This is a genomic window from Grimontia sp. NTOU-MAR1 (assembly GCF_035758505.1).
Lineage (GTDB): Bacteria > Pseudomonadota > Gammaproteobacteria > Enterobacterales > Vibrionaceae > Enterovibrio > Enterovibrio marinus.
Genome location: NZ_CP142108.1, coordinates 2992894 through 3108236 on the forward strand (window position 1 = coordinate 2992894; position 115343 = coordinate 3108236).

General features: G+C 49.6%; 104 protein-coding genes, 9 tRNA genes, 2 rRNA genes, 1 other RNA gene and 2 pseudogenes (1 of these 118 running past the window's edge). 81 read left to right on the plus strand and 37 right to left on the minus strand.

Translation table 11 applies throughout. From position 1 onward, the window contains the following. Positions 1 to 125: the end of a glycine cleavage system protein GcvH gene (gcvH, locus tag VP504_RS13910; RefSeq protein ID WP_325891676.1), read on the plus strand. It extends 268 nt beyond the left edge of the window; the window shows 125 of its 393 coding nt (coding positions 269-393); the start codon falls outside the window, past its left edge; it ends in the stop codon at positions 123 to 125. 85 nt (positions 126 to 210) lie between these two features. On the opposite strand, the gene VP504_RS13915 is transcribed toward gcvH, so the two are convergent. The 4 genes and pseudogenes from VP504_RS13915 to ygfZ form a co-directional block, all read right to left on the minus strand. Next, positions 211 to 414, minus strand: coding sequence for a DUF1107 family protein (locus tag VP504_RS13915; protein ID WP_325891677.1), 204 nt, complete (start codon positions 412 to 414; stop codon positions 211 to 213). A gap of 220 nt (positions 415 to 634) precedes the next feature. Continuing rightward, positions 635 to 1566, minus strand: a pseudogene (locus tag VP504_RS13920) (LysR family transcriptional regulator). Beyond that, positions 1553 to 2050 (minus strand): aminoacyl-tRNA deacylase, encoded by a 498-nt coding sequence (locus tag VP504_RS13925; protein WP_442788879.1) that lies wholly within the window; start codon positions 2048 to 2050, stop codon positions 1553 to 1555. Before VP504_RS13925 ends, VP504_RS13920 begins: the two are co-directional and overlap by 14 nt. A gap of 2 nt (positions 2051 to 2052) precedes the next feature. Further along, positions 2053 to 3033, minus strand: a complete 981-nt coding sequence (gene ygfZ, locus VP504_RS13930) for a tRNA-modifying protein YgfZ (protein WP_325891679.1) — start codon at positions 3031 to 3033, stop codon at positions 2053 to 2055. 184 nt (positions 3034 to 3217) lie between these two features. Here ygfZ and VP504_RS13935 point away from each other — a divergent pair, with 184 nt between their 5' ends. From VP504_RS13935 to VP504_RS13945, 3 genes are all read left to right on the plus strand, one after another. Beyond that, complete coding sequence (locus VP504_RS13935) at positions 3218 to 3478, plus strand: FAD assembly factor SdhE (protein WP_325891680.1); 261 nt, start codon at positions 3218 to 3220, stop codon at positions 3476 to 3478. After that, the gene (locus VP504_RS13940; RefSeq protein WP_325891681.1) at positions 3450 to 3857 is read left to right on the plus strand and encodes a protein YgfX; all 408 of its coding nucleotides are present in this window, start codon (positions 3450 to 3452) and stop codon (positions 3855 to 3857) included. Before VP504_RS13935 ends, VP504_RS13940 begins: the two co-directional genes overlap by 29 nt. 125 nt (positions 3858 to 3982) lie before the next feature. Beyond that, positions 3983 to 5791 (plus strand): methyl-accepting chemotaxis protein, encoded by a 1809-nt coding sequence (locus VP504_RS13945; protein WP_325891682.1) that lies wholly within the window; start codon positions 3983 to 3985, stop codon positions 5789 to 5791. A 70-nt stretch (positions 5792 to 5861) separates the two neighbouring features. Here the strand turns inward: VP504_RS13945 and nadB are convergent, their stop codons facing one another. Further along, complete coding sequence (gene nadB, locus VP504_RS13950) at positions 5862 to 7475, minus strand: L-aspartate oxidase (protein WP_325891683.1); 1614 nt, start codon at positions 7473 to 7475, stop codon at positions 5862 to 5864. A 426-nt stretch (positions 7476 to 7901) separates the two neighbouring features. Here nadB and rpoE point away from each other — a divergent pair, with 426 nt between their 5' ends. The 11 genes from rpoE (at position 7902) to acpS (ending at position 16859) form a co-directional block, all read left to right on the plus strand. Further along, positions 7902 to 8480 carry an RNA polymerase sigma factor RpoE gene (gene rpoE / locus VP504_RS13955; protein ID WP_002537517.1) on the plus strand — a complete coding sequence of 193 codons (579 nt, stop codon included), beginning with the start codon at positions 7902 to 7904 and terminating at the stop codon, positions 8478 to 8480. A 30-nt stretch (positions 8481 to 8510) separates the two neighbouring features. Continuing rightward, positions 8511 to 9131 carry an RseA family anti-sigma factor gene (locus tag VP504_RS13960; RefSeq protein ID WP_325891684.1) on the plus strand — a complete coding sequence of 207 codons (621 nt, stop codon included), beginning with the start codon at positions 8511 to 8513 and terminating at the stop codon, positions 9129 to 9131. A 4-nt stretch (positions 9132 to 9135) separates the two neighbouring features. Beyond that, positions 9136 to 10110, plus strand: a complete 975-nt coding sequence (rseB, locus tag VP504_RS13965; protein WP_325891685.1) for a sigma-E factor regulatory protein RseB — start codon at positions 9136 to 9138, stop codon at positions 10108 to 10110. Continuing rightward, positions 10107 to 10601 carry a SoxR reducing system RseC family protein gene (locus VP504_RS13970; protein WP_325891686.1) on the plus strand — a complete coding sequence of 165 codons (495 nt, stop codon included), beginning with the start codon at positions 10107 to 10109 and terminating at the stop codon, positions 10599 to 10601. The genes rseB and VP504_RS13970 overlap by 4 nt, the downstream gene beginning before the upstream one ends. 76 nt (positions 10602 to 10677) lie before the next feature. After that, the gene (lepA, locus tag VP504_RS13975) at positions 10678 to 12474 is read left to right on the plus strand and encodes a translation elongation factor 4 (RefSeq protein ID WP_325891687.1); all 1797 of its coding nucleotides are present in this window, start codon (positions 10678 to 10680) and stop codon (positions 12472 to 12474) included. Positions 12475 to 12505: 31 nt separating this feature from the next. Continuing rightward, positions 12506 to 13405: a signal peptidase I gene (lepB, locus tag VP504_RS13980; RefSeq protein ID WP_325891688.1), complete on the plus strand. Its 900-nt coding sequence runs from the start codon at positions 12506 to 12508 to the stop codon at positions 13403 to 13405. An 11-nt stretch (positions 13406 to 13416) separates the two neighbouring features. Next, positions 13417 to 14091 carry a ribonuclease III gene (rnc, locus tag VP504_RS13985; RefSeq protein WP_325891689.1) on the plus strand — a complete coding sequence of 225 codons (675 nt, stop codon included), beginning with the start codon at positions 13417 to 13419 and terminating at the stop codon, positions 14089 to 14091. Further along, positions 14088 to 15002, plus strand: a complete 915-nt coding sequence (era, locus tag VP504_RS13990; protein ID WP_325891691.1) for a GTPase Era — start codon at positions 14088 to 14090, stop codon at positions 15000 to 15002. The genes rnc and era overlap by 4 nt, the downstream gene beginning before the upstream one ends. A 32-nt stretch (positions 15003 to 15034) precedes the next feature. Then, complete coding sequence (gene recO, locus VP504_RS13995) at positions 15035 to 15748, plus strand: DNA repair protein RecO (protein ID WP_325891693.1); 714 nt, start codon at positions 15035 to 15037, stop codon at positions 15746 to 15748. Further along, positions 15745 to 16476: a pyridoxine 5'-phosphate synthase gene (gene pdxJ / locus VP504_RS14000; protein WP_325891695.1), complete on the plus strand. Its 732-nt coding sequence runs from the start codon at positions 15745 to 15747 to the stop codon at positions 16474 to 16476. Before recO ends, pdxJ begins: the two co-directional genes overlap by 4 nt. Next, a complete protein-coding gene (acpS, locus tag VP504_RS14005) occupies positions 16476 to 16859 on the plus strand; it encodes a holo-ACP synthase (protein ID WP_325891696.1) in 384 nt (127 codons plus the stop codon). Before pdxJ ends, acpS begins: the two co-directional genes overlap by 1 nt. 70 nt (positions 16860 to 16929) lie before the next feature. Here acpS and VP504_RS14010 read toward each other — a convergent pair whose 3' ends face one another. From VP504_RS14010 to VP504_RS14090, 17 genes are read right to left on the minus strand one after another with little or no spacing between them, the layout of a single operon-like run. Continuing rightward, a complete protein-coding gene (locus tag VP504_RS14010) occupies positions 16930 to 18156 on the minus strand; it encodes a beta-ketoacyl-ACP synthase (protein ID WP_325891697.1) in 1227 nt (408 codons plus the stop codon). Further along, entirely contained in the window at positions 18153 to 18878 is a 726-nt protein-coding gene (locus VP504_RS14015) for a 3-ketoacyl-ACP reductase FabG2 (RefSeq protein ID WP_325891698.1), read from the minus strand. The genes VP504_RS14010 and VP504_RS14015 overlap by 4 nt, the downstream gene beginning before the upstream one ends. Beyond that, positions 18875 to 19339 carry a hotdog family protein gene (locus VP504_RS14020; protein WP_325891699.1) on the minus strand — a complete coding sequence of 155 codons (465 nt, stop codon included), beginning with the start codon at positions 19337 to 19339 and terminating at the stop codon, positions 18875 to 18877. The genes VP504_RS14015 and VP504_RS14020 overlap by 4 nt, the downstream gene beginning before the upstream one ends. Then, on the minus strand, positions 19336 to 20541 hold the full coding sequence (locus VP504_RS14025; protein WP_325891700.1) for a beta-ketoacyl-[acyl-carrier-protein] synthase family protein: 1206 nt from the start codon (positions 20539 to 20541) through the stop codon (positions 19336 to 19338). The genes VP504_RS14020 and VP504_RS14025 overlap by 4 nt, the downstream gene beginning before the upstream one ends. A gap of 17 nt (positions 20542 to 20558) precedes the next feature. Beyond that, positions 20559 to 21134, minus strand: coding sequence for a DUF3261 domain-containing protein (locus tag VP504_RS14030; protein WP_325891702.1), 576 nt, complete (start codon positions 21132 to 21134; stop codon positions 20559 to 20561). Continuing rightward, on the minus strand, positions 21131 to 23437 hold the full coding sequence (locus VP504_RS14035; RefSeq protein ID WP_325891704.1) for an MMPL family transporter: 2307 nt from the start codon (positions 23435 to 23437) through the stop codon (positions 21131 to 21133). The genes VP504_RS14030 and VP504_RS14035 overlap by 4 nt, the downstream gene beginning before the upstream one ends. Further along, the gene (locus VP504_RS14040; protein WP_325891705.1) at positions 23421 to 24035 is read right to left on the minus strand and encodes an outer membrane lipoprotein carrier protein LolA; all 615 of its coding nucleotides are present in this window, start codon (positions 24033 to 24035) and stop codon (positions 23421 to 23423) included. Before VP504_RS14040 ends, VP504_RS14035 begins: the two co-directional genes overlap by 17 nt. After that, positions 24025 to 24453, minus strand: coding sequence for an acyl-CoA thioesterase (locus VP504_RS14045; RefSeq protein WP_325891706.1), 429 nt, complete (start codon positions 24451 to 24453; stop codon positions 24025 to 24027). Before VP504_RS14045 ends, VP504_RS14040 begins: the two co-directional genes overlap by 11 nt. Then, the gene (locus VP504_RS14050; protein WP_325891707.1) at positions 24453 to 25997 is read right to left on the minus strand and encodes an HAL/PAL/TAL family ammonia-lyase; all 1545 of its coding nucleotides are present in this window, start codon (positions 25995 to 25997) and stop codon (positions 24453 to 24455) included. Before VP504_RS14050 ends, VP504_RS14045 begins: the two co-directional genes overlap by 1 nt. After that, entirely contained in the window at positions 25978 to 27657 is a 1680-nt protein-coding gene (locus tag VP504_RS14055; RefSeq protein WP_325891708.1) for a glycosyltransferase family 2 protein, read from the minus strand. Before VP504_RS14055 ends, VP504_RS14050 begins: the two co-directional genes overlap by 20 nt. Then, positions 27654 to 28004, minus strand: a complete 351-nt coding sequence (locus tag VP504_RS14060; RefSeq protein ID WP_325891710.1) for an ApeI family dehydratase — start codon at positions 28002 to 28004, stop codon at positions 27654 to 27656. Before VP504_RS14060 ends, VP504_RS14055 begins: the two co-directional genes overlap by 4 nt. 31 nt (positions 28005 to 28035) lie before the next feature. Then, the gene (locus tag VP504_RS14065; protein ID WP_325891712.1) at positions 28036 to 29397 is read right to left on the minus strand and encodes an AMP-binding protein; all 1362 of its coding nucleotides are present in this window, start codon (positions 29395 to 29397) and stop codon (positions 28036 to 28038) included. Beyond that, positions 29394 to 29948, minus strand: coding sequence for a hypothetical protein (locus VP504_RS14070; RefSeq protein WP_325891714.1), 555 nt, complete (start codon positions 29946 to 29948; stop codon positions 29394 to 29396). Before VP504_RS14070 ends, VP504_RS14065 begins: the two co-directional genes overlap by 4 nt. 1 nt (position 29949) lies before the next feature. Next, on the minus strand, positions 29950 to 30204 hold the full coding sequence (locus tag VP504_RS14075) for an acyl carrier protein (RefSeq protein ID WP_325891715.1): 255 nt from the start codon (positions 30202 to 30204) through the stop codon (positions 29950 to 29952). Between the two features lie 6 nt (positions 30205 to 30210). Continuing rightward, positions 30211 to 30468: a phosphopantetheine-binding protein gene (locus tag VP504_RS14080; protein ID WP_325891716.1), complete on the minus strand. Its 258-nt coding sequence runs from the start codon at positions 30466 to 30468 to the stop codon at positions 30211 to 30213. Further along, positions 30449 to 31267 (minus strand): lysophospholipid acyltransferase family protein, encoded by an 819-nt coding sequence (locus tag VP504_RS14085; protein ID WP_325891717.1) that lies wholly within the window; start codon positions 31265 to 31267, stop codon positions 30449 to 30451. The genes VP504_RS14080 and VP504_RS14085 overlap by 20 nt, the downstream gene beginning before the upstream one ends. Further along, positions 31255 to 31998: a beta-ketoacyl synthase chain length factor gene (locus VP504_RS14090; RefSeq protein ID WP_325891719.1), complete on the minus strand. Its 744-nt coding sequence runs from the start codon at positions 31996 to 31998 to the stop codon at positions 31255 to 31257. The genes VP504_RS14085 and VP504_RS14090 overlap by 13 nt, the downstream gene beginning before the upstream one ends. A 155-nt stretch (positions 31999 to 32153) precedes the next feature. On the opposite strand from VP504_RS14090, the gene VP504_RS14095 reads away from it, so the two are divergent. From VP504_RS14095 to VP504_RS14105, 3 genes are read left to right on the plus strand one after another with little or no spacing between them, the layout of a single operon-like run. Then, positions 32154 to 32546, plus strand: a complete 393-nt coding sequence (locus tag VP504_RS14095; RefSeq protein ID WP_325891720.1) for a hypothetical protein — start codon at positions 32154 to 32156, stop codon at positions 32544 to 32546. Between the two features lie 25 nt (positions 32547 to 32571). After that, positions 32572 to 33642, plus strand: coding sequence for a methyltransferase (locus tag VP504_RS14100; protein ID WP_325891721.1), 1071 nt, complete (start codon positions 32572 to 32574; stop codon positions 33640 to 33642). 45 nt (positions 33643 to 33687) lie between these two features. After that, positions 33688 to 34920, plus strand: a complete 1233-nt coding sequence (locus tag VP504_RS14105; protein WP_325891722.1) for an NAD(P)/FAD-dependent oxidoreductase — start codon at positions 33688 to 33690, stop codon at positions 34918 to 34920. Positions 34921 to 34983: 63 nt separating this feature from the next. On the opposite strand, the gene barA is transcribed toward VP504_RS14105, so the two are convergent. Next, positions 34984 to 37728, minus strand: a complete 2745-nt coding sequence (barA, locus tag VP504_RS14110) for a two-component sensor histidine kinase BarA (RefSeq protein ID WP_325891723.1) — start codon at positions 37726 to 37728, stop codon at positions 34984 to 34986. Positions 37729 to 37915: 187 nt separating this feature from the next. On the opposite strand from barA, the gene rlmD reads away from it, so the two are divergent. From rlmD to eno, 5 genes are all read left to right on the plus strand, one after another. Further along, a complete protein-coding gene (rlmD, locus tag VP504_RS14115; protein WP_325891724.1) occupies positions 37916 to 39232 on the plus strand; it encodes a 23S rRNA (uracil(1939)-C(5))-methyltransferase RlmD in 1317 nt (438 codons plus the stop codon). A 62-nt stretch (positions 39233 to 39294) separates the two neighbouring features. Further along, positions 39295 to 41505 (plus strand): GTP diphosphokinase, encoded by a 2211-nt coding sequence (relA, locus tag VP504_RS14120; protein WP_325891726.1) that lies wholly within the window; start codon positions 39295 to 39297, stop codon positions 41503 to 41505. A 61-nt stretch (positions 41506 to 41566) separates the two neighbouring features. After that, positions 41567 to 42385, plus strand: coding sequence for a nucleoside triphosphate pyrophosphohydrolase (mazG, locus tag VP504_RS14125; protein WP_325891728.1), 819 nt, complete (start codon positions 41567 to 41569; stop codon positions 42383 to 42385). Between the two features lie 140 nt (positions 42386 to 42525). Beyond that, a complete protein-coding gene (locus VP504_RS14130) occupies positions 42526 to 44160 on the plus strand; it encodes a CTP synthase (RefSeq protein ID WP_062705705.1) in 1635 nt (544 codons plus the stop codon). 79 nt (positions 44161 to 44239) lie between these two features. Then, positions 44240 to 45541, plus strand: coding sequence for a phosphopyruvate hydratase (eno, locus tag VP504_RS14135; protein WP_002537562.1), 1302 nt, complete (start codon positions 44240 to 44242; stop codon positions 45539 to 45541). Between the two features lie 103 nt (positions 45542 to 45644). Here the strand turns inward: eno and VP504_RS14140 are convergent, their stop codons facing one another. Genes VP504_RS14140 through VP504_RS14150 form a run of 3 tightly spaced genes read right to left on the minus strand, consistent with a single transcriptional unit; the run spans position 45645 to position 48658 of the window. Then, the gene (locus VP504_RS14140; RefSeq protein ID WP_325891730.1) at positions 45645 to 46859 is read right to left on the minus strand and encodes an FAD-dependent 2-octaprenylphenol hydroxylase; all 1215 of its coding nucleotides are present in this window, start codon (positions 46857 to 46859) and stop codon (positions 45645 to 45647) included. After that, positions 46859 to 48061, minus strand: a complete 1203-nt coding sequence (gene ubiH, locus VP504_RS14145; protein WP_325891731.1) for a 2-octaprenyl-6-methoxyphenyl hydroxylase — start codon at positions 48059 to 48061, stop codon at positions 46859 to 46861. Before ubiH ends, VP504_RS14140 begins: the two co-directional genes overlap by 1 nt. 27 nt (positions 48062 to 48088) lie before the next feature. Continuing rightward, the gene (locus tag VP504_RS14150; protein ID WP_325891732.1) at positions 48089 to 48658 is read right to left on the minus strand and encodes a YecA/YgfB family protein; all 570 of its coding nucleotides are present in this window, start codon (positions 48656 to 48658) and stop codon (positions 48089 to 48091) included. Between the two features lie 272 nt (positions 48659 to 48930). Here VP504_RS14150 and zapA point away from each other — a divergent pair, with 272 nt between their 5' ends. The 5 genes from zapA to serA all read left to right on the plus strand — a co-directional run bounded on the left by zapA (position 48931) and on the right by serA (position 52345). Further along, positions 48931 to 49242 (plus strand): cell division protein ZapA, encoded by a 312-nt coding sequence (zapA, locus tag VP504_RS14155; RefSeq protein ID WP_325891734.1) that lies wholly within the window; start codon positions 48931 to 48933, stop codon positions 49240 to 49242. Positions 49243 to 49257: 15 nt separating this feature from the next. Beyond that, positions 49258 to 49440: non-coding RNA, 6S RNA (ssrS, locus tag VP504_RS14160), on the plus strand. Positions 49441 to 49469: 29 nt separating this feature from the next. Further along, the gene (locus VP504_RS14165; RefSeq protein WP_325891735.1) at positions 49470 to 50072 is read left to right on the plus strand and encodes a 5-formyltetrahydrofolate cyclo-ligase; all 603 of its coding nucleotides are present in this window, start codon (positions 49470 to 49472) and stop codon (positions 50070 to 50072) included. A 116-nt stretch (positions 50073 to 50188) separates the two neighbouring features. After that, complete coding sequence (gene rpiA / locus VP504_RS14170) at positions 50189 to 50842, plus strand: ribose-5-phosphate isomerase RpiA (RefSeq protein WP_002537571.1); 654 nt, start codon at positions 50189 to 50191, stop codon at positions 50840 to 50842. Positions 50843 to 51115: 273 nt separating this feature from the next. After that, positions 51116 to 52345 carry a phosphoglycerate dehydrogenase gene (gene serA / locus VP504_RS14175; protein WP_002537572.1) on the plus strand — a complete coding sequence of 410 codons (1230 nt, stop codon included), beginning with the start codon at positions 51116 to 51118 and terminating at the stop codon, positions 52343 to 52345. 98 nt (positions 52346 to 52443) lie between these two features. Here the strand turns inward: serA and VP504_RS14180 are convergent, their stop codons facing one another. Both VP504_RS14180 and VP504_RS14185 read right to left on the minus strand, forming a co-directional pair. Continuing rightward, positions 52444 to 53142 carry an oxidative stress defense protein gene (locus tag VP504_RS14180; protein WP_325891736.1) on the minus strand — a complete coding sequence of 233 codons (699 nt, stop codon included), beginning with the start codon at positions 53140 to 53142 and terminating at the stop codon, positions 52444 to 52446. 63 nt (positions 53143 to 53205) lie between these two features. Then, positions 53206 to 54123: a LysR family transcriptional regulator ArgP gene (locus VP504_RS14185; RefSeq protein ID WP_325891737.1), complete on the minus strand. Its 918-nt coding sequence runs from the start codon at positions 54121 to 54123 to the stop codon at positions 53206 to 53208. A 110-nt stretch (positions 54124 to 54233) separates the two neighbouring features. Between VP504_RS14185 and VP504_RS14190 the strand changes: the two genes are divergently transcribed. The 10 genes from VP504_RS14190 (at position 54234) to rpoS (ending at position 61513) form a co-directional block, all read left to right on the plus strand. Further along, positions 54234 to 54869: a LysE/ArgO family amino acid transporter gene (locus tag VP504_RS14190; protein ID WP_325891738.1), complete on the plus strand. Its 636-nt coding sequence runs from the start codon at positions 54234 to 54236 to the stop codon at positions 54867 to 54869. Further along, complete coding sequence (locus tag VP504_RS14195; protein WP_325891739.1) at positions 54870 to 55361, plus strand: YbaK/EbsC family protein; 492 nt, start codon at positions 54870 to 54872, stop codon at positions 55359 to 55361. Between the two features lie 200 nt (positions 55362 to 55561). After that, on the plus strand, positions 55562 to 55834 hold the full coding sequence (ftsB, locus tag VP504_RS14200; protein WP_165018329.1) for a cell division protein FtsB: 273 nt from the start codon (positions 55562 to 55564) through the stop codon (positions 55832 to 55834). A gap of 26 nt (positions 55835 to 55860) precedes the next feature. Beyond that, a complete protein-coding gene (ispD, locus tag VP504_RS14205; protein ID WP_325891740.1) occupies positions 55861 to 56595 on the plus strand; it encodes a 2-C-methyl-D-erythritol 4-phosphate cytidylyltransferase in 735 nt (244 codons plus the stop codon). A gap of 16 nt (positions 56596 to 56611) precedes the next feature. Next, positions 56612 to 57097, plus strand: coding sequence for a 2-C-methyl-D-erythritol 2,4-cyclodiphosphate synthase (gene ispF, locus VP504_RS14210; protein ID WP_325891742.1), 486 nt, complete (start codon positions 56612 to 56614; stop codon positions 57095 to 57097). After that, positions 57090 to 58148 (plus strand): tRNA pseudouridine(13) synthase TruD, encoded by a 1059-nt coding sequence (gene truD, locus VP504_RS14215; RefSeq protein WP_325891744.1) that lies wholly within the window; start codon positions 57090 to 57092, stop codon positions 58146 to 58148. Before ispF ends, truD begins: the two co-directional genes overlap by 8 nt. Then, positions 58129 to 58875, plus strand: a complete 747-nt coding sequence (gene surE / locus VP504_RS14220; RefSeq protein WP_325891746.1) for a 5'/3'-nucleotidase SurE — start codon at positions 58129 to 58131, stop codon at positions 58873 to 58875. Before truD ends, surE begins: the two co-directional genes overlap by 20 nt. A gap of 15 nt (positions 58876 to 58890) precedes the next feature. After that, positions 58891 to 59511, plus strand: a complete 621-nt coding sequence (locus VP504_RS14225; RefSeq protein ID WP_325891748.1) for a protein-L-isoaspartate(D-aspartate) O-methyltransferase — start codon at positions 58891 to 58893, stop codon at positions 59509 to 59511. A 10-nt stretch (positions 59512 to 59521) separates the two neighbouring features. Continuing rightward, positions 59522 to 60481 (plus strand): murein hydrolase activator NlpD, encoded by a 960-nt coding sequence (nlpD, locus tag VP504_RS14230; RefSeq protein WP_325891750.1) that lies wholly within the window; start codon positions 59522 to 59524, stop codon positions 60479 to 60481. Positions 60482 to 60535: 54 nt separating this feature from the next. Next, the gene (rpoS, locus tag VP504_RS14235) at positions 60536 to 61513 is read left to right on the plus strand and encodes an RNA polymerase sigma factor RpoS (RefSeq protein ID WP_325891751.1); all 978 of its coding nucleotides are present in this window, start codon (positions 60536 to 60538) and stop codon (positions 61511 to 61513) included. 87 nt (positions 61514 to 61600) lie between these two features. Here rpoS and mutS read toward each other — a convergent pair whose 3' ends face one another. After that, positions 61601 to 64141, minus strand: coding sequence for a DNA mismatch repair protein MutS (gene mutS, locus VP504_RS14240; protein WP_442788914.1), 2541 nt, complete (start codon positions 64139 to 64141; stop codon positions 61601 to 61603). A 149-nt stretch (positions 64142 to 64290) separates the two neighbouring features. Here mutS and pncC point away from each other — a divergent pair, with 149 nt between their 5' ends. The 26 genes from pncC (at position 64291) to VP504_RS14370 (ending at position 87922) form a co-directional block, all read left to right on the plus strand. Beyond that, on the plus strand, positions 64291 to 64788 hold the full coding sequence (pncC, locus tag VP504_RS14245; RefSeq protein WP_325891754.1) for a nicotinamide-nucleotide amidase: 498 nt from the start codon (positions 64291 to 64293) through the stop codon (positions 64786 to 64788). Between the two features lie 113 nt (positions 64789 to 64901). Continuing rightward, a complete protein-coding gene (gene recA, locus VP504_RS14250) occupies positions 64902 to 65945 on the plus strand; it encodes a recombinase RecA (RefSeq protein WP_325891755.1) in 1044 nt (347 codons plus the stop codon). Between the two features lie 29 nt (positions 65946 to 65974). Next, complete coding sequence (locus VP504_RS14255) at positions 65975 to 66394, plus strand: regulatory protein RecX (RefSeq protein ID WP_325891756.1); 420 nt, start codon at positions 65975 to 65977, stop codon at positions 66392 to 66394. A gap of 155 nt (positions 66395 to 66549) precedes the next feature. Beyond that, positions 66550 to 69132 carry an alanine--tRNA ligase gene (gene alaS, locus VP504_RS14260; RefSeq protein WP_325891757.1) on the plus strand — a complete coding sequence of 861 codons (2583 nt, stop codon included), beginning with the start codon at positions 66550 to 66552 and terminating at the stop codon, positions 69130 to 69132. 657 nt (positions 69133 to 69789) lie between these two features. Continuing rightward, on the plus strand, positions 69790 to 69987 hold the full coding sequence (gene csrA / locus VP504_RS14265; RefSeq protein ID WP_325891758.1) for a carbon storage regulator CsrA: 198 nt from the start codon (positions 69790 to 69792) through the stop codon (positions 69985 to 69987). Between the two features lie 278 nt (positions 69988 to 70265). Next, a tRNA-Ser gene (locus VP504_RS14270) sits at positions 70266 to 70358 on the plus strand. A 12-nt stretch (positions 70359 to 70370) separates the two neighbouring features. Then, positions 70371 to 70447 (plus strand) — tRNA-Arg (locus VP504_RS14275). Between the two features lie 47 nt (positions 70448 to 70494). After that, positions 70495 to 70571, plus strand: a tRNA-Arg gene (locus VP504_RS14280). A gap of 10 nt (positions 70572 to 70581) precedes the next feature. After that, a tRNA-Ser gene (locus VP504_RS14285) sits at positions 70582 to 70674 on the plus strand. 16 nt (positions 70675 to 70690) lie between these two features. Beyond that, positions 70691 to 70767, plus strand: a tRNA-Arg gene (locus VP504_RS14290). A gap of 98 nt (positions 70768 to 70865) precedes the next feature. Further along, positions 70866 to 70942: transfer RNA gene (locus tag VP504_RS14295), tRNA-Arg, on the plus strand. A 45-nt stretch (positions 70943 to 70987) separates the two neighbouring features. After that, positions 70988 to 71064, plus strand: a tRNA-Arg gene (locus tag VP504_RS14300). Between the two features lie 436 nt (positions 71065 to 71500). Beyond that, complete coding sequence (locus tag VP504_RS14305) at positions 71501 to 71746, plus strand: oxaloacetate decarboxylase subunit gamma (protein WP_325891760.1); 246 nt, start codon at positions 71501 to 71503, stop codon at positions 71744 to 71746. 37 nt (positions 71747 to 71783) lie between these two features. Then, entirely contained in the window at positions 71784 to 73568 is a 1785-nt protein-coding gene (gene oadA, locus VP504_RS14310) for a sodium-extruding oxaloacetate decarboxylase subunit alpha (protein WP_325891761.1), read from the plus strand. Positions 73569 to 73578: 10 nt separating this feature from the next. After that, positions 73579 to 74709: a sodium ion-translocating decarboxylase subunit beta gene (locus tag VP504_RS14315; protein WP_165018790.1), complete on the plus strand. Its 1131-nt coding sequence runs from the start codon at positions 73579 to 73581 to the stop codon at positions 74707 to 74709. Positions 74710 to 74812: 103 nt separating this feature from the next. Next, positions 74813 to 75745 carry an NADP-dependent oxidoreductase gene (locus tag VP504_RS14320; protein ID WP_325891762.1) on the plus strand — a complete coding sequence of 311 codons (933 nt, stop codon included), beginning with the start codon at positions 74813 to 74815 and terminating at the stop codon, positions 75743 to 75745. A gap of 2 nt (positions 75746 to 75747) precedes the next feature. Next, the gene (gene yqaB, locus VP504_RS14325; RefSeq protein ID WP_325891763.1) at positions 75748 to 76335 is read left to right on the plus strand and encodes a fructose-1-phosphate/6-phosphogluconate phosphatase; all 588 of its coding nucleotides are present in this window, start codon (positions 75748 to 75750) and stop codon (positions 76333 to 76335) included. After that, complete coding sequence (locus VP504_RS14330; protein WP_325891764.1) at positions 76322 to 76753, plus strand: YqaA family protein; 432 nt, start codon at positions 76322 to 76324, stop codon at positions 76751 to 76753. The genes yqaB and VP504_RS14330 overlap by 14 nt, the downstream gene beginning before the upstream one ends. Before the next feature lie 21 nt (positions 76754 to 76774). Beyond that, the gene (locus VP504_RS14335; protein ID WP_325891765.1) at positions 76775 to 79603 is read left to right on the plus strand and encodes a M16 family metallopeptidase; all 2829 of its coding nucleotides are present in this window, start codon (positions 76775 to 76777) and stop codon (positions 79601 to 79603) included. Between the two features lie 100 nt (positions 79604 to 79703). After that, positions 79704 to 81290, plus strand: coding sequence for a glutamate--cysteine ligase (gene gshA / locus VP504_RS14340; RefSeq protein ID WP_325891766.1), 1587 nt, complete (start codon positions 79704 to 79706; stop codon positions 81288 to 81290). Positions 81291 to 81372: 82 nt separating this feature from the next. After that, on the plus strand, positions 81373 to 81981 hold the full coding sequence (locus VP504_RS14345) for a transglycosylase SLT domain-containing protein (RefSeq protein WP_325891768.1): 609 nt from the start codon (positions 81373 to 81375) through the stop codon (positions 81979 to 81981). A 607-nt stretch (positions 81982 to 82588) separates the two neighbouring features. After that, positions 82589 to 83635: a LacI family DNA-binding transcriptional regulator gene (locus tag VP504_RS14350; RefSeq protein ID WP_325891770.1), complete on the plus strand. Its 1047-nt coding sequence runs from the start codon at positions 82589 to 82591 to the stop codon at positions 83633 to 83635. 80 nt (positions 83636 to 83715) lie between these two features. Beyond that, complete coding sequence (locus VP504_RS14355) at positions 83716 to 84960, plus strand: ABC transporter substrate-binding protein (RefSeq protein ID WP_325891771.1); 1245 nt, start codon at positions 83716 to 83718, stop codon at positions 84958 to 84960. An 82-nt stretch (positions 84961 to 85042) separates the two neighbouring features. Beyond that, positions 85043 to 85948, plus strand: coding sequence for a carbohydrate ABC transporter permease (locus VP504_RS14360; RefSeq protein WP_062705656.1), 906 nt, complete (start codon positions 85043 to 85045; stop codon positions 85946 to 85948). Further along, entirely contained in the window at positions 85935 to 86816 is an 882-nt protein-coding gene (locus tag VP504_RS14365; RefSeq protein ID WP_062705654.1) for a carbohydrate ABC transporter permease, read from the plus strand. The genes VP504_RS14360 and VP504_RS14365 overlap by 14 nt, the downstream gene beginning before the upstream one ends. A 5-nt stretch (positions 86817 to 86821) precedes the next feature. Continuing rightward, positions 86822 to 87922 carry an ABC transporter ATP-binding protein gene (locus VP504_RS14370; RefSeq protein WP_325891772.1) on the plus strand — a complete coding sequence of 367 codons (1101 nt, stop codon included), beginning with the start codon at positions 86822 to 86824 and terminating at the stop codon, positions 87920 to 87922. Positions 87923 to 87980: 58 nt separating this feature from the next. Here the strand turns inward: VP504_RS14370 and VP504_RS25620 are convergent, their stop codons facing one another. From VP504_RS25620 to VP504_RS14385, 4 genes and pseudogenes are all read right to left on the minus strand, one after another. Further along, complete coding sequence (locus VP504_RS25620) at positions 87981 to 88562, minus strand: methyl-accepting chemotaxis protein (protein ID WP_442788915.1); 582 nt, start codon at positions 88560 to 88562, stop codon at positions 87981 to 87983. Then, positions 88563 to 89282: pseudogene (locus VP504_RS25625) on the minus strand (PAS domain-containing protein); the annotation flags it as partial. It abuts the gene before it with no gap. A 212-nt stretch (positions 89283 to 89494) separates the two neighbouring features. Then, positions 89495 to 90769 carry an HlyC/CorC family transporter gene (locus tag VP504_RS14380; protein WP_325891775.1) on the minus strand — a complete coding sequence of 425 codons (1275 nt, stop codon included), beginning with the start codon at positions 90767 to 90769 and terminating at the stop codon, positions 89495 to 89497. Between the two features lie 147 nt (positions 90770 to 90916). Further along, positions 90917 to 91714 (minus strand): cytochrome C assembly family protein, encoded by a 798-nt coding sequence (locus VP504_RS14385; protein ID WP_325891776.1) that lies wholly within the window; start codon positions 91712 to 91714, stop codon positions 90917 to 90919. Positions 91715 to 91976: 262 nt separating this feature from the next. On the opposite strand from VP504_RS14385, the gene ffh reads away from it, so the two are divergent. From ffh to rplS, 5 genes are all read left to right on the plus strand, one after another. Beyond that, a complete protein-coding gene (gene ffh / locus VP504_RS14390) occupies positions 91977 to 93353 on the plus strand; it encodes a signal recognition particle protein (protein ID WP_325891777.1) in 1377 nt (458 codons plus the stop codon). A 221-nt stretch (positions 93354 to 93574) separates the two neighbouring features. Further along, positions 93575 to 93823: a 30S ribosomal protein S16 gene (rpsP, locus tag VP504_RS14395; RefSeq protein WP_002540065.1), complete on the plus strand. Its 249-nt coding sequence runs from the start codon at positions 93575 to 93577 to the stop codon at positions 93821 to 93823. A gap of 31 nt (positions 93824 to 93854) precedes the next feature. Further along, positions 93855 to 94382 (plus strand): ribosome maturation factor RimM, encoded by a 528-nt coding sequence (rimM, locus tag VP504_RS14400; protein WP_046306468.1) that lies wholly within the window; start codon positions 93855 to 93857, stop codon positions 94380 to 94382. Between the two features lie 37 nt (positions 94383 to 94419). Then, positions 94420 to 95175: a tRNA (guanosine(37)-N1)-methyltransferase TrmD gene (trmD, locus tag VP504_RS14405; RefSeq protein ID WP_062666308.1), complete on the plus strand. Its 756-nt coding sequence runs from the start codon at positions 94420 to 94422 to the stop codon at positions 95173 to 95175. Between the two features lie 26 nt (positions 95176 to 95201). Next, on the plus strand, positions 95202 to 95555 hold the full coding sequence (gene rplS / locus VP504_RS14410) for a 50S ribosomal protein L19 (RefSeq protein ID WP_002540060.1): 354 nt from the start codon (positions 95202 to 95204) through the stop codon (positions 95553 to 95555). Between the two features lie 140 nt (positions 95556 to 95695). Here the strand turns inward: rplS and VP504_RS14415 are convergent, their stop codons facing one another. Beyond that, complete coding sequence (locus tag VP504_RS14415) at positions 95696 to 96706, minus strand: glycoside hydrolase family 43 protein (protein WP_325891779.1); 1011 nt, start codon at positions 96704 to 96706, stop codon at positions 95696 to 95698. A 356-nt stretch (positions 96707 to 97062) separates the two neighbouring features. Here VP504_RS14415 and yjjG point away from each other — a divergent pair, with 356 nt between their 5' ends. The 5 genes from yjjG (at position 97063) to tyrA (ending at position 101744) form a co-directional block, all read left to right on the plus strand. Further along, positions 97063 to 97737 (plus strand): pyrimidine 5'-nucleotidase, encoded by a 675-nt coding sequence (yjjG, locus tag VP504_RS14420; protein ID WP_325891780.1) that lies wholly within the window; start codon positions 97063 to 97065, stop codon positions 97735 to 97737. Between the two features lie 220 nt (positions 97738 to 97957). Continuing rightward, the gene (locus tag VP504_RS14425; protein WP_325891781.1) at positions 97958 to 98557 is read left to right on the plus strand and encodes an HdeD family acid-resistance protein; all 600 of its coding nucleotides are present in this window, start codon (positions 97958 to 97960) and stop codon (positions 98555 to 98557) included. 46 nt (positions 98558 to 98603) lie between these two features. Continuing rightward, on the plus strand, positions 98604 to 98987 hold the full coding sequence (locus tag VP504_RS14430) for a DUF2799 domain-containing protein (RefSeq protein ID WP_325891782.1): 384 nt from the start codon (positions 98604 to 98606) through the stop codon (positions 98985 to 98987). Between the two features lie 547 nt (positions 98988 to 99534). Further along, positions 99535 to 100611, plus strand: a complete 1077-nt coding sequence (locus VP504_RS14435) for a 3-deoxy-7-phosphoheptulonate synthase (RefSeq protein ID WP_002540056.1) — start codon at positions 99535 to 99537, stop codon at positions 100609 to 100611. Positions 100612 to 100616: 5 nt separating this feature from the next. Then, positions 100617 to 101744 (plus strand): bifunctional chorismate mutase/prephenate dehydrogenase, encoded by a 1128-nt coding sequence (gene tyrA / locus VP504_RS14440; protein ID WP_325891783.1) that lies wholly within the window; start codon positions 100617 to 100619, stop codon positions 101742 to 101744. A gap of 249 nt (positions 101745 to 101993) precedes the next feature. On the opposite strand, the gene pheA is transcribed toward tyrA, so the two are convergent. From pheA to bamD, 3 genes are all read right to left on the minus strand, one after another. Then, positions 101994 to 103166 (minus strand): prephenate dehydratase, encoded by a 1173-nt coding sequence (gene pheA / locus VP504_RS14445; protein ID WP_325891784.1) that lies wholly within the window; start codon positions 103164 to 103166, stop codon positions 101994 to 101996. Between the two features lie 272 nt (positions 103167 to 103438). Next, complete coding sequence (gene hpf / locus VP504_RS14450; RefSeq protein WP_002540053.1) at positions 103439 to 103780, minus strand: ribosome hibernation-promoting factor, HPF/YfiA family; 342 nt, start codon at positions 103778 to 103780, stop codon at positions 103439 to 103441. Positions 103781 to 104145: 365 nt separating this feature from the next. Then, positions 104146 to 104877, minus strand: coding sequence for an outer membrane protein assembly factor BamD (gene bamD, locus VP504_RS14455; RefSeq protein WP_325891785.1), 732 nt, complete (start codon positions 104875 to 104877; stop codon positions 104146 to 104148). Between the two features lie 196 nt (positions 104878 to 105073). Here bamD and rluD point away from each other — a divergent pair, with 196 nt between their 5' ends. The 7 genes from rluD to VP504_RS14490 all read left to right on the plus strand — a co-directional run bounded on the left by rluD (position 105074) and on the right by VP504_RS14490 (position 115320). After that, entirely contained in the window at positions 105074 to 106051 is a 978-nt protein-coding gene (rluD, locus tag VP504_RS14460; protein ID WP_325891786.1) for a 23S rRNA pseudouridine(1911/1915/1917) synthase RluD, read from the plus strand. A gap of 2 nt (positions 106052 to 106053) precedes the next feature. Then, entirely contained in the window at positions 106054 to 106791 is a 738-nt protein-coding gene (gene pgeF / locus VP504_RS14465) for a peptidoglycan editing factor PgeF (RefSeq protein ID WP_325891787.1), read from the plus strand. Positions 106792 to 106900: 109 nt separating this feature from the next. Then, entirely contained in the window at positions 106901 to 109474 is a 2574-nt protein-coding gene (gene clpB, locus VP504_RS14470) for an ATP-dependent chaperone ClpB (protein WP_325891789.1), read from the plus strand. A gap of 646 nt (positions 109475 to 110120) precedes the next feature. Beyond that, a 16S ribosomal RNA gene (locus VP504_RS14475) occupies positions 110121 to 111673 on the plus strand. Between the two features lie 151 nt (positions 111674 to 111824). After that, positions 111825 to 111901: transfer RNA gene (locus tag VP504_RS14480), tRNA-Ile, on the plus strand. A gap of 104 nt (positions 111902 to 112005) precedes the next feature. Then, positions 112006 to 112081, plus strand: a tRNA-Ala gene (locus tag VP504_RS14485). A gap of 351 nt (positions 112082 to 112432) precedes the next feature. Further along, positions 112433 to 115320, plus strand: a 23S ribosomal RNA gene (locus VP504_RS14490). The 16S and 23S rRNA genes sit together here with 2 tRNA genes alongside, the layout of an rRNA operon. Positions 115321 to 115343: the final 23 nt, after the last annotated feature.

The following is a 115343-nucleotide window of genomic DNA, read 5'->3' on the forward strand; positions in this document are numbered from 1 at the left end:
AGTTGGTTAACAGCGATCCTTACGGTGATGGCTGGTTGTTCCAAATCCGTATCAGTGATTCTGCGGAAATTGACGAACTGTTAGATGCCGAAGCATATCAGGACTCTATCGAGGAAGATGAATAACCCTCCCTCGCTCTGCAGATAAGAAAACACCGCGATAAACGCGGTGTTTTTCAAGCGAAGTGCCAGATCAAACGATCTTTAGCCATCAGTACATTTCTTTCAGTTTACGGATCTCTGTATTGATCTCCTTCACTGTCCGAAAGTGTTCAAAATCTCCATCTGACTGCGCCTGCACCATTCCTTGATGAAAGTCGAAATCACCCCGCCCATCGATGTGAATACGTCCACTGAATAGCCGGTAAACGTGTTTTGCAATGAGAGTCGGGATATAACGATTAAACATCCGCATTCGCAATTCCTTTTTTGTTTTTATTCCTGCCAACTTCCTAAACCGAGAAGATCCGTTGAATGAAAAGACAGTCACGTTCCACTCGGTTTTGGCGGGCGGCATTATAGCGATACGCGTATGACTGCTGTGTGACAGGTATGACACTTAACCGAAAATTAAGGGATGCAATCGCGTGACTTTGGGGTAGGTCACAGTTAGGAAATTGAGGCAGCAAGCCTATCTATCTGGCACGTAAATCTCGGACTTGATTACATACAGTTTTATCAATGGTTTGGCGTATCCAGAGGTTTTTAGTGCTACTTGCGTTCTTTTTGTGCCAGATTTGACGGATAACGAAATTGCTCACATCGATAGGTGTTGCGCTGATGGCTAGTTTGTCGTTGAACATGTCGAGTTTCGCCATCAACTCGGCCACGGTGCAGATAAGATTGCGCCCGGAAAGGAGATGGCGAATGGTGAGAAAGCGTTGTGAGCCCATCACTACCTGACGATCGCGACCAAGAGATTTAAGGGTGTTGTCCACGGGACTGTTTAACTGGCCGTCTACACCAAGGCGTGGGGCGTCTTGGTGTAGTCGTCCAATGAAAGAGGGGCACTCAGTCCAGTGGAATGTGGGTCAAACAAACAGACATGTCGCTCGGTATAGAGATTTTCCATCAATAACACCGGATCTTCGGTTTGTACTGCACCCAATACCACATCAACCTGATCGTTTTTCAATACCTCGCGGTAATTGACCCGATCAACTGGACGGCAACTTAGCTGACAGTGCGGCGCTTGCTCTCGAAAAACATCAAACAGTGCAGGGGCACAAACCAATTCAGCATAGTCGGTTAAACCGATGCGAACGGGCCCTGAATATTGCTTTGGTTCGAAAGATACGGGTGTCAGGACATCGGTGGCAATCGTGTCAAGAAGTGGGGTGATGACGGGCTCTAGCTCGAAGGCACGTGCCGTCGGTTGCATTTCATTGCCTTGACGGTGGAAAAGCGGATCATCAAGCAGGGTGCGCAGCCGAGAGAGATTATGACTCATTACTGATTGGCCAATTGAGAGCTTCTCGGCGGCGCGGGTGACACTGCGGGCTTCCATCAGTGCAGCAAAAGCGACCAGAAGGTTGAGATCGACGCTGCGCCAGTTAACTGGCTTCATAGTCCGTCTCAGTGTCACGGCTTATATCAGCGATGGTAGGCCCACAAAAATCGACCAGATCCTGAAAACGAAGTTCTACACCTGCCATCGGTGAACCGCTGCTGATGTTGATGTGCTCAAAGTCAGCAAGGCTTGGGTCGAAGAATATTGGCAGCATGCCAAATACAGATATTGGGGTCACCATGCCGGGTGAGTAACCGGTAATACTTTGTACATGCTTGCTGTCGACCATGGTCATGCGTCGACACCCGAGAAGGTCTCTAACTTTCTTAGGATCGACAGACGCTGTACCTGGTACACACGCCAAGGCCATCTGTCCGCCCATATCACGTAGCAACATGGATTTGACTAATTGATCTGGCTCAACACCGCGCTGCTTGGCCGCATCGAGTATAGTCGTTGCTTCACTCGCATGAGGCAGCAAACGGTGCGCGATGCCTGCATCGCGCAAAATTGAAAGGATAGGAGTATCAATCGAGGACATAATTAGGCCTCGTCTTCCAGGCTGTAAGGTAGGTCTACTTTCTGCCAAAGTACGTCGGTATCTGCAAGGCGGAACTGGCTGTCGTCATCGAGATTATTTGGCAGTACGACCAGTGCCAGGGCCTGACCATCTTCAAAACGATAACCAGAAATCACCGTACCACCGGTACGCCAGTTTTCACCCACACTGCGGTCAAATTTATCACCGGCTTTCGGTGTCTCTTCTGCTGCACCTTCAAGCAGGTAAGCAGCGCGTTTATTGATGCCACGGTATTTTGCGCGAGCCACGGTCTCCTGACCGGTATAGCAGCCTTTCTTGAAGCTGATAGCGTCCAGCGCCTGCAGGTTAATGGATTGTGGGATAAACTCGCTGATGTTGGCTTTTTCAATTGAAGGGATCGCCGAGCGAAGTTCCAGTAATGTCCACAATGAACTGTCACTTAGTGTTGCTCGTTCACCCAGAGTTGCAATTAGCGCGTCAGCTTCTTCTGCATTCACAGCAAGCAACCAGCGGTTGTTGTCGATACGAACGGCTGTGCCTGTTTGGGTTGCGCGAACATCACCTTCACCGGTGAAGCGCGATGCTACTGCGCTGTCAGCTTTCTCACCAGCTACACCAATCAACACTTGCTCAGACATCGAAAACTCGGCCTTGGAGAATACAGCATACTTTTTAATTTCTGTCAGTTGCTTTTCTGCCACAGAAGCAGGCTGTACATAGGCAATGCCGTCGTTATGGTGGAACAGGCGAATTGCAGACCAAACCTTGCCTTTAGCATCACAGTGGGCGGCAAGGGTTGAGCGGGTTTTCTCAAGCGATACCAAATCGCAGGTCAGTTGGCCTTGTAGATAAGGGATGGTGTCCTGACCGACAGCAGTGATCAAAGAAAGGTTATCCAACGCGATAACTGACAGGGCCGGCAACGCGCTGCCTGAAGAAAGAGGAAGACGGTTGAAAGCGTGTGTCTGGTACCAGTTTGTCATGGTGCTTCTCGCTTAAAAATAATTGGGATTATGGTAATCCGAGTCGAGGACAAAGTCAGCAATATGCCTTTGATATGGGGTCAGATCACAGGGTTACAAGATTCAATCCGTGAGTCATAGCAAGGCTATCTGCGCACTGATAATATCTGGAACAGTTATTTTTGACCTATTTTTCGAGGTACTCATGCTGGGCGCAGAAGACAAAGCGCGTATCAAATGGGCATGCCGTCGCGGCATGTTGGAGCTTGATGTCATTATCATGCCATTTTTTGAAGAGTGTTTTGATACGTTAATAGAAGAAGAAAAACATCACTTTGTTGCTTTGCTGGAATGTGATGACCCGGATCTGTTCACTTGGTTGATGGGACATGGCCGCAGCGATAAACCCGAGTTGGTGGCGATAACAAACAAAATTGTTGAGCACAACCGTAGCAAACTCCGTTAATGCAGATATCCAGCCCTCTCGCTTGCTGAAAGTGAGTGTTGGCGGTATCTATGTGCTGGCAGCGATGATTCTATTTGCTGCTAGTGCTTTGCCTCTTGAAGCTAAAGTGCTGCTGCTTTGCTTTATTATCCGCGAATCACACAGACAGTCTTCCTTTTTCACTCATTTCAACGGAAAGCTTTTCCTAAATATCGACGGGGTGTGTCGTTTTAATGGGGATACATTCCATGTTGAACGAGTCAGTTTTTTCAGTCGTCACCTTATCGTTTTGGATTTATCCTCACCCTTCGAACAGCGACGATTAGTACTGGCTTTTGATGCTTTTCAGGATGAAACATTTCGTCATATCAGCCGTGTATGCTTAGCGTTGAAAGCGTGACCTAAACCTCTCCTCTCTGTTTTTAGCGTACGCCATTCCTAAACGATTCATTGAAAATGCCGATAAGGATCGAAATAGGCATCGACTTTGCCGCCAGCGCAAGAAGTAAAGATGGAAGAGGTGACATGAAAATAAGAACAAAACTGTACGGTCTGACGGCATTCTCGGCATTGTCGTTAATATTATTTGCATTCATTGGTTGGCAAGCTTCAGAGCGAATGGTCGACTTGAAAACCAAACTATCTCTGGTCGCAGAGCTTGAAGTGAGATTGCTCAACCTGCGCCGTAATGAAAAAGATTTCTTGGCGCGGCTCGACACCAAATACGTGGATAGATTCTCGGGTAACGTCGCCAAGTTTGAACGAGATCTGAATACCTTGTCTCAGGATGCAAAGCGTCTGGACATTTTTCTGCCTCAAATCACTGCCGTGTCGCAGGCCATAAAAATATATCACAGTGGCTTTATTTCATTATCCAAAGGCTACGAGAAGTTGGGGTTGAACCGCTCCTCTGGTATTCATGGTGAGTTAGGCAGTACCAATGAAAAGCTTTTGAAAGACAATCCTTCAATTAATGATATTGCGTATCTCGTGACATTGAGTCGCCTGTTGATGGCGGATGTCACTGAAGCACGCTTTGATGAGTTTAGCCGTGTGTGGCAGAGCGTAAAGAACGAAACCGGTTTGTCTTCGCTGGATGCCCAGAAAGCATTGGTCGAGCGATATATGCGAGTCAGCCGCGAAGTGGGTCTTAACCATAAATCAGGTCTTTTGGGTAATATCCGTGGTCAGACCCACCAGGTCGAAGCAGATTTCGACGATATGCGACTGCAGCTAGCCAGTGAGCTGAAGACAGCTGAGGGGGCGCTGACGATCTCCTCGTTGGTTGTGCTGTTTGTGATTTCTGCTTTATTGATTACGGCGAGTATTCTACTCAATCGATATATTCAGCGTCGTTTAAAAACGCTGACTGAAACCATGGAAAAAGTGGCAGAGCAACGTGATCTGACTCTTCGCGCAGAGGCACAGGGCAAGGATGAGATAGCTCTGGTTGCTTCCGACTTCAACTTGGTGTTGGAACACTGCCAGTCTTTGATTGCTGGGGTAAAAATCTCCATTACCACCCTCAATTCGACGGCTTCGGATGTGCAGTCACGCAGCAACGAAGCGGAAGTTTCATTGGACAAGCAGCAATCAGAGGCTGAACTGGCAGCGACCGCCGTTAACGAGATGGAAGCGACCATTCGTGAGATTGCAAGCAACACTGAAACGGCTGCAGCAAATGCCAACCAAAGCCTGATCCGGGCGCAGAAAGGCCATCAAACTGTTCAGGCAACCCGTGATGCCATCATAACGCTGTCAGACGGCTTGGGTATTGCCAACAGCGATATACATAGTCTGGTGTCGCTGTCTCAGCAGATTGGCACTGTGGTTGATGTTATCAAAGACATTTCAGAGCAAACCAACCTTCTCGCATTGAATGCGGCGATTGAAGCTGCGCGTGCCGGTGAGCAGGGTCGTGGTTTCGCGGTGGTCGCGGATGAAGTGCGTTCACTTGCGACTCGTACTAACAAATCTACTGACGAAATCGCGACCATGATTGCCTCACTGCAGGAGCAAACCAACAGCGTGGTTGAGCGCATCAACACCTGTCAGCGAGATAGCCAGCAGTCAGTAAGCTATGTTGAGGAGGCTTCCATTGAGCTTGATAACATCATCGTTGATATGCAGCAAATCATGGATATGAGCACCCAGATAGCCGCTGCTGTTGAAGAGCAGAGCATGGTGGCAAAAGAGGTGAATATAAATGTTCACTCGATTCAGCAGATCACTTCTTCGAACACATCGTCTACTAGCGAGAATGTACAAGCTGCAGCCCGTGTGGCTGAGCAGAGTCGCGAGCTTGAGGCTGCTATCTCCGCCTTCCGTTCTTGAGCACTCTAATGCACTAACAAACCAAAAAAGCCCTGTTTAGAGGGCTTTTACTTCTTTTCTAAAGTAATTATCAGCACGGAAAATCTGGTACCAGAATAGTTGGGCCTGAATCTTCCGCTTTGTCCAGGTAATCAATAGTGTAGTGAAGACCACGGCTTTCTTTACGCGCCATCGCACAGCGTACCATCAGCTCAGCAACCTGAAGCAGGTTACGCAACTCCAGAAGGTTGTTGGAAACGCGGAAGTTGCTGTAGTACTCGTTCGTTTCCTGCTTCAGCAATTCAATACGACGAAGCGCACGTTCAAGCCGTTTGGTGGAACGCACAATCCCAACATAGTCCCACATAAATAGGCGCAGCTCGTGCCAGTTATGCTGTATGACGACTTCTTCGTCTGAGCAACATACCTGGCTGTCATCCCAGTATGGCAGCGTTGGTGGAATTTCTGCGGTGGCCGCATTCTCTCCAATGTGCATGGCGGCAGCCCAAGCGTAAACCACACATTCGAGCAAAGAGTTTGATGCCATGCGGTTAGCACCATGGAGGCCTGTGTAGCTGACTTCACCGATAGCATACAAACCTTCCAGATCTGTCTGACCATTCTGGTTCACCACGACGCCACCACAGGTGTAGTGCGCGGCAGGAACGATGGGAATGGGTTCTTTGGTCAGGTCAAAGCCAAAGGTTTTCAGTTTTTCGTCAATGGTCGGGAAATGCTTGGTAATGAACTCCGGATCTTTGTGGCTGATGTCGAGATACATGCAGTCAGCACCAAGGCGCTTCATCTCATAATCAATCGCGCGGGCAACCACATCACGGGGAGCAAGCTCAGCGCGATCATCAAAGTCCGGCATAAAACGGGAGCCATCAGGGCGGCGTAGGAAGGCTCCTTCACCACGAAGGGCTTCGGTCAGCAAAAAGTTACGCGCTTCAGGGTGGAAAAGACATGTTGGGTGAAACTGGTTAAATTCAAGATTGGCGACCCGACAACCTGCACGCCATGCCATAGCAATGCCATCACCGGAAGAGACATCCGGATTTGAGGTATATTGGTAAACCTTGGATGCACCGCCAGTTGCCAGTACCACAAACTTAGCGCGCACGGTTTCGACTGCTTCACGGTCACGGTTCCAGATATAGGCACCCAAGACGCGGTTAGCACCACTGATCCCAATTTTCTTGCGGGTGATAAGATCCAGCGCGTTATGGCGCTCCATCACCTTGATGTTGGGGTGCCGCATCACATTCTCTTGTAGCGAGTTTTGCACCGCTGCGCCCGTTGCATCAGCGGCATGCAGAATGCGTCTGTGACTGTGGCCACCTTCACGGGTGAGGTGGAATTTGGGCTCATCGTCGTCGCTGTCTTCTTCACGGTCGAAGGGAACACCACCATCAATCAGCCACTGAACACACTCTTTGGCGTTCTCAGCGATAAAGCTCACCACGTCCTGCTCACAAATACCGTCACCGGCAATGAGCGTATCCTCAACGTGGGATTCGACGGAGTCGCTTTCGTCAAAGACTGCAGCAATACCGCCTTGTGCGTAGTAGGTCGCCCCTTCGCTGCGTGGTCCTTTGCTCAATACCATCACTTTCTGGGTTGGGGCTAAATGGAGTGCCAGAGATAAACCGGCAGCACCGCTGCCAATTACCAGCACATCACACACGTGTTCTTGGTTGCTCATTGATTACGTATTCCTTTCTTCTAAGCAGCGGCCTAAGCCGATTGCCGGAAACAACGAGTTCGAGTCATTTCAGTGAGTTTACACTAATGTGGCAACACGTAGAACGTTGCCAGTTGCTTCATTATGCGACAGAGTAGGGATGGCGGAATGAGACTTGGTTATGGTGTGTCCAAACATTCTGATAGACTTTGCGATCCGGATCTAATCGTTTGACGAGATGGGTCGGGCTAGGGAACTTTCTTTTAATGTTTCACTCATAAACTTTGCTCACTCAACAAAAATCGCGCGGCAGAAAAAGACGCCGGGCACCATAGTGGCAAAGAGCGAGAAGAAATACCGGTAGCTGACAGAGTTCTGACCTTGACGGTGGACTCTGTCACAGAGAAAGCAGACTACTGGTATCAATAATAAGGAGAAGGCGCTCGAATGAGCGAGCAGTTAACCGATCAAGCCTTAATTGAGCGCGTTCAGAATGGTGATAAGCAGGCGTTTAACCTGCTGGTCGTAAAATATCAAAACAAGGTATGTAATCTGATCTCTCGCTATGTCAGCAACAGCGGTGATGTGCCTGATGTTGCGCAGGAAGCCTTTATTAAAGCATATCGCGCCTTGCCGGGATTTCGTGGTGAGAGTGCGTTTTATACTTGGCTTTACCGTATTGCGGTAAACACAGCGAAGAATTATCTGGTTGCCCAGGGCAGACGCCCACCATCAAGCGATATTGACGCGGAAGAAGCGGAAAATTATGAAAATGGTGGCGCATTGAAAGAAATTTCGAACCCTGAGAACCTTATGTTGTCAGAACAGTTGAAGCAGGTCGTTTTCAGCACGATTGAGTCTTTACCGGACGATCTGAAAACGGCGATCACCCTGCGTGAAATTGATGGCTTAAGCTATGAAGAGATTGCAGAAGTGATGGACTGCCCGGTGGGGACGGTACGCTCGCGTATTTTCCGTGCCAGGGAAGCGGTAGACAAACGTGTTCGTCCTTTGATGAACCACTAACAGTGTTACCTGTTAATAACGGTGAAATAAATGGCTGAAAAAGAAAACCTTTCTGCATTATTTGATGGTGATGAGATTGATCAGGCGTTGATTAACGCGCTGGAAAATGATCAGTCAGCACAGCATGCATGGAAAAGCTATGCCGTCACCCGTGATGTGATGCGTGGAGATGCGCCAAGTAATTCAGGCTGGGATATTGCCTCTAGTGTGGCGGCGGCTCTTGAGCACGAACCGTCTCACCGTGTGGAACCAGCACCACAAGTGGTACCAATGCAAGAGTCTCAGCCTACGCCTCAGATGGCGAGAAGAGGTATGCCATCTTGGCTGCAGCAGTTCACTCAAGTCGGTATGGCAGCAGCTGTGTCACTGGCAGTGATTGTTGGCGTGCAGCAGTATAACGGCGGCGAGCAAATGGATCCGGTTCTCGCGGCATCACAGCCCCCAGTTTTACAAACGATTCCTTTGGCGGGTTCTGCTGAGCCTGTAAGCCTGAGCCGTGAATCGTTGCAGGGCAATCCGACTGAAGCACAACTGATGGAGCAACGTCGCCGTGTCAATGCGATGTTTCAGGACTATGAGTTGCAGCTTCGCCTCAATGCTGATGAAATGATTGAACAAGACGAGAAGCTAACACCAGAAGTGAGCAACTAGATTGATGAAACATCTCCTGATCGGTGCCTGTGCACTGGTCAGTCTGCTTGCTAATGCCTCGACGGAAGAGAACCCCGCCGAGGCATTGTTGCATCAGATGGGCCAGGCAACCGAACAATTGGACTACGAACTTTCTTATATTCTGGTCCGCAAGAACAGTATTGAGCCTCTCCGTTATCGCCACGCTTTAGTCGATGGTGAGTCATTTGGTCACATTGCTTATCTGGCTGGTCCCCCACGTGAAGTCATTCGTCGTGGTGACGAAGTGAGTTACTTCGAACCTGGTATTGACCCGTTTACTATTGCGAGTAACCAGATGGTGGCGCCCTTGCCTGCGATCATGCATTCCGATATTGACCACCTGTCGACCATGTACGATTTCGTGTCGTTGGGAAGAGCCCGTGAAGCAGGTTTGGCATGTGATGTTGTTCGTGTGTCTCCCAAAGACGGCGCGCGTTATTCCTACGTACTTTGGATTGACCAAAACTCCAAGTTGCTGACCCGTGCAGACCTATTGGATCGCGACGGTGATCCAATTGAGCAATACCGTGCCATGTCGCTGGTGGTCTCCCCGCAGATTGGTAATGTGATGAAGCAGATGTCAGGTATTGAACTGCCACCAGTGGTTCAGGTGCCAAAACAACGCGACTCTGGCCTTAGCTGGCAAGTCACTTCTTTGCCTGATGGCTTTTCGCCGATTTATAGCAATCGTCACCGTTTGATGATCACTGAACGTCCGGTAGAAAGCCAGATGTTCAGTGATGGCCTGTTTAGTTTCTCTGTTTATATGTCAGAAGCCGATGATCTTTCCGTGCGTGAGCAGTTGGTGAGAAAAGGCCGTCGCACATTACACAGTCATGTATCCGGCAATGCAGAAATCACCGTGGTGGGAGACATTCCACCAGCGACCGCGAAAAAAGTGGCTGAGTCTGTCCGTATGGCAGCGCCACAAAGACATGAAGGAACGTCAACGCCATGATCACGGCGTTGGCGGAAGTCACTGGCAGTGGCGAGGGTTACCTGACTGTCCGCTGCCAGCAGAAAACCAGTTGTGGCAGTTGTGCTTCCAAGAACAATTGCGGTACAGGCATTGTGAGTAATGCGCTGCCGGGCAAAGTACTGGATATCCGTGTACCGTCAGAAAAACCAGTCAATGTGGGAACCTTGGTTGAAATCGGCTTAGAAGAGCAGACGGTACTGCGATCGGCGTTGGTGGTTTATATTCTGCCTTTGCTATTCGCGATTACGGGCGCTGTTTTCGGGCAGTTTCTCGCAGATTTGATAGCAGCAGGAGAGGGTGTGATTATTCTGTCTTCCGTGCTTGCGGGTGGGCTGGGATTCCTTGTAGCACGCAATTTTTCGCGGAAGCTGGAGCAGGATACAGGCGCAACACCTAAACTGTTACGCATCCTTGGCAATACCGTAGACTCGGCGGCGGTGATAAATGCCGCAACAGAAGATAGCGACTAGCCATTTATTTCGGTAGAATCCCGCCACTTGATCGTAAGATCCTCTTATTTTAACTAACGAGTTAGTCACACCATTTATGAAGCACATTCGTAACTTTTCGATTATTGCCCACATTGACCACGGTAAGTCGACTCTGTCAGACCGTCTTATTCAGGTCTGTGGCGGCCTAACTGACCGTGAAATGGCGGCGCAAGTTCTGGATTCCATGGATCTTGAACGCGAACGTGGTATCACCATCAAAGCACAAAGTGTGACGCTGAATTATGCAGCGCAGGATGGGGAAACCTATCAGCTGAACTTCATCGACACCCCAGGACACGTTGACTTCTCTTACGAAGTTTCTCGTTCTCTGGCGGCGTGTGAGGGTGCTTTGCTGGTGGTCGACGCGGGTCAGGGCGTAGAAGCTCAGACTTTGGCGAATTGCTACACCGCGATTGAAATGGATCTGGAAGTGGTTCCAATCCTGAACAAAATTGACCTGCCAGCGGCCGATCCTGACCGCGTAGCGGAAGAGATCGAAGACATCGTGGGTATCGATGCGACCGAAGCGACCCGCTGTTCGGCGAAAACGGGTCTGGGTGTAGATCTGGTTCTGGAAGATATCGTTAAGAATGTTCCGGCACCTGAAGGTGACCCAGAAGCGCCACTGCAAGCGCTGATCATCGACTCATGGTTCGATAACTATCTGGGCGTTGTGTCGCTGGTTCGTATTAAGAATGGCGAGCTGAAGAAAGGTGATAAGATCAAAGTCATGAGCACCGGTCAGGTGTGGGGCGTTGATCGCATCGGCATCTTCACACCAAAACAAACTGACACCCAAGGTCTGCGTACCGGCGAGGTGGGCTGGGTTGTTTGTGGTATTAAAGACATTCTGGGCGCGCCAGTGGGTGATACCCTGACCCACGCAAAACACGGTGCTGAAACACCATTGCCAGGCTTTAAGAAAGTGAAGCCTCAAGTTTATGCGGGTCTGTTCCCTGTTTCGTCTGACGACTACGAAAACTTCCGTGATGCACTGGGCAAACTGAGCCTGAACGATGCGTCACTGTTCTACGAGCCAGAAAACTCAGCAGCACTGGGCTTTGGTTTCCGTTGTGGTTTCCTTGGCATGCTGCACATGGAAATCATCCAGGAGCGTCTGGAGCGTGAATACAATCTGGATCTGATCACCACGGCACCAACCGTAGTGTACGAAGTGAAGAAGACCAACGGTGACACCCTGTATGTTGATAGCCCTGCGAAGTTGCCAGCGGTTAACGATATCGAAGTGATGGGTGAGCCAATTGCGCGTTGTAATATCCTAGTACCTTCAGAGTACCTGGGTAACGTTATCACCTTGTGTGTCGAGAAGCGTGGCGTTCAGGTTGACATGGTTTACCACGGTAATCAGGTCGCTCTGACTTACGATATTCCAATGGCAGAAGTGGTTCTGGACTTCTTTGACCGTCTGAAATCGACGTCACGCGGTTATGCTTCTCTGGATTACAACTTCCAGCGTTACGAAGGATCGAACATGGTGCGTGTTGACGTATTGCTGAACGGCGACAACGTGGATGCATTGGCTATCATCACTCACAAAGATCAGGCGCAATCCCGTGGTCGTGATCTGGTTGAGAAGATGAAAGAATTTATTCCACGTCAGCAGTTTGACATCGCAATTCAGGCAGCAATTGGTAACCACATTATTGCGCGTTCTACCGTGAAGCAGCTTCGTAAAAACGTCACCGCGAAGTGTTACGGTGGTGACGTAAGCCGTAAGAAGAAACTGCTGCAGAAGCAAAAAGAAGGTAAAAAACGCATGAAGCAGATTGGTAACGTCGAACTGCCTCAAGAAGCGTTCCTTGCGATTCTGCACGTAGGCAAAGATAAGTAATAAAAAGGGATTAAAGGTTTAGGGGAACACGATGGCTAATACTTTCTCGCTGATTCTGGTGCTTGTCACCCTGTTTACTGGGATTATCTGGGCACTGGATAAGTTCAAATGGGCGCCGCGACGTCAGCAAAAAGCGGCTGAAGCGCTCGATGTGGACGGTGGTGAGTTAAGTGAAGAGCAGGTTGCACAAGTTGCCCCTCAGCCAAGCTGGGTAGAAACCTCAGCTTCCGTGTTCCCAGTTATTGGCCTTGTTCTGGTGCTGCGTTCGTTTATTTACGAGCCGTTCCAGATCCCATCTGGTTCTATGATGCCAACACTGTTGGTGGGCGACTTTATCCTGGTGGAGAAGTTTGCTTACGGTCTAAAAGACCCGGTATTCCGCCACCAATTGGTGGAAACCGGGAAACCAGAGCGCGGTGATGTCGTAGTGTTCAAATACCCGCCGCAGCCAAGCATCGACTTTATCAAGCGTGTGATTGGTATGCCGGGTGATACAGTTCGTTACAGCGAAGACAAACGTCTGTGCATCCAGAAAAAAGGTGAGTCGACCTGTGAATTGGTGCCCGTGGACGATGTTCACAAGAGTGAATTCGTTCAGCGCGGCGCGAACCTGATTCAGGCGCAGGAAGAGTTAGGGGTTGAGCCACATCAGATTCTGGTGAATCCATACATGCCAAACCAAACCGGTCAATATTATCCAACGCCAGGTCTGGGAGAGTGGGTAGTGCCGGAAGGTCAGTACTTCGTGATGGGCGACAACCGCGACAACAGTAAAGACAGCCGCTTCTGGGGCTTTGTACCCGAAGCTAATCTGGTAGGTAAAGCAGTCGGTATCTGGATCAGTTTTGAATTTGATGAACAAGGCGATAGCTTCCTACCGTCTTGGGTACCTGTCGGGGTGCGTTTCAATCGCATCGGCGGCATTGATTAACTTGGAACGACATGACAACACCTATAAATAAATTACAGCGTCGCATCGGCTATGAATTTAGTGATGCGGCGCTTCTCAGTCTCGCCCTGACACACCGAAGCGCCAGTGGAAATCACAATGAGCGTTTGGAGTTTCTGGGCGATTCTATTTTGAGTTTCGTTGTTGCTGACGACCTCTACCATCGTTTCCCGAACGTTGATGAAGGTGATATGAGCCGCATGCGTGCAACCTTGGTTCGTGGTAACACGTTGGCTGAATTGGGCCGCGAGTTCGAGCTGGGCGATGTATTGCAATTGGGACCGGGTGAGCTGAAAAGTGGTGGTTTCCGCCGCGATTCGATCCTGGCAGACGCCGTTGAGGCGATTATCGGTGCTATCTACCTCGACAGCGATCTGGAAACGGTACGTGGAATTGTATTGAGCTGGTATAAACAACGTCTGGAAACTATCCAGCCGGGTGCGAACCAGAAAGATCCGAAAACACGTTTACAGGAATTCCTGCAAGGGCGTCGTAAGCCGCTGCCTGCCTATAATGTTACTAAGGTACAAGGCGAAGCGCATAACCAGCAATTTACGGTGGAATGTGAAGTAGCAGGTCTGGAGCGACCTGTGGTAGGTAAAGGCAGCAGTCGTCGCAAGGCTGAGCAAGCGGCTGCGGAACTGGCATTGCAAAAGCTGGACTCATGACTGATACGCACGAAACGCACCACTGTGGCTTTATCGCCATTGTAGGCCGCCCGAACGTGGGCAAATCGACACTTCTCAATCGTCTGGTTGGGCAGAAGCTGTCTATTACCTCGCGTAAACCACAAACGACCCGTCACCGCATTATGGGTGTTGATACCCGTGATGGTTATCAAGCGGTTTATGTGGATACACCTGGACTGCACATTGAAGAAAAGCGTACCATCAACCGTTTGATGAACCGTGCGGCGTCGAGCTCCCTGACTGACGTTGAACTGGTACTTTTCCTCGTGGATGGCACTCAGTGGACGCAGGATGATGAGATGGTGCTTAACAAGCTGAAGAAATCTGAGCTGCCAACCGTACTGCTGATCAACAAGGTCGACAACGTGAAAGAAAAGGGCGAGCTCTTCCCGCACCTTCAGGAAGTCAGCGCAAAGATGGACTTCATCGACGTGGTGCCGGTTTCAGCGAAACACGGGACTAATATCGACGTCGTCGAAAAACTGGTTCGCAAACACCTGCCAGAAGGCGAGTGGTATTTCCCAGAAGAGTACGTCACTGATCGCTCCCAGCGTTTTATGGCGTCTGAAATCATCCGCGAAAAGCTGATGCGTTTTACCGGTGATGAACTGCCATACTCAGTGACAGTAGAAATCGAGCGTTTCGACTACAATCCGGACACGGACGGCTTTGAAATCAACGGCCTAATCCTGGTAGAGCGTAGTGGTCAGAAGCGTATGGTGATTGGCAAGGGTGGCGACAAAATCAAAACCATTGGCCGTGAAGCCCGTCTCGACATGGAAGAGCTTTTCGAGCGCAAGGTTTACCTTGAGCTTTGGGTGAAAGTGAAATCTGGTTGGGCTGATGACGAGCGCGCACTGCGCAGTCTCGGTTATATCGACGACCTTTAATAGCTTTATTTGTGTAGACATTCAGGAGCGATATGGAAGGCTTGCAGCGCTGCTTTGTTCTGCACTCACGACCCTACAGTGAGACAAGCCTGATTCTGGATGTTTTCAGCGAAAATTACGGGCGCGTAAGTCTTATGGCAAAAGGCGCCCGTGGTAAACGCTCTCCCTTAAAAGGGGCACTCCAGCCCTTTACCCCGCTATTAATGAAATGGTCTGGCCGCGGCGAGATGCATACCTTGCGTCATGCTGAAGCTATGGGGCTTGCTATCCCGCTATCCGGAAATGCGCTGTTTTCGGGCTTTTATCTCAATGAGATCTTAAGCCGGGTGGTTGAACCAGAAACCTCGTATCATCAACTTTTCTTTGATTATGTCAATGCGCTGACTGAGCTTGCTCAGCAGAACAACCCTGAGCCTGCGCTCCGACGCTTCGAACTCGCTTTGCTGGATTCACTGGGCTATGGGGTCGATTTCCTGCATTGTGCAGGCAGCGGTGAGCCAGTTGATGAAGTGATGACGTATATCTTTCGTGAGCAGCAAGGTTTTGTCGCCTCGCTGATGAAAAGTAATAATCTCGCCTTTACCGGAAGCGATCTGATGGCGCTGGCGGCGCGGCAATTCTCAACGGTAGAACAGTTAAAAGCAGCGAAGCGCTTTACACGCTTGGCCCTCAAGCCTTATCTTGGCTCCAAACCGCTCAAAAGCCGTGAGCTTTTTATGTTAAGAACAAGGAAATCAACGCAATGAATACCATTTATCTGGGCGTCAATATTGACCATGTCGCGACCGTTCGCAATGCGCGTGGTACCCAATACCCTGATCCTGTGCATGCAGCTGATATTGCGGAGCGTGCAGGCGCGGATGGTATTACCGTTCACTTGCGTGAAGACCGCCGCCATATTAAAGACCGAGACGTTTATATTCTGAAAGACACCATCCAAACCCGCATGAACCTGGAAATGGCGGTGACTGACGAGATGGTGAAAATTGCATTGGAAGTGAAACCTGTCTTCGTGTGCCTAGTCCCTGAAAAACGTGAAGAGCTGACTACCGAAGGCGGTTTAGATGTGGCAGGTCAGCTTGAGAAAGTCAAAGCTGCAACCGAAACCCTGACCGTAGCGGGCATTAAAGTCTCGTTGTTTATTGATGCCGATCGAGCACAAATCGATGCAGCAAAAGCCTGTGGTGCACCGTTTATTGAGCTCCACACCGGACACTACGCTGAAGCGACGACTGAAGAAGAAATGCAGGCGGAGTTGAAGAAAATCGCTGCAGGTGCGAGTTACGCTAATGATTTGGGTATCAAGGTGAACGCAGGTCACGGACTGACTTACCAAAACGTGAAACCTATTGCCGCAATTCCAGAGATTTATGAGCTGAACATCGGTCACGCGATTGTGGGTCGTGCAGTATTTGAAGGCCTGCCAAAGGCAGTGGCTGACATGAAGGCCCTCATGATGGAAGCACGTCGCTGATGGCAGTGGTTGGCCTTGGCACTGACATTGTAGAAATTGAGCGCCTTGAGAAAATCATTGTGCGCACCGGAGATGCCTTTGCTAGACGTGTGCTGACAGAAAACGAGTTGGAAACTTATTCCAGCTCCAACTTCCAGGCCCGTTTTCTTGCCAAGCGTTTTGCAGTGAAAGAAGCAGCTTCAAAAGCGTTGGGGACGGGGATTGCCTGTGGCATAACCTTTCATGACTTTGAAGTGACGAATGATGAGCTTGGAAAGCCATTGGTAGGTTTCTCCGGTGTTGCGCGAAAGCTTGCGGATGAGCGAGGTGTGAAGCATATTTTTCTTACCATTGCTGATGAGAAACACTACGCCGTGGCGACCGTGCTGCTAGAAACCAACTAGCTTTTTCGCCAATGCAGACCACACAAACAAAAACGCCCGCAGATGCGGGCGTTTTGCTGTCGATCTCGCGTTAGACACGCTTAAAGATAATCGATGTATTGATACCACCAAACGCAAAGTTATTACTCATGATGTATTCACAGTCGATGTGGCGCCCTTCGCCGCGGATGTAGTCCAGTTCGCCACAAGCGGGGTCGATATTATCGAGGTTGATAGTCGGGCTGAACCAACCGCTGTTCATCATCTCAAGGCTCAGCCAGGCCTCAATCGCTCCACAAGCACCCAGCGTGTGGCCAAAGTAGCTTTTCAGTGAGCTGATGGGTGTCTGGTTACCGAAGATATTCGCAGTAGCGTTGCTCTCAGCGATATCCCCTTTTTCGGTTGCCGTACCGTGGGCGGAAACATAGCCGATTTTTTCTGGGACCAGATTGGCATTACGCAGCGCCATCTCCATACAAATCTGCATCGTTTCCATAGTTGGTTGAGTGACATGTGTGGCATCGCAGTTGCTGGCAAACCCGACAATTTCTGCAATGATGTTCGCACCACGGTCAACGGCGTGCTCGTATTCTTCCAGCACCAGTGTTCCTGAACCTTCGCCAATCACTAAGCCATCACGATTGGTGTCATAGGGACTTGGAGTCTTTGCAGGCGTATCGTTTTTCAGGCTGGTGGCAAACAGAGTGTCGAAAACGGCAGATTCGGTTGGGCAAAGCTCTTCCGCACCGCCAGCTACCATCACGGTCTGGTAGCCGTGCTTGATCGCTTCATAGGCGTAACCAATCGCCTGACTGCCTGATGTGCAGGCGCTGCTGGTCGGGATCACTCGACCTTTCAGGCCAAAGAACAGACCGACATTCACTGCGGTTGTGTGTGGCATCATTTGTACATAGCTCGTTGCGGTAATGGCGCGGGTACTCTTTTCATTCAGCATCACACCAAACGCACCAATCGCAGGAGTACTACCTGTGGAAGAGCCATAGGCAATACCTGTCTGGCCATTAGTTAGCACCTCGTTGCCAATTAGGCCACTTTGCTCAAGGGCACTTTCTGTTGCAACTGTAGAAAGCTGGGAAACACGTCCCATGCCACGCACTTTCTTACGCGGATAGTGCTTTGGCACACTGAATCCTTCCACTGGCGCGGCCAGTTTGGTGTTCAGGCCATCATATTGTTCGTAGTCAGGCATGTAGCGAACGGCATTTTTCATCGCTGCAAGCTTTGGCTGGACACTTTGCCAGTCGTTACCGAATGCAGTAACACCGGACATGCCAGTGATAACAACTCTGCGATTCATATCAGTCCTCCATTGACTGAAATCACCTGTCGGGTGACGTAGCTGGCGGACTCTGACATCAGATAGCTGACCAGACCAGCCACTTCTTCTGGTTTGCCCATACGGCGCATAGGCACCTGAGGAAGGGCATGTTCTTTCACATGCTCGTCCACCATACCAGTGTCGATAAGTCCTGGAGCCACACAGTTTACCGTGATCTTGCGTTTTGCAAGTTCCAGAGCCAGTGCCTTGGTGGCACCAATAATGCCAGCTTTAGCTGCGCTGTAATTGGTTTGACCGCGATTACCCATCAGGCCTGAAACCGATGCCATGGTCACGATGCGTCCGCCGCGGCGGCACTGGATCATTGGCATCACACAAGGATGCAGTACGTTGTAGAAACCATCAAGGTTGGTATGAACCACGCCATCCCATTCGCCTTCAGACATTGCAGGGAAGGCAGTGTCTGCTGTTACACCTGCATTGTTTACAACGCCATAGTATCCGCCATGAGTTGCCATATCCGCTTCAAGTTCAAGACGGCATTGCTCGCGGTTGGCGATATCAAAAGAGATAAGGCGGCCTGAACCACCCAGTGTGGTGATGTCTGCCAGCGTCTTTTCAGCGCCCGCTTTGTCGCGACCATAGTGGATCACGATATTGAAACCGTCTTTGGCAAGTTGAATGGCGATAGCACGGCCGATGCCTTTGCTTGCGCCGGTAACCAATACATCACGACTCATTGGGGCGTTCCTTTTAACATTTGCTGTAACTTTTCTTCTGAAGGCACATAAGCGTTGAGCTGGGCCGACGCAATTTCTTTGCCTCCCTGTTCAATGGTGCAGGCAAACACGGCCATACCATTACTTTCCATCACACGGTTGGCACGAACATCCAACAATGTTCCGCGGGGAAAGCTCGGGGCGTCGCATTTGTAGCGGCGGCTGCCCAACAAAAAACCGATAGGTGGCGCTTTGTTTTCTTTGCTTGCCTGATAACCCGACCAAGCAGCTACAGATTGAGCCATTAGCTCAATGCCTACCCAACCAGGAATTCCATTGATGCTTTTATCGAAAAACAAGCTGCTTTCACTTGAAGTCGCCTGACAATGAACGTGTAAATCACCCACATCAATCAGTGTATCGAGGAGGATCATGGGTGCCTTGTGAGGCAGCAGTTCGTGGAGTTTTGGTTGCGAACTCATAGTTTTCCAAAAATTAGCGATACGTTGTTTCCGCCAAAGGCAAACGAGTTGCTCAAAATAGCGTGTTTTTCCAGTCTTTCGCCTGCAGACACTAGACGAATCGGCGCAATATCGGGGTCGCGACCTACTTGTTCTGCGGGGACGGGGAGCGTGAGGTTGTGGCGAAGAATTTGCCAGCATATGGCAGCCTCTATCGCACTGGCTGCACCAAGCGTGTGACCTGTCAGGGGCTTGGTCGAGCTCACAGGAACATCATTACCCAAGACACGGCTGATGGCTTTGGATTCCATCGCATCGTTGAGAGGCGTGGCGGTACCATGTGCATTGACGTAACCAATCTTGTCTGGGGAAAGCCCTGCCTCCGTCAGCGCTTTTAACATGGCTTCTTCTGCGCCACGACCCTCTGGATCTGGGGCGGAGATGTGGTGTGCATCTGAGCTGTCACCAGCGCCAAGCAGAGCAATAGGCTCGGCCTCTTCAGGCCGCTCAAGTGAGAGCAGCATAAACGCGGCGGCTTCACCGATATTGATGCCGTCGCGTCCTTCTTCAAATGGGCGACATAAACCGGAAGAGACAGATTCCAAGCCATGAAATCCGTTCAGTGTTAAACGGCAAAGGGTGTCTGCGCCACCTACAATTACAGCGTCAGCCATGCCTGATTGCAGCAGTCTTTTAGCAGAAAGGAACACTTTCCCACTCGATGAGCAGGCGGTGGACACCACATAGCTTGGACCCGAGAGGCCAAAGTAGTTGCTGATAAAATCAGAAAGATTGCTCAGCTCTTGCTGACAATAGTGATAGTTCTCAGGTAGCGCACCGGTTTGTAATTGCTCGCTAAGGGCAACTTCACCATTGGAAATTCCTGATGTGCTGGAGCCGACGATGACGGCAACGCGATCTTCACCGTACTTTTCAATAGCGGTTTCAACTGCCCCTTGAATTTGGAGGATCGCGGACAGGGCCAAGCGGTTATTTCGTGTTTGTTGGTGTTGGAATTGTGCCGGGATCTCTGGGAGGTCTTCCATTACACGCCCAACAATCACGTCTTTGCCATCATTGAGGGTAAAGCGCTCGGCTTGGATGCCGTCACTCTTGCCGCTTTGCAGACTTCGGTGGATATCTTCAGAGCGCATACCCATTGCGGAATGCGACCCGCAAGCAAGGATATAAACCGGAGTTGTCTGTGTATCTGCGTCGGTCATTGCGATCTGCTCTTCCGTTATTCGAGGGTTTGAATCTGAATTTGGTAGTGCTGACGCACTTGCTCAAACTTGATATCGGCAGGAATACCTCCTGCAACCTTGGGCTCATCATACTGTATTTTTACCACAGTTTCGCCGTTCTCATCGATCAGGGTTCGGGTTGCAGCATCATCAACCAGTTGCCATCCAATCTGTGAAAGATGCGTTTGCCACGAAGAGGTCGGCCATAAAGTCAGCATCAGGTTCATGAGCACTTGTTTTCCATCAGGCATCACGACACCCAGACCCGTGAGGTTTTCTTTTTCCAGAGTGTGTCCATCGTAATTGATCGTCAATAAACGGGTTCCCCAACTGGAGAATCCCACTAAAACGACGTCTGATCCGGTGATCTCGAGATGTACAGGAAGCACCTGAGTAGTGTCACTCCACTTCGCGGTAATAAGCTGATTCACACTGACGGTACCTTGAAAATCTGAAGGAGCGGGTAAGCTGACAAATTTATCGGGTGCGATTTCAACGTGATTGCTATCAGGCACTGCCGTACAAGCAGAAAGCAGCAGATAAAAACCCAAACAGAGTACAACGCGAATCATTGATGAAGCTCCTTTTCTGGCTGTTGGATGGCCAATGGCGCGAGCAGCCAGGCGACACCGATACCGACCAATACAGTAACGCCGAAACTGTGAATAGCTTCGGTTTGGCTGAGAGACAGCAAGCCGAAAGAGAGTATGGTCGTCAGGGCGGCAAGGGTATTGGCGACCAAGGCGCGATAGCTGTCTTTGTGCTCGGCGAAAAACAGGGTGTAGTCGATACCAATTCCCAGCACGAGAAACAGTGCCAGCAGGTTGAATAAATTCATAGGAACTGGGCTGATGGCGCCTGCGGTCAAGGCTACACCAGCAGCGAGCAGTGGCGGGGTAAGAATGCGAACGGCACGGCGAACACCAAATCGTGTGCAGAGTAAGCCCAAAATGCCCAGACAAGCGATGCCCATCAAAATGGAAATACGCAGTCGGTACTGACCAAACAGGGTGGAAACTTCCTCGGCTTTGTTCAGCACACTCACCTCTGGAAAAGGTGCTATTGCTTGTCTGATAGTACTCATGTCAGTCGCATTTTGTAGTATCACAATGGCGGCATACTGTCCTTCATCAGGTCGTAACCAAAGCGATGAGAACAACTCATCGCTCGGAGCGTTAAGCATCTTCGAGGGTGTTAGAATATCAATATCGCTCGGGATTTTCGGCGCTGTCGCCAAGCCAATTTGTGCAGCGAGTTTTTCACCTTCTGACTGATAAAGTGATTGAACGAGGTCTAAGTTTTCTCGTTGTACCGGTGCTGGTGGCACCATATCGGCGGGGTTTTGATAACCGGAAAGGGCGTTTTCACTTTGAAGCTTTTCAAGTGCCGGAGTGAGAGCGTAAGCATTCTCCAGCACTTGCTGTTCGCTGCTTCCTTTGACCAGCAGCATCGGCTGGGAACTGCTGAGGCCAGTCACTGACCTGATGACCGATTCCTGCTCCTGCAATGACGGTGGCAGGGATTGTAATTGGCGGATGTTGTCATCGTAGTCTGCGTTAAAAAAGCCAATTAGAGCGACCAGCAAGGCAGCAACAGGCATGGCTATTCTCACCAGTGGGCGTTGCCATAGCATCAGGTAGCCCTTACTTGAATTTGCGAGAGGCAGTGTCTGGTATCTGGCTGGACGTTTCGTCAACAGCGGATACCAGAATATTACACTCAGGTAAGCGCCAAACAGGCCTGAGGCCGAAAACAGTGCAAGTTGCTGCAACCCCGGGAAAGGGGCAGCTAACATACTGAGGTAAGCAATCAGGGTGGAAATCAGGCCAAAGGTGATGGGAACGAAAACGCGTTTTAATCCCTCTTCTGAACGCCAAGATGCACCAGATGCGAGGCGGTCGGTCAGGTAGTGGAAGGCATAGTCTATCGATACGCCAATTAGGCTGGCGCCAATGACAAGGCTGAACAGGTGAATTTGTCCAAACACCAAAAGACAGACCGAAAAAGCTGTCACGACGCCAGTACCGATCGACAGTAAGGTCAGACTAACAGGTAAAAGGCTACGGTAGATCCAAAGTACCAAAAGCAGGATGCCGAGCATTGAGCCAACGCCAATGGTGCTGATTTCAGACTTGGCACTGTCGGTTCCGAAGGCCGCATAAAACACCACGCCAGTATGGAAGATTTGAGCATCAAACTTCGCGGCAGTGGCTTCCTCTAATTGTGCGATCTCTGTCAGCTGTTGTTGGGTTTGCATGGAGTAGGCTGAGCCGGAAAGCGTGCCGCGGATCAGAACATAAAATGTGCCATCCTGCTCTGTGGTCAGATAACCTTCTGTGATGGAAAAACGCTGGTTTTGCTTGTTCATCGTTTGCAGGTAATCACGGAACAGCAAAAAGGGATCGCCAGAAAGTTCAGCGCCAGTCACCCCGGAAAAAGGGTTGTAAACCTGTTGGATGACCTTGGCGGTCTGGGTAGCAGGCGCGTGCTTGAGTATCTGGCGTTGTTCCTGCGTCAGCAGTTGGTATCGGTAAGGTGCATAGGTGCTGACCCAGGCTGATTGCTCTTCATCAGACAATTTGCCATTTATTTTGCTGAAAAGTGGCAGCGTTTGAAGATCTGTTTCAAAAGCGCGGGCAGCTTTTATGGTCTGGTCTTGAGTGTCAGCGGAGATAAGGAACAGCACCTGATCTTCCATACTGCCAGCCACCTCATTAAAGGCTTTCTGAGCCAGGGGATCTTGCTTGTTTTCAGGAAGCAGGTTAAGGATGTTGGTGTCGAGCATCGCAGCGCCGCTTGGGTGGCGCAGTATTGCAGTGGCTGCGAGAAGAGACAGGGCAATCAGCCATAGTATGGCTTTAGTCGTTGAACGCACGGCGCTCCTCGTCAGTCAGCGCTGATGCGTGTCGGATATCGCTGAAAGTCACCGTGGTTTTGTCACCACGGAGCTCCTCCATCGTCAGTGCGTCAATGTTGTGACTGCCTGATAAAGTGATTCGACTGAAGACCTTTGTCAGTGGCGCATCGGTTGGAGTCAGCACGAGTGTCCACGCCTCAGGGCTGCCATCCAGCTCATAGCTAAATTGTTGGGTCAGCACATCTGCATCCGCATGGAAGAGAGTAAGGAAAAGGTCGCTGAAATAAAACGCCATCGGGTTATCTTTGGCGTAGATGACCTGCTCCGGTTGCCCCGGCATTTTCTGGCGAAGTGTTTGATCAGACAAAATCAGGGCGACGGGAAACGGCGTGGTCTGAAGCCAAAGCAGACCCTCTTTGTCACTCAAGACGAAGTTGCCGTTTGATACCAAAGGCTTGCTAAGCATCGCAATATCTTTGGTTTGCTCGAAGTCACCGCTTATCACGGCTGACTTTTCCAGCGTGTTTTGCAGATCAGAAAGTGCGAATGCCCAAGTCAGAGGGCTGGATATCATCAGGCTGACGGTCAAAAGTGCAGTGCCAAGCTTACGCAGCATTGAAGTATGCCTCCAATCGGTCTGTCAGGGCTTTAGGCGAAACAAAACACATTTCTTTCTCGTCGATGGAAACGGCCACCTGAGTGGTATGCCCTTTGGTCAAGCGTTTGCCACTCTCCGCGTCATAAATCACGTAATCAGTACGCAGGCGGTTTTCGTACTCGGTCAATGTCGCGGTGATACGGATTTCCTGATTGAACTGGACTGGTTTTACGTAGCGCACGGCAGTATCGATGATCGGCCACATGTATCCTGAGGCATTCATAGCAAGGTAGCCGTAATCAATCTTTTCCATCATCACGCGGCGGGCTTCTTCAAAGTAGCGGAAGTAATTGCCGTGATAGATAACGCCCATCGGGTCGGCATCCTGAAAGGACGTAATAAGAACCACTTCGGCGTTAAGCGTGCGCTTAGTCATTAATAAAGCTCCCAAGCTTGCTGCTGAATGCTATCGACGAAGCGGCGAAGATCCTGCTCAAGCGGACGGTCTTCAATCACCATCTCAAATTTATCCAGTACATGTTTTGTCATGGTGCGAAGCGCTGGGCTGAAATGATTCAAATCCAGCTCTCCATACTTGCGGCGAATTTCCAGTGCTTGCGTAGCAGCCAAAAGGCTGGCTGCAGTGACTTGCTCTGTCAACTGTAATACCCGCAGACAATCACGGGATGCGATGGTACCCATGCTGACCTTGTCCTGGTTGTGACATTCTGTTGAGCGGGAAAAGACACTCGCAGGCATGGTATGTTTCAGGGCTTCTGCCGTCCAAGCAGAGATACCGATTTGTACCGCTTTGAAACCGTGGTTGATAGGTCTGCGATCGCCTTCTGCGCCGGTGAGGTTAAATGGCAGGCCGTTGTTGAACTTATAATCCATCAGCTGTGCCATCTGGCGGTCAAGTAGGTCAGCAATGTTGGCAATGGCGGTTTTTAGCGAGTCCATCACCATGGCGATGTGGCCGCCGTAGAAGTGGCCTCCATGCAATACGCGCTCGTTGTCACCATCGATAATTGGGTTGTCATTGGCGCTGTTGAGTTCGTTTTCAATCATCTGGCGCGCCCAAGGCAGGGTGTCTTGCAGCACGCCAATGACGTGAGGGGCGCAGCGCAGCGAATAGCGATCCTGAAGTCGGTCGCTGTTGCGAGGCGGTTTATCTGCCTGCAAATCGTCACGCAGCCATTTGGCAATCTGCTGCTGGCCTGGGTGAGGTTTTACGGCAAACAAGGCTTCATCAAAATGGAAGTCGTTGCCATGCATTGCCAGCGAGACCATGGCAGTGATACGGGTAGAAAGTTGTGCCAGATATTCTGCACGTTTATAAGCAAGACAGGCTAGCGCTGTCATCACGGACGTGCCGTTCATCAGCGCCAAACCTTCTTTAGGTTTCAGCGTGATAGGTTCGATACCCAGTTGAGCAAAGACGTCTGCTGTTGGCCGAAGTTCGCCTTTGTAAATAACTTCACGCTCACCAATCAGGGCGGCAGCAACGTAGGACAATGGCGTCAAATCACCACTGGCGCCGACGGATCCTTCCTGTGGAATTCGCGGGGAAATGTCGTGATTGATCAAGGTGACCAACTGATTAAGCAGTTCCATGGTTACGCCGGATACGCCTTGTGTCAGTGAGTTGAGGCGGGTTGCCAAAACCGCACGGCTTTGTACGTGATCGAGGTTGTCGCCCAAACCACAACCATGAAAACGGGTCAGGTGCAGCGGTAGTTCATTAACGAGCACAGGTGGGATGGCTACGGTACAAGAGTCGCCATAGCCTGTGGTCACGCCATAAATCACGCCTTCTTCTTTCAGCAGGCGTTCAAGGAATCGTGATCCGCGGTCGATCCGCGCTGTAAATTCCTCGGAAGGGTTCAATGTTGCGCGGCTGCCATTGGCAATCGCGACAACAGATTCAATGGTGAGGGGCGCTTCCCCAAAAATGATGGTGTTATCCGTGTGACTTGTCATTGTTGCTGCTCGTTAACTGCCAGAATTTAAAAAAGTTATACCACTGCAAAGGGGCTTTGAGGGTGTAGTGCTCTAGGCGTTTTGCGTATTGTTCGACTATTTCCTGAAGCGCTTCTTCACGCTTTCCGCGGGGCAGTCGAATTGGGTCGTAAAACGGTTCAAAGTGCACATTGAAGTGCGGTGTTTGGCTTTGCTCATCACGAAGGCCAAACAACAGAAGAACGGGGGCTTTCAGTACCGATGCCAGTACGAAAGGCCCTTGCGGGAAAGGTGCAGGCTCACCGAGAAAATCTGCCATGATAATGCGCCCTTCACGAGTGACTGAGGTTCTGTCACCAACAATGACCACCCACTCGCCATTATCGATTTTTTGCTGGAGCATAATGGCGGTTTCAGGGCCAAGGTTTGATAATGAAATCAGATTAACCGATGCGTCTGCATTCACTTCATCCATCACCGAATTGAAATGCTCTGCGTGCTCGGTGAACACTAGGGCATTTATTTTTACATTGGCGTGGCGGCGGCTGAGGGCGCGACATAGCTCGATATTACCAAGGTGGGAGCCAATCAGCACAGCGCCGCGTTTTTTCTCCATCAGTTGGCGAAAGTGTTCGCCACCAGTAATGGTGAGGTTAGAAACGTCAAAGTCCCCTTTCCATGCTGCCAGTTTATCCAGCATGGTCTCTCCAAATGAAAGAAGGTGATCATAGCTGCTAAGAGGCCTTTCACCCGTATAATTGGCGACCTTCTGCAGGAAGTCTTCTGACGCTTCACGAGCGGCTTTGCCCGTCAGCCAGTAGTAATACATCACAGGTTTCAGCATCAGGCTGAAGGCTTTTCTGCCCAACAGGCTATAAGTCGCTAGAAGTAACTTGATGCCTAAAATGGTGCCGCGTTCTTTTCTGGCGGACCAGTGTTGGCTGTTCTTTCGTTTCATTGCCAGCAATCGGGGGATTTTTGGCAACATGGAAAAGAACAGCAGACTGTGCATTTTGCTGATACGAACGTTGTCTTTGAATGCATCGAAGTGCGACAGGCCGTCTTCGGGATAGATCACTTTGGTGTCGATATAACGAATATCGCAGCCATCCCAGTAAAGGCGCACCATGATTTCGATATCAAAGTCCATTCGTTTGCCGGGTGAAGACGCTTCAATCACTTTGAGTGTCTGGGCAAGCGGGTAGGCTCTGAATCCACACATGGAATCTTTGATGGTGGTTGACAGTGTTTCCAGCATCACCCAGAAGTGGGTGATATAACGTCCGTACAAACGGGACTTGGGTACGGTTTCATCGTAGATAGGCTTGCCGGAAATTAGGGAATCTGGGTGTGTCCGAGATTCTTCGATTAATACAGGTACCGCGTTGAGGTCATGCTGTCCGTCAGCGTCGATTTGAAGCGCATGGGTAAAGCCCAGTATTTGCGCCTGTTTCAGGCCTGCCATTACAGCACCACCTTTGCCCTGGTTTTCTTTGAGGCGATGAAGTGTCACATCATCCCGCTGTGAGAGTGCAGCCAGTACCATTTTGGTTTGCTCGTCGCTGCCGTCATCCACAATGAGGATTGGCAATTCTAACGCTTTGAGGGCATCGACCACAGCGCCAATGGCAGCACCGTGGTTATAGCAGGGGATGAGAAAGCAGGGGGAATAGTCGCTCATTTCGCCTCGCTGATCAGAACGCGTCCTGAGGAATGGGCTTTGTCGTTAGATTGATAGCTGAAATAGAGCTTTCTTTTCTCCGGATCCCAGTTCAGCGTCAGGGTCACAATGGCCTCTGGAAGAATAGGATCCTGAAACTTAATCACTTCCATACCACCAAACTGACCATCAAGCGCCAGAAACTCTTCGGCGTAGCGCATGGCTAAATCTATTTGGGTGACACCGGGCAGAATCGGAAACGTTGGGAAGTGACCTTTGAAATCTTCCAGACCACTATCAATCTGAAGTGTGAGGATCACGCTATTGGTTTCGGCTTTTGCGCTGAGTAATGTGGGTTTGCGTTGCATGTTTTTCCTGTAAGCGTTTTAGCAGCGCTTGTTATTGCGTCCGGTTAAACAAGGTTTCGATGGCCTGTTGTTGACGTTTGCCTTGGCTGTTTTGGGGAATGGCATCGACAAAGCGCCACTGGCGCGGGATTGCAATCGGTTCTAGCCACTCTCTGAGGCTTTTTCTAAGCATCAGTTTAAATTTTCCAGCCCCAATTTTAGCCAGCATCTTTTCACCTTCTGCAGATAATACTACTGCTGCGGCAATGATTTGTCTTTCATCCTGCTGGTGCAGAAGGCTGGCAGCATCCGTTATCCAGTCGCTTTGGCAAAGCCGCTGTTCAATTTCAGGCAGGGATACCCGCTTTTCTTCAATCTTTATCACGCGGTCAGCACGACCTTTCAGCAGGAAGGTGTTATTGTCATAAAGCTCGCACAAATCTGCAGTTTGATACCAATGGCCAGGTGTGATGTAAGGAGAGAGTAGTCGCAGGCAGCCCACATCATCCAGTTGAGCGCAGATGCCACTGAACAGTTGCCAGAGTGTGGTCTCAGTAGATTGTTGTCGAAAACCAATCCCGCCGGTTTCGGTGCTGCCATACACCTCGATGGGTAAGGTGCCGAGGCACTCAAGGCTACTTTGTGCCGCTGAGATGGGAAGAGGCCCACCTGAAGAAAATATCGCACGATATTGGCCGGATGTCGGCTCAATCATGCGCTTTAAGAGCGCAGGACTGCTGATCAATACTGTCTGTTCGTCAGCCTTGGCAATGACTTGTTCAGGGTAAACCAGATCATGGCGTTGGAACTGACGTCCAGCTGAAAGCGGCCATAGCAGACGGAACAACAAACCATAAATATGCTGATGCGATACGGTACTTTGAATGTGAGTGCCTTCGAGTTGCGCTCCCCATTGCGTCTCAAGCTGGTTGAGTTCTTCCTGAATCTGGAACAGTGACTTTTCAATGGCTTTCGGCACGCCACTGGAGCCTGACGTGTATAGCGTGAGAGTTAGATTATCAAATGCTTCAAGCCTTAAATTAGACGTACTGTGCGAGCCTGACAGAGGTAGTGATACAGAGGCGATGCCGGCAGGAGCAGCTACTCGGCTATCGTGCAATATGGCGTCGAAATAAATTGAGAGCTCAGTCAAAGATCCTGCCTGTAAATTTCCCGGCAGAACCAGAGATTTTCCTGCATGGGCACAGGCAAAAAATGCAGTGGCAAACAGGTAGCTGTCTTCAAAAGCCAGCGCCCACTTTTGTGCAGGAGATGCTTTCAATACTGAGGCGAGTAGTGCCACATCATCAGTAAATGTCCCCCAGTTTTTGCGACCACCGTCACCCAGTGCGACGGGCAAATCAGTATTGCGTTCTGACAGACAGAGGCATGATAATGGCGTAAAACGATTCAAGAGGCTCGCACCTTTTTCCTGATAATAAATTCGATACCAAAGAGAGCGCCAGCAGCAAGATAACTGAGTAAGCCGTTATACAGTGTCCAAATCTCCAGCGACATCAGACATGTCTGCCAGGCAATGGCACCGTTCACCAGAAAAAACAGGCACCAGACTTTGGTGACGTTACGGGTATATATTACGCCAGAAGCCGGTAAGTCAGGCTCCTGAAGGCGGGCAACTTGCTCAATGATGCTCATCGGCTGAAAGAGGCTGACGGCGAAAACAACAAACATGGTGGCGTTGACTGCGACAGGATAATAAAGAAACCAGTCGTATTGTTTGAAGACATAGCTGAGGGTAACCAACAGCAGGCCGATGACCCCCGTCGTTGTCGCTACAAGTCTCAGAGGGCTTTTTCCCAGAAGTTTACCAGAGGTCATCCGAAGCAAAAACAGGAGGCCAAGTAACAACGCGATAAGGCCAACTCCTCCGTGCGAAATCCCAGCGTACACCGCCAAGGGATAAGCGAGCAGGAGAAGGCCTGCCAGTGCGCCGAACATCCGCATTTTAGTCTACTAACAGGTCTGCAACGGCATCAACAACGTCTTGTACAGAGCGTACAGACTTAAACTCTTCCGGTTTAATTTTTTTGCCAGTGGTATTTTGCAGGTGAACAACCAGATCTACTGCATCAATGCTGTCGAGATCCAGCTCTTCATAAAGTTTGGCTTCAGAAATAACGTCGGCCGGATCCAGTTCGAATAATTCCACCAAAGCGTCGCGAACTTGCTCGAATATTTCTGCTTTATTTACTTCTGTCATTTTCTATTACGCTTTGTTAGCCGAAATGAAATTCGCAAGATTCGCCACTGAGGCAAAATGCTCACGGGTATTACTGTCATCGGCATCAATAGCAACGTTGTAAGCTTTTTTAATAGCGAGTCCGAGTTCAAGTGCGTCAATGGAATCTAAACCTAACCCTTCCCCAAAAAGTGGTGCATCGGTATCAATATCTTCTACGGTAAGATCTTCGAGATTAAGTACCTCAATGATCAACTGTTTTATATCATTTTGTAATTTGTCCACTGTAGCCTTCTATGTTTGTTTGCTGTTCAATTTTATTATTGTGTGGGAAAAGTTCCCTCTTGAGTCTTCTATTCAGGCGACGTGCCGCCGTCGCCTCTGCAATATCTGAATCGATAAATTCAGTCGCTGCTATCTTACCCTTCACTTCAACATGAAAAAAGGGGCGAACGTCTGGAACTTGATACCACTTTTTCTCTTTAGTGAGAAAGCTTGGTATGACAGTAATATGCACCAGTCGTATATCTGTTTGAGTTCGAACGGCAATTTGCGACGCACCACGTTGTAGTGATGACTCAATGCCAGGGGTGGTCCGGGTGCCTTCCGGGAAAATGAGCAATACATTGCCTTCACCCAGACGTAGGGCGCAGCGCTCGAGCAAATCATCAGGACTGTTGTTCGGGATATATCCCGCTGCCTTGACGGTGCCTTTCATAAACGGGTTATGCCAGATGGAGGATTTGACCAGGCAATCGCATTGCGGGAGCTGAGAAGTAATCAACACATAGTCGATCAAACTAGGATGGTTGGCGAGGATAATACAGTTACTGTCTTTGCGAAGAATGTCACCACCGGTGATTTTGTAGTTAATTGCACCAGTGTATTTCATGGTTAAACAAAAGATGGTGAAGGTCTTTTTAATGATACGTTGGACGCGAAGCTCTCTCTCTTTGGTGTCTCTAGCGCTGAACGTCATCAAAGGGAAAACAATAAAGGTCAGCAACAGGCCACCCAAACCAAAGAGGCTGAAACAAAACCCAGTTGCCAGTATCCGCCACCATTTGCTGATTAATCCGAACATTTAAAATCTCCTACCTGCCAAGCCCAGTGTTGACGAGCGCTTTCCATTTCAAAGCTTGAAGTTTTATTCAACCATTGACGATAGAATTCAAGTGCTTGGGGCAAAGTTGTGTCTTTTGGTTTTGGCGCGGGCGCTGCTCGTTGTATCTGAACTTGGTCGCCGGCTTTTAGCACCATTCCCATGGCATAGGGAGCGTTAGTGTAGGGTTCGAATTGGGAGTAAATTTCAGGAAGTGGCGCATCAAAATCCACCACCAATACTTTTTTATCAGGGTGTTGGTTGAGGTAAATAAACGCTTCTAGCAGTGCATAGTGGAATCCGTCTACACCTCCCGCTAGAGATGTGGCTGGGATAGGCTTTTTCGTTGCGATAGTAAACAAGCCTGCTGCCGTGTTATGCACTGATTGTGAAAACGCGGTGGGGGATGCTGGCTCACCAGCCAGGATTTCTTGAAGCAATTGGACGGTCCGTTGAAGCTCGCCATGGCGGCTTGAAAAGACAGAGTAGACGATGTCTTCGCTGGCTGACAGTGTTGCTGCAACCTGAACCACAATCTTACTGAGTGGGCTCATACGACGTCGCATCATTGCTGGAATAGCACTGGAAGCAGGCGCCGCGGCATCGCCAGGCCACTGACATTGATTTTGTTGCCATTTTGCCCAGTCTGCCGGGTTTTCCAAACCGGGTGACAAAGCAAAAAGACTCTGGATATTAAATTGAATACTGCTCATCGGTGGTGCTATAACATCCTTGGCTATGTGGCTGATCAAGGAATTGATGCCTTGAGCAGTGTTTAATACTTCACTTGGTAAGAAGTCAGAATGCGATCATATCGCAATGGCTACATCACGCAACCAAGGGATAACAATTTGATAGGGAGTCAGTCGTGAAATTAAAAAAATATCTAGTTTTGTTGGCAGTGGCATTCGCTTTGGTGGGTTGTAACCGCGTTCAACCGATTAAAGAAGTGATGAATGCTCCAGTTGCTTTTAATATTCCTGCAGCTTCGGTTAAACAGGCAATTATTGAGTCGGGTATTGACCGCGGATGGATTATGACTGAAACCAGCCCTGGTGTAATTCGTGGTGAATTATTTGTACGTTCTCATCGCGCCGTTGTCGACATCCCATATAGTGACAAGAGTTACTCCATTAATTACGTGGAGTCGGAAAACCTTATGGAAAGCGACGGTAAAATCCATCGTAATTACAATCGCTGGGTCAATAATTTAGATGTCGATATCCGCAAAAAACTGGCGGTTATGGCAGCTTCCCAGTAAATAGCTTTTAGTAGTAGGTTAAAGAGTGAATTCATTTCAAGCGGATCCATATAACGCTTTGAATGCAAAAACTGAGGCGCAAAAGTTAGCTTTTGCGCCTATTGTTTTTCATGCAGCTCGAAGCTTGAGGGATCTTGGTGTTTTAGCAGCATTGGATGATGCTGGTTCCCAGGGGTTGGATGCAGCAGAAATTACGCGAAAAACTGGGGTGTCAGAATATGGCGTTAAAGTATTGCTCGATATGGCAGTCAGCGCGCATATCGTAACTTGGCAATCACCCAACTATGTATTGGCGAATGTAGGGTATTTTCTGCTTTATGACGGAATGACCCGAGCCAACATGGATTTTATGGCGGACGTTTGTTACGCCGCGATGGCGCACCTCACTGAGTCCATTGAAACGGGCAGCCCAGCCGGACTCAAAGCGTTGGGGCAGTGGAGCTCAATCTACGAAGGGCTCTCGACGCTCCCGGGCAAAGCTAAAGAAAGCTGGTTCCAGTTTGATCATTTCTATTCCGACCGCTCATTCCCATTACTTATTGAAAAAGTCTTCGCTTCCAAGCCTAAGAGGTTATTCGATATTGGTGGCAATACCGGTAAATGGGCAACGCAATGCTGTAATTACGATGCAGATGTGGAAGTCACCATTATCGACCTGCCGCAGCAGATTGAAATGGCGTTAGAGCAGGCCAAATTGAATGGCCTTGAAGGGCGAATTAAAGGGCATGCTTTCAATGCGCTGGACAATTCACTATCGCTGCCGGAAGGTGCGGACGTTTGGTGGATGAGTCAGTTCCTTGATTGCTTCTCGCCCATGGAAATATTGAGTATCTTACGCCGTGTGCGTCAGACCATGTCTACTGATGCAACGGTTTATATCCTTGAGCTTTTCTGGGATGCGCAGAAATATGAAGCAGCCGCGTATAGCCTAAATGCTACTTCGCTGTACTTTACATGCCTGGCAAACGGTAATAGCCGCTTCTACCGCTGCGGAGAGTTTCTGCAGATTGTCGAAGAAGCAGGTTTCGAGGTTGCAGAGCGCATTGATAATATCGGCTTGGGACATACCCTGTTAACATTGAAAGCCCGTCTTTAACGACGAATGTCATTACCGTTTTGAATAGTTGAAAGGAGCCCATTTTTGAGATTGGAAACCACCCAGGTTGCGATTATCGGCGCAGGCCCTTCCGGGGCAATCGCGGCTGCACTGCTGAACCAGAAAGGCATCGACGTACTGGTGCTTGAGAAAGCGACGTTCCCACGATTCTCAATTGGTGAAAGTCTGTTGCCTGCCTGCATGGAATCAATCCGTGCAGCTGGCATGCTGGAAGCTGTCAACGCGGCTGGATTTCAGTTTAAAAACGGTGCGGCATTCAACCGCGAAGGGCGCTACATCAGCTTCGACTTCACCGACAAGTTCTCAGCGGGCGTAGGTACAACTTATCAGGTTCAACGTGCTGTCTTCGACAAGGTACTGGCTGATGACGCAGAAAGGCAGGGCGTGACTATTCGCTATCAGCATGAGATTGAAGCTGTGGATGTGAATGCGGACAAGCCCGTTCTTCACGTAAAAGATGAACAGGGTAAACATTACCAACTTCAGGCGGACTTCATTCTCGATGCCAGCGGTTTTGGCCGTGTATTGCCAAGGTTGCTTGATCTCGAAAGCCCATCCTGCTTGCCACCACGACAGGCAATTTTTACCCACATCGTCGATAACATCGATGCTGCTGAATATGACAGGGACAAGATCCTGATCTCTGTGCATCCGGATAATCATGATGTCTGGTATTGGCTGATCCCATTCAGCAACGGCACCTGTTCTTTCGGCATTGTGGGTGAGCCGGATTTCTTTGCGAATTACGCTGATGACCATATTGCAGCGATCAAACAACTGGCGAGTGAAGAGCCTTGGCTGGCGAAATTACTGATGAATGCGGAGTATCCAAACCAACCCGGTATGATCGGGGGCTATTCTGCGAATGTCAGTACGTTGGCTACAGACAAGTTTGCGCTGCTCGGCAATGCCGGTGAGTTTCTTGACCCGGTATTTTCTTCTGGTGTGACGATTGCGATGAAATCAGCTGAGCTTGCAGTCAACTCGCTGAGCCGCCAACTATCAGGCGAAAAAGTGGATTGGCTGAACGAGTATGAGAAACCACTTTTACGCGGTGTCGACACTTTCCGCTGCTACGTAGAAGGTTGGTATAAGGGCACATTGCAGGATGTGATTTTCTATCCAAACCCAGACCCGAAAATCAAAGGCATGGTGTGTTCAATTCTGGCGGGTTATGCGTGGGATACAGACAACCCTTATGTGGATGAGCCAGTGAGAAGACTCGATACCTTAGCGAAAATCTGTGCCGAAACATAAGGCAATTGATAAATGGATCAATAAGTAAAGAAAAGGCGTCTCGTCCCGCCTTTTTCGTCTCTGTCAGACAGTCGCATCGAGATAATGGGGAGACTGCTCCCTGATATTCTGAATCTCATCCAAGAGCTCAAATAACTCTGGTTCGATATCTTCGACTGTCGCACCTTTCTTAAGTTGGGTTTCCAATTCATGGCAAAGATTTTTGAGCCTTGGTACACCGCTATAGGCGCAGCTACCGTGTAGCTTATGGATGACAGCACTTAAATCCGCTTTGCTGTTTTTTAGTGCTAGGTGTACTTTCTCTTCGACTTCATCAAAAGAGCGAACCAGCATCTGCAGCATATCCCTTGCTAAATCCTCTTTGCCTGCGGCTTGCTTCATTGCCAATGACCAGTCAATGCTGAGCGCTTCTCCCAGCTTGTTTGGCGTGATAAGTGGCGAGTTTGGCTGAGTCTCGCCACTGTGTGGATGGGTCCAGTGGTGCAGCACTTGCTCGAGAATATGCTCCTCAATCGGTTTAGTCAGGTAGTCATCCATCCCTTCATTAAGTAAGCGCTCTCGCTCGCCCATCATGGCATGGGCAGTCACGGCAACGACTGGCGTATGCTGGTTCAGCGGCGTTTTTCGGATTTCCTGACAAGCCGTTACACCGTCCATTTCCGGCATTTGGATATCCATCAGGATAAGGTCGAAACGTTGTTTCTGCGCACAGGTGAGTGCTGCTTTACCATCTGAAGCGGTAAACACATTGGTCACGCGCTCTTTTAAAAGCGCATTAATCAGTTTGAGGTTGGCCGGGTTGTCATCAACGGCCATTACCGTTAGCGGCGCTTTATCGGTATGAACTTCAACCGCTGGTGGCAGCAAAGTAAGGGATTGCTGCTCACCCTGCAATTGTTCAATAAGTTTTCTCACCGACAATGGCTTAGCTAGGCAGGCTGCCACACCGGAGGCCAGTAGCGCTTCTGACAGAGCAAGTTCTGTGGTTGGCAGACAGAAAATAACTTTGTCACTGAACGCCTCTGCGCGTTTTGCCAGTGCTATTAACTCGTCGCTTTCAGGCACGTCGATGGCATCAACACAAATCAGCGCGGAGGAAACCCGCTCAGCGGTTTCCGGCAACTGGGCATAATCGCTCAATGTAATGTCAAAATGTTCCAAACGTTCCCGAATAAGCAGGCGGCTTTCTTGGTCAGGCTCAATCAACATCATAGTCTGACCTTGCAGTGCTTCAGTATCGATAGGGTGAACCAGTGGCAGGTCTGTTTTAATTAGCGACATGGTGAACCAGAACGTTGAGCCTTGATGGAGGCGACTGGAGAAGCCAATATCACCGCCCATCTGCTGCACCAGTTTCTGGGTGATCACCAAGCCTAGGCCCGTACCGCCATAGCGACGGCTGATACTGGCATCTGCCTGACGAAAGGCCTGGAATAGTTGTGACTGCTGGCGCTCAGAAATACCAATACCGGTATCTCGGATAATAAACTGAAGCTCCAGACGTTCATCGCGTTGTTGTTTGAGTTCTACGCTGACGCTGATGTGTCCGCGCTCGGTAAACTTGGTAGCATTACCAATCAGATTCGTGAGCACCTGCTGGATGCGCAGAGGGTCACCAATCACACCTGCCGGGATGCGGGGGTCGATACGAAGGTTTAGCTCAAGGCCTTTCTCATGTGCCATTGGGGCAAGCAGGCGCATGACTTCTTCCAGCGAGTCTTCAAAATCAAACGGAATATTTTCCAGAAGCAGTTTGCCTGCTTCCAGTTTAGAGAAATCCAGAATGTCGTTGATGATGGTCAGCAGGTTGTTGGCTGACTTTTCGATCGTCTGCAGATAATCCTGTTGGCTGCTTGAAAGCTGGGTTTTCAGCATCTGTCGGGTAAAGCCAATCACGCCATTCAACGGTGTTCTGAGCTCGTGCGACATGTTAGCAAGGAACTCCGATTTCACTCTCGCAGCTTCCTGTGCATTTTTCTTGGCGATGTCGAGTTCAACGTTTTGTATTTCGAGCTGTTCTAAGGTCTCACGTAAATCTGAGGTCGCCTGGTCGATACTTTGTTGCATCTCAAGGTGATATTCCGACAGCGAAATGGCCATCGCGTTAATACCGTTTTTCAGGGTGTCTAACTCTCCCAATAATTTGCCCTCAATCCGAACATCGAGATGCCCACGACGGATTCTGTCGATCATGCTTATCATCTGGTTGATGGGCATTTCGACATCTTGCAAAAGCCGATAGGCGAAGAAGCAAGAAAGGATCAGACCAAGAATCAACACTACACCGGCAGAGATGAACTCCTGATATTGCTTGAGTTTCACCGTAGAAAGATCCATCTCCATGGTGATGTAGCCGATTGGCTGCTCTTGTACCAGTGGATTGTTAAAACTGGCAATCGCACGGATTGGTGCACGGAGTAAGAGTGCATCTTTGAGGTGGATGACTTCCAGGCGCTCAGGCAATGGTTGCCCACGAGGTACTGCCAATAAATCAAGATTGCGATGATAATTAGAAGTCACAAATAGATCATTTTGGCTGGAAAATACCGCAATACTTCGGATGTATTCGCTGTGCTGGCGGTGCGTGTATCCAATCAGGCGCCGCACATTTTCCCGGCTTTCATTGGCAAGGCCAATTTCACTGGCAATGGCCAAGGGTTCGATAATCGCCTGTCCAGCTACTGCAAGCTGTTGCTCCAGCTCCTGATAGCGGTTTTTGATGAAATAAGCGCTCAGCAATATGCCGATGATAAGCGTCGGGGCAAGGGTTAGGGTGATTACTCTGGCGCGAAGTCCGTATTTGGTCATGCTGTCTATTCTGTGGGAGAATTGCCGTCATTTTTCAGACATACCGTGAATTATAACCTCACGCAGTAAGTCTACACCAAAGCTGATGGCGAGAATTCAGCAGGTTATCACAACTGACTGGTCGCCAATATTCGAATCTATGCACAGACTGTTAGTGCGGTTGGTTGCAAAAGCTGGAACATATTTCATGGCACGTTTTTTTAAGCCACAGAAGAAAAAGACTCTTGATACCAAGCACAAGGCGATGACTATCGCCCGTCTCGACCATCAGGGGGATGGCGTGGCGTTTGACGGCAAAAAGCCGGTGTTTGTTGCTGGCGCTTTACCGGGTGAAGAGGTATTGCTGCAGCTTACGGAAGATAAACGTCAGTTTGCCCGTGCCCGTCTTATCAAAGTCACCAAGCCGAGTGCCGAGCGCATCAAACCATTTTGCCAGCATTACGGTACCTGTGGCGGCTGTAACCTCCAGCACTTGGGCCATGATGCCCAGATTGCAGTCAAACAGGAAACGCTGTCCCAGTTGATGAAGAAGTTTGCATCAGTGGATCTCGCCCAAGATGCGGCAGTGGTGTCTAAAGAGAAGGGTTACCGCCGCCGTGCACGTCTTAGCGTCAAAGTGAGTAAAAGTGGCGCTCTTGAAATGGGATTCCGTCAACGCAGCGCCAATGACATTGTGACCGTCACAGATTGTCCGGTGCTTGATGCGCGGTTGAATACGCTATTGCCAGATGTTTATACCTTGCTGGATGGTCTTCGTGGACGTCGTATCATTGGCCATATTGAGCTGGTGGCTTCCAATCAAGGTCGCGTGCTTTTGGTTCGTGCTATTAAACCGTTGCATGAAGACGATCAGGCAACGCTAAAAGGCTTCGCAGAACAACACGGTTTGATTTATTACTTGCAGCAAGCCGATGAGGCAGTGAAGCGAGTTCTCGGTGAGCAGCCAAATTACGCACTTGGCTATCTGACGCTTGCCTTTGAGCCGCAAGACTTTATTCAGGTCAATGCGGATATCAATGAAAAGATGATTGTGCAGGCGCTGGATTGGCTGTCATTAACAGAAGAGGATGCGGTGTTGGATCTTTTCTGTGGTCTGGGCAATTTCAGTTTACCGCTTGCTGCGAAGGTAAAAACCGTCGTCGGTATTGAAGGCGTGGAAGAGATGGTAATGCGCGCGTCAGATAATGCGATGCGTAATCAACAAAGCAATGCGCGTTTCTATCATGCCAACTTGGAACTGGATGTGGCTGAAACTGTCTGGGGACGTGAAAGCTACAACAAAATTTTGCTCGATCCTGCGCGTGCTGGTGCTTTAGGGGTAATGCCTTATGTGGCACAATCTGGAGCTCAGCAGGTAGTGTATGTTTCCTGCAACCCGACAACCTTGGCACGTGACAGCCAGGTGCTTTTGGAAAACGGGTATCAATTGGTTAGGTTGGGCATGTTGGACATGTTCCCACACACAGGGCACTTGGAGTCGATGGCGTTGTTTGTCAAAGATTGAGTCGCCCGCGCCGGGCTGCATGATGGTTGCCCGTCTACGGATAAGAAAAACAGGATAGTGAAATGGTCGCAATTCGTGGCGCGCACTTAAACGACAATAAAGAATTTGTGCTTGAACGCTGGGTAGAGGGTCTTGCCCAGGAGGCTGCCGCATCTAAGGCTTTAACCAAAGCCTATCATCACTGCCAGACGCTGGGCGATGAGCAGACTCTCGCTCAGCCGCTTTGGTGTGGGCGGGAGATGATTGAAATCCTTGTTACTCTCAGCATGGACAAGGAAACATTGCTAGCCGCACTGCTGTTCCCAATGGTGGAAGATGGTGTGTTGAGCAATGAATTACTCAAAGAGCATTACGGAAACAACATCGCCAAGCTGGTGGAGGGTGTTCAGGAAATGGCAGCAATTCGCCATCTGAACGCCAATAATGAAGAAGCTACCGCTTCACAGGTAGATAACGTGCGTCGTATGTTGCTCTCCATGGTCGATGACTTCCGTTGTGTGGTCATCAAACTGGCTGAGCGCATTACTTACCTGCGTGAAGTAAAAAACGAGTCTGACGAAGTACGTCAGGCTGTAGCGAAAGAGTGTGCAAATATCTACGCCCCGCTTGCTAACCGATTAGGTATCGGCCAGCTCAAGTGGGAAATCGAGGATTACGCGTTCCGTTATCAGCACTCGCTGACCTACAAACAAATTGCCAAACAACTGGCAGAGCGCCGTATTGACCGTGAGCAGTACATCGACACCTTTGTGTCCGATCTGCAAAGCGCGATGGAAAATTACAACATCAACGCGCAGGTCTATGGTCGACCAAAACATATCTACAGCATCTGGCGTAAGATGCAGAAAAAAGGCTTGGATTTTGATGAGCTTTTTGACGTGCGAGCTGTGCGTATTATTGCTGATCAGCTTCAGGATTGCTATGCCGCGCTGGGTGCCGTTCACACCAAATATCGTCATCTACCGAAAGAGTTTGATGACTACGTTGCGAACCCGAAACCAAATGGTTACCAATCGATTCACACTGTTGTATTGGGACCTGAAGGCAAAACGGTAGAAATCCAAATCCGTACCAAGCAGATGCACGATGATGCAGAGCTTGGCGTCGCGGCCCACTGGAAATACAAAGAAGGCTCGTCAGCTGGCCGCAGTGGCTACGATGAGAAGATTACCTGGCTGCGTAAACTGCTGGCTTGGCAAGAGGAGATGTCCGATTCCGGCGAAATGCTGGACGAGCTTCGGAGTCAGGTGTTTGATGATCGCGTTTATGCCTTTACACCAAAAGGTGATGTAGTTGACCTGCCAATCGGCGCGACACCGCTGGATTTTGCTTACCACATCCACTCTGAAGTGGGTCACCGTTGTATCGGTGCCAAAGTGGAAGGGCGGATCGTGCCGTTCACCTATCACCTCAACATGGGCGATCAGGTCGAAATCATTACCCAGAAAGAACCGAATCCTTCCCGAGATTGGCTGAATCCAAGCCTTGGCTTTGTGACTTCAGGCCGCGCACGTGCCAAGATAAATGCTTGGTTCCGTAAGCAAGCGCGAGAGAAGAACGTCGAGGCAGGTAAAGAAATTCTTGATGCTGAACTTGCGAAGATTGGTGCTGCTAGTAAAGATGCCACGCTCGCCATGAAGCGCTTCAATGTTAACAGCCTTGATGAAGTGTACGCGGGTGTTGGTAGCGGTGATTTGCGTATCAACCAGGTGGTGAATTACATCAATTCTGTGGTCAACAAACTGACCAAAGAACAGGAAGATGAGCAGCTTCGCGCCAAACTGGAGCAGGCTGAAACACAGACCACAACCAAGCGACCACGCAGAGATGCTGTTGTCGTTGAAGGCGTGGATAACCTGATGACCCACCTTGCGCGCTGCTGTCAGCCCATCCCAGGCGACGAAATCGAAGGCTACGTAACACAAGGCCGCGGTATTTCAGTACACCGCGCGGACTGTGAACAATTGGCAGAGCTTCGCCATCATGCACCGGAGCGCCTTATCGATACTGTGTGGGGTGGCGGCTATGTCGGCAACTACCAAATCACAGTACGTGTTTCTGCATCCGAGCGAAGTGGTTTGATTAAAGATCTCACCAACGTCTTGCTGAACGAAAAAGCGAAAGTTTCTGGCATGCAAAGCCGGGTCGACTACAAGCAGCAAATGTCTATTATGGACTTTGACTTAGAGCTGAGTGACCTCGAAGTGCTGAGCCGGGTGATCTCCCGCTTGGAGCAAGTTAAAGACGTGCATGAAGCCAAACGGCTTCGCTAACAATATTGAATTTCTATGAAGGGAAAGCACTGCTTTCCCTTTTCTTTTGGGCGGGTAAGAGATGAAAAAAATGTCGCGAATGCAAGAATTGCTGGAAATTATGGCTACCCTTAGGGACCCGCAAAACGGCTGCGATTGGGACAAGAAGCAAACCTTCGATTCCATAATTCCTTACACTATCGAAGAAACTTTTGAAGCGGTGGACGCGATTGAACGCCAGGAATGGGCAGATGTTCGCGATGAACTGGGCGATCTGCTGTTTCAGATTGTGTTCTATAGTCAACTCGGAAAAGAGCAGGGCCTGTTTGAATTTGAAGACATTGCCGGTGCCATGTGCGACAAGCTGGTGCGTCGCCATCCTCATGTTTTTGGTGAAAAAGATGCCGATGGCTACCCGCTGGAGAAAGCAGACTGGGAAGGCATAAAAGCGCAGGAACGTGCCGCCAAAGCCAAGCCGGATGCAGAGCTCAGTATTTTGGATGATGTACCGACCTCACTTCCAGCATTGGGCCGAGCAGCGAAACTGCAAAAGCGTTGCGCGCGATTCGGCTTTGATTGGGACTCGGTAGGCCCTGTTGCCGAAAAAGTGCAGGAAGAGCTTGATGAGGTGATGGAAGAAGCCTTGATGGTAGATGTCGACCAAGAACGTGTCGATGAAGAAGTCGGCGATTTACTTTTTGCCGCGGTCAATCTTGCCCGCCACCTTGGCACTAATCCTGAAATGGCGCTTCGAAAAGCGAATATGAAATTCGAAAGTCGCTTTCGTAAAATTGAAATGAAATTACGCGATAATGGTAAAAAATTGCAGGAAAGTGAGCCAGATGAGCTCGAAAATCTCTGGCAAGAAGTAAAGCGTGACGAGGGCAACAAATTGACGTAAGTCACTCAATTGATTTGCGACAAAAAAAAACGGCATTCTGTGTGATAGTTTTCACGTTGTGGGAAGTTTCTGGCTCTGGTAATATGTCGTCCCGTCCAGATTTCCAATAATTTCCCCTAAATCCAACTCTCAGGTTTAGCATGACAACGAATTACATTTTTGTTACGGGCGGGGTGGTTTCCTCCCTAGGTAAGGGTATTGCAGCAGCGTCATTGGCGGCAATTCTAGAAGCACGTGGTCTTAAAGTGACCATGATGAAGCTTGACCCTTACATCAACGTGGACCCGGGCACCATGAGCCCAACCCAGCACGGTGAAGTATTCGTTACGGAAGACGGTGCCGAGACTGACCTGGATTTGGGTCACTATGAGCGTTTCATCCGTACCAAGATGACCAAACGCAACAACTTTACGTCGGGCCGTGTATACGCTGACGTACTGCGCAAAGAGCGCCGCGGCGACTACCTGGGTGCGACCATTCAGGTTATTCCACACATCACCAACTCGATTAAAGAACGCGTGCTTGCCGGTGGCGAAGGTCACGACGTTGCTATTGTTGAAGTCGGTGGCACCGTAGGTGATATCGAATCACTGCCGTTCCTTGAGGCTATCCGTCAATTGGCGGTAGAACTGGGTCGCGAGCGTGCGATGTTCATGCACCTGACGCTGGTTCCTTACCTGGCAGCAGCCGGTGAAGTGAAAACCAAACCTACCCAACACTCAGTGAAAGAACTGCTGTCTATCGGCATTCAGCCAGACATTCTGGTTTGCCGTAGTGATCGCGTGATTCCTGCGAACGAGCGCTCTAAGATTGCGCTGTTCTGTAACGTTCAGGAAAAAGCAGTGATTTCGATGAAGGACGTAGATTCCATCTACAAGATCCCTTCACTGATCCGTTCTCAAGGTCTTGATGACCTGATTTGTACCCGTTTCGGCATCACAGCGCCAGACGCTGATCTGTCTGAATGGGAACAAGTTATTTTTGAAGAAGCGAACCCAACCGGTGAAGTGACCATCGGTATGGTTGGCAAATACATCGAACTGCCAGACGCATACAAGTCTGTAAACGAAGCACTGAAACACGGTGGCCTGAAAAACCGTCTGACGGTGAACATCAAGTATGTTGACTCTCAAGACGTAGAAACAAAAGGCGACGAAGCACTGCAAGGTCTGGACGCAATTCTTGTTCCAGGTGGCTTCGGTGACCGTGGTGTGGAAGGCAAGATTCTGGCAGCGAAATACGCTCGCGAAAACAAAGTGCCATATCTTGGCATCTGTCTGGGCATGCAGGTTGCGCTGATCGAATACGCGCGTAACGTTGCAGGCATGGAAGGCGCGAACTCTACCGAATTCGACAAGGGCAGCAAGTTCCCTGTTGTTGGCCTGATCACCGAGTGGGTGGATGGCGAAGGTAAAGTTGAAGAGCGTACTGAAAAATCAGATTTGGGCGGCACCATGCGCCTTGGCGCGCAACTGTGTCACCTGAAAGAAGGTACTAAAGCACGTGATCTGTACGGCAACGCGACGATTCACGAGCGTCACCGTCACCGTTATGAAGTGAACAACGTGCTGCGTCCGCAGATTGAAGAAGCGGGTCTGGTTGTATCTGGCCTGTCTGCGGATAAAAAGCTGGTTGAAATCATCGAAAACCCTGCGCACCCATGGTTTGTGGCGTGCCAGTTCCACCCTGAATTTACCTCTACTCCACGCGATGGCCACCCTCTGTTTGAAGGCTTCGTGGCAGCGGCAGGTAAAAATCAGCGTGGTGAGCTGTAACTGAAAAAAGGAAGCGGTCGCGAAGGTTGTGCGGCCGCTTTTCGCATTCTTAAGCTATTGACATACGAGAGGAAACACAATGTCTAAGATCGTTAAAGTTCTGGGCCGTGAAATCATTGACTCACGCGGTAACCCAACTGTAGAAGCAGAAGTTCACCTGGAAGGTGGTTTCGTAGGTATGGCAGCTGCTCCATCTGGCGCATCTACCGGTTCTCGCGAAGCACTGGAACTGCGTGACGGCGACAAAGCACGTTTCCTGGGTAAAGGCGTTCTGAAAGCAGTTGATGCAGTAAACGGCGCAATTGCTAACGCTCTGGAAGGTAAAGACGCGAAAAACCAAGCAGAAATCGACCAGATCATGATCGACCTGGACGGTACTGAGAACAAATCTAAGTTCGGTGCAAACGCAATCCTGGCTGTTTCTCTGGCGAACGCAAAAGCAGCAGCAGCTGCGAAAGGCATGCCACTGTACGAGCACATTGCTGAGCTGAACGGCACTGCTGGCGTATTCTCTATGCCTCTGCCAATGATGAACATCATCAACGGTGGTGAGCACGCAGACAACAACGTAGACATCCAAGAGTTCATGATTCAGCCAGTTGGCGCTGCAACTCTGAAAGAAGCAGTTCGCATGGGTGCAGAAGTATTCCACAACTTGGCGAAAGTACTGAAGTCTAAGGGCTACAACACTGCAGTTGGTGACGAAGGTGGTTTCGCGCCTAACCTGAAATCTAACGCAGAAGCACTGGAAGTTATCGCAGAAGCAGTTGCAGCAGCTGGCTACGAGCTGGGCAAAGACATCACTCTGGCGATGGACTGTGCAGCATCTGAGTTCTTCGACAAAGAAGCTGGCATCTACAACATGAAAGGCGAAGGTAAAACCTTCACTTCAGAAGAGTTCAACCACTACCTGGCTGGCCTGGTAGATCAGTTCCCAATCGTTTCTATCGAAGACGGTCTGGACGAGTCTGATTGGGATGGCTTCAAGCACCAAACAGAACTGCTGGGTGGTAAAATCCAGCTGGTTGGTGACGACCTGTTCGTAACTAACACTAAGATCCTGGCTCAAGGTATCGAGAAAGGCGTAGCTAACTCTATCCTGATCAAGTTCAACCAGATCGGTTCTCTGACTGAAACTCTGGCTGCAATCAAGATGGCTAAAGACGCAGGCTACACTGCTGTTATCTCTCACCGTTCAGGTGAAACTGAAGACGCAACTATCGCTGACCTGGCGGTAGGTACTGCGGCTGGCCAAATTAAGACGGGTTCTATGAGCCGTTCTGACCGTGTTGCTAAGTACAACCAACTGATTCGTATCGAAGAAGCGCTGGCTGGCAAAGCACCTTACAACGGTCTGAAAGAAGTTAAAGGCCAAGCGTAATCGCTTACCCTTAACGGATTTAGATTGAAGACGGCGCCGAAAGGCGCCGTTTTTTATGTGGTTAGGAAAGAAGCTCCTAGGAAGAGAAATAATCGGCCCTAATTTATTTCTTCTTCGCCAATGCCGGCAAATCACCCGTTAAACCTAACGCTCGTTTAATAAATTGCGTTTTGATACCCGGGAGTGTGGCGGCTGCCATTAGGCCAATACCGCGAATGAGTTTCTTCGCCGGGTTTTCACCAGCAAACAAATCGTGGAACCCTTGCATTGCCGCAATCATTTGCGCGGCTTCGGCTTTACGCCAGCGTTCGAAAGCACGGAGGTTGGTTTTCTCACCAATGTCTTTGCCTTCATCACTTAAGCGAATCAGCTCTTGCGCCAGCGTGGCGGCATCTAAAAGTCCCAGGTTCACCCCTTGACCCGCGAGTGGATGAATCGTGTGGGCGGCATCGCCAATCAGAGCGACGCGTTCTACGACGAAATCTCTCGCGTAGCGCATCTTCAACGGGAAGGCTGCACGTTCACCTTCAACCGAGCAAAGGCCAAGGCGGAGATCGAATGCAGCGCTCAAGGCTTTGTTGAATTCGTCTTCAGGCATGGAGCAACGAGCATCGGCATTTTCCGGTGATTGCGACCAAACGATCGAGCTCAGGTTTGGTTCAGACAGCGGCAGGAAAGCCAGCGGGCCATCCGGAGTGAAAATCTGGCGTGCGACACCATCATGAGGCTCTTCGGTGCGGATATTGGCGACCAGTGCACTATGTCCATAATCCCAATGGGTTAATGGGATCGATAGCTGGTTGCGTACCCAGGAGTTAGCACCGTCAGCGCCGACCACGAGTTTCGCGGTAATGGCGCTGCCCGATTCAAGGGTTAGCCAGGCTTCTGTCTCACCAAACATCATGCTGGCACAACGGTCTGGGCAGAATAGGGTGACATTGTGTTGCTGCTTTACGCGCTCAAACAGTGCCAGCTGAATAACGCGGTTTTCAACGATGTAACCAAGGTTGGGTTGACCCAAATCCATCGCATCAAAATCAATCGCGGCGAAGCTGTCTTGTTCCCATACCGACATTTTTTGATATGGACTTGAGCGGCGGGATTGAATGCATTCCCACGCGCCGACGTTTTTCAGAATACGCTCACTGGCGCGGCTCAACGCAGAAACGCGAAGGTCGGGCAGGGGAGTGAGTTCTGGCTCCGGCATTTTGCCTTCGATGATCGCGATGCGAAGATCGCTGTCTGCCAGTGCAGCAGCGAGTGTCAGGCCAACCATGCCACCGCCGATAATGGCGATGTCTACATTTGTCATTTTCATTATCGTTCTACCAAGCCCATTGCACGTTGCAGCAATGGTGCTTTCAATTCGCTAAAGACCGACATCGCTGCCAGCCCCAGGTTTCGTCCCAGAATCAGAGGTACTGTGGTGTTGGAGAAGCCGTGAACCAAACCTGATGTCATGGCGACTGTGGTATCGCGGTCTGGTTCGCGTCGTGCGAGGTATGATTGAAGCACAGACATTTGACCGCAATCTTTGCCACCAGCGTGTGCTTTGGCGATTTCTTCAGCCAGCGATACCACATCGCGAAGGCCAAGGTTAAAGCCTTGGCCGGCAATGGGGTGAAGCGTTTGTGCCGCATTCCCGACTACAGCAAAGCGGTGACTGATAAGACGGGTTGCCTGACGCAGAATCAACGGATAGCTGCCACGCTGACCAACATGTAGCAGTCTTCCCAAACGCCACCCGAAAGCCTGTTGCAGTGCTTGTGCAAACTCATCGTCTGACATGGAAAGCATAGCCGGGGCTTCGTAAGGTTTGACGCACCATACCAGCGAGCTTCTGCCTTCAGACATCGGCAATAAGGCGACAGGGCCGGTTTCGGTAAAACGCTCGAAGGCACGGCCTTGATGAGCGAGTTCTGTGGTGACATTCGCAATCAGCGCAACCTGTTCAAAATCGTGCTCATGGCGTTCAATCCCCACCATGTCGCAGCAAGATGATAGGGCGCCGTCTGCAGCGACGACCAGTTTGGCTGTCAGCGCTTTTCCATCATTGAGCGTCAAAGTGACGCTGTCGATTTCGCGCTTGATATCAGTGACAAAAGCCGGGCAAAACAGCGAGATGTTTTTGGCTTTACCCAACGCTTGGTGAAAAACGCGCCCGGCGTCGGCAAGCTCAATCACATTGCCGAGGTAATCCAGACCTTCTTCACGGGCATTCATCTCGGTCAGACCGAAATGGCCGCGGTCGGAGACATGGATTTTGCTGATCGGAGTGGCAAATGGCGATAAGGTTTTCCAGACGCCGATGTTATCGAGCAACTTGCAGCTACCATAGGAAAGGGCAATGCTTCGGGCATCATAGCCAGGGTGGCTGTTGTCCGGAATGGCGGCTTCCACCACTGCCACGGACAAGCCTGCCTGCGTCAGTTGCTCAATGGCCAATGCCAAAGTGGCACCTGCCATTGCGCCACCGGCAATGACGACATCAAAATTTTGTGTTGATGGCTCAGCATCCATTCTGCGTCAGTCTCCGAAAGTAACCTGTTAGTGCAGGGTTGGTTTTTCTTCAGTCCGTGGCTTGATGCCAAGCTCGGCATGAAGCGTCATTGCGCAGACGCGGACGTGCTCGATGACTTGTTCGAAAAGCAATGCCTGCTCTTCCATATCATCGTCCTCGTCAATGCCAAGTTGAGCAATTTCCGTCAGGTCTGCCAGTACTTCTTTTGAGTCATCAGACAGTTTGCCTGCAGTGATACCGACTAAACCAATACCTGCGATAAAAGCACTTACCCACTCAGACAGCGCATCACCGCGATCAAGCAAAGATTCGCTTTCATCCGGCAGCAGCACTTCGAAATCCATCTGACCGCCAGTGAGTTGCTGGCTTGCCAGACCGATGCTGGTTGCCGCGAGTGTTTTTGATTCATGTGGCCAGCCCGCACCGTCATTCGTGTAGTCATAAAGCATCGGCATCCAGTTACCCAGCTCAGGGTCTAGTCCACCACATAACATTCCAGCCAGAAGGCCATGCATTTCTGCTGGCGTTACGGCCAGAGAGTCAGCACGAAGCGTGGAAACCATGTTGCTGTATTCAGGTAAAGTTACTTGGGTCACGGGGTCACCTTGGGTACCGAAATTGTCTTGTCCGTATACTACCAGTTAGTCCTAAGTCACTGAACCTCTCTTCACAATAGAAGAAAGCAAAAGCGAGAATCAGGTTCACGATAGCTCTGATTTCCATCACATTGACGACTTTTCATCTGCTTAGTCCGTCGAGAGACAATACGCGATAGGATAGACTTGAAGTTTAATCTGCCATTTTCTATAGTTTGCGCCCGTGACGTCAGGGTGCGGCACCGCGCTTTGAAGGGAGCTCAGAAAAGAATATGACTACGCAAGCTGTTGAAATTCAGATCCTTGGCAAAATAATGCGTGTTAACTGTCCGGTAGGTCAGGAGCAAGCGCTCAAAGAAGCAGCAGACGACTTTGATCAACGGTTGCATGAATTGTCTGAGCGCACTAAAGTAACGAATACAGAGCAACTGCTAACTATCGCGGCCCTGAATATCTGCTATGAACTGCGTGCAGAAAGACAGCAAAACACCGACGATAAGAATGATATGGAACAGCGCATTGTGCTGTTGCAGCAAACGATTGAAGAGGCGTTGTTAAAACACAGCGCGTCCAAGGAAGCATAAGCCTTCCGAACCAGTTTGACCCTGGAGTGTGCGTCAGCGGATCCGCGTCCCTGAGCCGATAAGCACATCTAAGGGTGGGATGTTACATGCTTTTGAGCAAGCTCGGCTTGTACCGAGAAGCCTACGGTATGTTCTTCTCATCCGCCTTGAACCGCAGGGTTCAAGGGCAAAAGATCCCAACGGCACTCCGGGGCCAATCCACATTAGCTTTGCGGCAAGGACAGCCGATGCAAGCGAATACTTCTTCTCTTCGCAATGAACTGCGAAAAACGACCCGAGCCAAAAGGCAATCTCTGACCGATGACGAGCAGCGTCATGCGGCGACAGACCTTCTTTCCCATTTTCAGCAAGCTGACAGCATCCTTAACGCCCAGCGAATTGCGCTTTATTTGTCAGTAGATGGTGAGTTGGATACCCAGCCTCTGATAGAGCATTGCTGGCGAAAGGAGAAAGATGTTTATTTGCCGGTGATTCACCCTTTCAGCAAAGGGCATTTGCTGTTTCTGCACTATCATCCTAAGTCCACCTTGGTGCCAAACTGCTACGGTATTCTAGAGCCGAAACTTAGCGTGCTTGATGTCTTGCCTGCACAGCAACTTGATGTGATTTGCACACCGCTTGTTGCGTTCGATAAAAGTGGGCAGCGCCTGGGTATGGGCGGAGGGTATTACGATCGCACATTGGCTCCTTGGTATGAATCAGGGCGGGGGGCGAAGCCTGTTGGTATCGCTCATGATTGCCAGCAGGTTGATGACCTTCCTGTTGAAGCGTGGGACGTGCCCTTGCCAGAGATTTTAACACCATCCAATCACTGGAAGTGGGCGATCTAACCTGATCCGCATAGATCCCGAATAACGGGATCTGCGTTTATAAAAATCTGCCCGCTCCAAAATCAGATCTGTATAATCGGCGTCGCGAATTACCCCTATTTACCCAGGAGATCCTCATGACTCAGGATGAAATGAAAAAAGCGGCTGGTTGGGCTGCGTTGGAATACGTGACCAAAGGCAGCATCGTTGGTGTTGGCACTGGCTCCACCGTTAATCACTTCATCGATGCCCTCGAAACCATGAAAGAGCAAATCAAAGGTGCAGTGTCGAGCTCAGTTGCATCGACCGAGCGTCTGGAGAAGATTGGTATTCCAGTCTTTGATGCGAACGAAGTGGCGAGTCTGGACATTTATGTTGATGGTGCGGATGAGATCAACCCAAACAACGAAATGATCAAAGGCGGTGGTGCTGCACTGACACGTGAAAAAATCGTGGCGGCGATCTCCGAGAAATTTATCTGCATCATCGACGACAGCAAGAAAGTGGATGTGATGGGTCAATTCCCTCTGCCAGTGGAAGTGATCCCAATGGCACGCTCTTACGTGGCGCGTGAACTTGTTAAGCTGGGCGGCGATCCTTGCTACCGCGAAGGTTGTATCACCGATAACGGTAACGTGATTCTGGACGTGCACAACCTGCAAATCACTAATGCCAAAGAACTGGAAGACAAAATCAACGCAATTGCGGGCGTAGTGACTGTCGGCCTGTTTGCTAACCGTGGCGCAGATGTAGTGCTGGAAGGTACTGCAAACGGTGTAGTAAAAAGCTAAAAACAGTTAAGCGTTAATGGGTTAACTCTTCCGTTTTTTTGAAGCAAAAGCCAAACGTTTGCGTATAAGTAACTCAATAAGTTAGCGGTGCCTTCATGGCGCCGTTTTTTTTCGCACTTATTACGTAATATTCTTACCCATGCAAATAAATTTTTGTTACCTTAGTCACTAATTGTACAAGGCCGACATAATCCTATCAAAAAGCGGCCTTTGACGTCTGGAAGACGGAAACCGAATTTAACGACAGGTTTTTTTTTAAGGATGAGAACTGCAATGGCTAAAGTGTCGCTTGAAAAAGACAAAATAAAAATCCTTCTCCTTGAAGGTGTTCACCCAACTGCACTGGAAGTTCTTCAGGGTGCAGGTTACAGCAATATTGAATATCACAAAGGCTCTCTAGCCGGTGAAGAGCTTGAAGCGGCAATTGCTGACGCGCATTTCGTGGGCATTCGTTCCCGTACCCAACTGACTGAGAAAGTGTTTGCGAAAGCGCAAAAACTGGTTGCGGTTGGTTGTTTCTGTATTGGCACCAACCAGGTTGACCTGACTGCGGCAGCGAAGCGCGGTATCCCAGTATTTAACGCACCTTTCTCAAACACCCGTAGTGTTGCCGAACTGGTTCTTGGCGAGATTCTTCTTCTGCTTCGTGGCATTCCAGCGAAGAACGCTATGGCTCACCGCGGTGAGTGGATGAAGTCAGCGGACCGTTCGTTTGAAGCGCGTGGCAAAAACCTGGGTATCATTGGTTACGGTCACATCGGTACCCAACTGGGTATTCTGGCGGAAAACCTGGGTATGCGTGTTTTCTTCTACGACATTGAAAACAAGCTTTCACTGGGTAATGCGACGCAAGTGGCGTCAATGTCAGAGCTTCTGAACAAGAGTGACGTTATCACCCTTCACGTGCCGGAAACCGACTCAACCCAAGACATGATGGGTAGCGAAGAGTTTGCGCGCATGAAGCCGGGCGCAATCTTCATCAACGCCGCGCGTGGCACAGTGGTTGATATCGATGCGCTGTGTGGCGCACTGGAAAGCGGTCACATTGGCGGTGCGGCAGTAGACGTATTCCCAACGGAGCCGAAAACTAACAGCGACCCATTCACTTCTCCGCTGCAAGCGTTTGATAACGTTATCCTGACGCCACACATCGGTGGTTCAACTCAGGAAGCGCAGGAAAATATCGGCATTGAAGTGGCTGGTAAGATGGTGAAGTACTCAGACAATGGTTCAACCCTATCTTCAGTAAACTTCCCAGAAGTTTCGCTGCCGGAGCACACGGGTACGTCACGTCTGCTGCACATTCACCAGAACAAGCCAGGTATCCTGACCAAAATCAATACCATCTTCGCCGAAGAAAGTATCAACATTGCGGGTCAGTACCTACAAACCAATTCCGAGTACGGTTACGTCGTGATCGACGTCGAAACCGAGCACTCTGAAAAAGCATTGGAGAAACTTAAAGCGATCGAAGGTACCCTTCGCGCTCGTATACTCCATTGATTGACGATTTGTTCCCCCTAACAAATGTCTATCCCAGAAAGGAAAATGGCCGCACTAGCGGCCATTTTTCTTTTCAACACGTTGACTAAATTTGTGATTTATTCGCCCAGTGCATAAACCACTTCAACCTGATCACGGATAGTGATTTCAGCATCGTTATAGCTTGCAGCAACATTCGACGCTTCTGCCATACGCATCATGGTTGGGCGAACCGGTGTGGATGTCATGTAGCGGATTTCCCAAACGCCAGCAAGATTTTCGCTGAAGCCTTTTGCTAAAGATTCCGCTTTAGCTTTTGCATCGGCAATCGCTGCCATTCGTGCTTGTTCTTTCAGTTCTGCTTCCTTACTGGAGGAGAAACTGATGCCATTTACCCGGTTCAGTCCATCAGCCAACGCGCCATCCAAGACGCGGTTTAGTCGGGACAGATCGCTCACGGTCACCGTCACGTTTCGTGTGGCGCGGTAGCCGTTCAATTTGGGCTCGCTGTTTTTTGGGTAACTGTACTGAGGTTGAAGATTAAGATTGGCGCTTTCGATGTCTTTACGCGTAATTCCCATTTTCTCCAATCGTTCCAAAAGCGTAGCCACCGCGTCATCGGACGCCTTTTTGGCGGCTTGGGCAGACGTGCGGGTAAGTGAGACGGCAACGTCCACGGTGGCAGTGTCCGGCTGGGCGACAACTTCACCAACTCCCATGGTTTCCAGATGCGGGAAATCCGGTGTGGCAGCAGAAACTAGCGGGGAAGACAGCGCAATGGCTGCACCAACTAACGAAGCAATAAGGTGTTTTTTCATGGTCTGGGTTCCATGTTGTTTTTTGAAGTTATAGGGCTATGACTCCGGCAAGGCGGAAATAATTCACACCGTGCGGGATATTTTTCCCTCACCGAAAGTCTTTCGCGCATAATTTAAGCAGGCTGATGACATCTCCGCCAATACGCCACTTTCCGTCGCGAAATGGTGCCAGTATAGGTGGCGGATGACAGCATCGCCTGGACAAAGATCGATAAGCTCACCGGATGCCAGTTCTGACTCAATTTGCAGACGGGGTATCAAGCAGTAAGCCACACCTAGTTTGGCCATTTTGACGAAGGCCTCAGACGAGCGAACCATATGGCTACGCCAGCCGGGAGTGGGCAATTGAAAGCGTTCAGACACAAACTGAGTGTGCATATCATCGAAACGGTCAAACACCACCGCGGGTGCGCGGCTCACCGCTTCTGCGTTCAAGCCATCCGGAAAGTAGGTGGCTTTGAAGGCTGGGGTGCAAACGCAAAGGTACTCCATCACCCCCAAGGATTCCGCCACGCAGCCTTTCAGTGGCGTGACTTCATTGCTAATGGCAACAACGGCTTCGCCTGATCGAAGGCGATTCAGCGTGCGGCTTTCATCGTCCACGATTAGATTGATTTCGAGTGTCTGTGCTTTCATTAACGGGGAAAGGGCTGGCAGCAGCCAGGTCGCCAGGCTGTCAGCATTGGTGGCGATAGGCACGGTAACAGGACCTGCCAACCCTTCGGGTGTCATCTCTGGCAGCATTTCCTTTTCAAGCAGTTGAACACGTCGGTGAAGGCCGAGCAGCTTTTTACCAATGGCAGTGGGTTGCGGAGGCGTTTCGCGAATCAATACGGGCTGTGCGACCAAGGTTTCCAGCTGTTTGATTCGCTGGGAAACGGCAGATTGGGTGATGAAAAGCGCTTCTGCTGCTTTATCAAATCCGCCGTTGGCGATGACCGCATCCAGTGCTTCCAGCCAGCGATAATCCAACCCCTTCATCTTCACTCCATTAGAGTTTCTTATTTGCAATTAAAATTATTAGTTTTACTTACGGTTGTCACGCTACTAATTTGTGCCTCAGCAGCTTTAAGGAGTATCGAGACGAAGTGATGAGTAGCAGTGTTTTACTACAAGGGTTTGGTTTAGGGCTCAGTATGATCATTCCGATCGGCGCGCAGAATGCGTTTGTCCTCAATCAAGGGATTCGGCGTCATCATCATGTTGCGACGGCGACACTTTGCTTTCTCTGCGACTTTGCTTTAATTGCCCTCGGCGTTTTTGGCGGTGGTGCAATGCTTTCCAGTAATGAAACCTTGCTGAGTGTCGTGACACTGGGAGGGATTGCCTTTCTGCTGATCTACGCTTATCAATCGCTTAAACGTGCTTGGATTGGCGAAGAGGAAAGTACTGAATCTGAGAGCGCAAAAACGGGCAAAGGACTCATGGCAGTGTTGATTGGTGCTGCGGCAGTGACTTTGCTAAACCCTCACGTGTATTTAGACACCGTTGTGGTGCTGGGCTCAATTGGCGGTCAGTTTGAACCCGCGCAGCGAACCGCTTTTGCAGTTGGCACTATGCTGGCATCTATGGTCTGGTTTTATGGTATTGCATTGGGTGCTGCGAAAATGTCGCCAGTGCTTTCCAAGCCTAATGTGCGGAAAACCATTGATATTCTGGTTGCTGGCATGATGATTTATGTGGCATTTCTTTTGATGCAAAAATGGATGGTGGGCCTGGAGGGATAAATGGCGCAGACGTTGGATGAAATCCTGAAAAAGAATATCAGTTTGATGACGCAATGTGGCGTGAGTTATCAAGAGTGGCAGCATGAACCTATTCTTGATTTTGCCACTGATGAAATCGTCGGCACACGCCTGGGTTGGACAGCAACACCCACTAAAAGCCTGTTTCTTAAATTCAAGAAGAGCGGTCATGCGCTTTTACTGACGCATCGTGATGCGAGATTGGATAGCAAGAAAATCAAAGCGCTGGTGGGGCAACGCCCTTCCATTGCCTCAGACGAAGAGATGGCAGAAAGTCTTGGCTGTGTACCTGGGGCGGTTTGCCCGTTTGGTATGCCAGATCATATACCACTGATAGTCGATAGCGTGTTGTTTGATTTTGAGTCTTTGATGTACACACCGGGTCCACCGGAATATACCTTTGCGTTTGCAGTGAGAGACCTATCTGCATTGCTGGGGGCGCTTCCCAATCCGGTTTATCACCTCAACGCTTGACCATTCTCCTGTCACTTATTTACGAAAAGACCGCAATTCACTGTTCTGTCGCTGCCATTACTGGTGTGACAGGGGCGAATGTGGGATTATTACGGCTATTCTTTATGTAAGTGCCCACTGAGCCTAGACTTTGTGGGTCATGTTCTGCGTTTGGCGATGAATGTCAGACGGGTTTTGTTGAGAGTGTGGAGGAAAATGCAATGCGAATGCTGACAGTCTTGCTGTTCGTATTGTTTGGATGGCTCCAGTATCACCTTTGGTGGGGCAAGAACGGGGTAGACGATTACCTTGCAGTGACAGCCGTGGCCGAGTCTGTGGCACAGGCTAATGACAAGCTCCATCAACGTAACCAACAAATGTACGCAGAAATTGCAGATCTCAAACGTGGGCAAGAAGCAATTGAAGAACGTGCCCGCAATGAACTGGGCATGATCAAGCCGGGAGAAACCTTCTTCCGAGTTGTCAGCGATTAGCCCTCTCGCCTTTAAAGTAGAGAAACATGAATACCCCGGCCAGTGAAGAAACCTTAAGCTCGCCGCAATCTGTCGCGCCTGAAGTGGTCGCGATCGTCCCTGCGGCAGGAGTAGGAAAGCGTATGCGCGCGGACCTGCCGAAACAATACCTCACCATCGAAGACAAAACGCTGCTAGAACACACGGTGCATTACCTGCTCGAGCACCCAAGCATCAATAAGGTTGTGATTGCGATTGGTGAAGAAGATGGATATTTCCATTCAACATCCCTTGGCAGTGATAAGCGTGTTGTGGTGACAACTGGTGGCAAAGAGCGCGCTGATTCTGTTTTGGCAGGCCTTCGTGTTACGAATGCTGAATGGGTCATGGTGCATGATGCTGCCCGGCCCTGTGTCAGACATCAGGACATCGATGCACTGATTGCAGAGGCGATTAGTCACACCCATGGCGCTATCCTAGCCTGCCCTGTGCGAGACACCATGAAGCGCGGCACGGGCGACAACAAAATTGAAACCACAGTGTGCCGCGAGCAGCTATGGCATGCCTTAACGCCACAAATGTTTAAGCGTGAGCAGTTACTGAATGCATTAGAAACAGCATTGGATAAATCGCTGGCAGTGACTGATGAAGCATCCGCAATAGAGGTTGCGGGTGGCGCCCCTAAGCTGGTTTCTGGACATGCAGACAATATCAAGGTGACGCAGCCCGAAGATCTCGCGCTCGCCGCCTTTTTCTTGGCCCAACGTAACAGCGGTCAGTGAGACACGAGGAAGAGACATGATTCGTATTGGACACGGTTTTGACGTACACAAATTTGGCGGTGAAGGCCCAGTGATCATTGGCGGTGTGAAAGTACCTTATGAGCAAGGACTGGTCGCGCACTCCGATGGTGATGTGGCGCTGCACGCAGTGTGTGATGCTCTGCTTGGCGCAATTGCGGCTGGCGATATTGGACGTCATTTCCCTGATACCGACGCTGAGTGGGAAGGGGCTGACAGCCGTTTTCTGCTGCGCGATGTTTACGCCAAAGTGAAAGCAAAAGGCTATGTGATTGGTAACCTGGATGTCACCATCATGGCGCAAGCACCAAAAATGGCACCGCATATTGATGCTATGTGTGCGGCGATTGCCCAAGATCTGGAAACGGATGTCAGCAACGTGAATATGAAAGCGACAACCACCGAACGACTGGGGTTCACCGGCCGCAAAGAAGGCATCGCCTGTGAGGCTGTGGTGATCATCCGTAAGGATTCTAATGACTGATGTAATGAACGCACTGGCTTACCTGCATGGTCAGCCAGCAGCAACTGGCCGCCTAAAGGCCAAAGCAGAAGATTTCTTCGTTAGCGAAACACTGGATTTTACGCCTGCCGGGCACGGTGAGCATTTTCTGGTACGTATCCGCAAGATTGGCGAGAACACTAAATACGTTGCCAATGAGCTGGCTAAAGCGTGTGGTGTTAAATCCCGTGATGTGAGCTGGGCTGGTCTGAAAGATCGCCACGCAGTGACGGAACAGTGGTTCAGTGTGCACTTGCCAGGGCAGCCAGATCCGGATTTGACCGAGTTTGTCGCGACACATGAAGGTGTTGATGCCATTTTGGACACTGCCCGTCACGACAAAAAGCTGCGCCCGGGAGACCTGATTGGTAACCGCTTTAAGTTGGTGATCACAGAATTTGAAGGTGATGACGCAATTGACGCACGCCTTGCCGACATTCGTGACCAAGGTGTACCAAACTACTTTGGCAGCCAGCGATTTGGTCGTAATGGCAACAACGTGACGTCAGCGCGCGATTGGGGCCAGGATAAATTCCGCGTACGTGATAAGAGCAAACGCAGCTTCTACCTGTCTGCGGCTCGATCATTCCTGTTCAACCAAGTGTTGTCTGCGCGGATCGAAAAGCAACTTTGCCATATGCCAATGTTGGGCGACTTACTGATCGACGACAAAGAGCAGGTCCAACTGGTGGAAGACGTCGCCTCTGCGGAAGCACAGTTGCAAAACCACGAATGGCAAATCTCCGGCCCAATGACCGGTGATAATGCACTGCCTACTCAAGGTGAAGCACAGCTGTTTGAACAGGAAATCGTGGATGCTGAGCCACATCTTCTGGCAGTGATTCGCGGCAACCGCATGCGTCACGAGCGTCGCCCGTTGCTGCTCTATCCTCAGGAAATGAGCTGGCAACATGAAGGTGACACTTTAACGATTGAGTTCTCTCTGCCTGCCGGATGCTTTGCGACAGCGGTGATGCGAGAAGTCATGGTAGACAAATCAGAGGGAGAATCAGATGCACATTTTGATCAGTAATGATGATGGCGTGTTTGCTGCCGGCATCAATGTACTGGCGGAAGTGTTGTCTGAGATTGCTACAGTGACCGTTGTCGCCCCGGATAGAAACCGCTCCGGCGCTTCTAACTCCCTGACGCTGGAAAACCCGCTTCGCCTGCGCGAAGTGGGTGACAGCCGTTATGCTGTGCAGGGCACACCAACCGACAGTGTTCATGTCGCGCTGAATGCATTGGTGAAAGATAAAGTGGATTTTGTCATTACGGGGATCAATCACGGCGCTAATCTCGGTGATGATGTATTGTATTCAGGCACAGTTGCTGCAGCGACTGAAGGCTTTTTCATGGGTGTGCCTGCGATAGCTGTCTCCCTTTGTGGTACCACATATTTTCATACTGCCGCTCAGGTGGTAAAAAAAGTGGTACTCAACGACAAAGATAAGCCACTGCCGCGTAACCGATTGTTAAACATCAATGTTCCTGATGTTCCAATGGAGGATATTCAGGGGTGGCAGGTGACAAGGTTGGGTGCGCGTCACCGTGCAGAAGACATGATTGAGGATAGAGATCCTCGTGGTCATGCTATTTATTGGATTGGTCCTCCGGGAGCAAAACAAGATGCCGGACCAGGTACTGACTTCTATGCCATTGAAAATAATTGTGTCTCTTTGACACCACTTCAGGTCGATCTGACAGCGCATGATACGATCGACACTCTGAATCTTTGGGTTACAAACGCAACGAAATAATAAAGGGTGGCATTAGTGAATTACTCGCATTCACTTATTCAACTACTTCGCCAACAGGGTATATCAGATCAATGTGTGCTTGAGGCAATCGGACGCTTGCCCAGACATCTGTTCGTTTCAGAGGCAATGGCTCATCAAGCCTATGACAACAATGCGTTGCCGATTGGCTATGGGCAGACTATTTCTCAGCCCTATATCGTTGCGAAAATGACGGAGCTTCTCGGTCTTAAACATGATAGTCGTGTTCTGGAAGTGGGAACCGGTTCGGGGTTTCAGACGTGCGTGCTAGCTCAACTGGTTGAGCATGTTTATTCCGTGGAGCGAATTAAGCAGCTCCAAATGGTCGCAAAGCGCCGTTTTAAACAGTTTGAGCTGTATAATATATCTACAAAACATGGAGATGGATGGCAAGGCTGGAGAAGTAAAGGTCCTTTTGATGCCATTATTGTGACAGCCGCAGCGGCGAGTATGCCAAAGATATTGATGGAACAGCTTGCTGATGGCGGATCTATGATTGTGCCTGTCGGCGAGAACGATCAAACGCTATATCATGTCACGCGTCATGGTGACGAATTTGAATCAAAAGCCATTGAAGCGGTTCGATTTGTTCCTCTTGTAGCTGGTGATTTAGCATAGGTAACTTTGGGTGGCAATGGTTTCAATTCAGTTGAAAATTTTAGTATTTCTCTCTGTGTTGGGATTATTGTCTGCATGCTCAGTGACCAGCCCAGCCCCCGTCTCTAGTGTAGGTCCTGATTACGGAAAGATTGAACGAGGCAGTTACCGAGGTAGCTATTATGAGGTGCAGAAGGGCGATACCTTGTACTATATCGCGTACATCACGGACCGTGATGTTAATGACATTATTTCTGCTAATAACCTCGATGCTCCTTATACCATCTTCCCTGGCCAGAAGCTGAATCTGTGGCGCGAAAAGTACGTGCCACCATCTTACGGAAAGAAAGATACCGGTGCGGGCACGACAGTCGTTGTCGCAGCGACAGCCGGAGTTGCAACAGCACCCGCTGTCGTTGCAACGAAACCGCCTGTTTCAGGATCATCTGCTAATCCCAAGCATGATAATCCAAGAACCGCTTCGCAAAATAAGTCGGCTTCTTCTTCTCAAAATAAGAAAAATGTTGAACAGCAAAAAGTGAAGGAATACAATCAGCATGTAACAAAAAATAAACCAACTGTTGATAAATCCGCTAACAAGCCGTCAAGTAAGCCCGAAACTATTAGGTGGCAATGGCCTTCTAATGGGCGAGTCATCTCCGGATTCTCCAGCACAGAACTGGGAAACAAAGGGATAGATATTGCGGGCAAACGCGGTCAAAGCATCAATGCTTCTGCAGATGGAAAAGTGGTTTATGCGGGCAACGCGCTTAGAGGTTACGGTAATTTAATCATTATTAAACATAACGATGATTATCTTAGTGCCTACGCGCACAATGACCGCATCTTTGTTTCGGAACGTCAGAATGTCAAAAAGGGGCAAAAAATAGCCTCAATGGGCAGCTCCGGTACAAATAGTGTACGGTTGCACTTCGAGATTCGCTATAAAGGAAAGTCGGTTAACCCGTTAAGGTATTTGCCGAAACGGTAATCCGAGGCAGATCTTGCTGTACTGTCTAGCTGCTACGCCAAATTGGGAGGCGCTATGAGTCAGAATAATACTGCAAAGAAAGTTGACGACTTGATGGTTGAAGATGTTGAGATGGAACAGCTTGAAATCGAGTCAGAAGACGAAGTCGTTGAAGAGGCAGAAGAGTCCGTAACTTTTGCGGCGTCCTCTAAAGCTCTCGATGCAACACAACTCTATCTCAGTGAGATAGGTTATTCTCCTCTGCTGACTGCAGAAGAGGAAGTGCTTTATGCACGCCGTGCACTTCGCGGCGACGAAGCAGCTCGCAAACGTATGATCGAAAGTAACCTCCGTCTGGTGGTTAAGATCTCCCGCCGTTACTCCAATCGTGGTCTTGCACTTCTTGATCTGGTTGAAGAAGGTAATCTCGGTTTGATTCGCGCGGTTGAGAAATTCGATCCAGAGCGTGGCTTCCGTTTCTCTACCTACGCAACGTGGTGGATTCGACAAACTATCGAGCGTGCCATCATGAATCAGACGCGTACTATCCGTCTGCCTATTCATGTTGTCAAAGAGCTCAATGTTTATCTGCGCACTGCCCGTGAACTGGCGCAAAAGCTGGATCATGAGCCGACTGCAGAAGACATTGCCCTGCAACTCGACAAACCTGTTGAAGATGTAAACCGTATGCTTCGTCTGAACGAACGTATCAGTTCGGTAGATAATCCGATTGGTGGTGATTCAGAAAAAGCACTGCTGGACATCATCCCGGATGAGAAAGAAGGCGGCCCAGAGAATACGACCCAAGACGATGACATGAAAAAGTCTATCGTTCACTGGCTTCAGGAATTAAATCCTAAGCAGCGTGAAGTGTTAGCCCGTCGCTTCGGCTTACTGGGTCATGAAGCATCGACGCTGGAAGATGTCGGTCGAGAAATTGGCTTGACCCGTGAGCGTGTTCGCCAGATTCAGGTTGAAGGCCTGCGTCGTCTGCGTGATATGCTGACGCATCAGGGGCTGAACATCGAGTCTCTGTTCAATACTGAGCACTGATAGAACCTTTTTATTATTACTTTGTGTGCTCAATAAAAAAGCCCCTTTTGGGGCTTTTCTGTCTTTTACGTCGGACGTTCCTATAAGTTAAAGCAGTGCTTTCAGTCGGTATAACGCATCAAGTGCTTGTCTTGGCGTCAGGTTATCCGGCTCGACATCGGCCAGTGCTTTTTCCACCTCACTAAGCTCTGGCAGCAAAGAGAGCTGTGCTACCGCGCTGCTGGTTGGTGTAGTTTGTTCACCTGTCACCACTTCGTGTCCGCTGGCTTCCAATTGACGCAGTTTTTTCTTTGCCCGCTGAATCACGGTTTTGGGTACTCCAGCTAACCCAGCTACAGCAAGGCCATACGATTTACTGGCAGCGCCTTCCTGAACCGCGTGCATAAAGGCGATTTCATCCCCATGCTCTACGGCGTCCAAATGCACATTCACCAGTCCTGGTACTTGTCCTGACAGTTCCGTCAGCTCAAAGTAGTGGGTCGCAAACAGTGTCATCGCTTTGAGCTTCTCTGCGAGCCATTCTGCACTCGCCCACGCCAGTGAGAGGCCATCATAAGTGCTGGTGCCGCGGCCAATCTCATCCATCAATACCAGACTGTTTTCGGTGGCGTTATGAAGAATGTTTGCTGTCTCTGTCATTTCGACCATGAAGGTTGAGCGGCCAGAAGCCAGATCATCGGATGCGCCGATACGGGTGAAAATACGATCTACGGGACCCAACATGACGGATTCTGCGGGTACATACGAGCCGATATGTGCCATCAGGGTGATCAACGCAGTTTGACGCATGTAGGTTGATTTACCACCCATATTAGGGCCAGTGATGATCAACATACGGCGATCTGGATTGAGTGAGGTTGGGTTCGCAATAAATGGGGTGTCCAGCACTTGCTCGACCACTGGGTGACGACCACCAGCGATATCAATGCCACGTTGTTCACTCAGCGTTGGTCGGCAGTAATTCAGTGACTCAGCACGTTCAGCAAGGTTTGCCAGCACATCAAGGGTGGAAAGCGCTTCTGCGGCGCGTTGCAGCTTCTCAAGATGTGGTAGTAGTTGGTCGAAGAGCTCTTCCCAGAGTTTCTTTTCAAGCGCTAATGCTTTTGATTTGGAGTTAAGTACTTTGTCTTCGTGCTCTTTAAGCTCAGGGATAATATAGCGCTCAGCGTTTTTCAGGGTTTGGCGGCGGACATAGTGAGGCGGCACCAGATGACTTTGACCGCGGCTGACCTGAATGTAAAAACCATGAATCTGGTTGAATCCAACTTTCAACGTATCAATGTCATGACGGTCACGCTCACGCGTTTCCAGCTCCTCAAGATAACGGGTAGCACCATCGGCTAGATCGCGCCATTCATCAAGCTCGGCGTTATAGCCAGGGGAAATGACACCACCATCACGGATAACTACCGGTGGCGCTTCTACAACGGCGCGCTCGAGTAGATCAGCAAGTTCCGGCATAGGGGCGCTGGCTTGTTTCAGCGGCGCAATGGCTTCATCCTGCACTTCATCCAGTAGGCTTTCTATTTCCGGCAATTGGTGCAATGCACTGCGGAGTCGTGCCATGTCACGAGGACGGGCGGAGCGAATTGCCAGTCGTCCCAGAATACGTTCCATGTCACCGATAGGGCGAAGTGAACTTACCAGGTCAACATACAGCCCTGTATCTTTCAGAGCCGTGATAGCATCCAGACGACGGTTTATAATCTTAAAATCACGCATCGGTTGGTGTAGCCAGCGTTTCAGAAGACGACTGCCCATTGGTGTAGTGGTTCTGTCGAGTACAGATGCTACTGTGTTTTCCAAACCGCCTGAAAGATTTTGGGTCAGTTCCAGATTGCGGCGTGTAGCGGCATCCAAAATGACTGATTGATCTTTGTTTTCTTTCACCAGAGCGCGAATATGGGGTAGGGCGGTACGCTGCGTGTCTTTGACGTACTGCATCAAGCAGCCGGCAGCAGCGAGACCAAGTGAGCATTCTTCAACACCAAAACCGACCAAATCCCGAGTGCCGAATTGTTGGTTTAACTGCTGCTTCGCAGTCTCCAGATCAAATTCCCAAATAGGCCGACGGCGGCTGCCTTTGCACATGTCGGTCAGTGACGGGAATGCAAAATCTTCCGGATACAAGAGTTCGGCAGGTCGAGTGCGCTGCAATTCTGCCTGCATTTCTTCTTCTGTTTCGGGCTCACTCAAGAGGAAACGGCCAGAGGTGATATCCAGCGTGGCGTAACCAAAACGCTCACCGTTGGCGAAAATCGCTGCAAGCAAGTTATCGACACGCTCACTTAACAGCGCCTCATCGGAAACGGTACCTGGCGTCACAATACGGACGACTTGACGCTCAACAGGCCCTTTGCTGGTGGCTGGATCGCCGATTTGTTCACAAATCGCTACAGATTCTCCGAGCTGAACCAGACGGGCGAGGTATCCTTCTACAGAATGGTACGGAACGCCCGCCATCGGAATCGGTTCACCGGCAGAGGCACCGCGTTTGGTCAGAGAGATATCAAGCAGCTGGGATGCGCGTTTAGCATCGTCATAAAACAGCTCGTAGAAATCACCCATTCGGTAGAAAAGAAGTTCTTCGGGATGCTGCGCTTTGATTTTCATAAATTGCTGCATCATCGGTGTGTGATTTGCTGTCGCTTGTACTGTCACTATCTGGCCTGCAAAATTACAAAGATAAGAGAAGGCAACAAGGATACGTGAATCGCGATGAATGGGTAAAGTATCGATCTCGCGATGAAGTAAAAACAAGGCCGTAAGAGGATATCATGGAGCAACTCGTTAAGCTCGCAACACAAATTGGCGAAAGACTGAAAGCATCGAACCAGACAGTGACCACGGCAGAATCCTGCACAGGAGGCGGTATCTCCTATGTACTGACCGAAGTGGCTGGGAGCTCAGCATGGTTTGAGCGCGCTTTTGTCACTTATAGCAACGATGCGAAACGTGAATTGGTCGGTGTGGCAACAGATACGCTGGTGGATCACGGTGCTGTCAGTGAAGAGGTCGTAGCGGAAATGGCGGCAGGCGCACTGAAAGAAGCGAATGCTGACTTTGCTCTTGCGGTTAGTGGTATTGCCGGTCCCACTGGCGGCAGCGAAGAAAAGCCTGTCGGCATGGTGTGTTTTGGCTGGGCAACCTGTAAAGGCACTGTGACCGAAACTTGTTTGTTCGAAGGTAACAGGCGTGAAATCCGTCACAACACCATCGCACATAGTCTGTGTCGCTTACTCTCTTATTTGGACAGCGAAAAACCGGAGCAGTAACACGAAAAGCGAAGAAAAATTTTATACAGGGCTAGACACTGTATAAATGGACAGTATACTTAGCATCAATTAAACAGTTATCTGAGCGATTATTGCTTCCGTTGGAGAATCAAATGGACGACAACAAACAGAAGGCGTTAGCCGCAGCCCTGGGACAGATCGAAAAACAATTCGGTAAAGGTTCGATCATGCGTCTGGGTGATGACCGCACGATGGACATTGAAACCGTTTCTACCGGCTCTCTGTCTTTGGATATCGCGCTGGGTTCAGGCGGTCTGCCATACGGCCGTATTGTTGAAATCTATGGTCCTGAGTCTTCAGGTAAAACCACTCTGACACTGCAAGTTATCGCGGAAGCGCAAAAGCAAGGCAAAACCTGTGCGTTCATCGATGCGGAGCACGCGCTGGATCCTGTATATGCACGCAAACTGCATGTCGACATCGACAACCTGCTGGTGTCTCAGCCAGACACCGGTGAGCAGGCGCTGGAAATTGCTGATGCATTGACGCGTTCAGGTGCGGTTGACGTGATCATCATTGACTCCGTTGCAGCACTGACGCCGAAAGCAGAAATTGAAGGTGAGATGGGTGACTCTCACATGGGTCTGCAGGCACGTATGCTTTCTCAGGCGATGCGTAAACTGACGGCGAACATCAAAAACAGCAACACCCTGATGATTTTCATCAACCAAATCCGTATGAAGATTGGTGTTATGTTCGGTAACCCGGAAACCACTACTGGTGGTAATGCACTGAAATTCTATGCTTCTGTTCGTCTTGATATCCGTCGTATCGGCTCTATCAAAGAAGGCGATGAAGTCGTGGGTAACGATACCCGCGTGAAAGTCGTGAAAAACAAAATTGCCGCACCGTTTAAACAGGCTGAATTCCAAATCATGTACGGTGAAGGTATCAACCTCTACGGTGAGCTGATTGACCTAGGTGTGAAACACAAGTTGGTTGAGAAAGCAGGGGCATGGTACAGCTACAACGGCGATAAGATCGGCCAGGGTAAAGCAAACGCATGTCGATTTTTGAAAGAGAATTCAGAAATCGCGAAAGAATTGGATAAGACTCTGCGCGATATGCTGCTGCAAACTGGCCAGCCACAAGCAGAGAACAACGACGCTGAGTTGCCTGAAGAGGAAGCGTTCTGAATTTAACTGCAAAAGAATTGGCGGTGGGCATGCTGTCCCGCCGTGACCATTCTGAACTAGAGCTGCGTCAGAAACTGGCGCAGCGACAGTGCCCTCCTGAAGAAATCGATGCCGCAATAGAACATTGTCTTTTCCACCATTGGCTGGATGACAAACGTTTTGCCGAAATGCTGCTTCGCCATGGCGCCTCGAAAGGTCATGGTTGGCAACGTATCTGCTTTGACGCTAAACGAAAGGGAATCAATACGTCATTGCTGGAAATTGCACAGGAAAACCAACAACATGATTGGTTTGAGCTGGCAAAAGATCTGGCCAAACGCCGTTTCGGTAATTACGACGGCACCTTACCGACGGTAGATTTCAAGCAACGAGCCAAATGGACTCGCTACCTTCAAAGTCGCGGTTTCAGCTTCGATCAAATCAGCTACGCCCTCTCGAAAGACGACTAAAACCCAGCGATTGCAGGCATAGTCTGCGATCTATCTTGTTTATGCCTCTTTTCGCAATTGGTCAGGTTGTTTACAATGTCGGCCAATTGACTCTGATCACGTCGCCTGTTACGCGACGCAGTGATTACTACAACTCCAATTTTCAGGATTAGCCAATGTACATGAGCACCGACGAGATCCGCCGCGCGTTTCTCGAATTCTTTGAAAGCAAAGGGCACACTATCGTGCCTAGCTCATCGCTCGTGCCTGCCAACGACCCAACGCTGTTGTTCACAAACGCAGGTATGAACCAGTTTAAAGATTGCTTCCTAGGCCTAGAAAAACGCGCCTATACCCGAGCGACAACAGCGCAGCGCTGTGTACGAGCAGGTGGTAAGCATAATGACCTGGAAAACGTAGGCTTCACTGCCCGTCACCATACTTTCTTCGAAATGCTGGGTAACTTCAGCTTCGGTGATTACTTCAAAGAAGATGCCATCGCCTTTGCGTGGGAATTCTTGACTGAAGTACTGCAACTGCCAAAAGACCGCCTGATGGTGACGGTTTATGAAACAGACGACGAAGCGTTCGCGCTGTGGAACGACAAAATCGGCATCCCAGCTGACCGTATCGTTCGCATTGGCGACAAGAAAGGTGGTAAACCATACGAGTCAGATAACTTCTGGCAGATGGGTGACACTGGCCCTTGTGGTCCATGTACAGAAATTTTCTACGATCACGGCGACCATATCTGGGGTGGTCCTCCAGGTTCTCCAGAAGAGGACGGCGACCGCTTCATTGAAATTTGGAATAACGTATTCATGCAGTACAACCGTCATGCCGATGGCACGATGGAACCTCTGCCTAAGCCTTCCGTTGATACTGGTATGGGCATCGAGCGTATCGCTGCGATCATGCAGGGCGTTCACTCAAACTATGAAATTGACATCTTCCAAACCCTGATCAAATCAGCAGCGGAAGTGATTGGCTACGAAGACCTATCTAATCAGTCTCTGCGTGTTGTGGCTGACCATATCCGTTCATGTGCATTCCTGATTGTTGATGGCGTCATGCCTTCAAACGAAGGTCGTGGCTACGTGCTGCGTCGTATTATTCGTCGTGCAGTTCGTCACGGTAACAAGCTGGGCGCAACAGGCTCTTACTTCTACAAGCTGGTTGGCCCTCTGGCAGAGATCATGGGTACCGCTGGTGAAGAGCTGAAGAACCAGCAAGCAATGGTTGAGAAAGTGCTGAAGATTGAAGAAGAAAACTTCGGTCGCACACTGGATCGCGGCATGGCAATTCTGAACGATGCTTTGGAAGCGCTGGATGGCAAAGTGTTGGACGGTGAAACTGTCTTCAAACTTTATGATACCTACGGCTTCCCTGCTGACCTGACTAATGACGTTGCACGTGAGCGTGGCTTCACTATTGATGAAGAAGGCTTTGAGTCAGCGATGGAAGAGCAGCGTCAACGCGCGCGTGACGCAGGCCAGTTTGGTACTGACTACAATTCTGTGATCAAAACTGAAGGTAACTCTGAGTTCACTGGTTACGGTGCGACCGAAGGCAAAGGCCTGATCACTGATATCTTTGTCGATGGTATGGCGTCTGAGACGCTTGCAATGGCAGACGAAGCTGTGATCATCGTGGACCAAACACCGTTTTATGCAGAATCAGGCGGCCAGTGCGGTGATGCAGGCTTACTGATGACAGATGCGGGCAAGTTCGAAGTTATCGATACCCAAAAATACGGCGCGGCTATTGGTCTTCGCGGTAAGTTGGTTGATGGCATGCTGAGCGTTGGTGACAACGTGGAAGCAAAAGTGAATGCGGAACGTCGTCAAGCGATTGCACTGAACCACTCTGCGACGCACTTGCTTCACGAAGCGCTGCGCATCGTATTGGGAGAGCACGTTCAGCAGAAAGGTTCTTTGGTTCGTGCTGAAGGCCTGCGTTTTGACTTCTCTCACCTTGAGGCGATGAAACCAGAAGAGCTGCGCGCCGTTGAGAAATTGGTGAACGAACAAATTCGTCGTAACCACGACGTGTCTACTGAAATCATGGACATCGAAGCGGCAAAAGCGAAAGGTGCAATGGCACTGTTCGGCGAGAAGTACGACGACAATGTTCGCGTGCTGACTATGGGAGATTTCTCTATCGAACTGTGTGGTGGTACTCACGCCAATCGCACTGGAGATATCGGTATGCTCAAGATCGTTTCTGAAGGCGGTATCGCAGCGGGCGTGCGTCGCATTGAAGCGGTAACTGGTCAAGGCGCAGAGGATGCGTTCTATAGCCAGCAGCAAGAGTTTGCCAAGAAGGTGTCTGAATCTCAGAGCCGTGCGAAATCCCTGGAAAAAGAAATCCAGCAGCTGAAAGAAAAACTGGCGGCTCAGGAAAGCGCAAGCCTGATCAACAAAGTACAGGATATCAACGGTATCAAAGTACTGATCAGCAAGCTGGACGGCGCGGATAACAAAGCATTGCGTACCATGGTTGATGATTTGAAAAACCAAATGGGTAGCGGTGTGGTGTTCCTGGGTAATGTGTCTGACGACAAAGTTGGCCTGATTGCTGGTGTCACCAAAGATCTGACAGGCAAAGTGAAAGCGGGTGAGCTGGTCAACATGGTTGCACAGCAAGTAGGCGGTAAAGGCGGTGGGCGTCCAGATATGGCGCAAGCGGGCGGCTCTGATACTGCTGCACTGCCTTCTGCTTTGGAAACCGTTGCACCTTGGTTGACAGAGCGTCTGTAAGCCGTAAGCAAAATAGCCACTCGATGTGAAGAAAGGCTTCCTTCCATAGGAAGCCTTTCTTTTATGTATATATATACCCAAACAACCTGACGATGCTCGCAATTAGGCCCTCCCTTCTGGCGAGTTGACTGACACCGAGCTCTTTGTTTTTACTTTTAGATGGAGGTGACGACACCTAGAAAGAAAAGCAGCGATCACAACGCCAGTCAAACTCGCTGAATCCGGCATATTTAGGTTGCTTGGGGATAGAGTTTATTCTTTGCACTTTTTTTGCAACTCTGTATAGTGCATCGCCTTAATGTGTGTGGCTATGAATTTATCCGCTGCATTCACCTGATTTTGCGCCGGTAGGATGAACTTTTTCTGCCTTGCGGTATCTGACAACGTGATCTTCTGGGCATAGGGGTCACAATGTCTGGATTCGGTATACGAAATCTCATTGGTTAACTGGAGTTAGCTAGAGAAATAAGCCATATTGAAAGGCCGGACGGGCGCTTGTAGAACATAGCAGGCGCACGTAAAGGATGCTCGCAAGGAAGGAAAGTAGTTGGAAGTCCATCTCGGAGCTTGCGCTGCCGTGTGAGTTTACCTCGTGCAGTTAGAAGACCAAACAGACTCAACGAATAAGAAAGTTGTAAATACTCAAGGAGTAGAAGAATGCTGATTTTGACTCGTCGCGTAGGTGAAACGCTGATGATTGGTGATGAAGTGACTGTTACCGTGCTGGGCGTAAAAGGTAACCAAGTACGCATTGGTGTTAACGCCCCTAAAGAAGTGTCTGTTCACCGTGAAGAGATCTACATGCGTATACAGGCAGAAAAGGGCAACCCAACCACACCTGGCGGCAACTTCTGAGCACTGCGGTATTTGAGTTTTCAGAAAGGCCGAACATTGACTCGGCCTTTTCTTTACCTAAATACAAATAAACTGGCTACCAGAACGGCCATGATGTCTTTTAGACCGTGATTTTCCTAGGTGTTCAGGTTGTTCATTTAAAACACAATTGGTGGCGATTTTGCCTCGCTAAAGCAGCAAATGGCGGATAAGTGTGCAAACACAACGAGATTGCAGATTTTTCCCGATAAAGTGTTTGACATATTCTTAGCTCAAAGTAATATGTGCCTCCGCAAGATGGTGAGGTGGCCGAGAGGCTGAAGGCGCTCCCCTGCTAAGGGAGTATACGGTTTGTAGCCGTATCGAGGGTTCGAATCCCTCCTTCACCGCCATTCTTGCACTGCGCGTCCGTAGCTCAGCTGGATAGAGTACCTGGCTACGAACCAGGCGGTCGGAGGTTCGAATCCTCCCGGACGCGCCATATTTTTGTTTTTCGGTAGATTCCGAAAAATAAGCCCGAATTGTTGTGCGCTCGTAGCTCAGCTGGATAGAGTACCTGGCTACGAACCAGGCGGTCGGAGGTTCGAATCCTCCCGAGCGCGCCATGATTTGTGCGGTGAGGTGGCCGAGAGGCTGAAGGCGCTCCCCTGCTAAGGGAGTATACGGTTTGTAGCCGTATCGAGGGTTCGAATCCCTCCTTCACCGCCATTTGTAAATTAGTTGCGCGTCCGTAGCTCAGCTGGATAGAGTACCTGGCTACGAACCAGGCGGTCGGAGGTTCGAATCCTCCCGGACGCGCCATTCTAATTTACCCTCTTCAAGGCAATAGCCTTTCCAAGGACGAACCTCCGTTTCCTACGAAGCGCTGGCATCAGGATGGTGCATGAAGTGTCTGTTGCGCGCTCGTAGCTCAGCTGGATAGAGTACCTGGCTACGAACCAGGCGGTCGGAGGTTCGAATCCTCCCGAGCGCGCCATCTCACTTTCACTCAGATTGTTATTTTTATGCAATTAATGCCTGCGCGACCGTAGCTCAGCTGGATAGAGTACCTGGCTACGAACCAGGCGGTCGGAGGTTCGAATCCTCCCGGTCGCGCCATTTTTCTCTGCATTTCTATTCTAAATTTCCGACTAATCTCTCATAGTCTCAAAAAGCTGATTTTTAGCTACGATCCCCCTTTTTACACTTTTATTGCTTTTTCAATGTCCTGCGCATATCAGCAAAGAAATACCCGCTTAATCCGCTGAAAAAACGGGTTTTTACCTGACGATTTTTCTGCAACAAAATGCATCAGATTTTGCATGTTGCCCGTTAACAATGTAGTAACAATTGCGCGTGTTTATTGCGTCAGAGGCCGAAAATGAAGCAAATGATGGGTATTACAGGATTGTCATTATTGCGTTTTGTTAGTATTTTGACCGACAACTTAACTGAGTGAGTAAATTCTCAACAAAATGTAAATCGCGTTTGTTGAGAAAAAGTCGTGCCAAATTTCCGGCGAACGGAATTCGGTAACCTGCAAGGAAGCAAACATATGGATTTGGGTAGTACTCTCCAGCACGCTGCCACGCTCATGCTGACAGGCATGGTGGTAGTTTTTATCTTTCTTACCATCTTGGTCGGTCTGGTCAAGTTGATGTCCCGCTTGGTCCCCGAAGAGTTGCCACCTCAGGCAACCACCACGACCACTCTATCAAATAACAATAATGGTCAAGTGTCAGGGGAAACTATTGCTGCGATTTCTGCGGCAGTACATAAATACCGTAATCGCCAGCGTTAGCTGATGCGAAACATACAATTACAAGGAGTTTTGTCGTATGTCTAAGCCACTCGCTATTACAGACGTTGTCTTACGTGATGCGCACCAATCGCTGTTCGCGACCCGTATGCGTCTTGATGATATGTTACCGATTGCCGCTGCGTTAGATGATGTCGGTTACTGGTCATTGGAAACCTGGGGCGGCGCAACGTTTGACGCCTGTATCCGTTTCTTGGGTGAAGACCCATGGGTTCGTTTGCGTGAGCTGAAAAAAGCGATGCCAAAAACCCCGATGCAAATGCTATTACGTGGCCAGAACCTTCTTGGTTACCGCCATTATGCAGATGACGTGGTAGAGAAATTCGTAGAGCGTGCCCACGCTAACGGTATGGACGTATTCCGTATCTTTGATGCGATGAACGATGTACGTAACTTTGAGAAAGCGGTGAAATCTGCCGTGAACGTTGGTGCACACGCCCAAGGTACCCTTTCTTACACTACCAGCCCTTACCACACTCTGGATACCTGGACTGATTTGGCGAAGCGTCTTGAGGATTTGGGCTGTCATTCTCTGTGTATTAAAGACATGTCTGGCCTGCTCAAGCCTTATGAGGCAGAAGAGCTGATTAAGCGCATCAAAGCTTCTTGTGATATCCCTCTTGCGCTGCACTGTCACGCTACGACTGGTCTTTCTACTGCTACTGCCGTTAAAGCGGTGGAAGCGGGCCTTGATGTGCTGGACACGGCCATTTCTTCGATGAGCCAAACCTACGGCCATACCCCAACCGAAACCGTTGTAGCTATGCTGGAAGGCAACGAGCGTGACACTGGGCTGCAACTCGAGAAAATTGAGCCAATTGCGGCTTACTTCCGCGAAGTACGTAAGAAGTACGCCAAGTTTGAAGGTCAGCTGAAAGGTGTTGATTCCCGAATCCTGATTGCTCAGGTACCGGGCGGCATGTTGACAAACATGGAAGGTCAGCTGAAGGAGCAGGGCGCAGCAGATCGTCTGGATGAAGTGCTGGAAGAGATCCCTCGCGTTCGTGAAGACCTGGGTTATATCCCCCTGGTTACACCAACGTCTCAAATCGTGGGTACCCAGGCGGTCATCAACGTACTGACGGGCGAGCGCTACAAGAGCATCACCAAAGAAACAGCTGGCGTGCTGAAAGGCGAATACGGCGCAGCACCTGCAGAAGTGAACAAAGAACTTCAGGCGCGTGTTCTGGATGGCGGAGAGGCGATTACCTGTCGTCCTGCTGATCTCATTGAATCAGAGCTTCACATTCTAACTGATGAGCTGATTGCTAAGTCGAAAGAGGAAGGCATCTTGCTTGCAGAAGCGCAGGTTGATGATGTTCTGACTTACTCTCTGTTCCCACAGGTTGGTCTGAAGTTCCTGAAAAACCGTGGCAATCCAGATGCCTTTGAGCCAGTACCAGGTACTGAGCCTGAAGTTGCGGCAGCTCCTGCAGCACCTGCTTCTGCGGGCGGCACTGAAGCTTACAGTGTTCAGGTGAACGGACAGGTATACGATGTCGTTGTTGGCCCTCAAGGTGAGCTGACATCTGTGGCACCCTCTGCGGCAGCATCAACTGCGGCACCAGCTCCTGCACCAACGGCAGGCGCATCTGAAGCGGTTGCAGCGCCTCTGGCGGGTAACATCTTCAAAGTGGTTGCAAAACAAGGTCATCAGGTACAGGAAGGCGATGTACTGCTTATTCTGGAAGCAATGAAGATGGAAACAGAAGTTCGCGCAACCCGTGCCGGTATCGTGCAAGATGTGATGGTGAAAGAAGGTGACTCTGTTACCGTTGGTTCACCGCTACTGAGCTTGGCGTAAGAGGAAAATCATGGAAGGTTTGTTAATCCTCTGGAGTGAAACCGGTCTGGCCAACTTTGATTTTGGCCAGCTTGTGATGATCACTGTCGGTTGTTGTCTGCTGTTTTTGGCTATTCGTAAGGGTTTTGAACCCCTGCTTTTGCTGCCGATCGGTTTTGGTGCCATCCTTGCGAATATCCCGAATGCTGGCTTTACCGAGCCGGGTGGCGTGCTGTATTACGTCTACTACGTAGGCATTGAGTCTGGAATCTTCCCACTGCTGATCTTTATGGGTGTGGGTGCGATGACTGACTTTGGTGCATTGATTGCTAACCCTCGTACCCTTTGGCTAGGCGCAGCTGCCCAGTTTGGTATTTTCGCTACCCTGTTTGGTGCCATCTTGCTGAATCTGGTACCAGGGATGGAGTTCTCGCTGGCAGATGCGGCATCTATCGCGATTATCGGTGGTGCGGATGGCCCGACAGCCATCTTCCTGGCCAGTCGCCTGTCTCCAGACTTGCTGGGCGCTATCGCAGTTGCGGCATACAGTTATATGGCGCTGGTGCCAATCATCCAGCCGCCAATCATGAAGCTGCTGACCAACGAGGAAGAGCGTAAGATCGAGATGCAGCAACTGCGTCACGTGTCTAAGACAGAGAAAATCATCTTCCCATTGGCGGTACTGATGATGGCGATTCTGTTCCTACCTTCTGCGACACCGCTGGTTGGTATGTTCTGTCTGGGTAATCTGATGCGTGAATGTGGCGTGGTTGACCGTCTGTCAAACACGGCACAAAACGAGCTGATCAACATCGTGACCATCTTCTTGGGTCTGGCAGTCGGTTCTAAGCTTCAGGCAGAATCATTCCTGAAGTTTGAAACGCTGGGTATTCTGGTGTTGGGTGCGGTCGCGTTCAGTATCGGTACTGCGGCTGGCGTATTGATGGCTAAGCTTTTGAACAAATACAGCAAAGACAACATCAACCCATTGATTGGTGCGGCAGGTGTATCGGCTGTACCTATGGCTGCACGTGTGGTTAACAAGGTGGGTCTTGATTCTAACCCGCATAACTTCCTGTTGATGCACGCAATGGGACCAAACGTCGCAGGCGTATTGGGTTCAGCGGTTGCAGCAGGTGTTCTGCTGGCACTAGTTGGCTAACCCTTTAAAATACGTTCACAAAATAATAAGGCGGAAGGCATTGAGTCTTCCGCCTTTTTTATTAACACTGGAAAAAACGCTGGTGCAGAAAAAGGACGAAACCATGCCACAGAATCTTCAACTTGCCATCACTGCTTTCGGTGAACCGGACACCCTCAAGCTGCAACAAACCGATATCCCAACACCATCTGAAGGCCAGATACTGGTGAGAGTCGCGTTTGCTGGCGTAAACCCAATCGATGCTAAAACCCGAGCAGGTCTTGGTTGGGGCGCAGAGAAAATCAAAGATAGCTTGCCCTGGACGCCTGGCTTTGATGCAGCAGGTGTGGTTGTGCATGATAGCGGACAGTTTAAGGCCGGTGATCGTGTGGTGGGCCGTATTGTCGAGGGTGGAGGGTATGGTCAGTATCTTTGTGCACCTTCTGACGCGCTTTCTTTTGTGCCGGAGGATGTATCTTTGGAGCAAGCCTCAACGCTTCCCGTAGCGGGTCTGACAGCGTTGCAGGCGCTTGAGCTAGTCAATACGGCCAAAGATGACAAAGTGCTGATCCTGGCCGGCGCAGGTGGTGTTGGCCATATTGCCATCCAGTTGGCGAAAGCAAAGGGCGCAGACGTGTTTGCCAGTTGTTCAGCCAAAAATGCAGAGTTTGTTTCTTCGCTGGGAGCCACCGCCCTAGATTATGGAAAAGCACCGCTTGAACAGCAGGTTCAGGATATCGATGTGCTGATTGACCTGATGGGCGGCGATGTTAGCGAAGCGGCACTGGCTTCGGTGAAAGTCGGTGGTCGTGTGGTCACTGTGCCAACTATTACGGCTCCCCGCATTATTGAAGCGGCAGAGCAACGCGGTGTCGTTGCCCAGGGTATGCTGGTGCAGCCGAATGTTGCCCAACTTGATGCGCTGCTAAATGCCGTTTCGGACAAATCGCTTACCATCGAAATCAGTAAAATCTATCCGCTCGAAGACGGTGTTCAGGCACATGTCGATATCCAAAGTGGCAGAACCCGCGGAAAAATCCTTTTGGAGATCAACTAATAATGAGTCGCTATGACAAATACAAAGCGCTAATTTTCGACCTCGATGGCACTCTGCTCGATTCCATGCCTGCGCACTTTGCGGCCTGGCAGCAAACGGCCTCTAACGTTGGGTTTGAGGTAGATGAAAGTTGGTATCACTCCCGTGGTGGCAGTCCAACAATTTTAACCGCTCAAACTCTGGTGAAAGAGTTGGGGCTGGCAATTGAGCCCCAAGCATTGGCTGACCACAAAACACAGTCTTTCAAATACCTGATGGAAGATCATCTTGAGCAACTGCCGTTTGTTGAAGTGGCCAAACACTATGCCGGCAAAAAGCCGATGGCAGTGGGAACAGGAACCTTGACTGACATTGCGACGAGAATGCTGGAGAAATCCGGGCTTCTTCATTTGTTTGATTATGTGGTGGGTGCAGATCAGGTCTCTGCTCACAAACCTGCGCCGGATACGTTTTTGCATTGCGCGCAGCTGATGAAAGTGTCACCGGAAAAATGTCTGGTGTTTGAAGATGCGGTATTTGGTATTGATGCTGCCACTGCAGCAGGTATGGATGTCATAGATGTTCGGGTAACAGACGTTGGATTGGATTAGTGGTGCCTCTGCGCTATGGGTGTTGTTTTCAACCGGCTTTCTCAGCGCAACCTTGCTTCCCGGTGGCTCAGAAGCCAACCTGATTTACCTTCTTAAACAGAGCGACTACGGGATCGCCATACTGGTCATGGTGGCGACTTTGGGTAATACCCTTGGTGGCATGACCAACTATTGGATAGGCCGTTTTATTCCCGCGCGAACCCTTAACCAAAAACACGGTCAAAGAGCCATTAGTTGGTTGCAACGTTACGGTTACTGGACGTTGCTGCTAAGCTGGCTTCCCATTATTGGTGATCCTCTTTGTCTTGCTGCCGGATGGCTGAGACTCAAGCAGCGTTGGTGCTGGATCTTGATTGCGATCGGCAAAGCGCTGCGTTATCTCATTCTGGCGCTGGTCACCCGAGGCCTTCTTTTTTAACGATCATAGAAAGGATAGTTAGTGCGTTATTTTATCCTCACTGCCGCTGTATTAGGGCTGTCGGGGTGTGGCGTGTATCAGGCCACTTCCCAGCCTTCACTGCCTGAAGGCATCACGTTTATCGAACAAGAGAAAGCAGGCGAGAACACCCCGTCGATTCCTTATCAAAAATACCAGCTGGACAACGGGCTGACAGTGGTCTTGCATCCGGATGATTCTGATCCTCTGGTGCATGTGGATGTGACATATCATGTCGGCTCCGCGCGTGAAGAACCGGGTAAATCTGGTTTTGCGCATTTCTTCGAGCACATGATGTTCCAAGGTTCGAAGCATGTCGGCGATCAGCAGCATTTCAAGTTTGTCACCGAATCTGGTGGTAGCGTCAATGGCACCACTAACCGTGATCGCACCAACTACTATCAAACTGTGCCTGCCAATGAGCTGGAAAAAATGCTGTGGCTGGAATCGGACAGAATGGGGTTTCTGCTTGAAGCGGTCTCCCAGCGTAAGTTCGAAATCCAGCGTGACACGGTGAAAAACGAACGGGCACAGAACTTTGAAAACCGCCCGTATGGTTTGGTCCATGAAACGCTGGCCGCGGCGCTTTATCCGCCGACTCATCCCTACAGCTGGCCGACGATTGGCTATGTGGAGGATTTGAACGGCGTAGATGTTGACGATTTGAAAGCCTTCTTCTTGCGTTGGTATGGACCGAACAATGCCACGCTAACCATTGGTGGTGATATCGATGTTGAGCAGACACTGAAATGGGTTAACAGGTACTTCGGAAATATCCAGCGCGGACCGGAAGTGAAAGTCGCGGAGAAATGGCCAGTGACTATCGAAGCTGACCGCTTCGTGACGCTCGAAGATAATATTCAGCAGCCAATGCTGGTGATGAGCTGGCCAACTGAATACCCGAGTGCAGACTCCCGGGTGGCGGTAGACATGTTGGGCTCGGTTTTGGGACAGGGGCGCAATAGCCTGTTGTATCAAGATTTGGTGAAGTCAGGTAAAGCCCTGAGTGCCAGTACCTATCAGGATTGTGCAGAGCTTTCCTGTAACTTCCAGCTTTATGTGTTGGGTAACCGCGGACAGAATCTCAGCGAGCTTCGCGGTGACGTGATGAAGGTGCTTGATTCACTCAAAGTGCGCGGCATTAAAGATGACGATCTGGAACAGGTAAAAGGCAGCGCGGAGGCAGGAGCAGTGTTTGGTCTGCAAAGTGTGCAGGGTAAGGTTTCCCAGCTTGCGTCGAATGAAACTTTCTATGGCGACCCAGATCGGCTGGCAAGCTGGCTTGATGAGCTGAATGGCGTGACTACAAAAGACGTAGAAAATGCCTTTAACCGCTTCGTGTGGCAACAGCCTTCGGTGAATGTGTCTGTAGTGCCTAAAGGTCAAAAACGCCTGCAAGCGGCGGAACAGAACTACACAGCCACCCGAGCAGTATCATCGGGTGAATCTGAAAAAATGGCGATGCGTTATACACCAGAAACGTTTGATCGCAGAGTGCCGCCCGCGCCAAACGGTTCTGTATCGGTGAAAGTGCCTGAGCTTTATCACTCCAAACTGGGTAACGGGATTGAAATCTCCGGCGCTGAATCAAACGAAACGCCAACAGTGACTTTGCATCTGGTGCTTCCTGCTGGAAGCCTCATGGAGCCGCAGGGCAAGAATGGATTGGCGTCGCTGACGGCCGATTTGATTTCAGAAGGCAGCACTCATCGAAGCAGCGAAGATATTGCCGCTGAACTGGATCGCCTCGGCTCAAGCATCAGTATCAGTGCGTCATCACGTGGAACCACACTCAGTGTTTCCTCATTGACCAAAAACCTGAGTGAAACCCTGACGCTTGCAGGGGGCATGTTGTTTCATCCACGCTTTGATGACGCTGATTTCGACCGTTTGAAGAAGCAGGCACTGGAAGGTATTCATTTCAGTCACCAAACACCCCAATGGCAGGCCGGGCAGGCAAGACGCGAAGTACTCTATAGTGATCCTTGGCATGCATTGCCGTCTGAAGGAACCAAAGAAACTCTGAGTAGCCTGACGCTCGAAGATGTGAAGCAGTTCTATGCAGACAATTATACGCCGGATAACGCTCGCCTGATTGCGGTCGGTGATATTGATAAGCAAACCTTGCTGTCAAAGATCAACGGATTGAGCCGTTGGAAAGGGGAAAAGGCCACTGTGCCAGCACCGGCTGAACTCAAGCAATATGCTGAGCCTAAAATCTGGCTGGTTGATAAACCGGGTGCGCCACAAAGCATTGTACAGATGGTACGCCACGCTATGCCTTATGACGCAACGGGCGAGATGTTCAAAACCAAGTTAGCGAATTTTAACCTTGCTGGAAATTTTAACTCCCGTCTTAACCTGAATCTCCGTGAAGACAAAGGCTACACTTATGGAGCCAGCGGCTATGTTGTGGGAAACCAGAACACAGGCCGTGTCGTATTTCAGGCGCAAGTGCGCGCAGACAGTACGGTAGATACCATCCGCGAAATGCATAATGAACTCAACGAGATCGCGGCGAGTGGCATAACTGACGATGAGTTGAAGTTTCTGCGACTTGCCGTAGGCCAAAAAGATGCGCTGAGTTATGAAACACCCGGCGATAAAGTAGGTCTTATTGCCAACATGATGCGCTACCAATTGCCATCAGATTACAAAGCGCAACAGAAAAATATTATTGATACAGTTTCAAAAGAAACTCTCAATGCTCTTGCGGCAAAATGGTTCTCACCTGAAGCGTATCAGGTGATTGTTGTAGGAGATGCGGTGTCACTTGAACCTGCACTTTCCACACTGGGACTGCCCGTGAAGCGTTTAGTGGTTGAGAATTAGACGCTAAAATATGGCAGGGAAGCGATGAGTAAAAACAGTGAGATGGCTTTTGGCTAAAAGAGTGATTATGCTTAGCCATCTTACTGCTTTATGACAATAAATGAGTACAGCCTTGACTAGTTTCTCCCAAAGGTTGGAAGCGTTCTCCGCAAACCCGGAAGCGCTTAAAGGCATTGGCCGTGGTGTTGAGCGCGAAGCATTGCGTATCACACCCCAAGGCACGCTGTCCTCCGACGCCCATCCAAAAGCGTTAGGTTCCGCCCTGACTCACCAATGGATCACGACCGACTTCGCAGAGCAGTTGTTGGAATTTATCACGCCGGTTACCTATTCCGTGCCTGAAATGATCTCTCAACTGCAAGATATACACCGATTCACCTATCGCACATTGGGCGAAGAGTCCCTTTGGCCGATGTCTATGCCTTGTTATGTTGGGAACGAAGACGACATCACACTGGCGCAGTACGGCTCTTCAAACGTGGGACGTATGAAGACCCTGTACCGTCAGGGCTTAAAGTACCGCTATGGCAGCGTGATGCAAATCATCTCCGGTGTGCATTTCAACTTCTCGTTCCCAAGCAGTTTCTGGCAGCAGTTGTTTGGCGACCAGACACCATATGCAAGGCAGGAGTCCGTGTCAGATGCGTATTTTAGTCTGATCCGAAACTACTATCGCTTTGGCTGGATGATACCTTACCTGTTTGGTGCATCACCGGCGTTGTGTGGGTCTTTCATTAACAAAACCGAGTCGAAACTGGATTTTAAAGAGGTGGGAAATGGCACCTGTTATCTGCCATACGCAACCTCGCTTCGTCTCAGTGACTTGGGTTACACCAACAATGCACAAAGCAGCCTGAAGATTGGTTTTGATGGTCTAGAGCAATACCTGCAGGGCGTTCGTGCAGCGATAGGTACACCATCAGCAGAATTTGCCAAGATCGGTGTGAAAGACGAAAGTGGCTATCGTCAGCTTAATAGCAACGTGCTCCAGATAGAAAATGAACTGTACGCTCCGATTCGTCCAAAGCGTGTGGCGAAAAGTGGTGAAAAACCCTCTGAAGCGTTAGAGCGCGGCGGTGTTGAATATATCGAAGTACGCTCGCTGGATGTGAATCCGTTCAGCCCGGTGGGCATAGATGACTATCAGGTTTACTTCCTCGACTTATTTATTACCTGGTGCGCGCTTTCAGAATCAGCCCCGATGACAGATTGCGAACTGCAATGCTGGCGTGAAAACTGGAATAAAGTCGTCCTTGAGGGACGTAAGCCTGGCCTGACACTGCAAATTGGCTGCGATGGCGAACAACTGACACAAGCCGAATGGGGGCAAAGGGTATTCGCTGATTTGGGTGAACTGGCAGTTGTGATGGATAAAGCTAACGGTAGTGATAAATATCAGTCTGTTTGCAAAGAGCTGTCAGGCTGGTTCGACAACCCGGATAAAACCCTGTCAGCGAAACTGCTGAAAGATGTACTCGATAATAAAAGCATCGGTAAAGTGGGTCTGGGTATTGCACGCCACAACCAGGTTTGGTTTGCAGAGGGCGACTACCAGACTTTCTCCAAGCAGCAGTTTGAAGCAGAAAGCGAAGCCAGCCTAAAACGTCAGCAAGATGTGGAGCAAGACGACGGTATCAGCTTTGAGCAGTATCTGGCCGAGTATTTTGGTGATAGTGTATCGCTTTAGTACTAGACCTATTTGATATTAAACAGGCTGGTATACCCAGCCTGTTTTTATATGTGCAAACAAAGCGATAGAAAGGACACCCATGCGCGTTTCTCCCAAATGGCTGCTTGTTCTCTGTGCACTGGTATTGACCGGTTGTGCAACACCTCCGCCGAAAAATCCCGATAACCTTTGTAGTATTTTCCGTCAGTATGATGACTGGTACGAAGATGCGGTGGATATGGAAGATGACTGGGGAACGCCTATCCATATCGCCATGGCATTCGTGAAACAGGAAAGTTCCTATGTGCATGATGCCGTACCACCACGAGACTATGTCCTTTGGGTTATCCCATGGGGGCGTTTAAGCAGTGCATATGGGTACGCGCAGGCACAGGATCCAGCTTGGTCTGATTACCAGAAAGCCACTCGAAATGGCGGATCCCGTACTGATTTTGGTGATGCGATGCAGTTTATCGGTTGGTACACCAGTGAGACTCAAAAGCAACTCGGTATTTCCAAGTGGGACGCTTACAACCAGTATCTTGCTTATCACGAGGGACGAGGCGGCTTTAAGCGCGGTACCTATAAGTCCAAGCCGAAAGTGATGCAGGTAGCGAGAAAAGTTGAGCGCCAGGCTCAGACATACGGCGGCCAGTTGAGAAGTTGTCGCGAAGAGCTTGAAGACAGTAGAAGCTGGTGGCCATTCTAGCTGGTTTCATAGAAAGGCCTGTTTCAGATAACCAAAAGCGCCGGATCAGGCGCTTTTTCGCGTTTAGCTAGCCTATAGCTACCCAAATTGAAAAACTCGTAGAACCTCTATTCAGGTTGTCCAAAACCCACTTCGAATTTGCGTTGCCTGCTCGAATCGATATTCGTAATCAGGCGCTTTGAGTTTAATTTCGTGTTTAAACGTATGAGTTTAGCTAGGTGAATTTTCCATAGAAAGACTCAAATACCCATCTTTATGCTGCATAGATTAACGTCGTCGCTGACCATCACCAGACGGACTATCATTGACTGATAAGGCAGAGTGTCGGGCATATCAGAGTTGCTTGATGATACTCAACACACAGGAATCAAGATTATAGCTATTTTGGGTTTTGTCACGTGCCAATAAAATTTCGTGATCTATCCGAGCTAACATGTAAATGATTAATTTAATTTTAACAAATTTGTGATGTTGATCGTGTAAATGCTTTTAATTGGCGCGTTTTTGTTCTATTTTTTCACAAGAATTTCACATGGAAGGTTCCAAAAGCATTTTTGTGGGTGATGAATAAGTTATCTCGATGTTGTGCTTTTTGGATGTGGTGGCTATGAAAGCTAAAGATGGAAAGGGTTTTCCTCAAAAACGTGTCACGATGATTGATGTGGCTAAAGCTGCTGGCGTTTCAAAATCTACAGTTTCATTGGTACTCAATGGCAGTGAGTCAGTCAGTGATGAGAAAAAAAAGCGGGTCAATGAGGCCTGCAGAACCCTAGGCTACGTCTATAACGGCGGGGCTGCTAGCCTGCGTGGCGGGCGTTCTAAAATTGTAGCCATCCTCTCTAACAATCTTACAAGTCCCTATTTCAGCCAAATAATTAAAGGGCTGGAGCCTTACCTTGATGAGCTGGGTTTTATCCCTGTGATTATGGACGTGAACGAGAGTCTGGAACGTCAGAATCAATTTGTTCATGCGCTTCGCGGTCACAATGTGGCTGGCATTATTATCACGCCGGCCCCCGGAACAGACAATCGTTGGATCGATGACATTGTTGCCACTGGTCTTCCTATCATATCAATTATGCGTGAAGTCGAGAACTCACTGTCACCAGCGGTGATGGCAGAAAACCGCTTAGGTACCTATCTGGCGACACGCTCTCTAATAGATTTAGGGCACAAACACATCGCTTTTGTCGGTGGCTTGGAAGCATTTTTTGATCTGAAACTTCGCAGACAAGGCTTCATGGACGCCATGAGTGAGGCTGGCCTAGATGTGCCAGTCGATTACATCCAACAAAGTCCAAGTAGCCGAACTGGCGGGCACAACGCAACTGCTCAGCTATTGTCATTGGCCCCAGAAGTGACGGCCATTGTTTGCTTCACCGACGTCGTGGCTTACGGCGTTTATACCGCTTTACGAGAAGCCGGAAAACAACCGGGTGAAGACATCTCTGTAATTGGATTTGATGATTTGGAAGATTCTCGTTTGATACACCCCAGCCTCTCGACAGTGAGGGTTAAGGGAGAAGATATTGCGCGGGAAGCATGTTACTTGCTGCAACGCTTACTAGCTCAACAACAGACACCTAATAAAATATTAGTCGGTGTTGAGTTGGTTCAGCGACTATCTACGCAGGCACCCAAAAGCTTGTTTTAACAAGCTTTGTGTAGGTAATAGCCGCAAGTTGTTTGGGTACACGGACCTAACGGTCATGTCACGAAACAAACGAGGTAAACATGAAAAATCAACTGGTAATGTCAATGCTATCAGCTGCTGTCGCATTAGGAACGGCGACCTCAGCACAGGCTGAAGATGTAGAAGTGCTGCACTGGTGGACGTCCGGCGGTGAAGCCGCAGCGCTGAATGTGCTTAAGGATGATCTGGCGAGCCAGGGCGTCGGCTGGCAGGACATGCCAGTTGCCGGTGGCGGCGGTGGTAACGCAATGACGGTTCTGCGAGCTCGCGTCACCTCGGGTAATCCTCCTACGGCGGTACAAATGCTGGGTTTTGATATTCAGGATTGGGCTGCGGAAGACGTTGTTGCCAACCTGAATGGGGTGGCTGCAGCAGAAGGCTGGAACACTGTTGTTCCTAATGCACTACAAAACTTTGCTAAATACGACGGCAAGTGGGTATCTGCGCCGGTCAACGTGCACTCGACCAACTGGATTTGGGCCAACAAAAAATTACTGGATAAAGTGGGTGCAAAACAGCCGACCAACTGGGACGAGCTGATTGATGCGCTGGATAAGTTGAAAGCCGCAGGCTATATCCCATTGGCTCATGGTGGTCAGGCTTGGCAGGATGCGACCATCTTTGATGGTGTTGTATTGACGACGGGCGGTATCGATTTCTACCGTAAAGCGATGGTAGATTTAGATCCTGAGGCTCTAGGGTCTGACACTATGGTGAAAATCTTCGACCGGATGTCACAGCTACGTGGCTATGTGGACAAGAACTTCCCGGGTCGCGACTGGAACCTAGCATCAGCCATGGTGATTGAAGACAAAGCAGGTATGCAAATCATGGGTGACTGGGCGAAAGGTGAATTCCTGAAAGCCGGTAAGAAGCCAAATGAAGATTTCCTCTGCTTCCGTATGCCAGGCACCCAGGGTATGGTGACCTTCAACTCTGACCAATTTGTGATGTTCGATGTGGGTGACTCGGATGCGCAGAAAGCGATGGCAAAAGCCATTATGTCTCCGGAATTCCAGTCTGCATTTAACGTGGTGAAAGGGTCAGTGCCAGCACGTACTGATGTGTCCAATGAAGCGTTTGATGCGTGTGGTAAAAAAGGTATGGCGGATCTGGCAGAAGCCAACAAAAACAACACGCTTGTCGGTAGTATGGCCCATGGCCATGCAGCGCCAGCAGCAGTGAAAAACGCGGTCTATGACGTGGTGACTAATCACTTCAATGGCGGAATGGACTCCAAGCAAGCGACGAAAGCACTGGTTGCTGCTGTTCAGGATGCTCAGTAATCCAATGGAAAAGGGGAAGGGCTAACCCCCTTCCCCTTCTTATTCTGCGGATAGTCGTTTCTCGTTGTTTGAAGGATCAACCATGGCTTCACAAGGAAAATACAGTTCACGCCAGTTCTGGCAGCAACTGTTGCCTAAAATTGTTATTGCTCCCTCGTTCGCGCTGATCCTCTTTTTTGTTTATGGCTTTATCGCCTGGACAACCTATATCTCGTTCAGCCGTTCGCGGATGCTGCCGAACTATAACCTCGATGGGGTTCGGCCTTATGAAAAACTCTGGAACAGTCTTAACTGGCAGGTAGCGCTCGAAAACCTCGCCATATTCGGCATTCTCTACATTGTGATTTGCTGTGCTTTGGGGCTGTTGCTGGCGATTTTACTCGATCAGAAAATTCGCATTGAAGGCGGATTACGTCCTATTTTTCTCTACCCTATGGCACTTAGCTTTATCGTGACAGGTACTGCCTGGAAGTGGTTCCTAAACCCAGGTCTTGGGCTGGAAAAAACCATGCATGAACTGGGGTGGGAGAGTTTCAGCTTTGATTGGCTGATTAACCCGGACATGGCGATATACACCGTTGTCATCGCAGGTGTTTGGCAAACCTCGGGCTTCGTGATGGCTATGTTCCTCGCAGGGCTTCGTGGTATCGACAGTGAAATGCTAAAAGCCGCTCAGCTTGATGGTGCATCGTCTTTCCAAATGTATCGCCGCATTATTATCCCTCAGCTCCGGCCAGTATTCTTGAGCGCCTTTATTGTGCTTGCGCACATGGCGATCAAGAGCTATGACCTGGTTATCGCGCTGACTGGCGGTGGCCCAGGAAATGCCACTGCATTGCCTGCCACCTTTATGTACTCGTACACATTCTCACGAAACCAGATGGCTGTAGGTTCAGCGAGTGCCATCATCATGCTGATGACCATTGCAGCGATCATCATCCCTTATCTCTACAGCGAGTTGAAGGAGCCGAAGCATGGACAGCATTGATAACAAATCCCCGTTTCAAGGCGCTAAATTCTGGCGTGTGCTGATTTACACCACGCTCATTGTTTTTGCCTGTATGTACCTGCTTCCTTTGTTTGTAATGATGGTGACATCCTTTAAAGAGCTGGATGAAATCCGTCAAGGGAACATGCTGGCGCTACCGGAGGTGTGGACAGTTGAACCCTGGAAAGCTGCGTGGGGAACTGCGTGTATTGGCCTTACCTGCGAAGGGATCAGTGGTTACTTCGGCAACTCCATTGCTATCACTGTGCCGGGTGTTCTGCTTTCAACCATTCTAGGTGCGCTAAATGGCTATGTACTGACTAAATGGCGTTTTCCCGGTCACAAATGGGTGTTCGGTTTGATGCTGTTTGGCTGTTTCATTCCCTTCCAGGTGGTACTGGTTCCAATGAGTCAGGTACTGGGTACCTTGGGGATAGCGAATACTACACCAGGACTGGTGATGGTACATGTGATCTATGGTTTGGGTTTCACCACGCTGTTTTTCCGCAATTATTACGAAGCGTTTCCTAGTGAGTTGATACGTGCCGCTATGATTGATGGTGCAGGCTTCTTCCGAATGTTCTTCCGTATTCTGCTGCCAAGCTCTGGCCCGATTATTGTGGTAACCATCATCTGGCAGTTCACCAATATTTGGAACGACTTTCTGTTCGGAGCGTCATTTGCATCTGGCGATACTGCGCCGATCACTGTGGCGCTAAACAACCTGGTGAACTCTTCCACGGGTGTAAAGGAATACAACGTGCACATGGCTGGCGCCATGATTGCCGCGCTGCCCACCCTTTTGGTTTATGTCCTGGCCGGTCGCTATTTCGTACGCGGTCTGATGGCTGGCTCAGTAAAAGGATAATGTGAATGGCTTCTTTGACGCTGAATAATGTAAAAAAACGTTTTGGTCATGTTGAGGTATTGAAGGGCATCGACATTGCTATCGATGATGGTGATTTTCTGGTGCTGGTGGGTCCGTCAGGCTGTGGTAAGTCGACTTTGCTTAACATGATTGCAGGTCTCGACAGCATCAGTGATGGGGATGTATCCATTGGTGATGTGGTGATTAACGACCTGCATCCGGCGGACCGTGATATCGCGATGGTATTCCAGTCCTACGCTTTGTACCCGAACATGACCGTCGGTCAGAACATCTCGTTTGGACTTGAAATGCGTAACGTTCCAAAACCGGAGCGTGACCGCAAGATAAATGAAGTCTCTTCCATGCTGCAGATTGAACACCTGCTTAGCCGTAAACCAGGTCAGCTTTCTGGTGGCCAACGCCAACGTGTGGCGATGGGAAGAGCATTAGTACGTGACCCGAAAATCTTCCTGTTTGACGAACCTTTATCGAACCTGGATGCAAAGCTTCGGGTAGATATGCGTACCGAAATCAAACGTCTTCACCAGCGTTTGAATGCAACGATTGTGTATGTGACACACGACCAGATTGAAGCGATGACGCTGGCAACCAAGATTGCGGTCATGAAAGATGGCGAGCTACAGCAACTTGGATCTCCGGCAGAAGTCTACGACAACCCGGCTAATACCTTTGTGGCAACCTTTATGGGGAGTCCGTCCATGAATTTGGTAGATGCCAAAGTGTTAGAAGCTGAGGCAAACCGTACCGTGCTCGAACTAGAAGGGTTTGATGGAGACCATCAATCCATAGCCTTCGAAGTCGGATTTGTGGACCTTGCGGCTTATGTTGGGAAAACCGTGAGTTTGGGTGTGAGACCGGAAGATATTACCGAGCAGGCAGATGGTGAAGGTACATTGCACTGTAAAGTCGATGTAACCGAGCCCACGGGCGCGGACACTTATGTCATCACGTCTCTGGGGGGCAAGGAGGTTGTCGCTCGGATGCCAGCGAATATTTCGCTGAGAGCTGGTGATATGGCGCACCTTGGCTTTAATCCTGAAAAGCTGGTGTTGTTTGATACCGATACTGGTAAGCGAATTCGTTAATGCCTTATAACGCGAATAAAAAACGCTCCCTCGGGAGCGTTTTTTATTGAGGGATTTTTCAGGTTCCGACATTTAGACCAGATACCGTCTGAGCGACGTTTTCTGCCCCGGAACGTATTTCTTCCATCACAGAAGAGGCCTCAGAAATCTGCTGGGTTCCTTTTTCTGCTGCTTCAGACACACTGGACATTTTGTGTGTTGCTTCGGAGGTTAACTCGCGATTTTTCTTTACCACATCAGTGATTTCAGCCGTTGACTGACTGGTACGTGCGGCAAGCTGTCTCACCTCATCGGCGACCACGGCAAAGCCACGCCCCTGGTCGCCCGCCCGCGCGGCCTCGATGGCGGCGTTCAGCGCCAGTAAGTTGGTCTGATCGGCGATGTCACTGATGGTGGAGAGTATAGCTTCAATACTTTTCGATTGCTCGTTGAGCTGCGAGATAGAGGTCGAGGTTTCTAATACCTGCTCCGAAATAGACTGGGAGGTGGTGACGGTCGATGCAAGCACATCAGCGCCTTGTTTGGCGATTTGCGACGTTTCTACTGAGGTGGAATAAGCCACTTCGGCGGCGGAACGGATCGCCTGCTCCTGCTCGACTTTATCAGTAATGTCTGAGGCGAATTTCACTACCCTCACCACCTTGCCCTTGCTGTCGAAAATAGGGTTGTAAGTGGCCCGAAGCCAAAGCACATTGCCCATGGCGTCTCTGCGCTCAAACTGGCCGCTCTTGAAATCACCTTGTGCCAGCTCTCCCCAGAAGTTCGGATTATCCTGATAGAATTGATCGTGGCAGAACATTCGGTGATGTTTACCCTGAATCTGTTCCAGTGAGTAGCCTACCGCACCAAGGAAGTTGGCGTTGGCTTTGATAATGGTCCCATCCGGCTTGAATTCAATGACCGCCAAAGACTTATCCAATGCCTGGATAACGGCGGCTTGGTCATCAAGGCGTTTTTTTTCGAGGGTTATGTCTGCAGCGATTTTCATCACTTCAACGACTTTGCCATTTTCTTTAATTGGGAAGTAAGAGGCTTCAAGCCATAACCTCTCTCCTTTGGCGTTTAACCGAGGAACTGTTCCATTGATGACTTCACCGCTTCGTAAGCGTTCCCAGAATTTTTGATATTCGATGCTTTGTGCGTATTCAGGGTCACAAAGCTCCCTGTGGTGTTTTCCGGCTAATTGCTCGAGTGTAAATCCAACGGCGCCAAGGAAGATATCGTTTGCATGTTTCACAACACCTTCGGGTGTGAAGTGGATTGTCGCGACACTGGAGTTAATGGCATCCAAGATGGCTTGATTGTGCGAAGCATTTGATTTTAGTTCTTCTAGTTGTTTTTTTAGTTTCCCATTAAACATGATTGCGTTCCTTCCTCAGCCAGCACAGACAGTTTGCTTAAAAGTCTCAGTGCTCAATATTGATAAAACACCTCTTTTAAGTTAGTGGATATTTTGACTTGTTGTATCAATATTTGATGAGAGAGTTGAGAGAAGCTTGGTGTCAAAAGAGAAATAAAATAGCCAGCAGTCAGCTGGCTATTTTTGATGAGTGGTGAAACGGACAGACGCAGTTATAATTTAGCGCTTTTAGGTACGGGTAAAATCTTAACCTGTTTGATCATATTCTCTGCAACTTCAACAATTTCCATTTGATGCCCCTCTACTTCGATACTGAGCTGGCTACTGGGTATGTCTTCGAGATGTTCGAGTATCAAACCGTTGAGTGTGCGGGGGCCGTCAGTAGGAAGTTCCCAATTCAGGCTCTTGTTGAGATCACGGATATTCGCCGTGCCATCAATCATGAAGCTGCCATCAGGCAGGGCAGTGATTTCTTCCGCCAGGCTTGGTGAGAGTGACGTAGTAAACTCACCCACGATCTCTTCCAGAATATCTTCCAGCGTCACTAGACCAATAATGTCACCGTATTCGTCAACAATCAGACCGATACGTTGCTTATTACGCTGGAATTTGAGCATCTGGACATTCAGCGGCGTGCCTTCAGGGATGTAGTAGACTTCATCCGCAGCGCGTAACAGGTTCTCCTTATTGAACTCGTTTTCCACCATCATTCGATAGGCTTCGCGCACACGAAGCATGCCAACAACCTCATCAATGTTATCGCGATAGAGCACCATGCGTCCATGCGGAGCATGGGTGAGCTGTCGCATGATGGCTTTCCAGTCATCATTGACGTTGATGCCAGTGATTTCGTTTCGCGGCACCATGATGTCGTCCACGGTGATTTCCTCAAGCTCCAGAATCGATAGCAGCATATTCTGGTGAAGGCGTGGGATAAGACCTCCTGCTTCATTTACGACGGTACGCAGCTCTTCGGAGCTAAGGTTGTCTTTTCCGCTGTGTTCGGTTGCGAGTCCCAGTATCTTAAGGAAGCCATTAGTGACGCCATTTACTACCCACACCAACGGATAAAGCGCTTTCATCAATATGTTGAGCAATAGGCTACTGGTATAGGAAACACGTTCTGGATAAAGGGCTGCGAGGGTTTTTGGCGTCACCTCAGCAAACACGAGGATAACAAGGGTGAGGCCACCGGTCGCAATTGCCACACCGAGATCGCCGAACAAGCGCATACCAAGAATGGTCGCGATGGCGGAGGCAAGAATATTAACCAGGTTATTTCCGATGAGGATCAGGCCAATTAGCCTGTCAGGACGTTCAAGTAGCTTTTCTACTCGTTTGGCGCCTTTATGCCCTTGCTTGGATAGATGTCGAAGCCGGTATCGGTTTAGTGCCATCATGCCGGTTTCGGAGCCGGAAAAATACGCAGAAATAAAGATGAGCAATACCAAAACGGTCGCTAGCGTTACCGTCGATATGTCGTCCAAATTGCAAGTTCCTTCTTGTTTGGTCCAACCCTAATTAAGGGCAAGAATTTGCGTCCATGTCAAACATTGCTGCGCAAACTTTATACACAAATACCCCGTCAGGGTAAACAAGGCCTATAAAAAGGGGCGTTTGATATAGAAAGACCGTTAACCTGCGATAATGACTTCGCGTACAAAACGGCTACCAAAATAGGCAAGAGTGAGGAGAAATGCTCCTACGATACTGATCCAGATAACACGGCGTCCGCGCCAGCCTGAACGATAGTGCCCCCACAAAAGGACGCCATATACCACCCATGCCGTTGCTGAAAGAATGGCTTTGTGTGCCTTGCCCTGAGCAATCATATCTTGCACGAACATAAGGCCAGTGAGTAACGTCAGCGTCAACAGGATTTCACCAATCAGAATAACATTGAATAGCTGTCGCTCAACGGCCATCAGTGGAGGCAAGTTAGGGTTCATCACCAGCTTCTTCTTCTGTTTTAACTGATGGTCGAGCCATGCCAATTGAATGGCATATAAGGTCGCGATCATCAACGTTGAATAAGAGAAGAGCGCCAGAGAAATGTGTACCAAAACTTCTGGGTGGGCTTCAAGGTGAGTGATAAACGCACCTGGAAGCAGGGTCGCTGCGGTGAGGTTAATGGCAGAGAAACTATAAACCACAGGCAGCAGCACCCATATCCGTATCCTGAACATCAGCCCAGTAGTAATGGCGGCAATGATAAAGCTGATAAGCGACGCGACATTGAGAATACTGAGGTTCTGCCCACCGCCTGACAGGATGAGGTCAGAAAGCAGGTAAGCATGTAGCACCAATGCACCACATGCGCTCAGAAACACCGAGCGTGCCGGGATCTGATTCGGGCCGGATAGGCCAGGAATGATTTGCAATAACGCCGCGAAATAAAGCAAGGCAGCGGTGAGTGCTAAAATGATATCCATGTGTCTTTCAACAACATCGCGTCAAAAAGAAAGGATTCAGTATACCCTGCGCAACTGAGAGTCGCTATCAACACGAGCCGATCTTTGAGATTACCCACGACAAATTTTAGGAAAAGTGCCTGCAAGCCACTTTAAAACTATCGTTAAAGGCGGCATGTAAGCAGCAGCAATAATGATATATAATCGCGCCAATTTTGTGTTTATCGCCACCTGACAGGATTTCAGGTCAGGTGGTGCCATCGCGTAGATAAGCGAGTAGGACATGTTTGAAAACCTAACGGATCGTCTATCCCGTACGCTGAAAAACATCAGCGGTCGCGGTCGACTGACAGAAGAGAATATAAAAGACACGCTGCGTGAAGTACGCATGGCGCTGCTGGAAGCGGATGTTGCGCTGCCAGTGGTTCGCGACTTCGTGAAGAAAGTAAAAGAAAGCGCAGTTGGACTAGAAGTGTCGAAAAGCCTGACCCCGGGTCAGGAATTCATCAAGATTGTTCAATCTGAACTTGAAGCTGTGATGGGTGAATCCAACTCTGAGTTGGATTTGGCAGCGCAGCCACCGGCTGTAGTACTGATGGCGGGCCTGCAAGGTGCGGGTAAAACCACCAGTGTCGGTAAGCTCGGTAAAATGCTCAAAGAGCGCCACAAGAAGAAAGTGCTGGTGGTCTCGGCTGACGTTTATCGCCCAGCGGCGATCAAACAGCTGGAAACGCTGGCAGGCGACGTGGGCATTGATTTCTTCCCATCAACGCCGGACCAAAAGCCAGTTGATATCGCCAGTGAAGCATTGGCGCACGGCAAGCTGAAATTCTATGACGTGGTCATTGTCGATACCGCAGGTCGCCTGCACGTCGACGAAGAGATGATGGACGAGATTAAAGACGTCCACGCGGCAATCAACCCTGTTGAAACCCTGTTCGTGGTCGATGCCATGACAGGTCAGGATGCGGCGAATACAGCTAAAGCGTTTAACGATGCGCTGCCACTAACTGGTGTGGTACTGACAAAAGTGGACGGTGATGCACGTGGTGGTGCGGCGCTGTCTGTTCGTCATATCACCGGTAAGCCAATCAAGTTCCTGGGTGTAGGTGAGAAAACCGACGCACTGGAACCGTTCCACCCTGACCGTGTTGCCAGCCGTATCCTTGGAATGGGTGACGTGCTGTCACTGATTGAAGACCTCGAGCGCAATGTCGACAAAGACAAAGCCGAGCAACTGGCGAAGAAGTTTAAAGAGAAGAAAGGTTTCGACCTTCAGGACTTCCGCGACCAGCTTCAACAGATGAAAAACATGGGCGGTATGATGGGGATGCTCGACAAACTGCCGGGCATGTCAAACCTGTCTGATGATGTGAAAAACCAAGTGGACGATAAAATCTTCGTTCAGATGGAAGCCATCATCAATTCCATGACGCCGAAAGAGCGTGCACGTCCAGACCTGATTAAAGGCTCACGTAAAAAACGTATCGCCGCAGGTTCAGGTACTCAGGTACAGGACGTTAACCGTCTACTCAAGCAGTTTACCCAGATGCAGAAGATGATGAAGAAGATGCAGAAGGGCGGCATGAAGAACATGATGCGCAATATGAAAGGCATGATGGGCGGCATGGGTGGTGGCGGTGGTATGTTCCCACGCTAAACCGCAATAAAACCTATTCTCCGGTCAGATGAAAGACGCTGGCCGGGATTCGATAGAGCGACGGAATCGCTAAGTGATTGAAGTCCAGTTACTGCTGATGCTTTTTTAGCTAAAGCAGTTGCATTCGATCACAGAAAGCGTAAAATTCCGGAGCTTTATTTTGGCACGAGGCCCCGTATTAGCGCGGGGCCAATTTAATTTAGTAATGCAAAGAGGACGATATGGTAACCATTCGTTTGGCACGTCACGGCGCTAAAAAGCGTCCATTCTATCAAATCGTTGTTGCAGACAGCCGCCAAGCTCGCGACGGTCGCTTCATCGAGAAAGTAGGTTTCTTCAACCCAGTTGCACAGGGTCAAGAAGAGAAGCTGCGTCTGGACCTGGACCGCGTTAACCACTGGGTTGGCGAAGGTGCAGCTGTTTCTGACCGCGTAGCTAAGCTGATCAAAGACGCTGCTAAAGCTGCGTAATTGATTAGTGTCAGGGTTGAAAGAAAAAGAAATGAGTGAGCAAGAAAAGGTTGTAGTAGGCAAGCTAGGTGCTTCTTATGGCATCCGTGGCTGGCTCAAAGTTTTTTCTTACACTGAAAACGCTGAAAACATCTTTAGCTACACACCTTGGTTTATCAAAGTGCGTGGCGAATGGCAGGAATTCAGTCTTGAAGACTGGAAACGCCATGGTCAGGGTTATGTAGGCAAGTTGAAAGGTCTGGATCAGCGTGAAGACGCTCAGGCACTGACAAATGCTGAAATCGCTATCAATGCAGAAGTATTGCCTTCGCTGTCAGATGAAGAATTCTACTGGCGCGAACTGTACGGAATGGAAGTGGTGACGACCAAAGGGTACAACCTGGGTAAAGTCACGGACATTCTGGAAACGGGCTCTAACGATGTATTGGTCATTCAAGCGAACCCGAAAGATGCTTTTGGCCAGAAGGAACGTTTAATACCGTTCCTCGATGGGCAAGTCATCAAGTTGATTGATCGCTCTGCTCAACGGATCGAAGTTGACTGGGATCCTGGATTTTAATTCCCCCAGTAACATTTAAAGCAATGGGAGTGGAAAAATGTGGGTTGGTATAATCAGCCTTTTTCCTGAAATGTTCCGTGCTGTTACTGAATTTGGGGTAACTGGCCAGGCGGTAAAAAAAGGCCTGCTCGAGGTAGAAACGTGGAATCCCCGCGATTTTACCCACGACAAACACCGGACGGTTGATGACCGCCCATATGGTGGAGGCCCAGGCATGTTGATGATGGTTCAGCCTTTGCGCGATGCCATTCACACTGCCAAGAAAGCCGCTGATGGCAAGGCGAAAGTGATTTACCTTTCACCTCAAGGCCGAAAGCTTGACCAAGCAGGTGTTGAGGAGCTGGCGCAGAACGAGAAGTTGATTCTTATCTGTGGACGCTACGAAGGGGTAGATGAGCGCATTATACAAACCGAAGTCGATGAAGAATGGTCTATCGGGGATTTTGTGCTCAGTGGCGGTGAGCTGCCAGCCATGACGTTGGTTGACGCGGTTGCCCGGTTTGTACCGGGTGTCCTCGGAGACTTTGCGTCAGCGGAAGAAGATTCTTTTGCAAATGGTTTGCTGGATTGCCCTCACTATACACGTCCTGAAGTGTTGGACGGATTGGAAGTACCTTCGGTACTGAAATCCGGAAATCATAAGGACATTCGCCGCTGGCGATTGAAAGAATCGCTGGGCCGTACCTGGCTCAGAAGACCAGAGCTCCTGGAAAACCTAGCTCTGACTGACGAACAGGAATCACTGCTTGCTGAGTTCATTAACGAACACAGACAAGTACCTAAAGATATTTAGTATCAGTTTATTCTAGGGTATAGAAAATGAGTAACATCATCAAAGCGCTCGAAGATGAGCAACTTAAACAAGACGTTCCTGCGTTCAACGTAGGTGACACTGTTGTCGTTCAAGTTAAAGTTAAAGAAGGACAGCGTGAGCGTCTGCAGGCTTACGAAGGCGTTGTAATCGCTAAGCGTAACCGTGGTCTACATTCAGCATTTACCGTTCGTAAGATCTCTAGCGGTGAAGGCGTTGAGCGTGTATTCCAAACTCACTCACCAGTTGTTGACAGCATTACTGTTAAGCGCCGCGGTGCAGTACGTCGTGCCAAACTGTACTACCTGCGTGAGCGTTCTGGTAAGGCAGCTCGTATTAAAGAGCGTCTGGCTAAGAAATAATCGCTCCGGCGTTTATTCCCGAAAGGGAAAGAAAGCCCGCCTGTTTAGGCGGGCTTTTTCTTTCTCTACAGTTCAGTCATCTTTCAAAAAGCAGAAACACAGCTATCAGAGTACTCGCAAGATGAATGAAGGTGGAATACTTACAATCGGTTTGGATTAAGAAAGCTGGTTCCTATTTGAATTTCACCGTTTCCGTCAAACCAGAGAGTATCTTCGCTGATATACCTATCACCGCCTCCCTCAACATACTCACCTTTAGATTTCCCATGATAAATAATAGACAGTCCACCGTTATTGTTTTCTACGACTGCAACATGACCTGGGCCTGATAAACCCTGCTGGCGGAAGGCACTCAATATAGGATTTTTCGCTGATTTGGTAAAATCGCCCATGGGCGAGTTAGATGTCGCATAACCCGTAGAATAATTCACTGAAGCGAAAAAGCCGCCGGAATACAGCATGTAATATGTCCCATTGCGTTTGACTATGAAGGCTCCTTCGGTAATCGGCATGAATTTAAACATGGCTTCAGGTGATCCTGTGAAAATATTCTCCCATCCCTGATTGGCTCTAATAACAATCTTTTCTTCACCTATGAAGCGTGTTGGAGAAAGAGGGTCCATTTTTCTGACAGCGATGGGCCCTTGTCCGAGGAAACCTGCGGGAGCCTTAGTCCAATAAAAATAGATCTGGCCGTCATCATCCTGAAATACGTGAGCATCGATACCGTCAGTTAAAATACCTTTGTCGTCGAAAGGGCCATATGGCGTTTTTGATGTGGCGATGCCAATTTTGATGTCTGTATAGCTGTTAGATTGGGTGTAATACATGTAAAAGGTGTCCGTCGCTTCATGGTAGAAAACATCCGGAGCCCAGAGTTCATTTACTCCTTTGGAAAAAGCAACGTTATGCTTTGTCCAATTGCGTAAATCGCTTGACGAGTATACATATAGACGAGCGGGTGAACCTCGACCGTTGGAGGTGGGGTACATGTAATAGACGCCGTTATGCTTAATGACATGTGGATCGGCTAGGTTGCTCTCAGAAATTACGGGATTATGGCTATTGGAGTCAAATTTAACCGTTGTTGTCGCAAAACACCCAGTGAGAACTAATTGAATAAGCATGACTATGAGTAAATGTTTTTTCATCACAACATCCTATCTCTTATACAAATGGATTAGCAGGTATTGCTCCCTTGTACTCCATTGGTAGCGGAGCGGCTTTTCTTTCGCTTCCTGCTTTCTATGGTATTTCCTTCACAGTCCTATTGGATAAGTCTTAGATTTGTATTCCAACTGTTAAAACACGCATATCGCTGTGTTTTTTGTATGCAAGGAGATTTAGATCTTTCCTGTTCAGTGTTTCAACCACATAGAAAACAACCTCACGCCGATAATTTTTGCGTTTTGTCTACCTTATTGAATGTCTCGGACCGTTGGACATAATCGATTGTGTGATTTTCACTTGTTTTTTAAAATAAGTCGTTAATTTAGGAGAGTAACGCATGCGATACGACTGGATTTTATTTGATGCTGACGAGACCCTTTTTTCATTCGACGCTTTCGCGGGCCTTAAAGCGATGTTCAAAGCCCTAGGCGTAAACTTTACCGAGCGGGATTTTGCAGAGTATCAGACCGTCAACAAGCCGCTTTGGGTGAAATACCAAAACGGTGAAATCTCGGCGAAACAACTCCAGGAAGATCGCTTTCTGGTTTGGGCTAAACGCTTGAATAGTGTCCCAGGTGAGCTTAACCGCCGTTTTCTCGATGCGATGGCTGATGTTTGCCAACCGCTGGAAGATGTGCGTGAAACCCTGCCTTTACTGGCCCGAAAAGCCAAGCTTGGTATCATTACCAATGGTTTTGTGCAGCTTCAGCAAATCCGTTTGGAAAAAACTGGGCTGCGAGAATATTTCGATTTGGTGGTTATTTCTGAAGAAGTGGGTTTCGCTAAGCCAGACGTGGCGATCTTTGAACATGCTTTCAATGTCATGGATAATCCCGACAAAGCACGTGTCCTGATGGTTGGCGACAACGCTGATTCAGATATCCTTGGTGGTATCAACGCTGGTATCGACACTTGCTGGCTGAATGTAGACGGCAAATCGAAACCTGTGGGGATTGAGCCAACATTCATAGCCACTTCTTGGGCTGAAATTCATACTCAACTGTTGGGTTAACCTCCTGCTTCAACCCGCGCAACTCGATCACTGATCTGCACGGCTTCATTTTCATTCGAAAAAATTTCGCACTTTGATCCATAAGCCTTTTATTTCATATTGGGTTGCAAATATTGAACATCTTACTTTGGGAATTCACGCTTCACTCTCAACATACCGGACGCTTAATAGTGAGGGTTCGGCGGCGTCTCGCCAGAAAAATAATGAAAGGAAATGAGCGATGGAACCAACAGACACGATACAAAAACAGTTAGTTGGATCGTTATCAAGAAATTGGTGGGTGTTGTTGTTGCGTGGTGTAGCCTCCATTGTTTTTGGTTTTATGCTTTGGACCATGCCGACTCAAGAATCAGTCGAAACCTTAATACTGGTGTTTGGCATCTTCGCGTTTGTTGATGGTTCGCTTCAGGTTTGGACTGCACTGATGGAACGAAAAGAACGTGATAACTGGGTGGTGCTATTACTTTGGGGTGTGGTTGGTATTGTTGCGGGTATTATGACGTTCTCCGTGCCAAGCCTAACTACCGTAGCGTTGCTGTTTTACATTGCAGTATGGGCTATTACTAAGGGAGTACTGGAAATCATCACTGCGATAAGACTTAGGAAAGAAATCACGGGAGAGTGGTTACTGATCCTTGGTGGTATATTTTCCATTCTTTTTGGTGGTTTCCTTATGTCCAATCCAGCAGCGGGTGCTATTGCACTTATCTGGGTGATTGCTACTTACGCTTTTGTCTTTGGCGTATTGTTTGTAGCACTATCTTTTAAGCTCAAGGGATTAAAAAAATTGCATGACACCAATTCTGCATCTTTCCACTGAATCAGTATATAGTGACACTTTCCAAATCAATCTTAAGGAACACAGGATGTTGAAAAAATCCTTGGTGTCACTGGTTGCGTTGATGGTCGTCGGCTGCGCATTCGTTGGAGATGCAGAGTCTTTGGTTAAGAAAGGCGATTGGCAGGCAGTCGGTGAGCAGGATGGTGTGAGAGGTATCCCTTCCCGTTCAATGTCTGATCTCAATGAGCTGGCACAGCGTGCTGGTGGACAGAATGTTGATGTGAGCGATTACGAGTCTGGCTATGCGGAAGGTGTGGATCGCTATTGCAGCCTGAATAATGCCTATGACATTGGTTTGTCGGGCATGCAGTATTTGGGTGTGTGTGCCAACAGACCTGATGGTCTTCGCTTTCAAATGCAATGGCAGAGAGGTTTTGAGGACTTCCAATCAGCTGACCAGACTTTCTGATTGACCCAGGGACTGTTGACCTTTGGTGGTTAAATTTTGTTCTGGCTCTTAGCGTTTTAGGCGCGGCGAGGTGTGTGCCGCCTAGTCATTCTAAGCAAATACACCTCAACAAAGGATAAAACGCTAAGAGCAGAACCCTTCGGGCAGCGTTTGTGGGGAGTTTCTGCTGCGTTATCGGCTTCTCATGTAGGCCATCTACACATCGAAGCCTCTGCCTTGCATAAAATCCCCACAAACTGCTGCAAAAATCATCACCAAAGGTCAACAGTCCCTATCAAAATAGCCACCCCAAGCAAAAAGGCCTTTTCGAAAGGCCTTTTTCTATTTTGTACGCCAGGATTTACAAAATTGTTGCCAGTATGCCGATTGATGAAGTCAATGAAATAGCCTTTAAAACTATACCTTATATCGTTATGTAAATATTAATTTACGTTGTTATTTTATCTTTACGATCTATTGCATTCATCTCTCAGATTGTTATTGTATGGGCAGTTGCGTGATAAATACCCATTCAATGCGCAAAATAGATTCAGAAAGGAAAAATGTCATGGAAAGAGACCTGCTCACTAACGTACACATTCAGGACGAAACTGTTCTGATCACTCCTGACCAACTGCGTAGCAAGCTACCTGTAAAGGAAGAGACGCTGGCCTTTATTTCAAAAGCGCGTCAGGAAATTGCAGATATCATCCATAAGAAAGATCACCGCCTTTTGGTAGTGTGTGGTCCTTGCTCGATTCACGATACTGATGCGGCGATTGAATACGCGAGAAACCTCAAGGCGCTTTCAGAAACCCTGAACGATCAGATTTATATTGTGATGCGGGTTTACTTTGAAAAACCACGCACCACGGTTGGCTGGAAGGGACTTATCAACGATCCAAATTTAGATGGCTCTTTCGATGTAGAAGCGGGTCTTCACAAAGCCCGTGAACTGCTTATCACATTGGCAGACATGGGCCTGCCACTGGCAACAGAAGCCTTAGACCCAATCAGCCCGCAGTACATTGGCGATCTGTTCAGTTGGGCGGCGATTGGCGCGCGCACGACTGAGTCTCAGACTCACCGCGAAATGGCGAGTGGTCTTTCCATGCCAATTGGCTTCAAGAACGGTACTGATGGCAGCTTGGCAACGGCAATTAATGCGATGAAGGCGGCTGCATCCGGTCACCGTTTCATGGGAATTAACAAAGAAGGTCAGGTTGCGTTGCTGACAACTCAGGGTAACCCGGATGGTCATGTGATCCTGCGAGGTGGCAAGCAGACCAATTATGACTCAGTTTCGGTGACAGAATGCGAAAATGAGATGAAAGGGGCAGGGCTTGAGCCTTCACTGATGGTAGACTGCAGCCACGCCAACTCTCGAAAAGATTTCCGTCGTCAGCCACTTGTCGCTGAAGATGTGTTCCACCAAATCCGTGAAGGAAACCAATCCATCATTGGTTTGATGATTGAGAGCAACATCAACGAAGGCAATCAGTCTGCGGACTTGCCGCGTGAAGAGATGGCTTACGGGGTGTCTATTACCGATGCATGCATCAACTGGCAGGATACTGAAAACCTGCTGCGCCGTGCCCATGATGAACTGACACCTTTCCTGGAACAGCGTTTACAAGGACATTAAGCCACATGGTTGCAGAGTTGACCCAACTTCGGGATCAAATTGACGAAGTCGACAAACAAATGGTCGAGTTGCTGGCACGCAGACTGGAATTGGTCGCGGAAGTTGGCGAAGTGAAGAGTAAACACGGTTTGCCGATTTATGCGCCGGATCGTGAAGCTGCTATGCTGGCATCACGTCGTGAAGAAGCGGCTTCCCGCGGGATTCCGCCGGATCTGATTGAAGATATTCTTCGTCGCACCATGCGCGAATCTTACGCCAGTGAAAACGATTCTGGATTTAAATGCCTGAACCCGGATCTGCGTTCTATCGTGGTGGTGGGTGGCCATGGCCAGTTAGGTAAAGTGTTCTGCAAGCTTTTCCGACTGTCTGGCTATGACGTTAAGGTATTGGGCTCGAAAGATTGGGACAAGGCTGAAGAAATACTCTCTGATGCAGGCATGGTGGTTGTCACTGTGCCTATCAATAAAACTGACAGTGTTATTCGCTCATTGGGTACGTTACCCGATGATTGCCTCTTGGTGGACCTGACTTCCATCAAGAGTGAACCTCTACAGGCCATGCTTGAGTCACACAAAGGACCAGTGGTGGGTTTGCACCCTATGTTTGGTCCGGATATTTCAAGTCTCGCTAAACAGGTGATTGTGTACTGTGATGGGCGAAATCCGGAAGCGTACCAATGGCTGCTTGAGCAATTCCGCATCTGGGGTGCGAGTTTACACCGTATCAGCGCGATTGAGCATGATCAGGGGATGACGCTGATCCAGGCGTTACGCCACTTCACTTCATTCGTGTATGGTCTGCATCTGGCGGAAGAGAATCCGAATCTGGAGCAGCTTACAGCGCTTAGCTCGCCAATATACCGCCTTGAACTGGCGATGGTTGGCCGATTGTTTGCTCAGGACGCCCAGCTTTACGGGGATATCATTATGTCCTCGACGCAAAACATCGACATGATTAAGCGTTTCCACGCGCGTTTTGGCGAGGCGATTAACCTGCTCGATAAGCAAGACAAAGAAGGCTTTATTCAGGCGTTCAGTCAGGTGGAAAACTGGTTCGGCGACTTTGCTCCGCGCTTTATGAAAGAAAGTCAGAACCTGCTTCGTCAGGCGAATGACACTACGCACCGCGGTTAATACCAATCGTAGTAAATATCTGCTCATCCTAGCTGGTTAAAATGCTCGATAACTGCGTTGAAAAATTTGAATGTAGAATAACTACTTATCGAAATTTTTCGCCTTGTTCTCGAGCATTTTTCCTACGCTATTTCTGAGCATCTACCTACTGTGATTGGTATAAGCTGCACGAGATAAAACAAAAGGAGCCAGTTGGCTCCTTTTCTGTTTCTAGGGTCAACCTGTTGACCCTCCTAGCATTCAGTATCGTTAAACGTCGATTTCTGTTGGGGCGACGTTCTCAATCGGGTAAGAGCCCAGTACTTTAATGTAGCGGGTGATCTTGGTGAGCTCTTCCAATGCTTCTATCATCACATCCGTACGCATATTACCTTCTACATCCACATAGAACATTTCTTCCCATGGGTTGCCAAGCACAGGGCGCGATTCCAGTTTGGTCATGTTGATGCCGTGATTACGCAGTACAAGCAGACACTCCACCAGGGAGCCGGCAGATTGTCCGGTAGACATGATAAAGGTGGTTTTTGCTGGGATCAGCGCAGTGACTTCTACAGGCTTACGTGCGACAACGATAAAGCGGGTGTGGTTTTCCTGCTGATTGGCGATGCCGAACTTCAGTGGTTTCAGACCATAAAGTTCACCGCTTGCCGCATTACCAATCGCAGCCACATTTGGCTGGGCCATGGCTGCGACTTCTTTCATCGCTTCGGCGGTGCTGGAGCAATACTCTTGCTTAATACCACTGCCCAGAGATCGCACGAACTCACTGCATTGTTGATGCGGCTGTGGATGCGAATAAAGCACTTCGATTTGGTCAATCTGCGTGTCTACTGCGGTCAGAAGGCAGTGTTCAATCGGCTGGGTGATCTCTCCGACGATAGACAAGCGGGTGTGCTGAAGTTGATCGTAAACATCATTAATCGAACCCGAGCTGGTGTTTTCAATCGGCAGCACGCCGTAATCGGCATTGCCGGTTTCCACCATTTCCAGCACTTCTTTAAAGCTTGAACACTGGATCTCTGCGAGCTTGGTATGTTTACGTGCAAAAAAGTTGCGGGTCGCCAGATTGGAGTAGGAGCCTTTGCCACCGAGGAAAGAAACGCGGGCAAGCGGTTGTTCATTGTCTGGGTTGGCCAGGCGTTGCAGGAATGCCTGTTGGTAGAGCACAGAGTCTTCAATAATGGTGTGGAAAATTTTGGTGACGTACTGTGGGTCCAACTCGTGGGATTTCCCATTGGCAACCAGCTTCTCAAGCAGCACCTGCTCACGTTCAATATCGCGGACGGGCTTTTGGGTTTGGATTTTGCTTTTAGCGACTTCAAGACTCAGCTTACGTCGTTCTGCCAGCAGTGACAGCAGCTCTTGATCGATACGGCTGACATTCACCCGTATTTCATCAAGTGACAATGTTGGTTTACTCATTCCTTGTTCCTACTCATTATTCAGCGCCCAAAACAAAAAAGCCTCCCTTTCTGAGGGAGGCCTTCGGGAATCTGTCGTTATCGATGCTCGCCCTTACGCCCCACCTCTTCAGAAGCGGAAAAAGAAGCGAAAGAAAAACGAAGTGGTTTGCGACATCGATACTTTATCTTGTTGGTTCAATTATTGTTCAACCATATTGGGACGGCGTTGTCATGTCAAGACGAATCAGCCCCGCACTTGGCGGGGCTGACTGGTTTAATCCTCTGGATAGATTAGATAGCTTCAGATTCTTCTTCCGGTACTTCCACACCTGCATGGCTTGCGCGGCGTGCTTCGCCTTTGTGAGCTTGTTTGTTTAGCTGTTTCTCCAGTTTCTGGCCCACTTCATTGATGGCGGCATACATATCTTCATGCTCAGCGGAGGCAATCAATTTTGCACCTGGCATAGACACGCCAGCTTCTACTTTGAATTTGTTACCTGGTTCTTCACTGATGACAGCATGAGGGTTAATGAGAGCGACTTGCCATTTCTCTAGCTTTTCAAAACGAGACGTAATGCGATCGCGAATGGCAGGAGTGATGTCGATGTTTTTACCAGTAATTTCTACTCTCATAGATGTTTCCTCTTTTGCTTGCCCTTTGCTGGGCTCACTTTCAGATTACGTTTCTGGAGAGGAAATGATGTGACATAGATCACTTTTGTGTCGCGAGATTTTATTGGTCAGGGGATTTGTGATCCTGTGTTTAACTTCGGTTTAAAAAGTCCGGAAAGTGCTTGAATCGGGCAAAAGAAGTGGTGCAAGATGAAGAGGTTAAGGTCGCTAACGAACACTGAACGTTAGGGACTTTGTTCGTGCTAAAGAAGGCTTTGGCGAAGAATGCAGCAGTTCACTATTTCGCCCGGACAAACAATCTCACACCAAATTAAATAAAAAGCAGCCATCAGGCTGCTTTTTTCTTTTTAGTTTGAAGAGAGCTATTAGGCATCCACACCATTCAGTTTCATTAAATCGCGGGTCCGCTGAGCAGGTTCTTCCAGCTTCAGCTCTTCATAGGCTTTAAGCATCAACGGAAGCGATTTCTTCGCGGCATCCGTATCTGGGAAATCACGCTGGATTTGCTGACAACGGTTGATCACAGCAACCCAAGCTTCACGGCGAACATAGAAATCGGCAGTGGCCAGTTCGTAATCTGCCAGACGGTTTTTCAGCGCGACAAGGCGTTTTGCTGCATCAGCGGCGTAATCACTGTCTGGGTATCGATCCAGCAGACGGCGGAAGTCCACAAACGCACGGCGCACTGGCTCAGGGTCGCGGTCTTCACGATCCATATTCAGCATATCGTGGATGAAGCTTCTGTCCTGCGCCATGTTGGTCAGGCCGCGCATGTAGAGCACCCAATCCATCTCAGGGTGACCTGGGTTCATACGCATGAAACGGTCAATAGTGGCTTCGCCCAAGGCCAGATCGTCATTCTTGTAGTAAGCGTAAATCAGATCCAGTTGAACCTGCTCAGAGTAGGCACCAAACGGGTAGCGTGAGTCCAGGGCTTCAAGCTTTTGAATTGCGGTGTTCCAACTGCCTTCATTAAGGGAAACCTGCGCTTCCTGATACAGCTCAGAAGGTGGAATATCAGGGACAACTTCTTCCGTGCTTGAACATCCAGCCAGCAGGGAAATAGCAAGTAAAGAGGATAAAGTAAGGCGTTTCATTACTACAGTTGCTTCCTTGAAAGAATATTTTCAGCCTTTGCCATTACGGAGACAGCCGCAAAAAGCTACAATGGCGCGATTGTGGGCTATTCTACCCATCGACCAGATATAATACCAACTGGTAAACGTGACTGAGCCCGAGGGCTTACACCAATACCACTTGGTATTAGTCTCATTGAGAATCAAAAAGTTCGTTATGGCACAGCAGTTAGAGTTAAACAGCACAGTAAATGAGAATCAACTGGGTCAGCGTCTGGATCAGGCATTGGCAGAGTTGTTTCCGGATTATTCCCGATCACGCATCAAAGAATGGATTCTGGCCGACAAAGTAAGCGTCGATGGTGAGATCGTCAACAAACCACGTTTGAAAATGATGGGTGGTGAAGCCATCGTCGTTCAGGCAGAAATCGAAGATGAACAGCGTTGGGAAGCGCAGGACATTCCACTGAACATCGTTTATGAAGATGACGATATTATCGTTATTAATAAACCTCGTGACTTAGTGGTACACCCTGGTGCCGGTTGCCCTGACGGTACCGTATTGAACGGTCTGCTTTTCCATTACCCGGATATCGCTGAAGTACCGCGTGCGGGCATCGTGCACCGTCTGGATAAAGACACCACCGGCTTGATGGTGGTAGCGAAAAATATCCCGACCCAAACACGTTTGGTTCGCGCACTGCAAAAGCGTAAGAAGTTCACCCGTGAGTACGAAGCGATTGCACTGGGTAACATGACAGGCGGTGGCATGATTGAAAAGCCAATCGGCCGTCACTCTACCAAACGCACACATATGGCTGTTCAGGAGCTCGGTAAACCAGCGATTACACATTACCGTGTGGTTGAGCACTTCCGTGCACACACCCGTCTGCGTCTTCGTCTGGAAACCGGCCGTACGCACCAGATCCGTGTTCACATGGCATACCTGAACCACCCTCTGGTGGGTGATCAGTTATATGGTGGTCGTCCGCGTCCGCCACGCAATGCGGGAGATGAACTGATCCAGACATTGCGTCAGTTTGACCGTCAGGCACTTCACGCTGTCATGCTGCGTATTGAACACCCTACCACCAAAGAAATGATGGAATGGCATGCTCCAATCCCAGATGACATGGTGAAACTGACTGAAGTACTGCGTGCAGACATCTTAGAGCACGGAGACGAGGACTACTGATCATGGATTGGATCACGCCAGGCTGGCCCGCGCCTTCATGGATTAAAGCTGTGAGCACCACCCGCCAAGGTGGTGTCAGCCCTGTTCCTTTTGATAGCCTGAACTTAGGTGATCACGTGGGTGATGACAGTGATTTCGTGGTGAAAAACCGCCAAACACTGGCAGAAGTGATGTCGATGCAAACATCTCCAGCCTGGCTGAACCAAGTTCATGGTACTGAAGTCGTGACTTTGCCTTTGGCTGTTGATGAGGTGCCGGATGCCGATGCCGCCTTTACGGGAGATCAAGGGCAGGTGTGTGTGGTGATGACTGCCGATTGTCTGCCTGTGCTTTTTTGTAACGAAGAGGGTACACAGGTGGGCGCGGCACATGCAGGCTGGCGTGGTTTGGTCAATGGTGTGTTGGAACAAACGCTCAGTAAGTTTGATGAACCAAGCCAAGTGATGGCATGGCTTGGCCCTGCCATCGGCCCTGACGCTTTTGAAGTGGGTAGCGAAGTGCGTGAGCAGTTTATGGCGCATGATGCAGCCGCTGAAAAAGCGTTTAAGCCACACAATGATCGTTGGTTGGCAGATATCTACCTTTTGGCAAGGCAGCGACTCCAATCTGCAGGTGTGACCCAGATTTATGGCGGAGAACACTGCACAGTCTCTGCTCCAGAAACCTTCTTCTCCTACCGTAGAGAAAATCGTACAGGCCGTCAGGCCAGCTGTATCTGGATCGGTACAGAACGCGATTAACCAAATCGACAAAAATATCGCCACTCAACTTGAAATCAGCCGCAGCCGCTCCCATTTTTTCGTTAAGCAACATCAAAGCTATTATAGAAATTATTAAAGGGGGGAGGCTATGCGCCTTGACCGATTTACCAGCAAATTCCAATTAGCCATCTCTGACGCTCAGTCACTGGCTTTAGGGCGCGATCATCAGTATATCGAGCCCGTGCACTTGATGGTGTCTCTCCTCAATCAGGACAGCAGCACCATCCGTCCTCTGATGACGCTCCTGAATGTGGATCTGACCCAACTACGCTCCAGTCTGAGTGAGCTGCTCGACAAGCTGCCGAAAGTGACTGGTAATGGCGGCGATGTCCAACTCTCGCACAGCATGGGCATGCTTTTCAATATGTGTGACAAGCTGTCCCAGAAGCGTAAAGACAAATACATCTCCTCTGAGCTTTTTATCCTGGCAGCTGTTGAAGACAAAGGCGCTTTGGGTGAATTGCTCAGAAGCCTTGGACTGACAACCAAGAAAGTGGAAGAGGCGATTGATAAAGTGCGCGGCGGTCAGGCTATCAATGATCCTAACGCAGAAGAAGCGCGTCAGGCGTTGGAAAAGTTCACCATTGACCTGACTGAAAAAGCCGAGCAGGGCAAGCTAGACCCGGTGATTGGCCGTGACGAAGAAATTCGCCGCACCGTGCAGGTGCTGCAACGCCGTACCAAGAATAACCCAGTAATCATTGGTGAACCAGGCGTGGGTAAAACCGCCATTGTTGAAGGTTTGGCGCAGCGTATCGTCAACGGTGAGGTACCGGAAGGGCTTCGCAACAAACGTGTGCTTTCTCTCGACATGGGTTCGCTCGTTGCCGGGGCGAAATATCGTGGTGAATTCGAAGAACGCCTGAAGTCAGTTCTCAATGAGCTGGCGAAAGAAGAAGGTAACGTCATTCTCTTTATCGACGAAATCCACACCATGGTGGGAGCAGGTAAAGCAGAAGGAGCGATGGATGCGGGCAACATGCTTAAGCCTGCATTGGCGCGTGGCGAACTTCATTGTGTTGGTGCCACCACATTAGATGAATACCGTCAGTATGTGGAAAAAGATGCGGCACTTGAGCGTCGTTTCCAGAAAGTGCTGGTGGATGAGCCAACGGTTGAAGACACCGTCGCTATTTTGCGTGGTCTTAAAGAGCGTTACGAGCTTCACCATGCGGTAGAAATTACTGACCCGGCGATCGTTGCTGCTGCGAGTCTTTCTCATCGCTATATCTCGGATAGACAACTGCCGGATAAAGCCATTGACCTGATTGATGAAGCGGCATCGAGCATTCGTATGCAAATAGACTCTAAGCCGGAGCAGCTTGATCGATTAGAGCGTCGTTTAATCCAGCTCAAGATTGAGCAGCAGGCATTGGCTAAAGAAAACGATGACGCAAGTAAGAAGCGTCTTGAATCCCTGCAAAGTGAAATTGATGAGAAAGAGCGTGACTATGCTGAGCTGGAAGAAGTGTGGAATGCAGAGAAAGCAGCGCTTTCCGGCACGCAACACATCAAGAGTGCGTTAGAGCAGGCGCGCACGGATTTGGACATCGCACGTCGTGCAGGTGACCTTAACCGCATGTCTGAACTGCAGTATGGCCGCATTCCAGAACTGGAGAAGCAGCTCGATCTAGCTAGTCAGGCGGAAATGCAGGAAATGACTCTGCTCAAAAACCGCGTGACCGACGCTGAGATTGCAGAAGTACTATCCCGTCAAACCGGTATTCCTGTCGCCAAGATGCTGGAAGGCGAGAAAGAAAAGCTACTTCAGATGGAAGATGAGCTTCATGGTCGGGTGATTGGTCAATCAGAGGCAGTCACTTCGGTGGCAAACGCTATTCGTCGTAGTCGTGCAGGCCTTGCTGATCCGAATCGCCCAATTGGCTCGTTCCTGTTCCTTGGTCCAACAGGTGTGGGTAAAACAGAACTGTGTAAATCACTGGCAGAGTTTCTCTTTGACAGCAGCGACGCCATGGTGCGTATCGACATGTCAGAGTTTATGGAGAAACATTCAGTAGCTAGGCTGGTAGGTGCACCTCCTGGCTATGTGGGATATGAAGAAGGCGGTTATCTGACAGAAGCAGTTCGCCGTCGTCCTTATTCTGTCATTCTATTAGATGAAGTAGAGAAGGCGCACCCTGATGTCTTCAACCTTCTTCTACAGGTGTTGGATGATGGCCGTCTGACAGATGGCCAGGGTCGTACCGTTGATTTTCGCAATGCTGTGGTGATCATGACCTCCAATCTGGGTTCTGATCGCATTCAGGAACATTTTGGTGAACTGGATTACAACGGCATCAAAGCCATGGTGATGGATGTGGTGGGCAAACATTTCCGCCCAGAGTTCATTAACCGAGTGGATGAGTCTGTGGTCTTCCACCCATTGGGTCAGGAGCACATCAAGTCTATCGCCGGCATCCAGCTTGCGCATTTGGCAAAACGTATGGCTGAGCGTGACCTGAAGTTGGAAGTCACCGACGAGGCGCTAACGCTTATCGCAGATGCTGGGTTTGATCCGGTATACGGGGCTCGCCCACTTAAGCGCGCCATTCAGCAAAGTGTCGAGAACCCATTGGCACAATCTATTCTTCGCGGAGAAGTGAAACCGGGCTTGCCGGTGAAACTGATTGTCGAAGACGAGCAAATAAAAGCTGTTCAATAAAGACAAGCTTAAAGAGTAAGAACATAAAGAGGCCCAATAGGCCTCTTTTCTTTTATCTATATCCAGGTGCTTACCTCGATTCTAAAAGTTACCCACAGCTTTTTGTGGGCTTGATGTGGGTAAAATGTGTGGAAATAAGCCTTTCGTGCAAAAGATACTCAAACGAAGACTTTTCTACAAAAAAGTTCAAAAAAGTCATTGCCAGAATTCGAGACCTCCCTATAATGCGCCCCATCGACACGGCAAGCGGCTCCCAACAAGGAAACGCCCACCAAGTCGAAACGCGAAAACTTCCTCATCAAGGCATTGAAAAATGCTGTGAAGAGGTGAGTCAATAAGGTGTTTTGAGGGTTGCGAAAGCAACGCTGAAAAATCTCAAAATTTCTTCTTGACTTCATCGCCCGGCAGCGTAAAATTCGCAGCCCTGACGGTGAGAAGCGACGCTTCTTCAAGTCAACGTTCTTTAACAATTTGACCTATGCAATCTGTGTGGGCACTCGTGATTGATAGACAAAAGATTTATCGATGTTTACTGAGTGACCAAACGAAATAACTTCGGTTATATCGGCACAGTCAATTCGTTTTGCTTCTGCTTTTTTAAAAGCGGAGACAAAACAACAACAGTATTTCATCGAGCCAAAAACTTTAATTGAAGAGTTTGATCATGGCTCAGATTGAACGCTGGCGGCAGGCCTAACACATGCAAGTCGAGCGGCAGCGACAATAAAGATTCTTCGGATGATTTATTGGGCGGCGAGCGGCGGACGGGTGAGTAATGGCTGGGAACCTGCCTGGTAGAGGGGGATAACCACTGGAAACGGTGGCTAATACCGCATGATGTCTTTGGACCAAAGAGGGGGACCTTATGGCCTCTCGCTACCGGATGGGCCCAGTTGGGATTAGCTAGTTGGTGGGGTAAAGGCTCACCAAGGCGACGATCTCTAGCTGGTTTGAGAGGATGATCAGCCACACTGGAACTGAGACACGGTCCAGACTCCTACGGGAGGCAGCAGTGGGGAATATTGCACAATGGGCGCAAGCCTGATGCAGCCATGCCGCGTGTGTGAAGAAGGCCTTCGGGTTGTAAAGCACTTTCAGCCGTGAGGAAGGCATTGTACTTAATACGTGCAGTGTTTGACGTTAGCGGCAGAAGAAGCACCGGCTAACTCCGTGCCAGCAGCCGCGGTAATACGGAGGGTGCGAGCGTTAATCGGAATTACTGGGCGTAAAGCGCATGCAGGCGGTCTGTTAAGCAAGATGTGAAAGCCCCGGGCTTAACCTGGGAAAGTCATTTTGAACTGGCAGGCTAGAGTCTTGTAGAGGGGGGTAGAATTTCAGGTGTAGCGGTGAAATGCGTAGAGATCTGAAGGAATACCGGTGGCGAAGGCGGCCCCCTGGACAAAGACTGACGCTCAGATGCGAAAGCGTGGGGAGCAAACAGGATTAGATACCCTGGTAGTCCACGCCGTAAACGATGTCTACTTGGAGGCTGTGGTCTAGAACTGTGGCTTTCGGAGCTAACGCGTTAAGTAGACCGCCTGGGGAGTACGGTCGCAAGATTAAAACTCAAATGAATTGACGGGGGCCCGCACAAGCGGTGGAGCATGTGGTTTAATTCGATGCAACGCGAAGAACCTTACCTACTCTTGACATCCAGCGAAGCTTGAAGAGATTCGAGTGTGCCTTCGGGAACGCTGAGACAGGTGCTGCATGGCTGTCGTCAGCTCGTGTTGTGAAATGTTGGGTTAAGTCCCGCAACGAGCGCAACCCTTATCCTTGTTTGCCAGCGAGTAATGTCGGGAACTCCAGGGAGACTGCCGGTGATAAACCGGAGGAAGGTGGGGACGACGTCAAGTCATCATGGCCCTTACGAGTAGGGCTACACACGTGCTACAATGGCATATACAGAGGGCAGCGAGGCAGCGATGTGAAGCGAATCCCAGAAAGTATGTCGTAGTCCGGATTGGAGTCTGCAACTCGACTCCATGAAGTCGGAATCGCTAGTAATCGTGGATCAGAATGCCACGGTGAATACGTTCCCGGGCCTTGTACACACCGCCCGTCACACCATGGGAGTGGGCTGCACCAGAAGTAGATAGCTTAACCTTCGGGAGGGCGTTTACCACGGTGTGGTTCATGACTGGGGTGAAGTCGTAACAAGGTAGCCCTAGGGGAACCTGGGGCTGGATCACCTCCTTAACGATACTATTGATGCCAGTGTCCACACAGATTGCTACGGTCAAAAAGATAAAGAACATACTTAGATGTGTTTGTTGCTTTGGTGGTTAGCACCCCAATCCCTTGGTCAAAGAGGGTGAGGTCGGTGGTACAGGTCCAAAGAAACAGAAATGGGTCTGTAGCTCAGGTGGTTAGAGCGCACCCCTGATAAGGGTGAGGTCGGTGGTTCAAGTCCACTCAGACCCACCAACCACTTTCAACACTGCGTTGTGAAAGTCGTCGTTTAGCGAACTAAACGTCCTCCTTTCACGCCTTGTTTTGAAAGCGGTTGGTCAATAGCTAAGTATCGATGTGGGGCTATAGCTCAGCTGGGAGAGCGCTTGATTTGCATTCAAGAGGTCTGCGGTTCGATCCCGCATAGCTCCACCACTCTTTAAGCACACTTCTCTGAAAAGAGAATGGTGAGTGTTCTTAAAAAGTGGTTGTTCACTAGAACACATCACATGCTCTTTAAAAATCTGGAAAGCTGACTAAACAAACTGATTCAGTTTGTTTGTAAAAGTTCTCAAATGTTGATTCTTCGGAATTAACACCAAACACATTCAAGTGTTCTTGGTTTCATCCTTCTCCTAGGAGGTGATGAACAATATTTGAGTCCGGCGAAATCGTTCATCGCTTTATGTTTCCGCTTTTTAAGAAAAAGCAGAGGCAAAAAGGGTGAACATGTTCTTATAAGAACACCTTGGTTGTTTAAACCTACGAAACCTCTTGGGGTTGTATGGTTAAGTGACTAAGCGTACACGGTGGATGCCTTGGCAGTCAGAGGCGATGAAGGACGTAGTAACTTGCGATAAGCCCAGATAAGGCAGTAACAGCCATTTGAATCTGGGATGTCCGAATGGGGAAACCCACTGGCATAAGCCAGTATCCCACACTGAATACATAGGTGTGTGGAGGCGAACTCGGGGAACTGAAACATCTAAGTACCCGAAGGAAAAGAAATCAATTGAGATTCCGGCAGTAGCGGCGAGCGACCCCGGATTAGCCCTTAAGCGTTTTATGAGTTAGTGGAAGCCTCTGGAAAGTGGCGCGATACAGGGTGATAGCCCCGTACACGACGGCTTATTTAACGTGAAAACGAGTAGGACGGGACACGTGTTATCTTGTCTGAAGATGGGGGGACCATCCTCCAAGGCTAAATACTCCTGACTGACCGATAGTGAACCAGTACCGTGAGGGAAAGGCGAAAAGAACCCCTGTGAGGGGAGTGAAACAGAACCTGAAACCGTGTACGTACAAGCAGTGGGAGCCTACGTGTTAGGTGACTGCGTACCTTTTGTATAATGGGTCAGCGACTTACGTTATGTAGCAAGGTTAACCGCATAGGGGAGCCGTAGGGAAACCGAGTCTTAACTGGGCGAATGAGTTGCATGACGTAGACCCGAAACCGAGTGATCTAGCCATGGGCAGGTTGAAGATTGAGTAACATCAATTGGAGGACCGAACCGACTAATGTTGAAAAATTAGCGGATGACTTGTGGCTAGGGGTGAAAGGCCAATCAAACTCGGAGATAGCTGGTTCTCCCCGAAAGCTATTTAGGTAGCGCCTCGGACGAATACTACTGGGGGTAGAGCACTGTTAAGGCTAGGGGGTCATCCCGACTTACCAACCCTTTGCAAACTCCGAATACCAGTAAGTACTATCCGGGAGACACACGGCGGGTGCTAACGTCCGTCGTGGAGAGGGAAACAACCCAGACCGCCAGCTAAGGTCCCCAAGTTATCGCTAAGTGGGAAACGATGTGGGAAGGCTCAGACAGCCAGGATGTTGGCTTAGAAGCAGCCATCATTTAAAGAAAGCGTAATAGCTCACTGGTCGAGTCGGCCTGCGCGGAAGATGTAACGGGGCTAAGCGATACACCGAAGCTGCGGCAGATATTTATATCTGGGTAGGGGAGCGTTCTGTAAGCCGTAGAAGGTGGTCTGTAAGGGCTGCTGGAGGTATCAGAAGTGCGAATGCTGACATGAGTAACGACAAAGGGGGTGAAAAACCTCCTCGCCGGAAGACCAAGGGTTCCTGTCCAACGTTAATCGGGGCAGGGTAAGTCGGCCCCTAAGGCGAGGCCGAAAGGCGTAGTCGATGGGAAACGGGTTAATATTCCCGTACTGCTGATAACTGCGATGGGGGGACAGAGAAGGCTAGGTGGGCCTCGCGACGGTTGTCGAGGTTCAAGTGCGTAGGTGGGTGTCTTAGGCAAATCCGGGACGCCATACACTGAGACACGATGTCGAGTCACTACGGTGATGAAGTCATTGATGCCATGCTTCCGGGAAAAGCCTCTAAGCTTCAGGTTATCAGGAACCGTACCCCAAACCGACACAGGTGGTCGGGTAGAGAATACCAAGGCGCTTGAGAGAACTCGGGTGAAGGAACTAGGCAAAATGGTACCGTAACTTCGGGAGAAGGTACGCTGCCCATGGTGAAGTCCCTTGCGGATGGAGCTATTGAGAGTCGCAGATACCAGGTGGCTGCAACTGTTTATTAAAAACATAGCACTGTGCAAAATCGAAAGATGACGTATACGGTGTGACGCCTGCCCGGTGCCGGAAGGTTAATTGATGGGGTTAGTTTTCGGACGAAGCTCTTGATCGAAGCCCCGGTAAACGGCGGCCGTAACTATAACGGTCCTAAGGTAGCGAAATTCCTTGTCGGGTAAGTTCCGACCTGCACGAATGGCGTAATGATGGCCACGCTGTCTCCACCCGAGACTCAGTGAAATTGAAATCGCAGTGAAGATGCTGTGTACCCGCGGCTAGACGGAAAGACCCCGTGAACCTTTACTACAGCTTGGCACTGAACATTGAGCCTACATGTGTAGGATAGGTGGGAGGCTTTGAAACACAGACGCCAGTTTGTGTGGAGCCGACCTTGAAATACCACCCTTGTATGTTTGATGTTCTAACTTGGGCCCCTCATCGGGGTTGAGGACAGTGCCTGGTGGGTAGTTTGACTGGGGCGGTCTCCTCCCAAAGCGTAACGGAGGAGCACGAAGGTGGGCTAATCACGGTCGGACATCGTGAGGTTAGTGCAATGGCATAAGCCCGCTTGACTGCGAGAATGACGGTTCGAGCAGGTGCGAAAGCAGGTCATAGTGATCCGGTGGTTCTGAATGGAAGGGCCATCGCTCAACGGATAAAAGGTACTCCGGGGATAACAGGCTGATACCGCCCAAGAGTTCATATCGACGGCGGTGTTTGGCACCTCGATGTCGGCTCATCACATCCTGGGGCTGAAGTCGGTCCCAAGGGTATGGCTGTTCGCCATTTAAAGTGGTACGCGAGCTGGGTTTAGAACGTCGTGAGACAGTTCGGTCCCTATCTGCCGTGGGCGTTGGATGATTGAGAGGGGCTGCTCCTAGTACGAGAGGACCGGAGTGGACGAACCTCTGGTGTTCGGGTTGTCACGCCAGTGGCATTGCCCGGTAGCTAAGTTCGGCATCGATAACCGCTGAAAGCATCTAAGCGGGAAGCGAGCCTCAAGATGAGTCATCCCTAGGACTTAAAGTCCTCTAAAGGGTTGTTGGAGACGACGACGTAGATAGGTCAGGTGTGTAAGCGCTGCGAGGCGTTGAGCTAACTGATACTAATTGCCCGTGAGGCTTAACCATACAACACCCAAGGGGTTTTGACG

Bases quoted from the DNA above. Each gene is read 5' to 3' on its own strand.
- mutS (WP_442788914.1), bottom strand. From the start codon at position 64,141: ATGATGCAGCAATTTATGAAAATCAAAGCGCAGCATCCCGAAGAACTT.
- VP504_RS13935 (WP_325891680.1), top strand. From the start codon at position 3,218: ATGCTGGGCGCAGAAGACAAAGCGCGTATCAAATGGGCATGCCGTCGC.
- VP504_RS14320 (WP_325891762.1), top strand. From the start codon at position 74,813: ATGCCACAGAATCTTCAACTTGCCATCACTGCTTTCGGTGAACCGGAC.
- rpsP (WP_002540065.1), top strand. From the start codon at position 93,575: ATGGTAACCATTCGTTTGGCACGTCACGGCGCTAAAAAGCGTCCATTC.
- csrA (WP_325891758.1), top strand. From the start codon at position 69,790: ATGCTGATTTTGACTCGTCGCGTAGGTGAAACGCTGATGATTGGTGAT.
- rlmD (WP_325891724.1), top strand. From the start codon at position 37,916: ATGGCACGTTTTTTTAAGCCACAGAAGAAAAAGACTCTTGATACCAAG.
- VP504_RS14255 (WP_325891756.1), top strand. From the start codon at position 65,975: ATGCTGTCCCGCCGTGACCATTCTGAACTAGAGCTGCGTCAGAAACTG.
- era (WP_325891691.1), top strand. From the start codon at position 14,088: ATGACTGATACGCACGAAACGCACCACTGTGGCTTTATCGCCATTGTA.
- clpB (WP_325891789.1), top strand. From the start codon at position 106,901: ATGCGCCTTGACCGATTTACCAGCAAATTCCAATTAGCCATCTCTGAC.
- mazG (WP_325891728.1), top strand. From the start codon at position 41,567: ATGAAAAAAATGTCGCGAATGCAAGAATTGCTGGAAATTATGGCTACC.
- VP504_RS14365 (WP_062705654.1), top strand. From the start codon at position 85,935: ATGGACAGCATTGATAACAAATCCCCGTTTCAAGGCGCTAAATTCTGG.
- zapA (WP_325891734.1), top strand. From the start codon at position 48,931: ATGACTACGCAAGCTGTTGAAATTCAGATCCTTGGCAAAATAATGCGT.
- eno (WP_002537562.1), top strand. From the start codon at position 44,240: ATGTCTAAGATCGTTAAAGTTCTGGGCCGTGAAATCATTGACTCACGC.
- truD (WP_325891744.1), top strand. From the start codon at position 57,090: ATGACTGATGTAATGAACGCACTGGCTTACCTGCATGGTCAGCCAGCA.
- ubiH (WP_325891731.1), bottom strand. From the start codon at position 48,061: ATGGATGCTGAGCCATCAACACAAAATTTTGATGTCGTCATTGCCGGT.
- rpoE (WP_002537517.1), top strand. From the start codon at position 7,902: ATGAGCGAGCAGTTAACCGATCAAGCCTTAATTGAGCGCGTTCAGAAT.
- ftsB (WP_165018329.1), top strand. From the start codon at position 55,562: ATGCGAATGCTGACAGTCTTGCTGTTCGTATTGTTTGGATGGCTCCAG.
- VP504_RS14030 (WP_325891702.1), bottom strand. From the start codon at position 21,134: ATGATTCGCGTTGTACTCTGTTTGGGTTTTTATCTGCTGCTTTCTGCT.
- VP504_RS14415 (WP_325891779.1), bottom strand. From the start codon at position 96,706: ATGAAAAAACATTTACTCATAGTCATGCTTATTCAATTAGTTCTCACT.
- VP504_RS13925 (WP_442788879.1), bottom strand. From the start codon at position 2,050: ATGTCCTCGATTGATACTCCTATCCTTTCAATTTTGCGCGATGCAGGC.
- VP504_RS14060 (WP_325891710.1), bottom strand. From the start codon at position 28,004: ATGCAACGCAAACCCACATTACTCAGCGCAAAAGCCGAAACCAATAGC.
- pdxJ (WP_325891695.1), top strand. From the start codon at position 15,745: ATGAATACCATTTATCTGGGCGTCAATATTGACCATGTCGCGACCGTT.
- VP504_RS14010 (WP_325891697.1), bottom strand. From the start codon at position 18,156: ATGAATCGCAGAGTTGTTATCACTGGCATGTCCGGTGTTACTGCATTC.
- rplS (WP_002540060.1), top strand. From the start codon at position 95,202: ATGAGTAACATCATCAAAGCGCTCGAAGATGAGCAACTTAAACAAGAC.
- VP504_RS14430 (WP_325891782.1), top strand. From the start codon at position 98,604: ATGTTGAAAAAATCCTTGGTGTCACTGGTTGCGTTGATGGTCGTCGGC.
- VP504_RS14055 (WP_325891708.1), bottom strand. From the start codon at position 27,657: ATGAGCGACTATTCCCCCTGCTTTCTCATCCCCTGCTATAACCACGGT.
- VP504_RS14130 (WP_062705705.1), top strand. From the start codon at position 42,526: ATGACAACGAATTACATTTTTGTTACGGGCGGGGTGGTTTCCTCCCTA.
- serA (WP_002537572.1), top strand. From the start codon at position 51,116: ATGGCTAAAGTGTCGCTTGAAAAAGACAAAATAAAAATCCTTCTCCTT.
- VP504_RS14360 (WP_062705656.1), top strand. From the start codon at position 85,043: ATGGCTTCACAAGGAAAATACAGTTCACGCCAGTTCTGGCAGCAACTG.
- yjjG (WP_325891780.1), top strand. From the start codon at position 97,063: ATGCGATACGACTGGATTTTATTTGATGCTGACGAGACCCTTTTTTCA.
- VP504_RS14025 (WP_325891700.1), bottom strand. From the start codon at position 20,541: ATGACCGACGCAGATACACAGACAACTCCGGTTTATATCCTTGCTTGC.
- oadA (WP_325891761.1), top strand. From the start codon at position 71,784: ATGTCTAAGCCACTCGCTATTACAGACGTTGTCTTACGTGATGCGCAC.
- trmD (WP_062666308.1), top strand. From the start codon at position 94,420: ATGTGGGTTGGTATAATCAGCCTTTTTCCTGAAATGTTCCGTGCTGTT.
- ispD (WP_325891740.1), top strand. From the start codon at position 55,861: ATGAATACCCCGGCCAGTGAAGAAACCTTAAGCTCGCCGCAATCTGTC.
- yqaB (WP_325891763.1), top strand. From the start codon at position 75,748: ATGAGTCGCTATGACAAATACAAAGCGCTAATTTTCGACCTCGATGGC.
- VP504_RS14090 (WP_325891719.1), bottom strand. From the start codon at position 31,998: ATGAGCAGTATTCAATTTAATATCCAGAGTCTTTTTGCTTTGTCACCC.
- recA (WP_325891755.1), top strand. From the start codon at position 64,902: ATGGACGACAACAAACAGAAGGCGTTAGCCGCAGCCCTGGGACAGATC.
- VP504_RS14370 (WP_325891772.1), top strand. From the start codon at position 86,822: ATGGCTTCTTTGACGCTGAATAATGTAAAAAAACGTTTTGGTCATGTT.
- alaS (WP_325891757.1), top strand. From the start codon at position 66,550: ATGTACATGAGCACCGACGAGATCCGCCGCGCGTTTCTCGAATTCTTT.
- rimM (WP_046306468.1), top strand. From the start codon at position 93,855: ATGAGTGAGCAAGAAAAGGTTGTAGTAGGCAAGCTAGGTGCTTCTTAT.
- VP504_RS13970 (WP_325891686.1), top strand. From the start codon at position 10,107: ATGATCACGGCGTTGGCGGAAGTCACTGGCAGTGGCGAGGGTTACCTG.
- VP504_RS14385 (WP_325891776.1), bottom strand. From the start codon at position 91,714: ATGGATATCATTTTAGCACTCACCGCTGCCTTGCTTTATTTCGCGGCG.
- VP504_RS14195 (WP_325891739.1), top strand. From the start codon at position 54,870: ATGGCGCAGACGTTGGATGAAATCCTGAAAAAGAATATCAGTTTGATG.
- rpiA (WP_002537571.1), top strand. From the start codon at position 50,189: ATGACTCAGGATGAAATGAAAAAAGCGGCTGGTTGGGCTGCGTTGGAA.
- VP504_RS14435 (WP_002540056.1), top strand. From the start codon at position 99,535: ATGGAAAGAGACCTGCTCACTAACGTACACATTCAGGACGAAACTGTT.
- VP504_RS14345 (WP_325891768.1), top strand. From the start codon at position 81,373: ATGCGCGTTTCTCCCAAATGGCTGCTTGTTCTCTGTGCACTGGTATTG.
- VP504_RS14425 (WP_325891781.1), top strand. From the start codon at position 97,958: ATGGAACCAACAGACACGATACAAAAACAGTTAGTTGGATCGTTATCA.
- barA (WP_325891723.1), bottom strand. From the start codon at position 37,728: ATGACCAAATACGGACTTCGCGCCAGAGTAATCACCCTAACCCTTGCC.
- pheA (WP_325891784.1), bottom strand. From the start codon at position 103,166: ATGAGTAAACCAACATTGTCACTTGATGAAATACGGGTGAATGTCAGC.
- VP504_RS13915 (WP_325891677.1), bottom strand. From the start codon at position 414: ATGCGGATGTTTAATCGTTATATCCCGACTCTCATTGCAAAACACGTT.
- rseB (WP_325891685.1), top strand. From the start codon at position 9,136: ATGAAACATCTCCTGATCGGTGCCTGTGCACTGGTCAGTCTGCTTGCT.
- recO (WP_325891693.1), top strand. From the start codon at position 15,035: ATGGAAGGCTTGCAGCGCTGCTTTGTTCTGCACTCACGACCCTACAGT.
- ygfZ (WP_325891679.1), bottom strand. From the start codon at position 3,033: ATGACAAACTGGTACCAGACACACGCTTTCAACCGTCTTCCTCTTTCT.
- VP504_RS14315 (WP_165018790.1), top strand. From the start codon at position 73,579: ATGGAAGGTTTGTTAATCCTCTGGAGTGAAACCGGTCTGGCCAACTTT.
- ispF (WP_325891742.1), top strand. From the start codon at position 56,612: ATGATTCGTATTGGACACGGTTTTGACGTACACAAATTTGGCGGTGAA.
- surE (WP_325891746.1), top strand. From the start codon at position 58,129: ATGCACATTTTGATCAGTAATGATGATGGCGTGTTTGCTGCCGGCATC.
- VP504_RS14355 (WP_325891771.1), top strand. From the start codon at position 83,716: ATGAAAAATCAACTGGTAATGTCAATGCTATCAGCTGCTGTCGCATTA.
- ffh (WP_325891777.1), top strand. From the start codon at position 91,977: ATGTTTGAAAACCTAACGGATCGTCTATCCCGTACGCTGAAAAACATC.
- rpoS (WP_325891751.1), top strand. From the start codon at position 60,536: ATGAGTCAGAATAATACTGCAAAGAAAGTTGACGACTTGATGGTTGAA.
- tyrA (WP_325891783.1), top strand. From the start codon at position 100,617: ATGGTTGCAGAGTTGACCCAACTTCGGGATCAAATTGACGAAGTCGAC.
- pgeF (WP_325891787.1), top strand. From the start codon at position 106,054: ATGGATTGGATCACGCCAGGCTGGCCCGCGCCTTCATGGATTAAAGCT.
- VP504_RS14085 (WP_325891717.1), bottom strand. From the start codon at position 31,267: ATGTTCGGATTAATCAGCAAATGGTGGCGGATACTGGCAACTGGGTTT.
- VP504_RS14190 (WP_325891738.1), top strand. From the start codon at position 54,234: ATGAGTAGCAGTGTTTTACTACAAGGGTTTGGTTTAGGGCTCAGTATG.
- VP504_RS14040 (WP_325891705.1), bottom strand. From the start codon at position 24,035: ATGCTGCGTAAGCTTGGCACTGCACTTTTGACCGTCAGCCTGATGATA.
- VP504_RS14045 (WP_325891706.1), bottom strand. From the start codon at position 24,453: ATGACTAAGCGCACGCTTAACGCCGAAGTGGTTCTTATTACGTCCTTT.
- VP504_RS14350 (WP_325891770.1), top strand. From the start codon at position 82,589: ATGAAAGCTAAAGATGGAAAGGGTTTTCCTCAAAAACGTGTCACGATG.
- nadB (WP_325891683.1), bottom strand. From the start codon at position 7,475: ATGAGCAACCAAGAACACGTGTGTGATGTGCTGGTAATTGGCAGCGGT.
- VP504_RS14180 (WP_325891736.1), bottom strand. From the start codon at position 53,142: ATGAAAAAACACCTTATTGCTTCGTTAGTTGGTGCAGCCATTGCGCTG.
- VP504_RS14140 (WP_325891730.1), bottom strand. From the start codon at position 46,859: ATGAAAATGACAAATGTAGACATCGCCATTATCGGCGGTGGCATGGTT.
- VP504_RS13945 (WP_325891682.1), top strand. From the start codon at position 3,983: ATGAAAATAAGAACAAAACTGTACGGTCTGACGGCATTCTCGGCATTG.
- VP504_RS14050 (WP_325891707.1), bottom strand. From the start codon at position 25,997: ATGACAAGTCACACGGATAACACCATCATTTTTGGGGAAGCGCCCCTC.
- VP504_RS14305 (WP_325891760.1), top strand. From the start codon at position 71,501: ATGGATTTGGGTAGTACTCTCCAGCACGCTGCCACGCTCATGCTGACA.
- relA (WP_325891726.1), top strand. From the start codon at position 39,295: ATGGTCGCAATTCGTGGCGCGCACTTAAACGACAATAAAGAATTTGTG.
- lepB (WP_325891688.1), top strand. From the start codon at position 12,506: ATGGCTAATACTTTCTCGCTGATTCTGGTGCTTGTCACCCTGTTTACT.
- lepA (WP_325891687.1), top strand. From the start codon at position 10,678: ATGAAGCACATTCGTAACTTTTCGATTATTGCCCACATTGACCACGGT.
- VP504_RS14070 (WP_325891714.1), bottom strand. From the start codon at position 29,948: ATGCGGATGTTCGGCGCACTGGCAGGCCTTCTCCTGCTCGCTTATCCC.
- VP504_RS14165 (WP_325891735.1), top strand. From the start codon at position 49,470: ATGCAAGCGAATACTTCTTCTCTTCGCAATGAACTGCGAAAAACGACC.
- rnc (WP_325891689.1), top strand. From the start codon at position 13,417: ATGACAACACCTATAAATAAATTACAGCGTCGCATCGGCTATGAATTT.
- gshA (WP_325891766.1), top strand. From the start codon at position 79,704: ATGAGTACAGCCTTGACTAGTTTCTCCCAAAGGTTGGAAGCGTTCTCC.
- pncC (WP_325891754.1), top strand. From the start codon at position 64,291: ATGGAGCAACTCGTTAAGCTCGCAACACAAATTGGCGAAAGACTGAAA.
- bamD (WP_325891785.1), bottom strand. From the start codon at position 104,877: ATGAAACGCCTTACTTTATCCTCTTTACTTGCTATTTCCCTGCTGGCT.
- rluD (WP_325891786.1), top strand. From the start codon at position 105,074: ATGGCACAGCAGTTAGAGTTAAACAGCACAGTAAATGAGAATCAACTG.
- VP504_RS14020 (WP_325891699.1), bottom strand. From the start codon at position 19,339: ATGAGTTCGCAACCAAAACTCCACGAACTGCTGCCTCACAAGGCACCC.
- VP504_RS13960 (WP_325891684.1), top strand. From the start codon at position 8,511: ATGGCTGAAAAAGAAAACCTTTCTGCATTATTTGATGGTGATGAGATT.
- acpS (WP_325891696.1), top strand. From the start codon at position 16,476: ATGGCAGTGGTTGGCCTTGGCACTGACATTGTAGAAATTGAGCGCCTT.
- hpf (WP_002540053.1), bottom strand. From the start codon at position 103,780: ATGAGAGTAGAAATTACTGGTAAAAACATCGACATCACTCCTGCCATT.
- VP504_RS14015 (WP_325891698.1), bottom strand. From the start codon at position 18,878: ATGAGTCGTGATGTATTGGTTACCGGCGCAAGCAAAGGCATCGGCCGT.
- VP504_RS14185 (WP_325891737.1), bottom strand. From the start codon at position 54,123: ATGAAGGGGTTGGATTATCGCTGGCTGGAAGCACTGGATGCGGTCATC.
- VP504_RS14075 (WP_325891715.1), bottom strand. From the start codon at position 30,204: ATGACAGAAGTAAATAAAGCAGAAATATTCGAGCAAGTTCGCGACGCT.